Consider the following 115343-nt stretch of genomic DNA (forward strand, 5'->3'; position numbering starts at 1 on the left):
CCACAGATTTTCTTTGCACTAATAATAATAATTAATATTATTATATTTTTTATTTTTTTAAACTAGATTTAAAAGAAAATAATAAATATCTTTTTTTTTTAATATCTTATTTTTAATCTTAACATGTGTTATCTTTAATTAAATGTTAATATTATTACAAATAATTTTGAATTTTTTTAAAAAGGTTTTAATATGTCAAATTTAAAAAATTTTGATGTAATTGTTATTGGAGCTGGACATGCTGGTACGGAAGCAGCTACGGCTTCTTCAAGAATGGGTTGTAAAACATTATTATTAACTCAAAAAATGACAGATTTGGGTGTTTTATCTTGTAATCCAGCTATTGGAGGGATAGGAAAAAGTCATTTAGTCAAAGAAATAGATGCATTAGGTGGAATTATGGCTGAAGCTATTGATCATTCAGGGATTCAGTTTAGAATATTAAATTCGAAAAAAGGTCCTGCGGTAAGATCTACTAGAGCTCAAGCTGACAGAATCTTATATCATAAAACTATAAAAAAAATATTACAAAAACAAAATAATTTGTCTATTTTAGAAGAAGAGGTTAAAGATCTTATTTTTAAAAATTATATTGTTTCAGGCGTTTTGACAAAAAACGAAACGTGTTTTTATTCTAGATCAGTTGTATTAGCAACAGGTACTTTTTTAGGTGGTAAGATTCATATAGGACTAACCAGTTATTCAGCTGGGAGGATGGGAGATAAATCTTCTATAGATTTATCTTTTCGTCTAAGAGATTTATCTTTAAAGGTTAATAGATTGAAAACAGGAACTCCACCTAGAATCGATGTTAATACTATTAATTTTGATAATTTATTTGTACAACACGGAGATATTCCAGTTCCAGTTTTTTCGTTTATGGGAAATGTTTCAAATCATCCTAAACAAATTCCATGTTATCTTACACATACCAATGAAAAAACACACGAAATAATACGTAATAATTTAAATAAAAGTCCTATATATACAGGCTTTTTAAAAGGTTTAGGACCTCGTTATTGTCCATCTATTGAAGATAAAGTTGTTAGGTTTTCTGATAAAAAATCACATCAAGTTTTTTTAGAACCAGAAGGATTATCTAGTATTAAAATATATCCTAATGGTATTTCTACTAGTCTTCCATTGGATATTCAACAAAAAATAGTTGCATCTATTAAAGGTTTAGAATTTGCTAAAATTATAAGTCCAGGATACGCTATTGAATATGATTTTTTTGATCCAAAAGATTTGAACTTGACTTTAGAAAGCAAGTTGATTAAAGGATTGTTTTTTGCTGGTCAAATTAATGGGACAACTGGTTATGAAGAAGCAGCTTCTCAAGGATTGTTGGCGGGTTTAAATGCAGCATTAAATGCTATGAATGCTGGAAGTTGGTTTCCCAGACGAGATCAAGCATATTTAGGCGTTTTAATAGATGATTTAACTACACAAGGCACACAAGAACCATATCGAATGTTTACTTCTCGTGCTGAGTATCGATTAACTTTAAGAGAGGATAATGCAGATTTACGTTTAACAGAAATTGGACGAAAATTTGGTTTAGTAAATGATTTAAGATGGGCGCGTTATAATCAAAAAGTATTAAATATAAAAACAGAAATGAATCGTTTAAAAGCAATAAAAATACATCCTAAGTCCATTGATGCTAATGTTTTAAAAGAGTTATATAATTTCAATTCTATTAAAGAAATAAATTTAATTGATTTATTAAAACGACCAGAGATGACATATAAAAAATTACAATCTTTAAATTTTGTAAAATCAGGAATTTCTGATCTAGAAGCTATAGAACAAATAGAAAATGAAATTAAATATTCTGGTTATATTAAAAGACAATTAGAAGAAATTAATCGACATCTCAAAAACGAAAATACTTTTTTATCACCAACTTGTGATTATAATAAGATCAAGGGTTTATCTTATGAAGCAGCTACAAAATTAAATCAACATAAACCTTTTTCTATTGGTCAAGCATCACGTATTTCTGGGATCACACCTGCTTCTATTTCGATTTTATTGATTTATTTAAAAAAAAAATTTTATAAAGATCTTCTATCTTAGATATATTTTTTTTCATTTTAAAAATTAAGATTTGATTTTAATTTTTTTTTATTTAAAATACATAATAATTTTTATTCAATAATTTTTAAAAGCGACTGTTTGCTGAATTGGTTTTTTTCATTATATAATCTTTTTTAAAATTATAAAAAAATGAGAGTAATTTGTTATGATTTTAGAAAAGATATCTGATCCTCAAAAATATATTAGCCATCATTTACATCATTTACAGATAGATTTGCGTACTTTAAAAATTATTAAACCGGGAATGTTTTCTTCTTATTGGAGTTTAAATATTGATTCAATAATTTTTTCTCTTACATTAGGAAGTTTGTTTTTGGGTTTATTTTATTTTGTAGGAAAAACTATTACTAAAGGAGTACCGAATAAATTACAAGCAGTAATTGAATTAATTTTTGAATTTATTAATGTTAATGTAAAAAATATGTATCAAGGGAATAATCCCCTTATTGCACCTTTATCATTAACTGTTTTTATCTGGGTGTTTTTAATGAATCTAATGGATTTAGTTCCAATTGATTTTGTTCCATTTATTTCTGAAAAAATATTTAAATTACCTGCTATGCGTATAGTGCCTTCTGCTGATATTAACATTACATTGTCAATGTCACTAGGTGTTTTTATTTTGATTTTATTTTATACTATTAAAATAAAAGGATATATAGGTTTTATAAAAGAACTTATTTTACAACCTTTTAACCATCCAGTATTTTCTTTTTTTAATTTTATATTAGAATTTGTTTCATTATTGTCTAAGCCAATTTCTTTAGGGTTAAGACTTTTTGGGAATATGTATGCAGGAGAAATGATTTTTATTTTAATTGCAGCTTTGCTTCCATGGTGGTTACAATGTTTTTTAAATGTACCATGGGCTATTTTTCATATTTTAATAATCTCACTACAAGCTTTTATTTTTATGGTATTAACTATTGTATATTTATCAATGGCTTCTCAATCTCATAAAGATTGAAATTTATTTTGTAATTTTATTACAAATTGGAGTTAATAATGGAAAATTTAAATGTTGATATGCTTTATATAGCAGTAGCTATCATGATTGGATTGGCAGCAATTGGAGCAGCAATTGGTATTGGTGTTTTGGGTAGTAAATTTTTAGAAGGAGCAGCTAGACAACCTGATTTAATCCCTTTATTAAGAACACAGTTTTTTATTGTAATGGGATTAGTTGATGCTATTCCTATGATTGCTGTAGGATTAGGTTTATATATGCTTTTTGCTATTTCATAACTTTTTTACTTTAAAAAACGATATAGATTATTTTAAGATTTTAGAAAAAATCTTTACGTTTTTTAGATAACGTAAAGATTAATTTATTATTTAATACACAAGGTTTATTACTGTGAATCTTAATGCAACAATTCTTGGACAGACTATTTCATTTTTTTTATTTGTTTGGTTTTGTATGAAATATATTTGGCCGCCTATTATTTGTGCTATTGAAAATAGACAAAAAGAAATTAAAGAATCATTAATTAATGCAAAGCAAGCTCAAGATAAATTACATATTATTGAAAAAACTATAGATGAACAACTAAAAAAGGCTAAACAAAAAGCATCAAATATTTTAAATGAAGCACATTCACAAAAGTTATTAATTTTAGAAGAAGCAAAAAAAAATGCTTTACTAGAAAGTAAAAAAATTATTATGCATGCTCAATCAGAAATCAACATTGAAATGATACATGCAAGAAAAAAATTATTTAAAGAGATACTAGATTTATCTCTTGCTATAGCTGAAAAAGTAATCAAGAAAAATATTTCTAAAAATGAAAACAAGGAATTAGTAGAACAATTAATTATTTCTTTATCAAAAGAAAAAAATTATAGGTAAAATTTTTATGTCATTAGAAGATACTATTGCTAGACCTTATGCTAAAGCAATTTTTGAGACTGCTGTTGAAAATAATTCTATTGAAGAATGGAAAGATCTTTTAATTTTTATTAGTAAAATATCCTCTTATAAAAAAATGAAAAATTTTTTATCTGGTTCTCTTTCTTCAAAATATTTATCAAAAGTTTTTATTGAAGTTAGTAAAGACATGGTTACTAAAAATTCAATAAATTTTATAAAATTATTAGCAGAAAATCAACGTTTTAAAATATCAAAAAATATATTAAAAAAATTTTTGCAATTAGAAGCATGTTATAAAAATATTATAGTTGTTGAATTAAAATCAGGATCACCTTTAAAAGATTGGCAATTTAAATATATAAAAGAAAAGTTAGAACAATTTTTTTCTAGAAAAATTAAATTCGTTTGTAAAAGAGATGCTGATATAATTGATGGTATAATTGTAAAAATTAACGATACAGTTTTTGATTTATCTGTTCAAAATTATCTTAAACAATTATCTAGTGTTTTAAAGTTTTAAATTTTTAAGAGAATAATATATGCGATTAAATTCTACAGAAATTAGTAAATTAATTAAAGAAAGAATAGCTCACTTTGAAGTATTTAATCAGTCATATAATGAAGGTCTAATTATTTCTGTTAGTGATGGTATTATAAGAATTAATGGTCTTTCTAACGTTATGTTAGGAGAAATGATTTTACTTCCTAATGATCAATATGCTATTGCTTTAAATATAGAAAGAGATACAGTAGGGGCAGTAGTTATGGGTCCTTATATTAATATTTCTGAAAATACTAAAGTTCAATGTACAGGCAGAATTTTAGAAGTTCCAGTAGGAGATAATTTATTAGGTCGAGTAGTGAATGCATTAGGCTCTCCTATAGATGGCAAAGAAGCCATAAAAAATCATATTTATTATCCAGTAGAAACAGAAGCACCAGGAGTCATCGAACGTCAATCAATTGATGAACCAATACAAACTGGTTACAAAATTATAGACTCTATGATTCCTATTGGTAGAGGACAACGTGAACTAATTATTGGTGATAGACAAACAGGAAAAACCGCTCTTGCAATTGATACTATTATCAACCAAAAAAAAACTGGTATTAAGTGTATTTATGTTGCTATTGGACAAAAACTTTCAACAATTATTAATGTTGTTAAAAAGTTAGAAGAGAATAATGCTTTATCAAATACCGTCATAGTAGTTGCATCTGCTTCTGAAGCAGCAGCTTTACAATACTTAGCACCTTATTCTGGTTGTGCAATGGCAGAATATTTTCGTAATCAAGGACAAAACGCTTTAATTGTTTACGATGATTTATCTAAACATGCAATAGCTTATCGTCAAATTTCCTTATTACTACGCAGACCTCCTGGCAGAGAGGCTTTTCCTGGAGATATATTTTATCTTCATTCTCGTTTACTAGAAAGAGCATCTCGTGTTTCTGTAGAATTTATAAAAAAGATTACTAAGAACAAAATTATTGGGAAAACAGGTTCTATTACTGCTTTGCCTATAATTGAAACACAATCTGGAGATGTTTCTGCATTTGTTCCTACTAATGTGATTTCTATTACTGATGGTCAAATTTTTTTAGAATCAAGTTTATTTAATTCTGGTATTCGTCCTGCTGTAAATCCTGGTATATCTGTATCTCGTGTAGGTAGTGCTGCACAAAGTAATATTATTAAAAAATTATCTTCTGGTATTCGTACAGCATTAGCACAATTTCAAGAATTAGCAGCTTTTTCTCAATTTTCATCTGATTTAGATGATGCAACGAAAAAACAATTAGATTACGGTCAAAAAATCACAGAACTATTAAAGCAAAAACAATACTCTCCCATGTCTATATCTGAACAAGCTCTAATATTGTTTATTGCGGAAAATAATTCTTTGGAAAACATTCCTGTTTATGAGATTATTAGATTTGAAAGTGAAATATTACTGTATGCTAAGAATTATTTTTCTAAAATAATGAAAAATATTGATAAAGAAAAAATTTTTGATATTTCTATAGAAAAAGAATTTACAGAATTAATTGCTAATTTTAAAAAAAATCAATTTTTAATATAATTATTTAATAGAAAAGAGATACTAGTGGCTAGTACAAAAGAGATAAGAAATCAAATCAGTAGTGTAATTAATACAAAAAAAATTACTAAAGCAATGGAAATGGTTGCAGTTTCTAAAATGAGAAAAACTGAATTAAAAATGAGATCTGGAAGACCATATGCTGATACTATCAGAAAAGTAATTAATCATGTTGTGCAAGGAAATCTAGAATATAAACATAGTTATTTAGAAAATAGAAAAATTACACGGATAGGAATTATTATTATATCTACTGATAGAGGATTATGCGGAAGTTTAAATACTAATCTTTTTAAACAAGTACTACTTAAAATGCAAAATTTTGCTAGACTTAATGTTCCATGTGATTTGATATTATTTGGTTTGAAAAGTTTATCTGTATTTAAATTGTGTACAAGTAATATTCTTGCACAAGTAACTAATTTAGGAGAATATCCTAACATATTAGAATTAATTGATCCTGTTAAAATTATTTTAGAAAGATATCAATCTAAAAAAATTGATAAAATTTTTATTGCCTATAATAAATTTTATAATAAAATGTTGCAGAAACCTAAAATTGTTCAATTACTTCCTTTATCAAATACTGATGTTATAAATCCTAAAAGTAAAAATTGGGATTATTTGTATGAACCTGAATCTAAGTTGATTTTAGATACTCTATTTAATAGATATATTGAATCTCAAATATATCAAAGTATATTAGAAAATATAGCAAGTGAACAAGCTGCTCGCATGATGGCAATGAAAATAGCTACAGATAATAGTAGTAATCGTATTAAAGAATTGCAATTAATTTATAACAAAGTTCGACAGAGTAATATTACTCAAGAATTAACTGAAATTGTTTCAGGCGCATCTGCAGTTTCACTTGATTAAAAATTAGTTAGAGGTTTAAAAATCATGACTGATGGCAAAATTATTCAAATTATTGGTCCTGTAGTAGATGTAGAATTTAATCAAGATTCAACACCAAAAATATATAGCGCTTTAGAAGTTCAAAATAATCAATCTAAGTTAATTTTAGAAGTACAACAACAATTAGGTTCAGGTGTTGTAAGAACGATTGCCATGGGTTCTTCTGATGGTTTAAAAAGAGGTTTGTCTGTTATTGATCTCAAACATTATATAAAAGTACCAGTAGGAGAAGCAACCTTAGGTCGTATAATTAATGTATTGGGAGAAACTATAGACAACAAAGGTCCATTAAAAAGCAAAAATAATATTGAATATTGGGAAATTCACCGTTCTCCTCCTAGTTATAAAGAACAAACCAGTTCTCAAGAAATCCTAGAAACCGGTATAAAAGTTATCGATTTGATTTGTCCTTTTTCTAAAGGAGGAAAAGTTGGTTTATTTGGGGGTGCAGGAGTTGGTAAAACAGTAAATATGATGGAATTGATTCGTAATATTGCTATAGAACATTCTGGTTATTCAGTTTTTACTGGAGTTGGGGAAAGAACTCGAGAAGGTAATGATTTTTATCATGAGATGAATGATTCAAAAGTTTTAGATAAAGTTTCTCTTGTGTATGGACAAATGAATGAACCTCCAGGAAATAGATTACGTGTAGCTTTTACAGGTCTTACTATTGCAGAAAAATTTCGTGATGAAGGAAAAAATGTTTTGCTATTTATCGATAATATTTATCGATATACCTTAGCTGGAACAGAAGTTTCTGCTTTACTAGGTCGAATTCCTTCTGCAGTAGGTTATCAACCAACTTTATCTGAAGAAATGGGTTTACTTCAAGAAAGAATAACTTCAACGAAAAAAGGTTCGATTACTTCAATTCAAGCCGTTTATGTTCCTGCTGATGATTTAACTGATCCTTCTCCAGCAACAACTTTTGCACATTTAGATTCTACAGTTACATTAAGTCGTCAAATTGCATCTTTAGGTATTTATCCTGCTATTGATCCTTTAAATTCAACTAGTCGTCAATTAGATCCCTACATTGTAGGAGATGAACATTATCAAACAGCATTAGGAGTTCAATCAATATTACAAAGATATCAAGAATTAAAAGATATTATTGCTATTTTAGGTATGGATGAACTTTCAGAAAAAGATAAATTACTAGTATCAAGGGCTCGAAAAATACAAAGATTTTTATCTCAACCGTTTTTTGTTGCAGAAGTTTTTACCGGTTTTTCAGGAAAATATGTGTCATTAAAAGATAATATTCGTGCTTTTAAAGGTATTCTCGCAGGAGAATTTGATGCTTTTCCAGAACAAGCATTTTATATGGTAGGTTCTATTGAAGAAGCTATAGAGAAGTCAAAAAAATTATAATTTTAAAATATTTGGACATATCTATGAATTTTTATTTAGACGTAGTTAGTTTAAAAAAATCTATATTTTCTGGTCTTGTAAAAAAAATACGTGTATCTGGAAGTGAAGGTGAACTTGGCATTTATCCTGGACACACTCAATTATTAAGTATAATTAAACCTGGTTTAATATATATTTCTCATATAAATAACAAAAAAGAATATATTTATATATCAGGAGGAATCTTAGAAGTGCAGCCTAATATTGTATCTATTTTAGCTGATGTAGCAATTCATGCTATCGATTTAAATCGAGAATATATTTTAAAAGAAAAACAAAATGCTGAAGAAAATATTAAAAATGAAAATACAGAAATAGAGAAAAAAAATATTTTATTAAAAATTTCTCAAGAAATAGCTAAACTGCGTGTTCTTGAAATTATGGATAAATTTAAATGAAAAATCATATTTCGCGGCTGGTTTTTCCTGCCGCAATTGTAAGATGTTTAAAATATTTTTAGATATCAATATTTTCTGCTTTTAAAGCGTTTTTTTCTATAAATTTTCGTCTAGGTTCAACTGAATCTCCCATAAGAGTGCAAAATAAATTATTAGCTGAGATTGCATCTTTGATAGTAACTTGTAACATATTTCTAGTTTCAGGATTCATTGTTGTATTCCATAATTGTTCTGGATTCATTTCTCCTAGTCCTTTATAACGTTGTATAAATAATCCACGTTTAGATTGTTTTATTAACCATGATAATGTATTTTTTATGTTATCTATTTTATAAATAGAACCTTCTTTTTCTATAAAAACATCATGAACAAAATATTTTTTAAATTTTTTTCCTAGATTAGTGATTAATAAATATTCTTTGCTTGTAAAAAATTCTTCTTTAAAATCGTATTTTGTAGAATTTGCATATCTAGATATTTTAATAGTTGGTTCAAATATATTTTTCTTTAAGTTTTTTTGAATTTCTGAAGAATAATAACTATTATTGGTATTTATTTTGTTTAATTTTTGTACTAATGTGTCTATCCAATTTTTTACTATTTCAAATTCTTTTAAATTTGATAAAAAAGGATGGTAGATAAGTTCATTAAATAAAGACATTGGAAAATAATATTTATTTTTTTTTAAAGTAGTTTTAATTGATTTATATGTAAATACCATTTCTTTAAATATTTTAATATTTTCATTCACAATTACATGTTTAGAATTTTTTAAAATTATCTCTTTTAAGGCATTTTTAATTTCATATTTATTCATTTCTTCATCATTTTTAATGTATGTTTCTTTTTTTCCTTTTTTTATTTTATATAAAGGAGGTTGCGCAATATAAATATATCCTTTTTCTATTAACTCAGGTAATTGACGATAAAAAAAAGTTAGTAATAATGTACGAATATGAGCACCATCTACGTCAGCATCTGTCATAATAATAATATAGTTATATCTTAATTTATCTATATTATATTCATTTTTTCCGATTCCACAACCTAAAGCAGTAATAAGAGAAGCGATTTCTTGAGATAAAATCATTTTTTCAAATGTTGATTTTTCTACATTTAATATTTTTCCTTTAAGAGGAAGAATTGCTTGATTTTTTCGATTCCTACCTTGTTTAGCTGATCCGCCAGCTGAATCTCCTTCTACTAAATAAATTTCTGAAAATTTAGGATCATGTTCTTGGCAATCAGACAATTTACCAGGTAACGTGCCTAAATCTAGAACACCTTTTTTTTTATTTATTTCTCTAGCTCGGCGTGCTGCTTCTCTTGTTTTAGCAGTATTAATAATTTTTTGAATAATAGATTTTGCATCAGAAGGATTTTCTAAAAGATATTCAATAAGATTTTCATTTATTAATGATTCTATTACTGATCTTGCTTCAGAAGATACTAATTTATCTTTCGTTTGAGATGAAAATTTTGGATCAGGAATTTTAATTGATATGATAGCTGTTAATCCTTCACGTATGTCTTCGCCTATAATTGTTGTTTTATTTTTTTTATTATAGCCTTCTCTTTCTATATGTAAATTTAAAGTTCGCGTCATACCAGAACGGAAGCCAGCTAAATGTGTTCCTCCATCTTTTTGTTTTATATTATTAGTAAAACAGAGTATATTTTCTTGATGAGATGTACTCCATTGCATTGCAATTTCTAATTCTATTTTTTCTTTTATAGATCTAAAATAAAATATACGTGAATGAATAGGTGTTTTTTTGATGTTTAAAAATTTAATAAATGCTTTTATCCCACCTTTATAATGATAATTTTCTTTTATATTTGTTCTATTATCTTGTAAATAAATTGCAATATTAGAATTAAGAAAAGATAATTCTCGTAACCTTTTAGATAAAATTTCATATTGAAATTTTGTATTGTTTGTAAATATTTTATAGCTTGGCCAAAATCTTATATATGTTCCTGTAATATCAGTTGTACCAATAATAGTAAGAGAATTTTGTGGTTTTCCGTTTTTATAAATTTGTTGATATTGTTTTTTGTTTTTGTAAATTATTAATTCTAATTTTTCAGATAAAGCATTTACTACTGAAATTCCAACTCCATGCAAACCTCCTGATATTTTATATGAAGAATTATCGAATTTACCACCCGAGTGCAATACAGTCATAATTACTTCTGCAGCTGAAATATTTTCTTCAGGATGAATGTCAGTAGGAATTCCTCTGCCATTATCTTTTACTGAAACTGAATTGTCTGAATGAATAGTTACTATAATTTCTTTACAATAACCTGATAATGCTTCATCAATAGAATTATCTACTATTTCAAAAACCATATGATGCAATCCACTACCATCATCTGTATCACCAATATACATGCCTGGTCTCTTACGAACAGCATCTAATCCTCTTAATATTTTAATATTAGAAGAGTTATATATATTCTTCATAATTTTTTTTTGTTGATTCCTTTAAATTAAAAAACACTAATTTTAGTAGATTCTTTTTATAAGAAAAGAATAATATGTTAATAATTTTTAGATTATTAATTTTATATAATAGAATTTTAAAAATTTTAGCGTTTTAGCAACATTACTACATATATTGTTGAAGTATCATTTTCCGCTTCTATTTGTATAGAACTGTTCATGTTATTAACATATAGCAATATATTTTCACTAGTAATAGAATTTAAAACATCTAATACATAATAAACATTAATTGATATTTCTATATTTTCACCAGAATAATTTATATTGAATGTATCTTGGACTATTTCTTCTTCTTGATTATCAGATAATACTTTAAATTGATTATTTTTAATATGTATTTCTACTCCACAAAATTTTTCATTTGATAAAATTGCAGCACGTAATAAAGATTGTTTTAGCAATTTATTTTTAAAAATAATAGGATTATGTTTTGTTTTAAGTAAAACACTTTTATAATCAGGATATTGTCCTTCAATCAATTGTGCTGTAAAAATTAATTTTTCTATATATATTCTAATATTGTTTTTTCCAATCAAAATACGTATTTTTTGTTCTGAAACACTTAATAATCTATGTAATTCAAGAACTCCTTTTCTTGGAATAACTATTGAAAAAGGAAGAATTTTCTCTTTTAAAAGAGTACATGACATGCTTAAACGGTATCCATCTGTAGCAACTACAGAAAGAATTTCTCTCTTATTTTCAAATAGCATACCATTAAGGTAATATCGTACATCTTGTTTCCCCATTGAAAATTGTGTTTTTTCAATCATTTTTTTTAAAATATTTGAAGATATATAAAGTTCTGAAATATGAATAAAATTATTATGATTTGGAAAATTATCAGAAGGTAAAGTAGCTAATATATATTTACTATTATCAGAAATAATGTGAAGTTTGTTTTTTTTTAATTGTATTTCAATTTCTGATGATTCTAATGCATTTCGACAAATATCTAAAAGTTTACGACCAGAAATTGTTATAGCACCAGATGTATATTCATTTAGCATGTTGATATTAGATATTAATTCTATTTCTAAATTTGTTGCTGTTAATGATAAAATTCCATTTTTAATTGTAATTAGTATATTTTCTAAGATAGGGAAAGAAGTATTTTTTATAAGTAAACGATTTATTTTTTGTAAATGTTTAATTAAAATAGTGTTTTTAATATTAAATTTCATATAATCACATTGATAAAGTTTGAATTAAAATTGAAAAATCTTTTTTAACATCGTGACTTTCTTTTCGTAATTGCTTGATTTTACGACATGCATGCAGTACTGTTGTATGATCTCGTCCACTAAATGCATTTCCAATTTCAGGAAGACTATAATTAGTTAATTTTTTTGCTACTGCCATAGCCATTTGTCTTGGACGAGCTATTGATCGTGAACGTCTTTTAGATAACAAGTCGGAAACTTTAATTTTATAATAATCTGCTACTGTTTTTTGAATATTGTCAATTGTAATAATTTTATTTTGTAAAGCAAGTATATCTTGAAGTGCTTCACGAACAAAATCTATAGTAATAGTACAATGAGCAAATCGAGAATTAACAATAACTCGATTAAGAGCTCCTTCTAATTCACGAACGTTAGAACGTAAATGTTTAGCAATAAAAAGAGCTACTTCATTAGATAATACAATTTTATTTTCATCAGCTTTTTTAATGAGAATAGCTACGCGCGTTTCTAGTTCTGGAGGTTCTATGGAAACTGTAAGACCCCAACCAAATCTTGATTTAAGACGTTCTTCAACACCATCTATTTCTTTAGGATAACGATCAGAAGTTAAAATAATTTGTTGATTTCCTTCTAATAAAGAATTAAAAGTATGAAAAAATTCTTCTTGCGAACGTTCTTTATTTGCAAAAAATTGGATATCATCAATTAATAATGCATCAATAGAACGATAATATAATTTAAATTTTTCAATTGCATTATTTTGAAGGGCTTTTACCATATCTTGAACAAAACGTTCAGAATGCATATAAACAATTTTAATATCATATTTATATTCTAAAATTCCGTTACCAATAGCATGTAGTAAATGAGTTTTTCCTAGTCCTGTGCCACCATATAAAAATAATGGATTATAAGAGTTTCCAGGATTGTTAGCTACTTGAAATGCTGCAGCTCGTGCTAATTGGTTAGATTTTCCTTCTATAAAATTTTTGAAATTATATTTTTTATTAATATTAGAACAATAAGATGTATTGTTAAAAATTGTTTTTTTGTTCAAGATTATTTTTTTGTGTTCATTTTTAGAACTATTTAAAATATTTTTTTTAAATTTTTTTTCTTTATCATTTTTATATATTTCAAATTTTATTAATGGAATATTAGAACCACAAAAATCTTTTAGTATTTTTTTAAAATAGATTAAGTACTTATCTTTTACCCAATCTAACACAAATTCATTTGGAGCGTATATTTTTAAAACATTATTGTTTAGTTTGGCTTTCAGAGAGCGTATCCATATACTAAACTCTGTATTTGGTAGCTCATCTTGTAACCGGTCAAGACACTGTTTCCAAAGACAAAGTGACACGGTAGACTCCAAGCGAACAAAATTGATAAAATTTGGAAAATTGTTTTTTTATATGTTCATTTTGATATATGTAATTTACATAAAAGTATTTATATAAAATTATATTTTTTTACGTTAAAAGTTATACAATGTAAGGTTGGAGAGTATAACGAACAGGATTCAATATATTATTGAAATATTTTATTTATTTTAAGAAGTGATTATGAAATATATTATTATCTTTATAAATGAAAATATATTTATCATAATAGAATATAAAATTAAAAATATTTTTTAGATAAGTCAATTATAAATTTATGTTTTTTAATTGATATTATTAATAATAATTTTTATATTAGATTATTTCAGTAAAGTTCATTGACTATATCTTTGAGAATAATTACTCTTAGTAATAATAATAACATTTTACATAACGTGTAATATAAAATAATTAGGGAATATTAAAATGAAACGAACTTTTCAACCATCGATATTAAAACGTAATCGTTCGCATGGATTTAGAATTCGTATGTCAACAAAAAATGGTCGTTATATTTTATCACGTAGACGTGCTAAATTAAGAACACGTTTAACTGTTTCTAGTAAATAGCAGGTTAAATATTGTGTGCAATTATTGTTTTAAAAAAAAAATGCGATTATCAAATTCTATATATTTTCAGTATGTTTTTAAAAATCCCTTTAAAATAGATACTTTAGAAATTAGTGTCTTAGGACGTTCAAATTTATTAGAATATCCAAGATTAGGTCTTAGTATACCCCGTAAGAACATTAAATACGCTCATCATAGAAATTTAATTAAAAGACTAATTCGAGAGACTTTTCGTTTATTACAGCATAAATTGATTTTAATGGATTATATAGTTATAGCAAAAAAGAATATTCTTCATTTTAATAATAAAAAATACACAATAAATATATTGAATGGTTTGTGGTCTAATTATTTTAAATAATTTTTATTTTAAAGAATTTTTTTTATTTTAAATTTAATAAATATTTTATAAAAAATTTATTTTTATATATTTTTCTTATAATATATTGTTTTATTTTAATATAATTTAAATGATTTTTTATTAATTAAATTAATATTATTTTAATTATAGAAAATATAATTATTTTACCTTTAAATATTAGAGATAAAAGTGAATATTAATTATGGAAGTACAACGTAATTTTTTTATTTTTGCTTTTTTATTCGTTTCTTTTTTAGTATGGCAAGCTTGGCAAAATCAATCATTTTTAACTAGTAAAAAAAATGAAAGCATAAATTCAACATTTGGATCTATCAATGAACAACGTAATATAAAAAAAATTTTTATTAAAAATGATGTAATTAGTTTGGTTATTAATATGTATGGCGGGGATATAGAAGAAGCTGATTTATTAGCATATAAAAATACGTTAAATTCATCTGAACCATTTAAATTACTTGAAACTACATCTGATTTTATTTATCAAGCACAAAGCGGGTTAATTGGACGAGATGGTCCAGATAGTGCAATTCATAATACTAGACCTTTATATAATTCTAATAAAAAAATATATAAATTACAAAAGAATCAAAAAGAACTACGTGTCCCTATAACATGGATTAATAAAAATGGTGTAATTTATAAAAAAATATTTATTCTTAAACCTAATAGATATGATGTTCAAATAGAATATCATATTCATAATTTAAGTAAAAATGCATTAAAAATGAATATGTTTGGACAAATAAAGCAAACAATTCATTTGCCTGAAAAACGTAATATTTATAGTAGAAATTTTGCCTTACAAACATTTCGTGGTGCTGCTTATTCCAGTAATGATAATAAATATGAAAAATATAAATTTGATTATATTTCTAATAATCAAAATTTACATGTTACTACTGAAAATGGTTGGATTGCAATGTTACAACAGTATTTTGCTGTAGCTTGGATTCCTAAAAATTTAGGAAAAAATACAATATATACATCTAGCTTGGATAGTGGAATTGCGGCAATTGGTTATACAACTCCTACAATTGATATTCCTCCTCATGCAAGCGGTACTATAGAATCAAAGCTATGGATTGGTCCTGAAATACAAAAAGAAATGCAATTAGTTGCAAAAAATCTAGATTTAACAGTAGATTATGGTTGGCTTTGGTTTTTATCTCAACCATTATTTAAATTATTAGCTATTTTATACAATATAATAGGAAATTGGGGTGTTTCTATTATTTTAATTACTTTTTTCATGAAAGGAATAACTTATCCTTTAACTAAAGCTCAATACAATTCTATTGCTAAAATGCGTTCATTACAACCTAAGATTAAGGAAATAAAAGAAAAATACACTCACGATAAGAAGCGTATTAGCCAAGAAATAATAAATTTATATAAAAAGAAAAAAATTAATCCTTTAGGTAGTTTTTTGCCTATTTTTATTCAAATGCCTATTTTTTTATCGCTTTATTATATGCTTATAGGATCTGTTGAATTACGACACGCTCCTTTTTTATTATGGATTAATGATTTATCTGATCAAGATCCATACTATGTATTGCCAATAATAATGGGTTTAACAATGTTTTTTATTCAGAAAACATCATCTACTAATAATGTTTCTGATCCATTTCAAAAAAAGATTATGAATTTTATACCTGTTGTTTTTACAGTGTTTTTTTTATGGTTTCCTTCAGGATTAGTTTTATACTATATAATTAGTAATTTAGTTACTATTATACAACAAAAGTTTTTTTTATCTTATAAACCTAAAAAATAGTTTGAAAAATATTTTTTTATGTTTAATTATTTAACATTAAATTAACATTTAAATTCTTAATTTATAAAGATAATAATTATATTATGCATGATAAAACTATTATTGCTCAAATTACTTATCCAGGAAAAAGTGCAGTTGGAATATTAAGAATATCTGGTTCTCAAGCAAAAATCATTGCTAAAGAAGTATTAGGGAAAATTCCTCTTCCAAGATTTGCTACTTATTCTAAATTTTTAGATGAATACAGCAATGTATTAGACAAAGGAATATCGTTATGGTTTCCTGCTCCTTGTTCGCTAACAGGTGAAGATGTATTGGAATTACAAGGACATGGCAGTCCATTAGTAATGGATTTATTAATTAAGAGAATTTTGTCTATTAATAATACTAGACTTGCTAAACCTGGAGAATTTTCCGAGCGAGCATTTTTAAATGGTAAAATTGATTTAATTCAATCAGAAGCTATAGATGATTTGATTAACTCAGAAACAGAATCATCTGTTCGTGCTTCATTACATTCATTAGAAGGAGATTTTTCTTTTTTTATTAAAGAGTTAATGAATATTATTATTGAATTTCGTATTAATTTAGAATCAACTATAGATTTTTCAGAAGAAGAAATTACTATTGATCTTGAAAATATAATTAATACAAACTTTAAAAAATTACATCTTAAATTTTTAAAAATTAAAAATACAGCAAAAGAAGGAATATTATTAAAAGAAGGAAAAAAAATAGTTATTGCTGGTCTTCCTAATTCAGGAAAATCAAGTTTATTAAATGTTTTATCATGTAAAAATCGAGCTATAGTTAGTGATATACCTGGGACTACACGAGATCTTCTTTACGCTTATATTAATATCAATAATATTTCTTGTGAGTTGATTGATACAGCTGGTTTACGCAATACAGACAATAAAGTAGAAAATATTGGAATAATGCGTGCTTGGGAAGTAATTAAAACTGCTGATCATATTTTGTTTGTTATTGATAAAACTATTAAAAAATCAGAACAAGAAAAAATATGTCATGAATTTATCAAAAATCTTTCTGATAGTAATATTAAAGTAACTTTTATTTTAAATAAAAATGATTTATTGCAAGAAAAATTTGGTATGAAAAAAATGGCAGGTTTATCTTTTATTAGTATATCAGCACGAACCGGTGAAGGTATTGATACATTACGTCAGCATATTATAAAACTAGAAAAAGATAACACTAAAGAAGGCGTTTTTATTGCTCGAAGACGTCATCTTCATCAAATTGATTTAGCATACAATGAGTTATTGTTAGCTGAAAAAAATTGGCTATCTTTTAAAAACGTCGAATTTTTGGCTGAGTCGTTGAGTATTATAAATAAATTGCTGGGCGAAATAACAGGTCATTTTAGTTCTCAAGAATTATTAAAGCGTATTTTTTCTAATTTTTGTATTGGTAAATAGAGATTAAAAAAAGTAGATATTAAAAATATGCCCGGAGGCGGAATTGAACCACCGACACGGGGATTTTCAGTCCCCTGCTCTACCAACTGAGCTATCCGGGCTTTTTTATATTAAATCATCAATTATTAAACTTTGTCAATGATTTTTTTATCATAAAATTTTATTAACATTTAATATAAATGTCATTTTTATATTTTCAATAATTAAATATTTAAAATATAAAAAATATGGATTTTATAAATAAAAAAATAAAAAAATAATATTTGCCCTTGAAAGTTTTCATAAAGATCCCTATATTGAAAAGTAATAGAAGTTATTAAATTTTAATATTTTTAAAAAATAGTTAGGATTATTTTACAGGAGCATTATCATATGAAAATTCGTCCGTTGCATGATCGTGTGCTTGTTAAGCGTCAAGAAGTTGAATCAAAATCTGCAGGTGGTATTGTGCTGACAGGTTCTGCTGCAGGAAAATCTACTCGAGGAACAGTAACTGCTGTCGGTAACGGTCGTGTTTTAGATAATGGAGAAATTAAACCATTAGATGTTAAAGTGGGAGATATAGTTATATTTAACGAAGGTTATGGTGCTAAAACAGAAAAAATTGATAATGAAGAACTATTGATTTTAACTGAAAGCGACATTTTAGCAATTGTTGAATAATAAACTAATATTCTAATCTATTGAAAAATTTATTTAAGGGAATGTCAAATGGCCGCTAAAGATGTAAAATTTGGAAACGAAGCTCGAATTAAAATGCTTCGAGGAGTCAATGTATTAGCAGATGCTGTTAAAGTAACTTTAGGTCCAAAAGGTAGAAATGTTGTTCTAGATAAATCTTTTGGAGCACCTAGTATTACTAAAGATGGCGTATCAGTAGCTCGTGAAATCGAATTAGAAGATAAATTCGAAAATATGGGAGCTCAAATGGTAAAAGAAGTTGCATCTAAGGCAAATGATGCAGCAGGAGATGGTACGACGACGGCAACACTATTAGCACAGTCTATAGTAAATGAAGGCTTAAAAGCAGTAGCAGCCGGAATGAATCCAATGGATTTAAAACGTGGTATTGACAAAGCTGTTATTAATGCTGTAGAAGAACTAAAAAATTTATCTGTACCATGTTCTGATTCTAAAGCAATTACACAAGTTGGAACTATTTCTGCAAATGCAGATGAAAAAGTTGGAGTTTTAATTGCAGAAGCAATGGAAAAAGTTGGCAATGATGGAGTAATTACAGTAGAAGAAGGAACAGGTCTTCAAAATGAACTTGAAGTAGTTAAAGGAATGCAATTCGATCGAGGATATTTATCTCCTTATTTTATTAATAAACCAGAAACAGGTATTGTCGAGTTAGAAAATCCATATATTTTAATGGCTGATAAAAAAATATCTAATGTTCGCGAAATGTTGCCAATATTAGAATCTGTCGCTAAATCAGGAAAACCATTATTAATTATTTCAGAAGATTTAGAAGGTGAAGCTTTAGCTACATTAGTAGTTAATTCAATGAGAGGAATTGTTAAAGTAGCAGCAGTAAAAGCTCCTGGCTTTGGGGATCGTCGCAAAGCAATGTTGCAAGATATTTCTATTCTTACCGGTGGTTCTGTTATTTCTGAAGAACTAGCTATGGAATTAGAAAAATCTACTTTAGAAGATTTAGGTCAAGCGAAACGGGTTGTTATTAGCAAGGATACTACAACAATAATTGGTGGTGTTGGAGAAAAACATAATATTCAAAGTCGTATTAATCAAATTCGTCAAGAAATACATGAAGCTACTTCTGATTATGATAAAGAAAAATTAAACGAGCGTTTAGCTAAATTATCAGGAGGAGTAGCAGTTTTAAAAGTAGGTGCTGCTACAGAAGTAGAAATGAAAGAGAAGAAAGCTCGTGTTGAAGATGCATTGCATGCAACTCGTGCTGCTGTAGAAGAAGGAGTAGTTGCTGGTGGTGGTGTTGCATTGGTTCGTGTAGCAGGTAAATTATCTGATTTACGTGGTCAAAATGAAGATCAAAATGTAGGTATTCGAGTTGCTTTACGTGCAATGGAAGCTCCATTGCGTCAAATTGTCTCTAATTCAGGTGAAGAGCCTTCTGTAGTTACTAATAATGTTAAAGATGGAAAAGGTAACTATGGTTATAATGCTGCTTCTGATGAATACGGTGATATGATAGATTTTGGTATATTAGATCCTACTAAAGTTACACGTTCTGCTTTACAATATGCAGCTTCTGTAGCTGGTCTAATGATTACTACAGAATGTATGGTAACTGATTTACCAAAAGAAGATAAATCTTCTGATTCTAGTTCTTCTCCTGCAGGAGGAATGGGTGGTATGGGCGGAATGATGTAATAAATTATTCTTCTTTTGATTAAATAAGTTTTAAATTAATTTAAAAATATCTTTCCTCAGGTTAATTATTCTGAGGAAAGTTTTTTCTTGTTTAGGTTTATATAAAAATATTAAATTTATTTAATAATTAAAAAAATTAATGTTTTGTTATTTTTAATATTATTTTTATATTCTAATCTAAAACTAAATAACTAAATTTTTTTTCAAAATTTAAAATACTTCATTATTATATTTATCAGAATTAAACAAATATAATATATTTTTTATCTTTTATAAGGTCTTTAATTTTTTCTAGAGACCTTAAAATTTTTTTATATATTGTCATTTGTAATAAAAATAGATTTTTTTAAATTATCTTTTATCATTACTGATAATAAAAAATGTAGTTTATCTAGTAAAAAGTTTTCATTAACTTGAAATTGAAAAAATTTATAATTTTCTTCCAAATAAAAAATTATTAATAATTTTTTTGTTTTTAATAGAATTAAATAGTTTTAGATAACTAATTATTTTTTTAGTTAATTTTTATATTTTTTATAAGAATAGAGGTGTATATGAGAGTATATTATAGCAATAATTTTCGTTTAGGTTGTAAAATTATATTTGAAAACGAACCATGTTTAATAGAATCCAGTGAATTTGTTAAACCAGGAAAAGGTCAAGCTTTTGTTCGTGTAAAATTAAGAAAACTTTTAACAAAACAACTTATAGAAAAGACATTTAAATCCACAGATTCTTTAGAAGTAGCCGATGTTATAGAATGTACATTATCTTATGTATATAATGATGGTGATTTTTGGTATTTTATTAATAATAATACTTTTGAAGAATTATCAGTAGAAGAAAAAATTATTGGTATGAATAAAAAATGGTTATTAGAACAAGATACATGTGTAGTAACTTTATGGAATAATAAACCGATTTCAATTACTCCTAAAACTTTTGTAAAACTTGAAGTTATAGATGTTCAAGCAACTCTTAAAGGAGATACAATTAATACTAGTGCTACTAAATTAGCCATATTAAGTACAGGTGCTGTAGTTAAAGTACCTCTTTTTATTCAATCTGGTCAATTGATAAAAGTAGACACTCGATCTGGTGAATATGTATCTAGAATTAAATGAAATATTTTTAATACTCATTTCCTTTAACATATTGTCTATAGCTATCCCATTCAAAAGTTAACCATAAACTGTTCCCTAAACGCATTCGATCAATTACTCGTTCACCTAATAAATTTTTCATGCCTTTATGATCTAAATTTGACAACATTCCTGTTGAACGTTTAGATGATGAACGTCGATCAACTATTTGATTAATAATTACTTTTTCATAGCGAGATTCAGTTTGCATGCCAATTTCATCAATCATTAATAAATCAACACTACTGAGATTATGTAGCAAATTTTCTTCTGTAATATTACTATTACCACTAAAAGTGCCTTTCATATTGGACATTAAGTCAGCAACTGTAACGATCAAGATGCTTTTTCCATGTAAAATCAAGTAATTTCCTATAGCAGATGCTAAATGATTTTTTCCGGTTCCAGGTTTTCCTGAAAAAATAAAACTAGCAATATTTTCATTAAATTCTTCTGCATATCTTTTAGATGCTTTTAGAACTTTTTTTTGTCCGTCATGTTCAATTTTATAATTATCAAAAGAACAATTCATATACAATTCCCGGATACCTGATCTTCCTAATACTCTCTGTATTTTCATTGCTTTGTTCTCTCGTATTATAGATTCTGAAGATAATCTTCCTTGTTCTTGATTCCAAGCTAGTAAATCTTCATCATTATCAAATTTGGGTTTAATATTATTAGGCATTAAACGTTGAAGACGTTTAAAGAATTCAGTATGAAATGTCATTATTTACCTCTAAATCCATGTGGTACAGTTTGATCTGGTGTTGGAATATAAGTAATATCTCTTTTTTTATTTGAAATATAATTATTTAGAGATCTGCTTTTTGATAAGCTTCTAGCTAGTTTTTGTTGCCATTGTATATGATAAAAAAAACAACCTTCTGCTTGCCAATAATTAATAAAACATAGAAGTTCAGCTTTTGATACCTCTTCAGTTAAAAAAAACCCCCATAATGCTGCTTGATGAATAAAATCTTTATCAGGTATCCACTGTAGATGCATTGCAAATTTTTGATTTATATTTTGTTTTTTATCATTTTTATCTGATAAGTTGTATTTTATATCAAATATTTTTTCAAATAAACAAGGTCTAATGACATAAAATACAGGAGTTTTATTTTTTAATATTACTAAACTACCATTATTTGACATTTCTAAAAATTTTATTGGGTTTTTACAAAATACATCAAGATTTATATTATCTGAAATAAATTTTTTCATAAATTTTATTACCTTATTTATTTTATTTTTTTATTTTTTATATATGATGAAAAATTTAAATTTTTATATTTTAAAAATATAAAGATAACATTCTATTTTATTTGTAATTTTCTTTTTATATAAAATCCAATTTTTTGACATTTTTATATTTTTTTTTTCTTGTTCTATATAAACAAGGGAGTTATTTTTAATCCATTTATTATTTTCTAATAAAGTAATAGTTTTTTTGATCAATCCTTGATAATAAGGTGGATCAATAAATATTATATCATATGGTTGATTATTTTTTTTAATCCAATGAAGAGCATTAGTATATAAAATTTCTGCATTAGATATATTTAATTCGTTAATATTTTTTTTAAGATTAAGAAATGTGTTTTTTTGTATTTCTAAAAAAGTTAAAAATTTAGCTTGACGAGATAGAGCTTCTATTCCTAATGAACCAGTTCCTGCAAAACAATCTAGGCATCGAGCGTTTTTAATATATTTAGACAACCAGTTAAATAAAGTTTCTCTTATTTGATTAGTAGTAGGACGTAAGTTTGAAATATTTTTAAAAGATATTTTTCTTCCTTTAAATTTTCCGGAAATAATATATACTTTATCTTTTTTTTTTACAGAATTATTATTCATAATATTAGATATTTTATGTTATTAATATAATTTATTTTATTATTAATAGTAATTAAAATAAATATGTTATTTTTTTATTTTTTTAAGAAATATTTAAAAATAATAAGATAATATAACTTTTTATAAAATATAAGGTTAAAATATGAAAGATAGTAAAAACAACAGTCTTTTTTCTTGGTTAAAGTCTAAAATAAAAAAAAGTAAAAAAATAGATACAATAAAAAACACAAAAGAACAAAAAAAAGATATTTGTAACAAAAAAATAAATATTACAGAAAATATATCAATTAAAAAAGATTATATTAAAGATAATAATATAAATAATTTAAATAATCTTGATTATCAATTAGATGTTAAAGAGAAAACAAAAATAAATTTTTTTTCACGTTTAAAAATTAGCTTAAAAAAAACAAAAATTTTTTTTGGAGATAGTATTAATAATATTTTTTTATCAAAAAAAATTGATGATCTTCTTTTCCAACAATTAGAAGAAAAAATGTTGCTTGCTGATATAGGAATTAATACTACTGATCGAATTATTAATAGATTAATTAAAGATGTAAATCGTAAGGATTTAAAAAATTCTGAAAAATTATATTTTTTATTAAAAGAGAACATGCATTCTATTTTAAAAAAAGTAACGTTACCCTTAATAATATCAAATCATAAGCCTTTTATAATTTTAGTAGTTGGAGTAAACGGTGTAGGGAAAACTACAACAGTTGCTAAATTAGCACAAAAATATAAATTAGAAGGTAAATCCGTAATGTTAGCTGCAGCCGATACATTTCGCGCGGCCGGCATAGAGCAATTGCAAATATTAGGACAGTTAACTAAAATACCAGTCATAGCACAACGTTCTGGTTCAGATCCAGCTGCAGTAATATTTGATGCAGTAAATTCAGCAAAATCAAAAAAAGTTGATATTTTAATTATCGATACAGCAGGAAGATTACATAATAAACGTCATTTGATGGAAGAATTAAAAAAAATAGTTAGAGTAATAAAAAAAATAGATATGTCTGCACCACATGAAATAATGCTAATTATTGATGCTTGTAGTGGACAAAATACTATACAACAAACAGAGATATTCCATCAAGCATTAAATATAACTGGTATCGTAATCACAAAGCTAGATGGGACAGCAAAAGGAGGAGTTATTTTTTCATTAGCTGATCAATTTAAAATTCCTATTCGTTATATTGGAATTGGTGAAAAAACGCAAGATTTAGGTGAATTTAATAGTAAAGAATTTCTTAAAGCTATTTTTATAGAAAAATAATTGTACATTGTATTACATATAATTTGTATTTTTTATATAAATCTTTGATTTATATTTTTAATTGAAGTATTATATCAATGTCCCACATATTTATAATTCAGTAATGTAATTCGTTGATGCGGGAATTAAAATGATTAATAAAGTACAGATTTTATCTGTAACACCACCATCCAATTTAGATGCATATATTAGAATAGCTAATTTATGGCCGATGCTATCAATTGAAGAAGAACAATCATTAACTAAACAATTGCGTTATGATGGCGATTTAAATGCCGCAAAAACTTTAATTTTATCTCATCTCCGTTTTGTAATTTATATTGCACGTAATTATTCAGGATACGGTTTACTTCAAGCAGATCTTATACAAGAAGGTAATATAGGATTAATGAAAGCAGTACGTAGATTTAATCCAGAAATAGGAGTTCGTTTAGTTTCTTTTGCTGTTCATTGGATTAAATCTGAAATACATGAATATGTTTTGCGTAATTGGCGTATTGTTAAAATTGCTACTACAAAATCTCAAAGAAAACTTTTTTTTAATTTAAGAAAAACAAAAAAAAGATTAGGATGGTTTAATGAAGAAGAAATTGAAATAGTTGCTAGAGAATTAGGTGTGAGTAGCAGAGATGTAAGAGAGATGGAATCTCGTATGTCAGCTCAAGATATTACTTTTAATCCATTCCCAGAAGAAGATATTGATATTAATAATCATAATTCTATACAATATTTAAAAGATAAAACATCTAATTTTGCTAATGGAGTGGAACAAGATAATTGGAAAAAACATGCTTCTTATAAACTCAGTAATGCACTATTAAGATTAGATGAACGTAGTCGTGATATTATTAATGCACGTTGGTTAGATAAAAATAAAAAAAACACTTTACAAAAATTAGCAAATAATTATGGAATTTCTGCAGAACGTGTTCGACAATTAGAAAAAAATGCTATGAAAAAATTAAAAATAGCTATAGAGAATTAATGAGAAATATATTTTTTTATAAAAAATATTTTTTCAGAGTATGAGATTAATTTTTTAAAGTTTTCAACTCATACTCTTTAAAAATTGATATATATGCATATTTTATTATATTTAATAATCAATTTTTATTAAACTGTTACTGATTTAGCAAGATGTCTAGGTTGATCAATATTTTTTCCTTTACTTAATGCAATATAATAAGCAAATAATTGCAGTGGAATTACATAAAACATAGGTGCTATTAATTCTTCTACATAGGGAAGTTTAATAACAGTTACATTTTCTTCATAATCGAAATCTTCATTAGAAAAAATATAAATAACACCTCCTCTTGAAGATATTTCTGTAATATTCTTTTTAATTTTATCTAATAATGTATTTTTTGGAGCAATAATAATAATCGGTGTATTTTTATCAATAACAGCAAGCGGTCCATGTTTAAGTTCTCCTGCTGGATAAGCTTCAGCATGAATATAAGAAATTTCTTTTAATTTTAATGCTCCTTCTATTGCAATAGGATATTCGTCACCTCTGCCAAGAAATAATATATTTTTTTTATTTACTAGTTTATCAGCTAAATTTTTTATTAATTTATTTTTTTTTAAAATTTCTTCAATTCTAGTAGGTAAAATATTTAACGTTTTTATAATTTTTTTTGTAATATCATTGTTTTTTTGTTTAAAATTTATTATTTTAGCAACTAACATAAGTAAAACAGTTAATTGAGTAGTAAATGATTTTGTTGAAGCTACTCCTATTTCTAATCCTGCTTTAGTTAATATATAACAATCTGATTCTTTAACTAAAGATGAGTTTTCCATATTACATATAGTTAGATTACCTAAATAACCAAATTTTTTAGAATATCTTAATGCCGATAACGTATCTGCTGTTTCACCTGATTGTGATAAGGTAATCAATAAACTATTTTTTCTTATAGCTAATTTTCTTGAAGAAAATTCAGAGGCTATTTCAACATCACATGGTATATTAGCAAGAGATTCAAACCAATATCTAGAGACCATGGCTGCATTGTATGAAGTGCCGCACGCTACTATTTGAATATGTTCTGTGTTATAAAAAAAATTTTCATCCTTTAATTTTAATTCGGAGAAATATATTTTATTTTTTCTAAAACGATTTTCTAAAGTATTTCGAATCGATTGAGGTTGTTCATATATTTCTTTTTCCATAAAATGGCGATATTTCCCTTTTTTTACTGATTTATATTCTATATTAGATAATATTTCTTGTCTTTTTATAATGAAATTATCTTTATTAAATATATTAATTTCTTTTTTCGTGATAACAGCGATATCATTCTCTTCTAAATATATAAAACGTTTTGTTATATTTAGAAGTGCAATTTGATCTGAAGCTACGAAATTTTCTTCTATTCCTAATCCTATAACTAATGGGCTTTTAGAACGTACTGCTAATAATCGTGATGGATTGTTTCTATCTATTACAACCATACTATAATTACCATGTAATCTTTCTATAGTATTTTGTATAACTTTTTTTAGAGTATTTTTTGTTTTGTTTTGTTCCCAATGCAATAAATGGGCAATTACTTCTGTATCAGTATCAGAATAAAATATATATCCTTTTTTCTTTAAAAATAAACGTAATGAAGAAGTATTTTCGATAATTCCATTATGCACAACAATAATATTTGAAGAAATATGTGGATGAGTGTTTTCTTTTGAAATTTTTCCATGAGTAGCCCATCTTGTATGAGCTACGCCAATGTTTCCAAATATTTTTTTTTTGTTTACTTTTTTTATGAGTTCTTGAACTTTTCCGACACAACGGATTCTAATAATATTATTTTTATAATCTATTATAGCTAATCCTGAAGAATCATATCCTCTATATTCTAATTTTTTAATACTTTCGACTAAAAAATTAGTAATATTACGTTGTGTTACTGCAGCAACAATACCGCACATATTGATACCTTTTATTTAAAATAGTCTTTTTCGAAAAAATATATTTTTTTAAATAGATTATAAAAATTATTTTTGATAAAATTTGCTAGGACGCATCCAGTTTTTTTTATATTTTTGTTTTTTTTCATTATAAACTAGACAAGAAGTATTAACATCTTTCGTCAAAGTAGTGCCAGCTGCAATAGTTGTATTATTTGCAATTTTAATAGGTGCAATTAACTCTGTATTAGAACCTACTAAAACATTGTTACCAATAATAGTTTTAAATTTATTAGCTCCATCATAGTTACATGTAATACTACCAGCTCCAATGTTTACTTTAGAACCGATTTCAGAATCACCAATATAGCTTAAGTGTTTTGCTTTAGATTTAGTTTTTATGATGCTGCTTTTTATCTCAACAAAATTACCTATTTGAACATCTTTATCTAATAAAGTGTTAGATCTTAAATGAGAAAAAGGACCTATAATACAATTTTTCCCTATTTTAGCGTTTTCTATAATTGTATAGGCTTTGATATCGGTTTGACTATCAATAATACTATTTCTAATGATGCATCCTGCTCCAATTGTTATATTATCTCCTAAAATTACATTTTTTTCTAGAATTACACCTGTGTCTATTTCAATATTTTTACCGTGTTTTAAAGTTCCTCGTAAAATAAAATGAGATGGATCTTTTAATGTAACTCCAGAAAGAAGCAAAATATTAATTTGTTTTTTTTGAAGAATATCTTCAAGAAAAGATAATTGTAATTTATTATTTATTCCTAATATTTCTTGATTATTTAAAGGTTTTACTGTTTTAATAATACCACCTTCTAGATGAGCTAGAGAGATAATATCAGTAGCATAAAATTCTTTTTGTTTGTTTTTATTATTAATTTTTCCTAACCATCGTTTTAGATCTAAATTATTAGTTATAAAAACTCCAGAATATATTTCTTTAATTTTTTTTTGTATAAAATTTGCATCTTTTTCTTCTATTATTCCTATAATTTTTTCTTTTTTACGTATTATACGTCCATATCCATTAGGATTCTGAACTTTCATAGTTAATAGACTAATTGTAGATGTTTTTTGAGAATATTGTAATTTTTTTATCGATTGAGTTGATATAAAAGGCATATCTCCATATAATACTAATATATTTTCATTATTTAAAATTTTTTTTATAGCTAATAGTATAGCGTGTCCTGTTCCTTTTGGTTTTTTTTGTATTATCCATTCGATGGTAATATTATATTTTTGAGATAAAAAAAATTTTTTTTTGTTATTATAAACTATTATAATTTTTTTAGGTTGTATAGATTGAGCTGTTTGAATAACATGTTCTAAGATTGTTTGTCCTCCTAAAAAATGCAGTACTTTAGGATAATTAGACTTCATTCTAGTTCCTCTTCCAGCAGCAAGAATTATTACGATAGTATTTTTTTTTGACATAAAATAACCTTTTTATAAAAATCTTTATAAATATATTTGTCTTTTTTAAAAATTTTTATTTATTTTAAATTAAAATAATTTACGATTATTAATCATAGTATTTTTTTATATATAATATATGTTTATTTATAATAAAATATATTATAATATATTTTTAAGGTTTCTTTATGTGTAAAATTATTGCAGTAGATTTAGATGGTACTTTACTTTCTTCGAAAAATATCGTAACAGAATATACTAAAAAAATTATAAAATTTTTAATAAAAAAAAACTTTTATTTTGTTTTATCTTCAGGTCGTCATTACATTGATATTTTAAGAATTCAAGAAATATTAGAAATACAATCCTTTATAATTTCTTCTAACGGTTCTCAAATTTACGATCTTGACAATAAATTAATATTTAATGATTATTTAGATACAGATATTGCTTTAGAATTATGTAAAATGAAATATTTAGAACAAGATATCATTACTCAAGTATATCAAAATGATCAATGGTATATTAATGATAATAAAATAGATAATAATTTTTGTTCCAATCTTTCATCATTACAATATAAATATTTTCATCCTGATAAATTCAAATATACTAATATTAATAAAATATTTTTTACAAGTAAAAATTTCTTAAAATTACATGATCTTGAAAAAACTATTATTAATCGTTGGGGAAGTAAAATTAATATTAGTTTTTCAGTTCCTGGATGTCTAGAAGTTATATCTGGTAAAACTTCTAAAGGTTATGGTTTAAAATTGATATCTAATTTATTAGGCATACCTTTACGTAATTTTGTGTCTTTTGGAGACGGAATTAATGATTTAGAAATGCTTCTCATTTCTGGAAAATCATATATTATGAAAAATGCAGATTTACGTTTGAAAAAATTATTGCCACATATAAAAATTATTGACAGTAACAATAATGATGGTGTTGCAAAATGTTTAGATAAAATATTTATACAAAATAAAAAATAATTATAAAGTTAGTAAAATTTTTTTATTCACCATTACTTACATCTGAATACAATCTTCCTCATATTTCGTTTCTTATTTTTTCATTATAATTTAAAATCTTCATCATTTAAAATGACATGCTATCTACCAAGATAGTATTAAATTCTATTTGCTTTGATAACATTTTAAATGTAAATAATTATATTTTTTTAATTCTTAAAAATAGATATGAACTAAATAATTATAAAAATATTTCTATATTTAGTTCATGATTCTAAATAGAAAAAACTATTAATACTTTAGATATAAGATTTTTAAGAGCGTCTTCTCTTATCTTAAAAAGATAGACGCTAATCTATTGATATATCAAGTAAATTCTAATTGTTAAAAATAAATATATAAAATAGTTTTTCTTAGTAATTAAAGATTAATAAAACAATTTAATTTACTTTATTATAAAGATAATTAAGAATTAAAAATCATGTTAAAATAAAAATCTATGTCTAGTTTAACTAATTTTATAAAAACTTCTAATATTAATATTAAATATTTATATCAAATAGAATTTATATATTCTCGTATTTTTTTTAAATAACTTTATTAAAATTTCATTTTTAATCGTAAATTTTATACAAATATTTTTTTATTTTATTATATTAATAGGATAATTAATTATTTTATTAAATTTTAATTATTTTTAAAAAAGTATTTTTTAGAGTCTTTAATATTACAGTAGTTTTACTTTAAAAATAAAATGTTTTTATATTAATAATTGACTATTTATGATTGATAATCATTTAATTTTTAAAATACAGGATAAATACTATGAAAATTTTAAATCATACTCTTGGATTTCCAAGAATAGGTTTAAATAGAGAATTAAAAAAAGCTCAGGAAGCATATTGGTCAAAAAATATTTCTCTCAAAGATCTTTTATTAGTTGGATATGAATTAAGAAAAAAAAATTGGCAAATACAAAAAGATTCAGGTATCGATTATATACCAGTTGGAGATTTTGCTTGGTATGATCATGTATTAAATACTACTATGATGTTAGGAAATATTCCAGATAGACATAATATTGATTCGGTGGATTTAGATTGTTTATTTCGTATTGCAAGAGGTTTTGCTCCTGATATTACCGCTTCAGAAATGACTAAATGGTTTAATACTAATTATCATTATATTGTTCCTGAGTTTTATGAAAATAAAGTTTTAAAATTTTCTTGGAAACAACTTTTAGATGAAGTAGATGAAGCACTACTGTTAGGTTATAAAGTTAAACCTATAATTTTAGGTCCAATCACATATCTTTGGTTAGGAAAAGTAAAAGGAACATCTTTTAGTCGTTTGAATGTTTTAAAAGATATAATTCCTATATACAAATATGTTTTAAAGGAACTATCTAATCGTAATATAGATTTTATTCAAATTGATGAACCTGCATTAGTTTTAGAATTACCACAAAAATGGAAAGATGCTTATTCTTATGCTTATAAAGAACTGCATGGTATAACAAAATTATTATTAACGACATATTTTGATAGTATTGAACATAATATAGATTTTATTCGTCACTTACCTGTTGAAGGAATTCATATTGATTTAGTAAATGGAAGATATAATTTAGTAGATTTTCATTCCAAAATACCATCAAAATGGATCTTATCATTAGGAGTTATTAATGGTAGAAATATTTGGAGAGCCGATCTTTTAAAATGGTTTGAATCTATTTCGAAAATTTCAAGAAATAAAAGACAATTATTAATTGGTTCATCTTGTTCATTATTACATGCACCGATTGATTTAAAAAAAGAAAAATATCTAGATAAAGAAGTAAAACAATGGTTTTCTTTTGCAGTACAAAAATGCATTGAATTGTCATTGTTATCAGATTCTTTAAATAATAATAATATCGATTCTATTACAAAGTGGAGTTCTCCTATTCACGATCGTAGTATTTCTCCTAGAGTACATAAAGTCGCAGTTCAGAATCGTTTATCTAATATTTCAAAAAATCAATATCAACGTTCAAGTTCTTATGAAAAACGTACTATAAAACAAAATAAAAAATTTAATTTACCTATTTTACCGACAACAACAATTGGATCTTTTCCTCAAACTGCTGATATAAGAAAATTAAGACGTGATTTTAAACTAGGATTAATTAGCAAAGAAGTACATTCATTAGAAATGAAAAAACATATTAAAAAAATTATTAAAGCACAAGAAGAATTAGATATAGATGTTTTAGTTCACGGTGAACCTGAAAGAAATGATATGGTAGAATATTTTGGTGAAAATTTAGATGGATTTGTTTTTACAGATAATGGATGGGTACAAAGTTATGGTTCGCGTTGTGTAAAGCCTCCTATTATTATTGGTGATATTAGTCGTGAAAAACCAATTACTATAGAATGGTCTAAATATGCACAATCTATAACAAAAAAACCAGTAAAAGGGATGTTAACTGGACCAATTACCATCTTGTTTTGGTCGTTTCCTAGAGAAGATCTTTCATTAAAAACAATTGCAACACAAATTGCTCTTGCATTATATGACGAAGTCTTAGATTTGGAAAAAGAAAAAATAGAAATTATTCAAATTGACGAACCAGCACTACGTGAAGGTTTGCCTTTACAAAAAAGTTCCTGGTCTAAATATTTATCTTGGGCAGTTAATGCATTTCGTTTAAGTTCGTCAGGTGTTAAGGATACAACTCAAATTCACACACATATGTGTTACTGTGAGTTTAATGATATCATGGATTCTATTGCTTTATTAGATGCCGATGTTATTACAATTGAAACTGCTCGTTCAGACATGGAATTATTAGAATCTTTTAAAAATTTTGATTATCCTAACGAAGTAGGTCCAGGAGTATATGACATTCACTCTTCTAACATACCGAGCATTACGTCAATAAATATTTTATTAAGCAAAGCTATTAAATATTTTCCTATAAAACGTATTTGGGTTAATCCAGATTGTGGTTTAAAAACTAGAAACTGGACCGAAACAATGTTAGCTTTAAAAAATATGGTTTTAGCAACAAAAGAACTGCGAAAAAAAATAATAATTAATGAATAGAATAAATTAATATACCACTCAATATTTGATCATCGTTTAGATTTTTTTACTAATCTAAATGATGATTTAATAAAGATTCTAGTAATTATAATATTATTTAAATACTTTGCATTATATATTAATGTTTAAAATGACGCTGATGAGTAAAAATCATTGCTATGTTATGTTCATTTGCTGCTTTAATAACTTCTTTATCACGTATAGACCCTCCTGGTTGAATAATGCAACTAATACCTACAGATGCAGCACTGTCAATTCCATCTCTAAAAGGGAAAAAAGCATCAGATGCCATAGTGGCATCAATAACATTTAATCCTTGATTTTGTACTTTAAAATTAGCTAATTTAGTTGAATCAATTCTACTCATTTGACCTGCTCCTATACCAATAGTTGTAGTATTACGACCGTATACGATAGCATTAGATTTTACGAATTTAGATACTTTCCAACAAAATATAGAATCTTTCAATTCTTGTTTTGTTGGAATTCGTTTAGTAACAACAATCCATGATTTATAATTTATTTTGCAAGAATCGTATTCTTGTATAAGCAATCCATTAGTAATTCTTTTAAAATCCATACCTAATTTATTTTTTTTTAATTTACCAGTTACTAAAACTCTTATATTTTCTTTTTTTTGTAAAATTTCTAATGAAAACACATCTATTTCAGGAGTAATAATAACTTCAACAAATTGGTTTTTTATAATTTTTTGAGTTGTTTTTTTATCTAAGATAGAATTAAATGCAATGATACCACCGAATGCTGAAACAGGATCTGTATTATATGCGGATATATATGATTCTAAAAGACAGTTGCTGACTGCAACACCGCATGGATTTCCATGTTTTACAATTACACATGCAGGTTTTTCAAATTGTTTTACACACTCTAATGCTATATCTGCATCTGATATATTATTATATGATAAAGTTTTTCCTTGAATTTGATTTATATTGCTTATTGTTCCGGATTTAGAAATATTTTTTTCTATATAAAATGATGATTTTTGATGATGATTTTCTCCATATCTTAAATCTTGTTTTTTTATAAAAGAAAGATTAATTGTTTCAGGGAATAAATTTTTCTGATCAGCAGCATTTTTTGTCATAAAAAAATTTGAAATTGCTTGTTCATACAAGAGTGTATATTGAAATGCTTTACAGGCTAAATTAAATCTTTTTTCTATGTTCATGGTATTATTTTTAATAGAAGCAATAATAGATTTAACATCGCTGAGATCAATAATAACTATAACATTTTTATAATTTTTTGCAGCTGAACGTACAAGTGTGGGTCCACCAATATCAATATAATTTATAATATCATCTATATTTTTTTTTTGAATATTCTTTATTTCATTAAAAGGATAAAAATTTACAATTACAATATCTATTGGACAAATGTTGTATTTTTTCATAATTTCTTGATCTTTTTCTGGTTCTCTTAAAATACCACCTATAATTTTTGGATGAAGGGTTTTAACACGTCCATGCATAATTTCAGGAAAATTTGTATAATCTGATACTTCTATAACAGATATATTATTTTTTTTTAGAATTTTTGCCGTTCCTCCTGTAGAAAATAAATTAATGTTATTGTCTGCTAATATTTTTGCTATTTCTAAAATATTTTTTTTATTTGAAACACTTATTAAAGCATTTTTTATAAGATTAATTTCTTGCATGATATATTTTCTTTCTTAATAAAATATTGAATATTTTATTATATTATATGAATATGTTTTTTATAATTAATATTAGTATGCATATACTATGAAGATTTAAAAAATAGAGATTTTACATTAAATAGGGGCATTATTATGCCCCTGTAAACATTTTTTTTAAATTTATGTATTAAAAATTATTTAATTGCATTTTTTAATGTTTTACCAGATGTAAAACTAGGCACTTTTGTGGCGGGAATTTGTATTTCTTTTCCTGTTTGAGGATTTCGTCCTGTACGTGAAGACCTTAAGTTTACTTTGAAAGTACCAAAACCTACTATTTGTACAGATTCACCTTTTTTTAAGGATTCAATAATAGTTGATAATGCTGCATCTAAAGTAGATTTTGCTTTTATTTTAGATAAATTAGATTTTTTAGAGATAACATTAATCAATTGAGTTTTATTCATTATTTTTCCTTTTTTATTTAAATATAAAAATTAATAATTCATTTATATGTGATTTTCATAAATTTAAATAGAAAAATTTATATTAAAAAATATTTTTTATATATAAATATTTCTGTACATGTTTGATATAAAAAGAAAAAATATATTTTTATTATGTTATATAATATTTTTTAATTAATAGTATATATATAAAAAAATAAAAATTAAAAGTCTAGATAAGATTTAAGTGATTTATGAATATTAAATATATATACTATAGATATTTTAAAATTATCTTTTTTGAAAAAAGATTAATAATAATTTTAATCTTATTAAAATACAATGAAAATTAAATAATTTTATTTTAAACATGCTAAATGATGATACAAGATATTTTAAAAAGTAAAATAATAAGAATCTTTAAAAAATTAAACTATAATATTAGTAATTATTCTATAAAAATATAACAATCATGTAATATTTTTTTTATTAAAGTATATAAACAATATTTGTTCTTTGGCTGCTTTAAGAGCAGCCATAATTTAGACGCTTAAAATATTAAGGAGAATCATTTTTTATTAGAGTAGAATTTAATAATTCTGAAAGATTAGCAGAAGCTTCTTCAGCACTAATTTGAGAACTGCTAACTGTTGGATTATTATGTTTTTTTTGACGACGATTTAAACGCTCTTTATGATATGCATATCCTGTTCCTGCAGGGATTAAACGTCCAACGATTACGTTTTCTTTTAATCCTCTTAATTCATCTTTTTTTCCTGCAACAGCAGATTCTGTTAATATTCTTGTAGTTTCCTGAAAAGAAGCTGCAGATATAAAGGATTCTGTTGCAAGTGATGCTTTAGTTATACCTAATAAATCTCTTGAAAATGTAGCTGATATTTTATTTTTTTCTTTTAAGATACGATTAGAGATTTTAATGCGGGAAAATTCAACTTGTTCACCATCTAAAAAATCAGAATTTCCTGACTTTATTATAGTAGCTTTTCTTAACATCTGTCTGATAATTACTTCAATATGTTTATCATTAATTTTAACACCTTGCAAACGATATACTTCTTGAACTTCATTTACAATATATTTAGTTACAGCTTGAACTCCTCTTAATCTAAGAATATCATGTGGTGATTCTGGTCCATCAGAAACTACATCTCCTCTTTCTACTCTTTCTCCTTCGAATACGTTTAATTGTCTCCACTTTGGAATCATTTCTTCGTATGAATCGCTACCATCGACTGGTGTAATCACTAATCTTCTCTTACCTTTGGTTTCTTTTCCAAAAGATATAATACCGCTAATTTCAGCTAAAATAGCTAATTCTTTTGGACGTCTAGCTTCAAATAAATCTGCGACTCTTGGAAGTCCTCCAGTTATATCTTTAGTTCCACCAGATTCTTGAGGTATTCGTGCTAAAGTATCTCCAGAACTAATTTCGACTCCATCATCAAGTTGAATAATAGCTTTTCCAGGTAAAAAATATTGAGCAGGCATATCTGTTCCTGAAATAAGAACATCATTTCCATTGCAATCAATAATTTTTAATGCTGGTCTTAAATCTTTTCCAATTGACATTCTTTCTGCTGTGTCTAATATTACTATAGAAGATAGTCCTGTTAATTCATCTGCTTGTCTAGTGATACTTTGTCCATCTATCATATCTACAAAACGAACTAAACCATTAACTTCACTTATAACTGGCATAGTATGTGGATCCCATTTAGCAACAGTTTCCCCTGAATTAACTTTTTCACCATCTCCTTTAGCCATAATAGCTCCATAAGGTACTTTATAGCTTTCTTTTGTTCTACCAAAATTATCAACGATATTTAGTTCTACATTTCTTGATGTAATGACAATTTTACCAGAAGAATTAGTTACAGATTTTGCATTATTCAGATTTATAATACCTTGATTTTTAATTTGAATACTTGATTCTGCCGCAGCTCTTGAAGCAGCTCCACCAATATGAAAAGTTCTCATTGTAAGCTGTGTACCTGGTTCTCCTATAGATTGAGCTGCAATAACTCCAATTGCTTCTCCTTTATTTACTAAATGTCCACGTGCTAGATCTCGTCCATAACAATAAGCGCATACTCCAAAATCAGTATCGCAATTTACTACTGATCTTACTTTTACATTGTCTATAGAATTATTATCTAATAGATCACACCATTGTTCGTTTAGTAATGTATTTCTTTTAATTAGTATAGTATTACTATTAGGAATAAAAATATTTTCAGCAGTAACACGACCTAAAACACGTTCACGTAATGGTTCTTTTACATCTCCTCCTTCAATTAAAGAAGTCATTAAAATTCCTTCATGTGTCTGACAATCGTCTTGTGTAACAACTAAATCTTGTGCTACGTCTACTAAACGACGTGTTAAATATCCAGAATTAGCAGTCTTTAATGCTGTATCTGCTAATCCTTTGCGTGCTCCATGAGTAGAAATAAAATATTGTAATACGTTTAAACCTTCTCTAAAATTTGCTGTAATTGGCGTTTCGATAATTGAACCATCAGGTTTTGCCATGAGTCCTCTCATGCCAGCTAATTGACGAATTTGTGCAGCAGAACCTCGAGCCCCTGAATCTGCCATCATAAATATACTATTAAAAGATATTTGTTTTTGTTTTTCTCCTTTTTTATTAATTACAGATTCTGTAGATAAATTTTCCATCATAGCTTTAGCAACTCGTTCGTTAGCTGCCGCCCAAATATCAATTACTTTATTATATCTTTCACCTGCTGTTACTAATCCAGATTGAAATTGTTCTTGTATTTCAGCAACTTCAATTTCTGCTTCATGAATAATATTAGCTTTTTTTTCTGGGATAACCATGTCATCTATGCCAACTGAAGCACCGGATCTGGCTGCGTAAGCAAATCCTGTATACATTATTTGATCAGCAAAAAAAACAGTAGGTTTAAGTCCTAAAATGCGATAGCAAGTATTAAGCATTTTAGAAATATCTTTTTTCCCTAATGTTTGATTGATAATACTGAAGGGAAGCCCTTTAGGAATAATCATCCATAAAATAGCTCGACCTATAGTAGTAGAAATAATTTTTTTTATTGCAGTGAAACTTTTATCTTTGTTTTTTTTAAATTCTGTTATACGAACTTTTACTAAAGAATGCAATTCAGCAATACCTAAATGATATACTTTTTCTGCTTCATTAGAACCATTCAATAACATACCTTCACCTTTCCCATTAATTTTCTCGCGAGTCATATAATACAAACCTAAAACTACGTCTTGAGAAGGCACGATAATTGGTTCTCCGTTAGCTGGAGATAATATATTATTAATAGACATCATTAAAGCTCTGGCTTCTAATTGAGATTCGAGAGTTAATGGAACATGAACAGCCATTTGGTCTCCGTCAAAATCAGCATTATAAGCAGCACATACTAAAGGATGAAGCTGAATAGCTTTTCCTTCTATAAGTACAGGTTCAAATGCTTGTATACCTAATCTATGCAAAGTAGGTGCGCGATTTAAAAGAACTGGATGTTCACGAATAACTTCATCTAATATATCCCATACGACTGCTTCTTCTCTTTCTACCATTTTTTTTGCAGCTTTAATTGTTGTTGCTAAACCGCGAACTTCTAGTTTTCCATATATAAATGGTTTAAATAGTTCTAATGCCATTTTTTTAGGTAAGCCACATTGGTGCAAACGAAGATAAGGACCTACAGTAATTACTGAACGACCTGAATAATCTACACGTTTTCCAAGAAGGTTTTGTCGAAATCTTCCTTGTTTTCCTTTAATCATATCAGCTAAAGATTTTAGAGGTCTTTTATTTGATCCTGTAATTGCTCTTCCTCTTCTTCCATTATCTAATAAAGCATCGACTGCTTCTTGTAACATTCTTTTTTCATTACGTACAATTATGTCTGGAGCAGCTAAATCTAACAAACGTTTAAGACGATTATTTCTATTAATTACACGACGATATAAATCATTTAAATCTGATGTTGCAAATCTTCCTCCATCTAGTGGTACTAATGGTCTAAGATCAGGTGGCAATACTGGTAATACAGTGAGAATCATCCATTCAGGTTTATTATGAGATTGAATAAAAGCTTCTAATAATTTAATTCTTTTTGTTAATTTTTTTCTTTTTGTTTCAGAATTTGTGTCATTTAATTCAGTTCTTAATATATTGCATTCTTCTATTAAATTAATATCTTTTAATAGAAATTGAATTGCTTCTGCTCCCATTGTAGCATGAAATTCATCACCAAATTCTTCTAGAGAATCCAAGTATTGTTCTTCACTTAAAATTTGACGTTTTTCAAGGCTCGTTATTCCTGGTTCGATAACTACATAAGATTCAAAATATAGCACTCTTTCAATATCTCTTAAAGGCATATCTAATAATAAACCTATTCGTGACGGTAGAGATTTTAAAAACCAAATATGTGCAGTTGGTGAAGAAAGTTCTATATGACCCATCCGTTCACGTCTTACTTTGCTTTGAGTTACTTCGACACCGCATTTTTCACAGATGACACCGCGATGTTTTAATCTTTTATATTTGCCACATAAGCATTCATAATCTTTTACTGGACCAAAAATACGAGCGCAAAATAATCCGTCACGTTCAGGTTTAAATGTACGATAATTAATTGTTTCAGGTTTTTTGACTTCACCAAATGACCAAGATCTGATCATATCAGGAGAAGCTAATGAAATTTTAATAGCATCAAAATCTTCATTTTTAGTTTGGGATTTTAAAAATTTTAGTAAATCTTTCACGCATTAGCTCCCGTCGGAGTTGAACTTTTTAAGGTAATAAATCTACAAATATTTATTTTTATTCGCTTTCTAGCTCAATATTAATACCTAACGACCTAATTTCTTTTAAAAGCACATTAAAAGATTCAGGCATTCCAGGTTCCATCTGATGATTTCCATCTACAATATTTTTATACATTTTAGTTCTTCCATTAACATCATCAGATTTTACAGTTAACATTTCTTGCAACGTATAAGAAGCTCCATACGCTTCCAGTGCCCAAACTTCCATTTCACCAAAACGTTGTCCACCAAATTGTGCTTTTCCACCTAATGGTTGTTGTGTTACTAAACTATAAGAACCAGTAGATCGAGCATGCATTTTATCATCTACTAAATGATTTAATTTTAACATGTACATATAACCTACTGTAACAGGTCTTTCAAATTGTTCTCCTGTTCTTCCATCAAAAAGTTTAATTTGTCCAGAAGTAGGTAGATCTGCAAATTCTAATAGTTTTTTAATTTCATGTTCTTCTGCACCATCAAATACTGGAGTTGCAATAGGAATACCATTTTTAAAATTTTTTGCTAAACATAATATTTCTTCATCTGAAAATATATCGAAATCTACTTTTTGACGTAAATTTTTACCTAAATTAAATGCTTTTTGAATAAATTTTCTTAAATTAGATATTTGATTTTCTGTTTTAAGCATATAATTTATTTTATCACCAATACCTTTAGCGGCCATTCCTAAGTGTGTTTCTAATATTTGTCCTATATTCATACGAGAAGGAACACCTAATGGATTTAAAACAATATCAACTGGTACACCATTTTCATCATAAGGCATATCTTCAATAGGATTAATTTTAGAAATAACTCCTTTATTTCCATGACGTCCTGCCATTTTATCACCGGGTTGAATTTGACGTTTCACTGCTAAATATACTTTAACGATTTTTAAAACACCTGGAGCTAGATCATCTCCTTGTGTTATTTTTCGTCTTTTACTTTCGATTTTTTTATTAAATTCTTCTTTTAATTTATTATGTTGTTTTTCAAGTTTATCTATTTCTTTTCTTTTGTCTTTTTGTTCTATTTCTATAGAAAACCATTTTTCAAAAGATAAATTATTAAGTTTTTCTAATTTAACATTTAAGGATAAAAGAGTTTTTTTAATATGAGTAAATAAACTTAATTCAAATATTTTAAATTCTTCAGTCAAATCTTTTTTTGCTTTTTTAAGCTGCATGTCTTCAATTTCTAAAGCTCTTTTATCTTTTTTTACACCATCTCTTGTAAATATTTGTACATCAATTACAGTTCCTGATACTCCATTAGGAACTCTTAATGAAGAATCTTTTACATCAGAAGCTTTTTCACCAAAAATAGCACGTAATAATTTTTCTTCTGGTGTTAGTTGCGTTTCACCTTTTGGTGTTACTTTCCCAACTAAAATATCACCTCCAGTTACTTCAGCTCCAATATAAACAATACCGGATTCGTCAAGTTTGGATAATGCAGCTTCTCCTACATTAGGTATATCTGAACTAATTTCTTCAGGTCCTAACTTAGTATCTCTAGATATACAAGATAACTCTTGAATATGAATAGTAGTAAAACGATCTTCCTGTACAACTCTTTCTGAAACCAGAATAGAATCTTCAAAATTATATCCGTTCCAAGGCATAAATGCTACACGCATGTTTTGTCCTAACGCTAGTTCTCCTAAATCAGTGGATGGTCCATCTGCTAAGACATCACCTTTTTTAATGTTTTCACCTAAATTGACACAAGGTTGTTGATTAATACAAGTATTTTGATTTGATCTAGTGTATTTAGTTAAATTGTAGATATCTATACCAGCTTCTCCAGAATGCATTTCTGTTTCATCGACTTTAATTACTATACGAGAAGCGTCTACGTATTGAATGAAGCCATTTCTTTTAGCTACTGCAGTCACGCCTGAATCTACTGCTACTGCACGTTCCATTCCTGTTCCAACTAAAGGTTTTTCTGCTTTCAGAGTAGGAACTGCTTGACGCTGCATATTAGCTCCCATTAAAGCTCTATTTGCATCATCATGTTCAAGAAAAGGAATTAAAGATGCACCAACAGATACAATTTGTTGAGTAGAAACATCCATATAATTTACTTGACTGCGATTAAACAAACTAGATTCTCCTTTATTTCGACAAGTTACTAGTTCATCAATAAAAAAACCGTTTTTATCTATATTTGTATTAGCTTGTGCAATAATATAATTACCTTCTTCTATTGCTGATAGATAATGTATTTCTTTAGTTACTAAGCCATTTCTAACTTTTCGATAAGGTGTTTCTAAAAATCCATATACATTTGTTTGAGCATATACAGATAAAGAATTGATCAATCCAATATTTGGACCTTCTGGTGTCTCTATAGGACATACACGTCCATAGTGTGTAGGATGAACATCTCGAACTTCAAATCCTGCTCTTTCTCTGGTTAGTCCACCTAATCCTAATGCAGAAATACGTCTTTTATGTGTTATTTCTGATAACGGATTATTTTGATCCATAAATTGTGATAATTGACTTGAACCAAAAAATTCTTTAATAGCTGCTGATATTGGTTTGGCATTAATCATATCCTGAGGCATTAGAGTATCTAAATCACCAATAGATAATCTTTCTTTGACTGCTCTTTCTACTCTTACTAAACCAATTCTAAATTGATTTTCCGCCATTTCTCCAACTGATCTAACTCGTCGATTACCTAAATGATCAATATCATCTACTTCTCCTTTTCCATTTCGGATATCAATAATTTTTTTTATAACATCAATTATGTCTTCTTTACTCAAAATACCTAAACCGTCAATTTCTTTTCGAAGAAGTGATCTATTAAATTTCATTCTACCAACAGACGATAAATCATATCTATCTTCAGAAAAAAATAAATTTTCAAATAAATTTTCTGTTGCTTCTTTGGTAGGTGGTTCTCCTGGTCTCATTACTCGATAAATTTCTATTAAGGCACTCATACGATCACTAGATGAATCTATACGAAGTGTTTCTGATATATATGGACCATGATCTAAATCATTAGTAAAGAGTGTTTCAATAGAATAAAATCCTGCTTTTTTTAATTTTTCTAATATTTCTAAAGATAGTTCTGTATTAGCATAAATAATTATTTCGCCTGTTTTTTCATTTATGTAATTTTTAGATACAATTCTTCCTAAAATGTACTCTATTGGTACTGTAATAAACTTTATTTTCTGTGTTTTTAATTCTTGAATATGTCTAGCAGTAATACGATGACCTTTTTCTACATATATTTTTCCATTTTTTTTAATATTAAAAGATGCTGTTTCACCTCGAAGTCTTTCAGGAATAAGTTCTAGTTGAACTTTATTATTTGTTATTGTAAAAATATTTTTTTCAAAAAATATATCTAATATTTCTTCAGTGTTATAATTAAGAGCGCGCAAAATAATGCTAACTGGTAATTTTCTTCGTCTATCGATTCTAACAAATAAATTATCTTTTGGATCAAATTCAAAATCTAACCAAGATCCTCGATAAGGAATAATTCGTGCATTATAAAGAACTTTTCCTGAAGAATGTGTTTTTCCTTTATCACTATCAAAGAAAACTCCAGGACTACGGTGTAGTTGAGAAACAACTACTCTTTCTGTTCCATTGATTATAAACGTTCCATTTTCTGTCATTAAGGGAATTTCACCCATATAAACTTCTTGTTCTTTAATATCTTTAACAGTGGTTTCTAATATATCACGTTCGTAAATAACAAGTCGTAATCTAACTCTTAATGGTGCTGAATAAGTAGCACCTCTTATTTGACATTCTTTTACATCAAATATTGTTTCTCCTAAACGATAACTAACATATTGCAGTTCAGAATTTCCATTATAACCTCGAATAGGAAAAACAGAACGAAATGCTGCTTCTAATCCGCATTGACCATTTGGATCTAGTTCTATAAATTTTTTAAAAGAATCTAATTGAATCGAAAGAAGATACGGTATATCTAAAACTTGCGGACGTTTTCCAAAATCTTTACGAATACGTTTTTTTTCGGTATAAGAGTAAACCATGGGGTTCCTAAGCTCGCTGACAGATAAGTTAAAAATAAATTATCTTTTTGTCTGAAGGGGAGACAGTTTTATTTTTTAGAGAATTTAATTTTTTTATAGAAAATAATTTGAATTTTATGCTAATCAAAAAGGCTGGTGAATTGCAATCACCAGCCGTGCTTGAAAATTGATTAAATTATAATACTTATAATATATTTATTTAATTTCTATTTCAGCACCAACATCTTCTAATGTTTTTTTCAGTGATTCTGCATCTTCTTTGCTAATATTTTCTTTTAAAACTATTGGAGCTGATTCGACTAAGTCTTTTGCTTCTTTTAATCCTAAACCAGTAGCACTACGTACGGTTTTAATTACTGGTACTTTATTTGGACCGATAACTTTTAAAAAAACATCAAATTCTGTTTTTTCTTCACGCGTATCTTTTTCATTATTATTATTGGAATTTATAGGAATACTAGCAGAAACTCCAAATTTTTTTTCCATTGCAGAAATAAGTTCTACAACATTCATAACAGACATTTCTGATACAGCTTCTAATATTTGCTCTTTAGTAATAGACATGACAATAATTCCTAATAACAATTAGAATTATTTTAGATGTTATTAATACATCAAAAATAATAAACCTTAAAAAGTTTCTTTTTTAAGAAGTTTCTTTTTTCTTTTTTATAGAAGATAATATATAAATTAGTTTTCCAGCAATTGACATCTTTAATGTTAAAAGAAGTTTTATTATTGCTTCTTTATAAGTAGGTATATCTGCAAGTTGATGAATTTCTGAAATAGAGAGTAATTTTCCTTCAAAAGCTGCTCCTGTAATTTTAAATTTTGCATTTTGTTTTGAAAAATCTCTAAATAATCTAGCTCCACTACCTGGATGTTTCATAGAATAAGCGATAAAGGTAGAACCTTTTATTTTTTTTTTTAAACACTCAAAATTAGTATTTTTAATTGCTAAAGATAATAGAGTATTTTGAACAACGTTCATTATTACTCCTATTTTACGTCCAGATTTTCTTAATTCATTTATTTGATTTACACCAATACCTTGAGAATCTGCAGTAATAACAGATAATGCTGTATTAGATATTTGATTGATTTTAGAAACGATTATTTTTTTTTTATCCAGACTTAATGCCATATATCGAATTATCCTTTTTTATCAAGAGAGAAATGATCTATTAATTACTTTTTATAATAAATAATTTTAATATAAAAATATTTTTTAAAATACATTTCATGTGTCATGTTGTTGTGACTATAAAAAATTGATTAATTAGTAAATTTTTAATACTAAAATCAGATTAATTTTAAGTCTATTTTAACTAAAAATAATTTTAGATACTGATAAAAAATGGGGTTATTATAGATAATTTTTTTTATAGCGTAAAGTAAAAATAGTTTTATTAAAAAGACAAAGTCGATTGATCAACAGTTAATCCTATACCCATAGTTGTTGATAATACTATTTTTTTTATGTACATTCCTTTAGAATGTGGTGGTTTTGATTTTTTTATAGATTCTAGAAATACATTTAAGTTTTCTTTAATTTGATTTTCATTAAAGTTAATTCGACCAATTGTAGCATGAATGATGCCATTTTTATCATTACGATAACGAACTTGTCCTGTTTTAGCATTTTTTATAGCTTCAGCAATATTTGTTGTTACTGTTCCTAATTTAGGATTAGGCATTAATCCGCGAGGCCCAAGTATTTGTCCTAATTTTGTTACGGATTTCATTGCATCAGGTGAAGCAATGGCAATATTAAAATTAACTCCTTCTTTTTTGATTTTTTCAACTAAATCGTCCATTCCTATTAGTTCAGCACCTGCATTTTTAGCTATTTCTATATTTTCACCTTGAGTGAATACAGCAACTCGAATAGAACGTCCAATGCCATTAGGTAAAACTGTTGAACCTCGAATGTTTTGATCAGATTTTTTAGAATTAATTCCTAGATTAATAGCAATATCAATACTTTCATTAAATTTTACTTTTGATGATTTTTTTAATACAGTTATAAGTTCATTAATATTATATATTTTTTTTAAATCAATAGAATTTTTTAGATCTTTTATTCTTTTAGAAGTTTTTTTCATTATTATTCCTCAATTGTTAAACCAATAGATTTAGCTGTTCCTTCAATAGATCGCATCATGCTTTCAATATTAGAACCAGTCATATCGTTATTTTTAATCATTGCTATTTCTTGTATTTGAGCACGTTTTATTACGCCTATTTTTTCCGATTTCGGTTTACTGGCTCCTAATTTAACTCCTGCTAATTTTTTTAATAAAACAGAAGCAGGAGGTGTTTTAGTTATAAAAGTAAATGAACGATCAGAATAAACTGTAATAATAACTGGTATAGGTAAGCCTTTTTCTAAATTTTCTGTTTTTTTATTAAATAATTTACAAAATTCCATAATATTGATACCTTTTTGGCCTAATGCTGGGCCAATAGGCGGACTAGGATTGGCTGTGCCAGCTGAAACTTGAAGTTTTATATAAGATTGTATTTTTTTAGCCATTTTTTTCTCATTTTTTATAAAAATTGTTAATTAGAATATTTAGTTTTTTTCAACTTGTCTAAAATCTAGTTCTACAGGAGTAGATCTACCGAAAATAGATACCGATACTTTTAATCTGCTTTTTTCATAATCAACTTCTTCTACAATGCCATTAAAATCTGAAAAAGGACCATCGTTTACACGAATCATTTCTCCTGGTTCAAATAAAGTTTTAGGTCTTGGTTTATCACCAATTTGACGTAATCTATTTACAATAATTTCTACTTCTTTGTCACTAATTGGTGAAGGTTTATCGGATTTTCCTCCTATAAATCCTAAAACTCTTGGAATGTTCCTTATTAAATGCCAAGTTGAATCTGTCATAACCATTTGAATTAAAACATATCCAGGAAAAAATTTATATTCACTTTTTCTGCGTTGTCCAGATCTAATTTCGATAACTTCTTGTGAAGGAACCATAACTTCTCCAAACAAATCTTCTATTTTATTTAATCTTATATATTCTCTTATTGACTGTGCTACACGACCTTCAAAGCCAGAAAAAGCTTGTAATACATACCATCTTTTTTTTTGACTCTCATACATTTTTAGAACCTTAAACTAATAATAAATGCTATTAAACGGAATATAATACTATCTAAACTCCACAGGAGAAAAGACATAACAATTGTTACAGTAATAACGATTAATGTAGTATATAAAGTTTCTTTATATTTAGGCCATATTATTTTTTGCATTTCATTTTTTGACATATTAATACAAGACAATATATATTTTCCTTTTTTTGTAGATATAAATGTTCCAAGAATACAGGATATTAAAAAAGATATAGCTAATATACGAAAAAATAATTGTATTTTATAAAAATAATAGTTATTAAAAAATAATAGAAAAAAAAATATAAAAATAAACAACCATTTTATTTTCTCTAGAATTTTATTTTTTTTATTACAACTTTTTTTATTCATAGTTTCTCCTGCATATTCTAAAATGATCTAGGGAAAATATGCTCATACATTAAATATTAACTCTTGTTATACGTTGTAATTTTTGAATTGAAAATTATCAAAGTGAAATAACAGAACTGTTTTTAAATAGGCCGATTAGTCATGAAATATCATGAATATTTCAAAATATATTGTTTTAGGTGAGATTTATGGTAAATGGTTTGATGTTAATTTTATAAAAAAGATAATAAGATGACTTATAATATGCTGATACCCAGAATTGAACTGGGGACCTCACCCTTACCAAGGGTGTGCTCTACCTACTGAGCCATATCAGCATGTTTTTTAGCGGACAGCGGGAGTCGAACCCGCATCATCAGCTTGGAAGGCTGAGATAATAACCATTATACGATGTCCGCGTTTTTTATTTGGTGGAGGAAGGATTCGAACCTTCGAAGTCTATGACGGCAGATTTACAGTCTGCTCCCTTTGGCCGCTCGGGAACTCCACCTAAAAATTTTTATGCCGGCTACCGGAATTGAACTGGTGACCTACTGATTACAAGTCAGTTGCTCTACCTGCTGAGCTAAGCCGGCTAAATTTTTATTTTTAAAATTATAAAATGTTGATTGCAAATAAATATATATTATATAATTTTTCATTTTTATTGCAAGTTTTTTTATAAAAAATTGATTTTTTAAATAAATTACATTTTAATTATTGTTTTTTTAAAATATCTAATGGTTTAATTTTTCCTATCGATCCAATAAAATCTATTTCTGGTTCTAAAGATATATGAAATTTTTCTAAAATACATTTATGTATTATTTTTGCTAATATTAAAATTTCTTGAGCAGAAGCATTTTTTTTATTAATTAATATAAGTTTTTGTTTTTGATAAATAGCAGCATCTCCAATTGTAATATTTTTAAAGTCATAATATTCAATTAACCAGCCTCCAGAGATTTTTATTAAATTATTTTTTTCAGGATACCAGGGTAAGTTATATAAAGATATTAGTTTTCGTGCTTTTTTTTGTGTAATTATAGGATTTTTGAAAAAACTTCCAGCATTTCCAATTTGTTTAGGATCAGGTAATTTTTCTTTTCTTATTTTGCATATTAAATTAAAGATATTATGCGCAGTTAAATTTATTTTTAACATCTGTTCTTTTAATAAAGGCCAAATAATTGGTTGCCATTTTTTTTTAATTTTTAACCCGACTCCAATAATAACATTTTTATGATGATATTGTTTTTTGAAAATACTACTGCGATAAGTAAATTTACAAGTACTTTTATTCATTCTTATAATTATATTTTTTTTTGAACATAATATATCAACATATTCACAAAAATCTTTAAATTCTGATCCGTATGCACCAATATTTTGAATTGCTGCAGAACCTATGCAACCTGGAATTAATGCTAAATTTTCTAATCCAAATATTCCTAAATTTAAAGTAAATTTTACTAAATCATGCCATTTTTCTCCTGATAAAACATACACTAGCCAAAATTTTTTTTTTCTTTTATTTTTATACCTTTAATACGATTAACAATAATTACTCCTATATAATTTTTTAAAAAAAGTATATTACTTCCTTCTCCTAAAATTAAATAAGGAACTTTAGATATATTACAAATTTTTAAAGTATTAATAAGTGATTTAATAGTTTTTACAAAAATAATTTTTTTTGCTTTTACGTCTATTTTAAAGGTATTTAAATTTTTTAATGATTGATTAAAGAAACAATTTGTTTTATTCATATTATGTTAAATAATATTATTTAGTTTTTTTATGTTAATAAATTAGTAGTAAACATATATTTTATTATATATTAATATGTAATAAATTTTATATGAAATTATTTAAATGGAGTGCATAATATGAATGCATTTATTGAATATCATCAAGATATTATAAATCAAAAAATAGAAAATCTTAGAAATAATATAAAGTGTTCTTTTGAATTTTTTCCTCCTAAAAATTCAAATTCAGAAAAAAAATTATGGTCTTCAGTAAAAATACTTAGCAAGTTAAAACCAAATTTTTTTTCTGTAACTTATGGCGCAAATAGTGGTGAACGTGAAAATACATTTAATATTGTTAAAGCAATACAAAAACAAACAAGCATTATTACAGCTGCTCATTTAACTTGTGTTAATTCTACACCTAGTCAATTGAAAAAAATAGCAAAAAATTATTGGGAGAATAATATTCGAAGTATTATTGCTCTTAGAGGAGATACGTTAGAAAAAAATTATAAATATAATATGTATGCTATAGATTTAATTATTTTATTAAAAAAGATTGCTGATTTTGATATTTCTGTAGCTGCTTATCCTGAACTTCATCCGGAATCAAAAAACATTCAAGTTGATATTATTAATTTAAAAAAGAAAATTGATGCTGGTGCTAATAGAGCTATTACTCAGTTTTTTTTTAATGTTGAAAGTTACTTAAATTTTCGAGAAAATTGTATTAAAAACAGAATTAATGTTGAAATTATACCTGGTATTTTACCAATTTATAATTTTCAACAGATAAAACGATTTTCAAAAATGACTAATGTGAATATTCCTAATTGGATGTTTGAAATGTTTGATGGATTAGATCAAGATTTGATTACTCAAAAAATTATAGGATCTAGTATAATCATAGATATAGTTAAAAGATTATCTTCGGAAGGAGTAAAAAATTTTCATTTTTACACTTTAAATCAGTCAGACATTGCTTATTCTGTTTGTCAAATTTTTGGACTATAAAAAATTTTTTATTATAAAATATTTTCTTAAGATTAATATATTTTCTATAAAATTAGTCTATTAAGATTGATATATTTTTAAAAAACATTAATAACTAATTATAATTTTTATTTTCAGTAATATTTTAATGTTAAAGAATTCGTAGAAAAGAACAGAAAAACAAAGTTTGTATTAAAAAACATTTTTATGTTTTTATAAGTTTTTTTAAAAAACTTAATTTTTATATAAAAAAATATAATTATTATATTATTTTTATTAAATTTGTAATTAAAATAGAAAATATTTTTTTAATAGTTTTCTGTTTAATAAAATACTAATACATACATAGATATGTATTTTTTATTTATCACTTAAACTTATATGAAACTATTTTTATTTATTTTCTATTAAGTAAAATACATTTGATCTGATTATAGATTAAAAAACCTTTCATATTAATTTTTCTCTAAAATTTCCAGATAGAAAAAATCTTTTTTTTAAAATGAATACAAGCTATCATATTAAATTGATTATTATATAATTAAATCAGTTTGTATTTAAAATATAATAAAAAATATTTAGATGATAAGTTATGAATAATTTTATTACATTTTATTTAAAAATATACCGTTACTATTTAGTAATATATATTAATTATAAAGATAATCAATATTATTAATTTGACGAGTATTATCAATGACATCGTATTATTAGATATATGAGTATTTGTTTAATGGTAATAATTTTAAACGTTATACTATAAAATAACGTTCATAATTAATTCTTAAAAAATTATTACTAGAATATTCTGTGATTAATATTTTTTTAAAACTTTGGAAGTTTTTTATCTTTTTAATAGATATAAACAATAATTTAAAAAATTAAATTATTATTTAATAGTAATATAATTTACATATAAAAGTTTTTTATGTTTTTTATAAATATAGTGAGTTTAAAATATGAACAATAAGAAACTTAATAAAGTTGTTTTAGCATACTCAGGTGGTTTAGATACTTCAGCAATTATTCCATGGTTAAAAGAAAATTATAATGTTGAAGTAGTTGCTTTTGTAGCCGATATAGGACAATCTCAAAAAGATTTAAACGGAATTGAAGAAAAAGCACTAAAATCTGGAGCATCTAGTTGTCATGTTGTGGATTTAAAAGAAGAATTTATAGAAAAATATGTATATCCTATTTTAAAAACAGGTGCTTTATATGAAGGCAACTATTTATTAGGAACTGCATTAGCAAGACCTATTATTGCTCAAAAACAGGTAGAATTGGCATTAAATATTAGAGCAGATACATTATGTCATGGTGCTACTGGTAAAGGTAATGATCAAGTTCGATTCGAAATGGCTTATGCAGCATTAGCTCCACAATTAAACGTGATAGCTCCCTGGAGAGAGTGGAATTTAAACTCTAGAGAATCTTTATTAAAATATTTATCTAAAAGAAACATTTCAATAACAGCAACATTAGAAAAAATTTACAGTAAAGATGAAAATATTTGGCATATTTCAACAGAGGGAGGTATTCTTGAAGACCCTTGGAATCAATCTAATGCAGATTGTTGGGATTGGACAGTTGATCCTGAAAATGCTCCAGAAAAACCAGAATATATTTCATTAACAATAAAAGAAGGTTCTATAGTATCTGTTAATAATCAAAAATTAAATCCATTAAAATGTGTAGAAAAATTAAATAATTTCGGTTCTCAACATGGTATTGGTAGAATTGATATTATTGAAAATAGATTAATTGGAATTAAATCTAGAGGATGTTATGAAACACCTGGAGGCACTATTATTAATACAGCTATTAGAGCAATCGAACAATTAGTTTTAGATCGTGAAAGTTTTCAATGGAGAGAAAAAATAGGATTAGAAATGTCTTCAGTTGTTTATGATGGACGTTGGTTTTCTCAAGTAAGAAAATCTTTGCAAGCCGCTGCAGATTCATTATCATCTGAAATAAATGGAGAAGTAATTTTAAAATTATACAAAGGAAGTGTAATTGCTGTTCAAAAAAAATCTCCTAATTCATTATATTCTCAAGAATATGCAACCTTTGGAGAAGATGAAGTTTATAAACAATCAGATGCAGATGGTTTTATTCGTCTGTTTTCTCTTTCTTCAAGAATACGTGCGCGAAATCAATTAAAATAATTTTTTAAAAAATTAAGAATTTTAACATAGCGAATATAATATTATTTTATATTTTATTTTACAGAGAAAATATATGGCTCTTTGGGGTGGACGTTTTGTTCATGAATCTCATGAATTATTTAAAGAATTTAACGCATCTCTTCCTTTTGATTGTATTTTATTAGAAGAAGATATAATCGCTTCAATTGCATGGTCTAAAACTTTAATGAAAAGCGATATTCTTACGAAAGATGAACAAATCAAAATAGAGTCCGCGCTTCTTGTTTTATTAGAAGAAAGTAAAGATAATATTAAAAATATTCTTTTAAGTAATTGTGAAGATATTCATAGTTGGGTAGAGAAAAAACTAATTGATAAAATTGGCATATTAGGGAAAAAGTTACATACTGGTCGTAGCCGTAATGATCAAATTACTACTGATTTAAAATTATGGTGTAGAAAAAAAATTTATATTTTATTAGAAAATATTAATAATTTACAAAAACATTTTATTTTAAGTGCTGAATCTTATCATAATATTATTATGCCAGGATATACACATTTGCAAAGGGCTCAACCTATTACTTTTTCTTATTGGTGTTTAGCTTATGTAGAAATGTTGAAACGAGATGCTAGTCGTTTAAAAGACCTTTTAAAAAGATTGAATATTAGTCCTTTAGGTTCTGGTGCTTTATCTGGAACGGCTTGGAAAATTGATAGAGAAGATCTTGCTTTATCTATGGGATTTGATTCTGCTACTAATAATGCTTTAGATAGTGTTTCTGATAGAGATTATATTGTAGAATTATTATCATCTGCATCAATTAGTATGATGCACTTATCTCGATTTTCTGAAGATTTAATTTTTTTTAATTCTGGAGAAGCTAATTTTATTGAACTTTCTGATTCAATTACATCAGGATCTTCTTTAATGCCTCAAAAAAAAAATCCAGATGCATTAGAACTTATTCGTGCTAAATGTGGTCGTGTTCATGGTTCTTTAATCTCTATTTTAATTGTATTAAAGTCTCTTCCCTTATCGTATAACAAGGATATGCAAGAAGATAAAGAAGGTTTATTTGATTCAATAAAAACATGGAATGATTGTCTGTGTATAGCAATTTTAGTTTTAAAAAGCATAAAAATCAAACATGAATCATGTCGTAAAGCTGCGGAAGAAGGGTATTCTAATGCAACAGAAATTGCAGATTATTTAGTAAAAAAAGGCATGACTTTTCGTGAAGCACATAATATATCTGGACAATTAGTACTTCGAGCAATTAGTGAAAAAAAATCTCTTAATAATTTAGAGTTATCTACATTTAAAATTTATAGTAATTTAATTGATGATGATATATATAAAAATATTACTTTAGAATCTTGTCTTGAAAAGAGATTATCTAAAGGCGGTGTAGCACCGTTTCAAGTATATGAAGAAATTATAAAAGCTAAAAAAAGATTAAAAATGTTTTCTTAAAAAATGTTTTTTTATTAACTAGCATTTAAAAAAACTTAAATGCTACGTTAATAATATCCTAAATTATAAAATTGTTTAGTGAGATGGTAGGAAATATAATTAATGCAAAATATAATGTTTTTCATAAATGCAAATACTATGCTTGTCAGCATATGGTTTTTTTTCCTTATTTTAGTAGTATTTTTTACATTAAAAAGTTTTTTTTTAAAAGCTGAAATTATTAATACTATTAAAGCAATAAAGTTAATTAATCAAGATAATGCTATTATTATTGATACTCGTTCTTTAGATTTATTTCAAAAAGGTCATATTATTAATTCTATTAATATACCATTAGATAGTATTTTTCTAGGAAGTATTAAAGAGCTTGAAGAATATAAATTACTTCCTATTATTCTTATAATAGATCAAACACAAAAATATAATAAGTGTGCACAAGAATTTTTAAAACATGGATTTAATCGTATTTATATTTTAAAGAATGGTATATATTATTGGAATATAGAAAATTTACCTCTTTCTGTAACAGATAAAAAATCTTGAAAATTTTTTATAGGTAAGATTTAATTATATTTTATAATTAATTTAATTTTTATTAAAAAATAAAACAATTAATAGTATTAAATACTTTTAATATATATAAGATTATTAATCTTTTATGGACATGTTATGTCAAAAGAACAAACTAAACAAAAATCTTTTATTATTCAACGTATTTATATAAAAGACGCTTCTTTTGAAGCACCTAATACCCCTAATATTTTTCATGCAGATTGGCATCCTAATGTAAAATTTAATTTAAACACTATTTCAAAAAAAGTAGAAGAAAATATTTTTGAAATTGTTTTACAAGTAAGAGTTATTGTAAAAATTAAAGAAGATATAGTATTTTTGTGTGATGTAGATCAAGCAGGAATTTTTTTTATTTCAAATTTAAACGAAAAAAATTTAAAACATTGTTTATATTCATATTGTCCAAATATTTTATTTCCTTATGCTCGAACATGTATATCTAGTTTAATATCTTATGGCAGTTTCCCTCAAATGAATCTTGCACCTATTAATTTCGATGCTATTTATCATAATTATATGGAATTAAAAAAAAATAGTTAAAATTGTGATCATAAATTATTATAACACTATAAATTTTTTATTAAGGAGAAAATTATGTGTTTGTTAGAAATATCAACAATATGGCATAAAATAATTTATGAAGTTTCTATTTTATTAAAAAAAGAACCAATTTTATCAGATTTTTATAAAAACAGTATATTACAACATAAAAATTTCAGCAGTTCATTAAGCTATATACTTGCAAACAAATTATCTACATCTGTTGTTTCTGAAAGAAACATAAAAAACATATTTAATAAAATATATTCAAATAATTCTTTTATCTTAAAGTGTGTAATAGAAGATATTAAAGCTATACTAGATCGAGATCCAGCAGTACAAGATTTTTTAACACCTTTATTATATTTAAAAGGTTTTCATGCACTAGAAGCTTATAGATTAAGTCACTATCTTTGGGGAACTCAACAAACTTCATTATCTAGATACTTACAAAGTAGGATATCTTCTGAATTTTCAGTTGATATTCATCCTGCAGCTCGCATTGGTTCTGGTATAATGTTAGATCATGCAACTGGAATTGTTGTCGGAGAAGGTGTGGTTATAGAAGATAATGTCTCTATTTTTCATTCTGTTACTTTAGGAGGGACAGGTAAAAACTTTAGCAAAAATAGACATCCTACTATTCGAAAAGGAGTGATTATAGGTGCTGGAGCTAAGATTTTAGGTGATATTGAAGTAGGTATTGGAGCAAAAATAGGTGCAGGTGCAATAGTATTGAAAAACGTTCCAGAATATGTTACAGTAGTTGGAATACCAGCAAAAATTGTTAATCAATTAGATAAAAATAAACATTCTTCTAAAAAATTTCAAGAAATTCATCATATATAAATAAATTATAAATAAATTATAAATAATATTTATAAACAATTTATTTATCATTCATAAAAAATAAAAACTTCTGTTTTTAAAAAAAAAGTATATTAAGAATAAATATATTACTACAAGCACAGAAGTTTTATTTTATATTTAGTGTTATAATTTTAATCATCTAAAAAACTACGCAAGACTTCTGATCTACTTGGATGACGTAATTTTCTGAGTGCTTTTGCTTCTATTTGACGAATTCTTTCACGAGTTACATCAAATTGTTTTCCAACTTCTTCTAAAGTATGATCAGTATTCATATCTATTCCAAAACGCATACGTAACACTTTGGCTTCACGAGCTGTTAGACCAGATAAGACATCATGAGTTGCTGATCTAAGACTTTCTGATGTAGCAGAATCTAGTGGTAGCTCTAAACTCGTATCTTCTATAAAATCTCCTAAATGTGAATCATCATCATCTCCAATGGGTGTCTCCATTGATATTGGTTCTTTAGCTATTTTTAATACTTTTCTGATTTTATCTTCAGGAATTAACATTTTCTCAGATAGTTCTTCTGGAGTAGGTTCTCGACCTATCTCTTGTAACATTTGTCTGGAAATACGGTTTAATTTATTAATTGTTTCAATCATATGTACTGGAATTCGAATAGTACGTGCTTGATCAGCAATAGAACGCGTAATTGCTTGTCGAATCCACCAAGTAGCATAAGTAGAAAATTTATAACCCCGACGATATTCAAATTTATCAACAGCCTTCATTAGACCAATATTCCCTTCTTGAATTAAATCTAAAAATTGTAATCCTCTATTTGTATATTTTTTTGCTATAGAAATAACTAATCTTAAATTTGCTTCTACCATTTCTTTTTTAGCTCTTTTAGCTTTTGCTTCACCAATAGACATTCTTTTATTAATATCTTTAACTTCTTTAATTGTTAAACCTGTTTCTTTTTCTATTTCAATTAATTTTTCAATACTTATTAGAATATCTTTTTGAATTTTTTTTAAATTTTTAGACCATGGTTGATTTTTATTTTGTTCTTTTATTAACCAATTATTGTTAATTTTCTCTTTTAAAAAAATTTTGATGAAATCTTCTTTTGGCATTTTGCATTTTTCTACACATAATTTCATAATAATTCTTTCTTGAATTCTTATTCGTTCCATCATATAACGCATATTTTTTACTAAATAATTAAATTGTTTAGGAACTAATCGAAATTGTTTAAAAACTTCTGAAAGATTATAAATTTCTAATAGCGAGTCTTTGTGTGTTCTATTTTTATTTTTAATTGTATTATGAGTATTGTAATATTGTGTTCTTAATTCAGAAAATTTTTCATTTGCTAATTCTGGATCAATACTGTGATAGTCTTCATCAGAATTTTGATCATGTTCTTCATCAGAATTTTGATCGTCATCCAAGAGTTCAGAACCTATATGCATTGCTGTAGGAGAAAAAATTTCTTCTGCATTTGGATCTACAAAACCTGTTATTATATCAGATAATCGTATTTGACCAGTTTTAATACGATCATATTGTTCAAGAAGATAAGTAATAGCTTCAGGATATTCTGAGACTGAGCATTGAACTTGATTAATTCCTTCTTCAATACGTTTAGCTATATCAATTTCTCCTTCTCGTGTTAACAATTCAACACTACCCATTTCTCTCATATACATACGAACAGGATCAGTAGTTCGTCCTAATTCTGATTCTACACTAGATAATACTTGTGTAGCTGCTTCAACTGTATCTTCATCTGTATCTGTGTTTATTTCATTTAATATTAAGTCATCAGCGTCAGGTGCTTCTTCCAGAACTGGAATTCCCATATCATTAATCATCTGAATGATATCATCAATTTGCTCAGAATCAATAATGTCTTCTGGTAAATGATCATTAACTTCAGAATAGGTTAAATATCCTTGTTCCTTTCCATGTGTAACAAGTAGCTTGAGTTGCGATTGTGGGTTTTGATCCATAAGACGTATCCAGGTTTTGTTAATATTATGAATATTAATTGACTATTTTTTTTAATAATAAATAAAAAAATTATTTTAAATTTTTTTAAACATAATGTTTTAAAACATTTAAATATAGTTAATAATTATTTATTTTTTTGATAAAGTTTTATTAATAAACCAAATCTCTTTTTTTTCATATATTGTTAATCCTTTAATTCTTTCTTCTGAAAGTAAAAAATCACGTCTTTCTTCGAGAATTGTATTGTGAATATTCATTAATAAATCTAAAAACATATTTTGAATTTCTTTTGGAATTATCATATGATCCCATTTAGCTAAAATTCTTAAAATATTAATTATTTTAGTTTCTCTATAAAATTCTAATAATTGTCCTGTATTGATATTGGGATTATCAAGACATGTTTTTAATATTTTTAAAAAAATAGAAAATCCTTTTACTTTTAAATTTTTTAATTGCAGTGTTGTCGGTACTATTTGTGCTAAATTAGGATTTTGTACAAGCAATCCTATCAAGATTCGCATAGGTGTTCGTTTTATTTTAAACCATGATTTATCAGTTTTTTTAATTTCTTTTTCATATAAAAATTTATCAAATTGATTATCATCTAAAATACCTATTTTTCTAGCTAATATTTGACGCAAATAAATTCGTATCGTATCGCTAGATATCGTGTTAATTAAAGGTAAAGCATGTACACTTAAATAAAATTTATCGTCTGTTGACGATAAATTAATATTTTTTAATATATGTTGAAAAAAAAATTTTGACATAGAAATAGCATTATTAATACGTATTTGAAATTTTTCTCTACCTTCTTTTCTAATTATAGTATCAGGATCTTCATTTTTAGGTAATAAGATAAATTTTAATGTTTTTTTATCAGATATATATGGCAATGCTTTTTTTAAAGTTCTCCAAGCTGCATTTCTTCCTGCATTGTCACCATCATAGCAGTATATAACTGTATCAGTATTTTTAAATAAAATTTGTATATGTTCACTAGTTGTTGAAGTACCTAATGAAGAGACAACATAATCAATATTATATTGTGTTAGTGTTATAACATCAATATATCCTTCAACAACTAATAAATATATTGGTTTAGAATGTTTTTTTCTAACTTGATAGAGTCCATAAATTTCTTTTCCTTTGTGAAAAATTTTTGTTTCAGGTGAATTAAGATATTTTGGTGAAATATTATTTAATGCACGTCCTCCAAAACCTATAATTCTTCCATGATGATCCTGTATAGGAAATATTATTCGACCTTGAAATCGATCATATTTACGTCCTTTTTTGCTAATAGAAATTATATTATTTTTTAATAATTCATTTTCAAATTCTTTACTTACATTCAGTTTTTTTTGAAAAACATTCCATTCTAAACTAGCAAATCCGATTAAAAAAAACTCGATCATTTTTTTATTAACACCTCTTTTAGCTAAATATTGATAAGCTAAATTAGTGTTATTAATATTTTTTTGATATAATTTACATATTTTTTCCATTAACAAATATAATTTTTTTTCTTTAATATAAATATTATTTTGTAATATATTTTGAAATGGTATTGTAATACCATGAATAATAGCAAGTTCTTTAATACTTTCTAAAAAATTTAAATTTTCATATTGTATTAAAAAGTCAATTACATTTCCATGTGTATTGCAGCCGAAGCAATAATAAAATTGTTTTTCGTAACTGACAGTGAACGATGGAGTTTTATCGTCATGAAATGGACAGTTTGTTTGATAGTTTTGACCTTTTTTTTTTAATGTTAATCGCGTGCTAATTAGCTCTACAATGTTAGTTCGAGATAGTAATTCTTTAATAAAATATGAAGGTATTCTTTTAGACATATATTTTTATAATGAGTAATAAATTTATGTCCGTTCTTAAATAAGAACGGTTTTTTAATTTTTTTATATTTTGAAATATATTTAATACATACGAATACGTCTAGAATTTTCTCTTGTAAGTTTTTTTGCAAGACGTTTAATAGCTGAAGCTTTTGCTCTTTTACGTTCAGTAGTTGGTTTTTCATAAAATTCTCTTCTACGAATTTCAGCTAAAATTCCAGCTTTTTCGCAAGATCGTTTGAAACGTCTAAGTGCTACATCAAACGGTTCATTTTCACGTACTTTTATTATTGGCATTTAAAATTCACCTTAGTGTTGTACTTTTATTAAAATAAGTAAAATAAAAATTGAAAAATATTATAGGATAATAGATCCTATATCAATCGATGTAATATTGTAAAGTATCATTTTTATATTTACTATTTTCTTTAAAAAATAGATTCTTTAATTTTTATCATATTGATTTTTAGAATAGCATTGATTTTAAATTATTGTGAAACGTATTTTATTTAATGTTTCTATATTTACTTGAAAGGTTTGAAGTTATGAGAGTTTTAGGTATCGAAACTTCTTGTGATGATACAGGAGTTGCTATTTATGATAGTGAGAAAGGTGTATTAACTAATAAAATATATAATCAAAAAAAAATACATAACATTCATGGAGGTATTATTCCTGAATTAGCATCTCGAGAGCATATGAATGCTATGATTTCATTATTACAAGATATGTTCAAAAAAAAATGTTTTTTTAAAAAAATTGATCTTATTGCTTATACTGCTGGACCTGGTTTAGTTGGATCTTTGTTAGTGGGTGCTACGTTTGCGTGTTCTTTAGGATTTTCGTTAAACATTCCTGTTGTTCCAGTAAACCATATGGAAGGTCATTTATTATCACCAATGTTAGATTACAAATCAATTAAATTTCCTTTTATTGCATTATTAGTATCAGGAAAACATACACAAATTATTGGAGCTCATAAATTAGGAAAATATGAATTACTAGGAAATTGTTTAGATGATGCAGCAGGTGAAGCTTTCGATAAAACAGCAAAATTATTAGGATTAAAATATCCAGGAGGTCCAGAATTATCTAATTTGGCACGTATAGGAATGAAGAATTATTTTTATTTTCCTAGACCTATGATTCATCATTCTAGTTTAAATTTTAGTTTCTCAGGATTAAAAACTTATGCAGCTAAAATAATTGCTGATAAATCCAATCAAAGCATGCAAGCAAAAGCTAATATTGCAAGAGCTTTTGAAGATGCGGTAATTGATATTTTATTAATAAAAACTAAAAAAGCATTAAAAACAAAAAACTGGAAACGTTTAGTCATAGCTGGAGGTGTTAGTTCAAATTATCTTTTACGGAAAAGAGCTGAAGAAATGATTAAAAAATATTTTTATGGTCAAGTTTTTTTTTCTAATTTAGATTATTGCACCGATAATGCTGCAATGATTGCATATCTTGGTTTATTGCGTCATAAAGAAGTTAAGTATCCACAATTAGAAATTTTAGTTAAGCCTAAATGGTCCATAGATGATTTATAATATGTAAATATTTTTTATTTATATAAAAATATTTTTATATATTCTGAATATAAAAAATAAGGTCTTGTATAGTCAATATTTGTATTTTTTTATTTTTAGAAAACTCTATTATTTCAGGTGTTCGAGCCATAGTTCCATCTTTATTCATTAATTCACAAATTACTCCAGATGGTTTAAAACCAGCAAGAGAAATAATTTCAATAGCTGCTTCAGTGTGTCCAGCTCTTGATAAAATTCCACCTGTATCTGCTCTCAAAGGAAAAACATGTCCTGGTCTGTTTAAATCACTTGGTTTAGCATTATCAGCAATTGCCGTTTTTATCGTAGTCAGTCTATCTTTAGCAGATACACCAGTAGAAACACCTTTAGAAGCTTCTATTGTTACTGTAAATCCTGTTCGGTACATGCTGGTATTATTTTTAACCATCATAGGTAAATTAAGTTGTTTCCTTTTAGATTCAGTAATACAGAGACATACAATACCGCTACCATATCGAATAGTTAAAGCCATTTGTTCTATTGTCATAGTTTCTGATGAAAAAACAAGATCTCCCTCATTTTCACGTTTTTCATCATCTAATATGATAATGCCTTGACCAGACTGTAAAGCATGTATTGCTTTTTGAATTCTTTCTTGAGGCGTTCCAAATTCAGAAAGTAGTATTCGGTTCATTAAAAAACCTTAATAAAATGAAAAAATTAAAAATAAATTAGATGAAAAAGTTTTAAATTAATAAAAATATTTTTTTATTGATAATTTAATGCAGAATTTAATTCATGAATAGTTAATGTTTCAGTACCTATTTTTTTTATAACTACACTAGCTCCAACATTTGCATAAAAACATGATTCTTCTAAAGAATATCCTTGCGCTAAAGAAGCAGCAATAATTGCAATTACTGTATCTCCTGCTCCAGTAACATCAGATGCTATTTTTGATCTTGCAGGAAAATGCATTGGTTTTTTGCAAGGTTGAAATAATGTCATTCCATTTTTAGAGCGAGTTACTAATAATGCTGATAATTTAAGTTCAAATAATAATTTGATTCCTTTTTGTAAAATATCATTTTCTGAATAACATTTTCCAACTATTTGTTCAAATTCAGATAAATTTGGTGTTAATAAACTAACACCAGAATATTTTTTAAAATCTATTCCTTTTGGATCTACTAGTATAGGTATAGACATTTTTTTTGCTAAATCAATTATTTTTTTTATACAAATTAAGGTGCCTTTAGCATAATCTGATAATACTAAAATTTTAAAATATGATAAAGCAACAAAAATTTTCTGATATAATAAATCAATTTTTTTAGAGATATATTTTTCTTGAAAATCTACTCGAATTAATTGTTTTTTTTCTGATAAAATTCTAATTTTAGTAATGGTTTTATTTTTTTTAATAGTGATTAAATCACAATAGATTCTAACATGATTCATGAGTTTTTTTAATATTAAACCTTCATGATCCATTCCAATAAATCCAATTATTTTAGAATTACCTCCAATTTCTGCAATATTTTTAGCTACATTTGCAGCTCCTCCGGGTTGTTCTTTAACTTCATTAATCGGTATAATTGGTATTAATTCTTCAGATAATACGTGATGATTTTTACTATACCAATAACAATCTAATATCAAGTCTCCAACTACTAAAACTAGTGCGTTTTTAAAATTGATTGTTTTTTTTTTCATAATGTTATCTCTTATAAATATAAATTTTTTCATTGATATTAAATATTTAATAGATTTTTATAAAAATAAATATAAATTATTATTAACGTTTTAATAAATGATATAATTTTTTTATATATTATCTATACGATTATTACAAGATTTAATTATTAAAAACAATAAATAATCTATTTGAAGATTTTTTATTATAGAATAAAATTGCATTTTTAGTACGAGAAATTATTATGAAAATATATTTAGTAGGAGGAGCAGTTCGTGATTCTTTATTAAACCTACCTGTTAAAGATAAAGATTGGGTTGTAGTCGGTGGTTCAAAAGAAATATTATTAGCAAAAAATTTTCAACAAGTAGGAAAAGATTTTCCAGTTTTTTTACATCCAGAAACACATGAAGAGTATGCATTAGCAAGAAAAGAAAGAAAATCTGGAGTAGGATATACTGGTTTTGAAACTGATTATAGCTCTAATGTTACTTTAGAAGAAGATTTAATAAGACGCGATTTAACAATTAATGCAATTGCTCAAGATGAGCATGGTAATTATATTGATCCTTTTCAAGGTAAAAAAGATATTAAATATGGTTTAATACGTCATATTTCAGAATCTTTTACAGAAGATCCATTACGTGTTTTACGTACAGCAAGATTTGCCGCTGCTTTAGTGCATTTAGGCTTTACAATAGCAAAAGAAACGATGGATCTAATGTGTGTTTTAGTAAAAAAAAAAGAATTATTGCATTTAACATCGCATAGAATATGGAATGAAACTCAAAAAGCTTTTAAAACTTCAAATCCTCACGTATATTTTCAGGTTTTATATAGCTGTAAAGCATTAAAATTATTTTTTCCAAAAATTCATATATTATATGAACAACAAATATTTTTTAATTTTTATTATTTTAAAAAATTATTTAATAAATATTTTATAATCATGGGATTAGCTGAAATTTCAGTTTTTAGTAAAGATATTGATATACGTTTTTCTTACCTCTGTCAATTTTTATGTATTAATCGAATAAATTCGTATTCTTCAAAAACATTTTTTGATAAATATTCTGCTTCTATTGTTAATAATTTATGTCAACGTTTTAATATTCCATCATATATTAGAGATATAGCTTCTTTAAATGTAGGATTTTGTTTTTTTTTAAGTACAATTCATAATCAATCATCTGAAAACATTATAAAATTTTTTTTAAAAATCGATGCTTGGAGAAGACCAGAGCGTGTTAAAAAAATTGCATTTTTAAATAATTTTAATTTTTTAAATTTAGATAAATCTCTTTGTTGTTTAAAAAAATATTTTTCTGTTGTACAAAATATTTCAATTAAATTAATTTTAAATAAAAGTTTAAAAGGTCATGAAATAAGAAATGAATTAATGAAATTAAGAGTTAAAACACTTCAGTTATGGCGTTTGAAAAATATTACACTCTCTTTTGATATGTAAAATTGTTTTAACTTAATTAGTCAAATAAATTAATGCAGATAGTATAAAACGATATATTCCAAAAAATATTAGTGACGTTTTATTAATAAGTTTTAATAATTTTTTAATGAATAATGAGGCAATTACAAAAGAAATAATAAATCCAAACAAAAATACTGGCATATCCAATATTTTAATTTTATTAATATTATTTATTAAATCAAAAAGAGACGCTCCTATTAATAGAGGAATAGATATTATAAAAGAAAATTCTATCGCAGTTGATCTTTTAATTCCTAATAATATTGCAGTTCCTATTGTAGCGCCTGATCTTGAAAAACCAGGATATAAAGAAAAAATTTGAAAAAATCCAATGATAATACATTGTAAAAAAGAAATATTTACAATATTATTTACTTTGTGTTTTTTTGGTTTAAAAATTTCACATATTAATAAAAAAAAACCGCCTAATATTAATGAATACATAACATTGTATATTTTAAATAATGTTTTTATTTCTTTATAATATAAAAAACCTATAAGTATTGTAGGTACAATAGAAATAAGAATGTGAATATTTTTTGTATTTATATTTAAAAAATTATTTTTATATATTATAATTTCAGAAATTTTTTTACGAAAAAAATATAATATTGCTAAACTAGAACCTAATTGAACAAATATTTCTAATGTATTTTCGTGATTACTTTCGACTTTTAACCAATGAGAAACAAGAATCATATGTCCTGTAGAAGATATAGGAAGAAATTCTGTTACTCCTTCTATTATTCCAAGAATAATAGATAAAGTTAATTTGTGTAAATAAATCATTATTTTTCCTGTTTGAAATTTATATTAAAAAAATTAAAACGGTACTAAATAGCACCGTTTTTATATTGAAAATCAATTATATAAAGAAATAATAACTGTTTTTCCAGCAACAATAGTACCAGATGATTTTTTTATTTTTTTAAATTTTTCCATATTAGATATAACAACAGGAGTTAAAATAGATTTAGCCTTTTTTATGAGTAAATCTAAGTCTAATGTAATAATTTTATCTCCTATTTTTACTTTTTCATTATTGTCTACATTTTTTTTAAAACCTTTGCCTTTTAGTTGCACAGTATCAATTCCAAAATGAACAAATAATTCAACGTTATCTTCTGAAATAATTGAAAAGGCATGCATGCTTTCAAATATTTTTCCAATAGTGCCATTTACTGGCGCAAGTATTTGATTTCCTGATGGTTTAATTGCTATTCCATCACCTACAATCTTATTAGAAAAAACTACATCTGGTACGTCTTCAATGTTTATTATTTCTCCTGACAATGGTGCGATAATTTCTATTTTTTTAGAAAAAATGGGTTTTTTATGATTAAAAAGATCTGACAAGAAACTCATTTTTTTCTTCTCCTAAGTGCTGCTATTTTTATTATACGTTGACTATTTTAAAGTCTTATTAAAAGCTTCTACTAAATTAATTACTTCTTTGGTGGTTTTTAATGTTAGTGCTTTTTGTGCTAGTTTTTCTGCATCAGAAAAACACACATTGCGAATGATTTGTTTAATTTTAGGAATACTAATTGAACTCATACTAAATTCATCAAGTCCCATTCCTAATAACAGAATAGTTGCACGTTCGTCTCCTGCTAATTCTCCACACATTCCTGTCCATTTCCCATCTTGATGAGAAACGTCAATGACTTGTTTAATTAGTTTTAAAACAGATGGGTTCATAGGATTGTAAAGATGTGAAATTAAATCATTTCCTCGATCAACAGCTAGAGTGTATTGTGTTAAATCATTGGTTCCAATGCTAAAAAAGTCTACTTCTTTTATTAAAAAATCGGCTATTATCGCTGATGCAGGAGTTTCTATCATGATTCCGATTTTAATATTTTTATCAAATAATATATTATTACTATGTAATTTTTTTTGAAGTTGCTGTATTTCTAATTTTAATATTCTAATTTCTTCTACAGATATAATCATAGGAAATAAAATATATATTTTTCCAAAAGCAGAAGCTCGAAGAATAGCATTTAATTGAGCATGTAATATTTCTTTTCGATCTATTGAAATACGTATAGCTCGCCATCCAAGAAAAGGATTATCTTCTTTTGGCAAATTCATATAAGGTAGATCTTTATCTCCACCAATATCCATTGTTCTAATAATAACAGCTTTATTTTTCATTAACTCAGCTATTTTTTTATATGCTTGAAATTGTTCATTTTCATTTGGTAAACAATTTCTTCCCATAAATAAAAATTCTGTTCGATAAAGACCAATACACTCTGCACCATTTTTTTTAGCAGATTGAATATCTTCTATATTACCAATATTAGAACCAATTTTGATCTGATGTCCATCAATAGTTTTAGCTTGTAAATTTTTTAAATTTATTAATTTATTTTTTTTTAAAATATAGTTGTTTTTTGCTTTTTCTTTTTGATTAATTATTTCTTGAGAGGGATTTATAAAAATTTGATTATGAATAGAATCGAGAATAATATAATCATTATTTTTTACAATATCAGTTATATTTCCTGTTCCCACAATTGCAGGAATTTCTAATGATCTTGCCATGATTGAGGTATGTGATGTTTGTCCTCCTAAATCTGTAATAAATCCTAAAACATAATTTAAATTAATTTGTGCTGTTTCTGAAGGAGTTAAATCTTTTGCAATTAAAATTACTTCTTTTTTTATATTACTTAAATCGATAATATCAAGATTAAGTATATTCTTTAATAAACGATTTCCAATATCTCTTACGTCGATAGCTCTGTTTTTTAAATATTCATCTTTTATTTCTTCTAGAGCTTTAGCTTGTCCTTCAATTACTAATTCAGTAGCTGCAGCAGCAGATATTTTTTTCTCTTTTATTAAAGATATAATTTCACGTTCAAATTCTTCATCTTCAAGAAGCATAATATGACCTTCAAAAATGCTTTCTTTTTTTTCTCCAAATTTTTCTCTTGTTTTGATTTTTATGTCCGTAAGTTGTTGTACTGATTTGTTTCTACCTTCAAAAAATCTTTTTACTTCTTTTGTAATATTTTCAAGAGTAATTATTTTCCGGTGAATAACAATTTCTTCTTCTTTTAATAAAAGAGCAGTTCCGAAAGCTATACCCGGTGATGCTAAAATGCCTGAAATCATAACATTACCTTTAATAAAATTTGTCTATTAAGAAATTGAAAATACGAGATGTCAGGCGAATACATATTTTTTTATGAAATATTCCGGAAGTTTTATTATATAACCTCCGGTATTTTAGAAATTTTGTAAATTATTTCGATAGAATAATTATTCTAATTCTGTCATTATTGTAGATAAATGTTCAATTGCTTTTTGTTCGTCTTCTCCTTCTGCTAATAGTGTAATCAGACTGCCTTTAACTAATCCAAGTGTTTGAATTTTAAATAAACTTTTTGCATTAACTGATTTTCCGTTATAAATTATAGAAATTTCAGAAATAAATTTTTTTGCTTCTTTTACAAATTGAGCAGCAGGACGAGTATGAAAACCATTTGGAGCAGTGATTGTAATCTGGTTTTGAAACATTTTTTTTCCTTATTTATAATACATAAAATAATACATGAATAAATGTTTGTAAAAAAATTATAGTAAACATATTTATATTTATTAATTAAAATATTACTTCTACAATAAAAAAATTTTAAGAAACAATTTTTTATCCTAGAAATTGTATTTTAATAATATTATCTATTTACTAATGATTTAGAAAATAATTCCGTACTTAAATAACGTTCACCTGAAGAAGGCAATATAACAACTATATTTTTATTTAAAAAATTTTTTTGTTTTTGTATTTTTAAAGCTGCACATAAAGCTGCTCCAGAAGAAATTCCTGCTAATATTCCTTCTTTATACATTAGTTGTTGAGCCATAAATATTGATTCTTCACTAGAAACAGTAATTATTTGATCAATTAATGTTAAATTTAGATTTTTAGGGATAAACCCAGCTCCAATGCCTTGTATTTTATGCGGTCCTGGTTTTATTTCTTTTCCTGATAAAAATTGCGTAATAACAGGTGATTCAGAAGGTTCAACGGCTATGCTAATTAAATTTTTTTTACCTTGTCTTTTTTTTATATATTTTGTGATGCCTGTAATAGTTCCTCCGGTTCCTACAGCAGAAATTAAAATATCTATACTACCATTAGTATCATTCCAAATTTCCGGACCAGTGGTTTTATAATGAATTTCAGGATTAGCTGGATTTTCAAATTGTTTTAATAAAAGATATTTTTTTGGATTGCATAATGCAATATCTTTAGTTTTAGAGATTGCTCCTTGCATACCATATTTTCCATCTGTTAATATTAATTTTGCACCTAAAGCTATTAGTAATTTTTGTCTTTCGATAGACATTGTATCAGGCATAACAAGAGTTAATTTATAGTTTCTAGAAGCAGCAACATATGCTAAAGCTATTCCGGTATTGCCGCTGGTTGCTTCTATTAACTCTATATTTTTATTTAAATCTCCCTTTTTTTCTGCACTCCATATCATATTAGCACCAATTCTACATTTAACACTAAAACTTGGATTTCTAGATTCTATTTTTACTAAAATATTTCCATTCCCTATTTTTTTTAAACGTACTAAAGGTGTTTTTCCAATAGTTAAAGAATTATCTTCATATATTTGATTCATGGTTTTCCTTGAATTAATAATTTTTATAAGATTTGATATAGTTTGATTTTATTTTTATTAGTTAATATTTTCATAATATTGAATATTATTTTTTACTGTCATTTTTGATAAAAATAATACATAGATCTGATACCTATATATTAGAATAAATATTTTTATATTATAAATAAAAATTATATAATAAAAATATTTTAATATACTAATATTATTCATTTATAAAATTTGAGATAATTTCAAATTTATTTTTATATACTTTTATACGTAATAAATTTATGACATCTATTAAAAAAAAAATCGATAAATTGCGAAAACATATTTTACAATATGAATATTTTTATCATGTTTTAAATCAATCTATTGTTTCTGATGCAGAATACGATTATTTGCTTAATCAGTTATATAATTTAGAATTACAGCATCAAGAACTTATCACTTCAGATTCTCCTACACAAAAAATTGGAATAAACTTACTAAATAAATTTAAGAAAATAAAACATTTTTTTCCTATGTTATCTTTAGAAAATACATTTGATTTTAACGGATATTTAAATTTTGAAAAAAGAATTAAAAAATTTTCAATCATTCAAGAGCAATCTTTCTGCTGTGAACTTAAATTTGATGGAATAGCTATTAGTATTATTTATGAAGAAGGAATTTTAATGCGTGCAGGAACTCGAGGTGATGGTTATATTGGAGAAAATATTACTCCTAATGTTAAAATGATAAAATCAATTCCATTAAAATTAAAAGGGTCTTGTATACCTAAAAGATTAGAAGTGCGCGGTGAAGTTTTTATGATGAAATCTGATTTTTTAAGATTAAATGAAAAATCTACTATTAATACTAATAAAATCTTTTCTAATCCTCGAAATGCAGCTGCAGGTTCATTACGTCATATTGATCCAAAAATAACAGCTCAAAGAAAATTAATCTTTTCATGTTATAGCTGTTATATATTAGATGAAACACAAAAAGAATTGAATACTCATTATTTACAATTAATGCAATGTATTAAATGGGGTTTACCAGTTAATGAAGAGCTTATTGTTTGTTCAAGTTCTCAAGAAGTATTAAATTTTTATAAAAAATTTGAAAAAATAAGATCTAAGCTTGATTTCGACATAGATGGAATTGTTATAAAAGTCAATTCAATTTCATTGCAAAATCAATTAGGTAGTAATACTAAATCACCAAGATGGGCAATAGCATTTAAATTTTTTTCTGCAGAAAGAATTACAAAATTAAATAATGTAAAGTTTGAAGTTGGTCGAACAGGAGTGATTACGCCTGTAGCTTATTTTGATCCAGTTAATATATCTGGAGTTATAATTAAAAAAGCATCTTTACATAATAAAAACGAAATAGAAAAACTAAATTTACACGTTAATGACTCTGTGATAATTTGTCGTTCTGGTGATGTTATACCAAAATTATTAAGTGTAATTAAAGCGACACAATCGATTCATGCAAAAAAAATTGTTTTTCCTAAATATTGCCCAATATGTAAAACAAAACTATTAGAAAATCCAGAAGAAAAAATTGTTCGTTGCCATGCCGGACTAACATGTGATGCTCAGAAAAAAAAATTTTTGCATCATTTTTTTTCAAAAAAATCTTTAAATGTTAATGGTTTAGGACCTAAAATTATCAATCAATTAATAACAAAAAATTATGTTAAAAATCCAATAGACTTTTTTTATCTTAAATCATCTGACTTAATGAAACTAAAAAATATAAATTATAAAAAAAGTATAAGAATTATTAATTCTATTAATAAATGCAAAAAAACTACTTTTAAATCTTTTATTTATGCTTTAGGGATACCTAATGTAGGAGAGACTGTTTCTAATAAAATTGCATGTCATTTTGTTAAATTAGATGAATTAATTCATGCGGATTTTTTTCAATTGAATAATATAGAAGGAATAGGAAGGGTAATTTCAAAAAATATTGTTAACTATTTTTCTATAAGTTCAAATTATAATATGATAATTAAATTAGTACAGCAAGTAGGAATTTTTTGGAATGAATCTGAAGTTATTGTCCAACATAAAAGCACTTATTTTTTAGGTAAAAAAGTTGTTTTGACAGGTGTTTTTAATTCTTTTTCAAGACAAAAATTAATTTTTATCTTAACTAATTTAGGCGCTAAAATTTTAAATAATATTTCTCGAAATACAGATTTTTTAATTTATGGAAAAAAAATAGGATCTAAATTTTATAAAGCTCAGGAATTAAATATTAAAATTATCAATGAAGAAAAATTAAAACTTTTAATTTAAATTTTTTTTGGGTCGTGCAGGATTTGAACCTGCGACCAATTGATTAAAAGTCAACTGCTCTACCAACTGAGCTAACGACCCGTTTAATTATATAAATTTTGGTAGGTGATGACGGACTCGAACCGCCGACTTCCTCCGTGTAAAGGAGGAGCTCTACCAACTGAGCTAATCACCTTTTTTAAAATTTATTTCTTTATTTTAAAGCCGGAAGAAATAGAGTCAATCTTTTTTTAATAAATAATATTTGTTTGTTGTAAATTTAATCATTATGATTAAATTACAATCAATAATAATCTTATTAAAATTAATAACGTCAATATAACATTTTTTTTACCTAAATTTTAATGATTTTAAAATTAATATTTTTAAGGAACACATGAAAGTCAAAACTCGTTTCGCACCTAGTCCTACTGGAAATTTACATATTGGAAGTATTCGTACTGCATTATATTCTTGGTTGTTTTCTCGACATTATAATGGAAAATTTGTACTTCGTATAGAAGATACTGATATTCAACGTTCTGAAACAATATCGATTAATTCTATTTTAAATGGGTTAAAATGGTTAGGATTAAATTGGGATGAAGGGCCTTATTTTCAAAGCAAAAGATTAGGTAGATATAAAGAAGTTATTAATAATATGTTAAAAAAAGGAGATGCATATATATGTGTTTGTTCATCTAAAATTTTAGAAGAAACAAGAATAAAACAAATGATGAAAGGTGATAAACCACGCTATCCTGGAACATGTAGAAATTTAAGTTTTAAAAATTTTCATAATAATGATTATGTAATACGATTTAAAAATCCACTATTTGGAAAAATAAGTTTTAAAGATGAAATTAGAGGAGAAATTACATTTAATAATGAAGAGTTAGATGATCTTATTATTCAACGTTCTAATGGAATGCCGACTTATAATTTTTGTGTAGTAATAGATGATTTAGATATGAATATTACACATGTTATTCGTGGTGAAGATCATATTAATAATACTCCACGTCAAATTAATATTCTAAAATCTTTAGGAGCCAAAATACCTATTTATGCACATTTATCAATGATTTTAGACGAAAATGGAAAAAAAATTTCAAAAAGAAAAAATGCTGTTAATATATTAGATTATTACGAAAACGGTTTTTTACCAGAAGCGTTGTTGAACTATATAATACGATTAGGATGGTCTTACAAAAATCAAGAAATCTTTTCTATATTAGAAATGAAAAAATTATTTAATTTAAAATCTATAAGTAAATCTTCTAGTATTATTAATACAAAAAAGTTATTATGGCTTAATAAATATTATATAAATCATTTACCATTACAATATATTTCTACTCTTATAAAAAAACATATGAATAATCAGAATATGAATTCTGATACTAATTTAATGTCTGTAGTTAACCTATTTCGAAATAGATGTTATACGTTAAAAGAAATTATAAGATCTTTTTATTATTTTTATGAAGAATTTAATTTTTTTGATCAAATAGCAGTTGAAAATTATTTAACTTTAGAGAATTGTCGTATTCTAGAAGAATTTTATAAAAAAATAGAGAAATTATCAATTTGGGAACATATCGAAATATCTAGAATTATTAATAGTTTATCTGAAGCAATGCAAATAAAAGTAAATATCATTAATATGATTTTACGTATTTCTATTACAGGTAATGTTCATTCTCCTAGTATTAGTACTATTATTTATTTAATGAATAAAGAAAAAATTTTATTCAGAATTCAAAAAGCAATCAATTATATTCAAAATATATCAACTAAAAATTAGTTTTTTATAATAAAATATAATTTTTATAATTTTATGATATTTAAAATTTTTTATAAAAAATAATATTGACAGAATTCATGTGTTTTTATATTGTAACGTTTTAGGGGCTATAGCTCAAAATGGCAGAGCGCTTGCATGGCATGCAAGATGTTGGCGGTTCGATTCCGCTTGGCTCCATAAACTTTTTTGATAAAAAATTTATATGAATGGAAAAAAAAATTCTGTTTTTTTTATTTAATTTAAGAATATTTTAGTATAAAAAATAATGCTGTACTAATTTTGTTTTAGTACAGCGTAATCTAAATTAGATTTGTTGATTTATTACGTCTTGATAAGCAGCTATAACTTTATTTCTTATCTGAATTGCCATTTCTAAAACAATAGAAGATTTTTGTAAATCTATTATCATGTCATGTAAATTAATTTCAGGATTATTTGACATAAACTTTTCAGTATTTTTTTTGGCACGATTTTGATTTTCACTTATTTTTTTTAATGTTTTTTTTACACAATCTAAAAAGTAACCATCTTTTGTTTTAGTTTTCTTATTAACATTAATATCTATAATTAAATTTTTATTCGTATCAACATTTTTGTGATTAATATAAGGATTTTGATGATTGATATGATTAATAAACATAATTATTATCCTTAAAATACAGTGTGAATAATTTTTATTTTTTTAAATTATAAAATATTATTACATAAAAATAAATATTTTATCAAAAATATTTTTTTTAATATATATTAATAATCATTATATATTAATAATAATTTAAAAAAATAATTTAACAGGAAATTTTTTTATTCACATTATTTAGTAAAAAGCTACTTTTAACTATAACCAAATTAGTTATAACTAACTATCAAATAGGAAAATTTCATGAATTTTAGCGCTATAGAAGATTCAGTTTTAGAAGAGACAAAAAAATTCAATAATTTATTGCCTCGTTTTTTAAAGAATTCTCGTATTTTAATTATTTTATTAATAGTAGCAGTTATTACCGCTGTATCTGTTTCTATATGGATTAAAAATCCTGAGTATGAAGTATTATATAATCATTTGTCGAATGAAGATAGTAGCGCTGTTATTAATCAATTGAATCAAATGCAAATTCCTTATAAATTTACTGATATTTCAGGTCAAATATCAGTTCCAAAAAATAAAGTTTATGATATTCGATTAAAATTAGCAGAAAAAAATATTCCTCGAGGAGATGGAATTGGTTTTGAATTATTAGATAAAGCAAAATTTGGAGCTAGTCAATTTAATGAAGAAATTAATTATCACCGTGCTTTAGAAGGAGAATTAGCTAGAACTATACAAAGAATTAATGTTGTGAAAAGTGCTAGAATACATATAGCATTTCCTAAATCATCATTATTTTTAGAAGATAAAAAAAAATCTTCCGCTTCAGTTGTATTAGAACTTCAACCTGGAAGGTTCTTAAATTCAGATCAAATCAATGCAATATTACATTTAATTGCAAGTAGTATACCTAATCTTTCAGTAAAAAATATTACAATCGTAGATCAATTAGGAACGTTATTAAATCAACCCTCTTTAGGATACAATCAAATTAATAATTCAAAATTTAAGTATGTTGAAGAAATTGAATCTCGTTATAGTAATAGAATAAAGAATATTTTAGAACCATTATTAGGCAAAGGAAATATTTACGCTCAAGTAACAGCACAAATAGATTTTAATGCTCAAGAAAAAACACAGGAAAAATATTCACCTAATACTAATCATAATAATCAGTCAATACGTTCACATCAAACAAGCGTTCATGATCAAATAGAACAAGAAAGCAAAAAAGTAATAATGCCTAATTCTTTATCTAATAGTGATTCTAATAATATTTATTTTAATAAAAAATCCTTAAACAATAATCAATATAAAAATAATTTAAATTCTGTAAAAGATAAAGAAATATCTGTAAAAGATAAAGAAACAAAGAATAATAATAACAATAATTCTTCAAGTTCTAATATTAATTATGATAATACTATTAATTATGAATTAAATCATAGCGTATCACATACTAAAATGAATATAGGAGAAATTAAAAGATTATCAGCTGCAGTTATAGTGAATTTTATTAAAGATAAAAACGGAAAATATGTTCCTTTAAGTGCAGATAAAATAGAAAACATTAAAAATTTAATACGTGAAGCTATGGGTTATTCTAAATCTCGAAGAGATAGCATTCATCTTGTTAATGAATCCTTTGCTCAATATAAAAATAATATGCCAGTTAAATTAAATAATTTGAATACATTTAATTTATCAGAATGTTTGTTTACTTATTCTCCATGGTTTTTTTCTTTTTTACTTCTTTTAATTTTGTTAAAAAAATATATTTGTCCTTTTTCGAAAAATGATAATTGTAGAACTCAATCTATTAAAAATCAAAAAGAACGTATAGAAAAAAATATAGAAAAATATAATTTAGAAAAAAACAACGATGTAGAACACAATATTACTCAAGTAAATGTTCAGAATAATGTAAATAAAGATAAATTAATTGATCAAATTTCTAATATATCTAATGAGAATCCACGTACTATAGCGTTGATTATTCGTCAATGGATGAGTGATAAAATATGATTTTAAATGGTACTGAAAAAAGTGCATTATTATTAATGTCAATAGGAGCTGATCAAGCAGGAGAAATATTAAAAAATTTAACTCCTTTTGAAGTTCAAGAATTAATTGCTTCTATGGCAAATATTAAAATTGTTTCTACCAAAACGTTAAATAGCATACTTTCTGAATGTTATACTCTTGCTATAAAGAACGATTTTTTTAATTGCAATGATAGTGATAATTATCTTATGAATGTATTAATTAAAGCATTAGGAGAAAAAAAAGGAAATTCTCTTTTTCAAGAAACGTTACAAATTCGTAATGCTAAAAATTCTATCGAAGCGCTTAATTACATAAAAGCTGAAAAACTAGCTTTTTTATTAAATAACGAACATCTTCAAATTATTGTTATAATACTCATATATTTAGATAAAAACCAATCATCTAAAGTCCTTTCATTTTTTGATGATAAAAAACGTGCGCAAATTATCTTAAAAATTATAGAATTCAATGGAATTGAAGAATCTATTTTATTAGAATTAAATAGAGTCATTGAGAACTTGTTGCAACATAAAAAATTTATTTTATCTGAGAAAGGAGGAATCAAAACTGCAGCTAGATTATTGAATTTAATGAAAATTCAACATGAAAAACAAACAATTATTAACATTAGAAAAATTGATCAAAAAATTGCAGATAAAATTATTAAAGAAACATTTTTGTTTGAAAATTTAATAGATTTAGATGATAAGTATATTAAAATTTTAATTCAACATATAGAACAAGAAAAATTATATATTGCATTGCAAAATACTAGCTTAGTTCTTAGAGAAAAATTTTTTAAAAATATGTCAGAAAACAAATTTAATCAATTATCTATAAGTTTAAACAAAAAATCTTATATTTCTAATCGTTCTATAAAAAATGAACAAAAGCTAATTTTACTTATGATTAAAAGTATTATAGACCATGGAGATGTTTCATTAAAAAGCTTAAGAGAATATTATGATTAATTCGATTTTAGAAAAAAATTGGATACATTGGTATCCAAAAAAAATTTTTTTAAATAAAGATAAAAACAATATAAAAACTATATATTATTCACATAAATTAAAACAAGAAGATTTTTTCACAAATACAGATATACTTAATAGAAAAAATGAAGAAAATATAAATAAAACGACTAAAAATCTAGAAAAAGATTTAAAAAAAACAGAATCCTATAAATTAGGATTTGAAAAAGGATGTTTATCTAATAAAGAAAAAAATCTTTTTTTAGAAAAAAAAATAAATAGTTTTCTTTTAGATTTTGAAAATTCTTTTTCTGCATTTGAAAATGCATTATCTTCTCGACTATTTAATATTATTTTAAAAGTTTCTTCTTATGTAATAGGAAAAAAAATTGATATTGATAAATCAATGTTATTAAATTATATAAAAAAAGTTATTGATCAAGATGGTGTTTTTTTAACAAAACCGCAACTTATAGTTCATCCTGATAATAAAAATTTAATAGAAAAAATGTTAAAAAAATTTTTAAATTCTTATAAATGGACATTGTTATATGATAATAATGTAGATTTAAATAGTTTTAAGGTAAAATCAGAAAATGTTGATATAGATTCTACAGTTAATGCTAGATGGCAAGAATTATATCGTCTTATTTGTTTAAAAGAGGAATATTAATGCATTTAAGATTTTTAAAATTATTAAATAAATTTTCTTCTTTTGAAAAAAGCGTTGATAAGCTTCCAAATATTATTAATCATGGTCGTCTTGTGGGCATTAATGGTTTAATTTTAGAAGTTATAGGGTTACAAATTCCTATTGGTACCCAATGTTATATTGAACGAATAATAGATAAGAAATATATTCATGCTGAAGTTGTAGGATTTTTAGAAAAAAAGACTTTATTATTATCTTCAGAAGAAATTTATGGTGTGATTCCAGGTGCTCGTGTTTTTTTAAAAATAAGTGATAATACTACGAATTCTATTATAAAAAAAATGCCATTAGGAATGAAATTATTAGGAAGAGTATTAGATGGTAGAGGAGAACCATTAGATGGATTGCCTCAATTAGATTCTAAATATTACACTATTATTAAAAATAATAAGATTAATCCTTGGAATAGAAAACCAATCACTGAAGTATTAGATACTGGTATACGTTCTATCAATGGATTGCTAACGATTGGAAGAGGTCAAAAAATAGGAATTTTTTCTACTTCTGGACTCGGAAAAAGTGTTTTGCTTGGCATGATGGCAAAATATACGAAAGCCGATATTATTATAATTGCGCTAATTGGAGAAAGAGGTCGCGAAGTAAAAAATTTTATAGAAAAAATACTTGGTAAACAAGGATTATCTCGATCAGTAGTCATTGCAGCTCCTGTTGACGTATCTCCTTTATTAAGAATACAAGCAGCATCTTATGCAACTAGTATAGCGGAGTATTTTTCTAAAAAAAATAAACATGTATTATTAATTATGGACTCTTTGACTCGTTATGCTATGGCAGAAAGAGAAATATCATTATCTTTAGGAGAATTACCAATCACCAAAGGTTACGCAGCTTCTATATTTTCAAAAATTTCAAATTTGATAGAACGAGTAGGGATTAGTGATGAATATAAAGGATCTATTACTGCATTTTATACTGTTTTAACAGAAGATGAAGATGAACAAGATCCAGTTTCGTATCTTGCTCGTTCTGTATTGGATGGACATATTATATTGTCTCGTTATTATGCTGATTTAGGTCATTATCCTGCAATTGATATTGAATCTTCTATTAGTCGTGTTATGCCTGATATTATTAGTTTAAAACACAACCATCAAGCTTCTTATTTTAAAAAGATAGTCTCTTCTTATCATAGAAATAAAGATTTAATAAATGTAGGAGCTTATATTAGTGGTTCAGATGTAGTTTTAGATCATGCTATTAAAATTTGGCCAAAAATAGAGAAATTTTTACAGCAAGAGATATCAGAACAAAGCGATTTTCATATTTCTTATGAACGATTAAAAGAAATATTTCTTTAGTATTTTCATGCTATTGGATAAATTATAATAATGAAATATAAAAAGAACGTATTTTCTATTTTAAAAAAAATACAAACACAAAAAATAGAAAAAAAAATCATCGATATTAAAAATCTTTATATGAAAAGAGAACAATATAACGAACAACAAAATTTATTAAATAAATATAAAGAAGAATATATGTTTAATATGAATAATAATTTAATTTCCGGCATGTATGTATATAAGTGGAATAATTATAATAACTTTATTTTAAAATTAAATTTAAATATTAAAAGAAACATAAATTTAATACAAAAAAATGAAAAAAAAATTCAAGAAAACTTAAATAGTTGGTTTCTTAATAAAAAAAAATTAAAAACTTGGGAGTATTTGTATAATATATGCAATAAAAAAATGTTAAAAATAAAAAAAATCAAAGAGCATACATTGTATGATAATTATTTTCAATTAAAATTTTTTAAAAAAGGAAGTTGATTACAATGTTAGATATAATTTATAGTATATCACTAGATAAACAAGACTTATCTAATAAGAATGATAATCTTATTTATTCAACAGATTTATCTCAATCAATTTTTAATCAATTAAATAAATTTTTAATCAGACAAGAAAGAGAATTTGACAATGTTTTAACAGATAAAAAAAAAGATGATCAAAGTAGTATTATTGCCAATAATTTTGTAATTAGTAACTTATTAAATATTGTGAATCAAAAAGAAAGTATATCTTTAAAATCTCAAGATAATTGCATTAGTTCTGATGCTAAAAAAGATAATACGTCAGAAAAAAAAATAGATAAACACTACAATGGTAATTATGTAAAAGACTTTAATATTCCTAAAAAAACAGAAAAAAATTTAGAAGAATACAGGATTTCAGAAAACGAGTCATTATGTAATAAATTGCATGAAAATAAATATACATTACTTCAGATTAATCCACTAAAGAATTTCAACCAAACACATAATCTTTATTTAAAAAAACTAAATAATGAATTTTTTCAAAAAAATAAGAATTTTTTTTATGAAGATAGAAAAAACATAAAATTTTTAAAAAATGAAAAAAATTTTTACTATCTTGAAAATATTAAAAATCAAAAAAATACTTTTCTTTCTTCTAAAAATAAAAACCCAATAGAAATTTTTATTAATCAGAAATTTTTATCAAAAGAATTTGATAAAAAAGAAAAAGAAGATATTAAATCATTTAAATTACCGTTATTTTTAAGTAACGAAAAAAAAATAATTAAGTTGAATAAATTAATTAGTCAAAAAATACTTTTTTCTATTGCAAATAAAAATAATAAAGCAGAAATTCATTTAAAACCAGAATTTTTAGGTACTATTCATATTAATATTAATATAAAAAATAACAATCAAGCAATGTTAAATTTTATTTCTTATAGTAATGAAGTAAGAACTTTTCTAGATAATCATATGTCTTTTTTACGTGATGCATTAAAGAAAAAGGGTATTAAATTAAAAAAATTTAATATTTATAGTTCTTTTAAAAATAAAAATTTAATCAATCATAAAAAATTTTTATATAACAATATTTTTGATACATATAAATTAAGAAGTAATTCAAATAAATATAAAAACAATTTAGAAGAAATAAAATACAAATCAATTGATATATACGTTTAAAAAAACACATAAAATATATTTTTGATACATAAATTAAATTAATTATATTGCTTAATAATAAGAGTATTTGATAAATTATCTTCTAATAACTTTTGCCTGAGAGGTATATAAATGGCGGAAAGTAGTAATTTTCATAATAAAATTAAAAAAATATATCAAAGGGAAAAAGAAATATATAATTTTTTAAAAGAAGATCAAATTCAAATGTTAGAAGATATCAATTTTAATTTTATTGAAAAATTCATAATAGATTTTTCTAATTTTATTAAAAATAGTGTAGAATTAGTGTCTTTTAACATTCAAGTAAGATCCTATAATTTTAATAAAGATAGTATACAAAACTTTAAATATTATAATACAATAGATATTTCTCCTTATAAAAATCAATCTTTTATAGTTTTTTCTTGTAATTTTTTATCTGTTATAATAGATATTTTGTTTGGAGGTCAAGGTTGTTCAAAAAATAATTTTCATAAAAAAATTGATATAACTTCTACTGAAGTTATTATCAATAATAAAATTAATGAAATTATAATAAATATTTTGTCTCATGTTTATAAAAAACATTTTTCTTCTGAAGTAAAATTTACTAATACCAAAATAATTAACCATTTGAAAGATTCAAATTTTGATTCTAATAAAATATTTTTAATTAACTATTTTAAGTTTAATATTAATCATGTACGAGTTTCTTTTAGAATTTTAATGCCATTCCTAATATTTAAAAAAATTAATAATAAAAAAATTTCTTTAAATATAAATAAAACACGACAAATAACTTTAAATGATATACGTAATGTTACATTAAATATAATTTTTAAAATTAATAAAATTTCTATATCTTGTGAGAAATTTTATAGTTTATCAGTTGGAGATATTTTGTCTATACAAAATCCTAACAACATTACAGGATATATAAATAATGTTCCTATATTGACTGGTAAATATAGAAGATTTCACGAGCAATCTATTTTTTTTATAGAAGAATTTATTGATTCTCATTTAGAATGTAATATCAATAAGGATGAATCTCATGAATAATATAGAATCAAATTTTGAAAAAATAATACCGAATAATCAAGATACTGATGAAAATTTATTTTCCAAAAAAAGCGAAAATAAAAATAATTTTAAAAATACTCAAAAAATTGTCGATAATAAAAAAATTATATTAGATACCATTGTTGATTTAAGTGTAGAATTAGGAAGATCAAAAATAAAAATTAAAGATTTTCTTAGTCTTTCAAAAGGAAGTATGTTAATTTTAGATAAATTAATAAAAGAACCTTTAGATATTTTTATTAATGGTCATTTAATTGCATCTGGTGAAATTGTAGTTTTAGAAGAAAAATATGGACTTCGCATTACGCGTATTAAAAATTCTTTAGAAACTATTAACATTTCATCTTGAATTGAAAATTATGAAAAATAATGAATTTTTTCTATCAATATCAAATAATTTTCAGACTATATTCAATAATGAAAAATTTTTTCAAATAGTCATTTCATTATCTCAAATAATATTATTAATATTTATTTTTATATGGATTTTAAAAAAAATTTCTGCTTTTAAAATTAATAATACGACATCTTGTATGAAAATTATAGATAAATTATCTGTTGGATCAAATGAATCAGTTATTCTTATAGAAGTAGAAAAAGTAAAATTAGTATTAGGCGTTACTACAAAAAATATTACTTGCTTACATATATTACCATCTATTTTAAAAAATAAACCAATAAGTAAAATAGACAATAATTTATTCAAAAAAAATTTTTTTAAAAATTTTTTTAAAATATTCTGGAAAAAAAAAATGTTTTATCGAATTATTCCATTTTTATTTCTATTATTCTTTTGTCCAACAGTTCGTGCCGAATTGCCTGGTATAACAAGTCATATTTTAGATGATGGAGGACAAACTTGGTCCGTACCGGTACAAACACTAGTTTTTTTAACATCATTAACTTTTCTTCCTGCATTTCTTTTAATGATGACTAGTTTTACAAGAATTGTTATTGTTTTTGGTTTACTAAGGAATGCATTAGGAACACCATATGCACCTTCAAATCAAATATTGCTAGGATTAGCTTTATTTTTAACTTTTTTTATTATGTCTCCAACATTTGATAAAATTTATAAAGATGCTTATATACCATTTAGTGAAGAAAAAATAAACATGGAAGACGCTATTATAAAAGGTTCATTACCTTTAAAAAAATTCATGATTAATCAAACACGTATAACTGATTTAGAATTATTTTCAAAATTAGCACATGTTTCGTTTTATCAAAATAAAAATGAAATACCTATGAGAATTTTATTACCATCTTTTATCACTAGTGAATTAAAAACTGCTTTTCAAATTGGATTTACAATTTTTATACCTTTTTTAATTATTGATTTGGTTGTAGCTAGTGTATTAATGGCTCTCGGGATGATGATGGTGCCACCTTCAACCATTTCTTTGCCTTTTAAATTAATGTTATTTGTATTAGTAGATGGATGGCAACTATTGATTGCTTCATTAGCACAAAGTTTTAATACATAATTTCTTTATTAATATTTTTGTATTATAAAAAATTTTAAATTAATTTTAAAAATGGAAATGTTTATTTATGACATCTGAATATATAATGCAATTGTTTCATGATGCTATGAAAATTACATTAATGCTTGCATCACCATTGTTATTGGCAATTTTATTTAGTGGTTTAATTATTAGTATTTTACAAGCTGCTACACAAATTAATGAACAAACTTTATCTTTTATTCCTAAAATTATTTCTATTTTAGGCGTTATTGCAATATTTGGACCTTGGATGTTGAATATTATGCTAGATTATATGCGTAATTTATTTAACAACATACCATTGATTATTAAATAATGTTAACGTTTAATACTGTTCAGTTGATAACGTTAATTAGCAGTTTTTTTTGGCCTATGGTACGAATTTTATCTTTTTTTTCTATTGCTCCAATTTTTAATTATAAATTAATAAATAAAAAAAATAAAATAATTTTATCTTGCGTGATAAGTTTTTTAATATTTCCTTTTTTACCGGAAACCCATACTCCTCTATTTTCTTTTTTTGGACTATTGTTATTATTTCAACAAATATTAATTGGTATTGTTTTAGGTTTTATTGCACAATTTTTATTTATTACAGTAAATTTTGCTGGAGAAGTTATAGGTTTGCAAATGGGTTTATCATTTGCAGCCTTTTTTAATAATAATAACTATATTGGCACTTCTATAATATCGCGTTTACTAAACATTTTAACTTTATTGTTTTTTCTTGTTTTTAACGCTCATCTTTATTTAATATCTATGCTAATAGATAGTTTTTATACAATGCCCATTGATACTTATTTTTTGAACATCAATGTTTTCTTTATTTTATTACAGTTTTCTAGCACCATTTTTTTAAATGGTCTTTTATTAATTTTACCAATAATGATAATTTTATTAGTGATCAGTTTTACGATGAGTTTATTAAATCGTTTATCTCCTCAAATATCTATTTTTTCAATTGGGTTTCCATTAAATTTATTGACAGGTATTTTAGTATTATATTTTTTAATATCTTCTATGTTTCCTTTTTTTGAAAAAATGTTACATGAATCAATATTTTTTATATCTGATCTTTTTATACAGATATAGTTTTTTGTTAAATAAAATTTATGTTATAATTTTATTATATAATCGTTCTGTTTACATTTTTAATATAATTGTTAAATTATCTTAAATAAAGTATAATTTTAAAAAAATTATACTTTAATTTTTTAAGAAATAGAATAAAAAAATTTCACATTATAATTTTTTTTATTTTATCTTTCCTTCATGATATAAAACATGTTTTCGAACGATAGGATCATATTTTTTAAACTTTAGTTTATCTGGGGTATTTCTTTTATTTTTAGTCGTAGTATAATAGTGACCAGTACCAGCAGACGAAATCATTTTTATTTTTTCTCGAGTTTTTTTAGCCATTCAATAACCTTTATTTTTTAATATTTATGTTTTTTATAATAATTTCAATTCCTTTTTTATCAATACAACGCATTCCATTGGCTGAAACACGTAACTTAATAAATCTTTTTTCGTCAGCAAGCCAAAATCTATGATATTTAATATTCGTTAAAAAATTTCTTTTAGTTGCATTCATAGCATGAGAACGATTATTACCAATCATTCTTTTTTTTCCAGTAACTTGACATATACGAGACATAATTTTACTCTTTTAAATTATATTAAATATAAAAAATATTTTAACATATTATAAATAACTATAATAGTTGTTTAATTTTTCTAGATTTAACTATATATTTTAAGATAGTAAAAATTTTGTTATTTATAATTTTTAGAAACATATGTAATTTAGATAAACAAATATTAATCAGGGTAATTTTATGAGTACATATCAGAGATATTTATCTAAATCTTTGATTTTTTTTTCTATTTTATTTGTTATTTTTTTATTATTTATCGAAAGTAATATAGGATTTAAATGGATTTTTAATTGTACTAGTCGTTTTTTTATAGGATTAAATGCAGAAGAAATATCAGGAAATTGGCGAAATTTTACTTTAAAAAATATTAAATATAATATTGATGGAATTTCTATTAAAGCAAATAGTATCAATTTTGTTATTGATATAAAATCTTTATTCAAAAAATCTACAATTTTTAAAGAAGTTAAAGTTCAAAACTTAATCATTTCTTTAAAAAAAAATAAATATAATTTTACTAATGTAAAAAGTTTATCTATTAATAATAAAAAAAATGATTTATTTATTAAATATCCTATAATTTTTAAGAAAATATATATAGATAATATGCTATTAGAAAGTTCTATAATAAATATGTCATTTTTAAATATTTTAAGTGGTATAGAATTAGTTGGTAATAATATTATTATATTCCCTACTTATATTGACGATATTGATGTATCTTCTTCAAAAACTAATACTCAAAAAAAATATGAATTTAAAAAATTTAATTTTATTAAAAATCTTAATAATTCCAAAAAAATATATAACATATTATATCATATTGCTAATAAACCCAAAATATTTATTTCATTAAATATTAATTTAAAATTTTTAAAATGCAACAAAATAAATTTCATAAATTATAAAGAAAAAAGTTTATTTGAAGTTCAATTAAAAGCAAATATAAAAAATAATATTTTAAAAATACAAAAAGCACAAATTAATTCTTCTTTTTTTAAAATGCAATATTATGGAAAAATTGTTTTTCATAAAGATTATTCTATTTCATGTATTATTAAAAATAAAATATTTATACCGACATTACATAATAAAATTATGAAATTTTTATTTCAAGTCAATTTAGATAAGAAATTTAAATTTAAATTAAAAACTTTTAATTTATATAAAGTAAATATTAATGGAATTATATTATTAGATAATTTAAATTATCCATTTTATATGCGATTAAAAATTTATGATTTAGTTTTTCCTATAAGAAAAGATTTTAATTTAAGTTTAAATAAAATTCAGGGCATTTTAAGAGGGAAAATAAACAATTATTCTTTATCTTTAAAAAACATTTTAAATATTCAAAGCATGCCTTCAATGTTTATTGGTATCTATGGAAAAGGTAATTTAAAAAATATTTTTTTAAAAAAAATTAAAATTTTTCCTATTAAAAAAATAGGAAATAGCACTAATATTAGTAATTCAAAAAAAAATAGTACATATAATCAATATATACTAAAATTAATAGGTAAAATTAATTTATTAGGTAAATTAGATAATAATATATATAACATATATGCTCCTAAAATACGTTTAAATAGTAATTTTATGAAAAAGAAGCTATCTATATTAGGTTCATTACATTATAAAAATTTTCATTTTTTAAAAATTCCTGGTTTACATTTGTTTGCAGGCAATAATGAATTATATATTCAAGGTTTATTAGCAGATAAATATGATATTTATTCATCTATAAATGCTAATAACTTAGATTATTTTGTACCAGATTTAAAAGGCAAAATAAAAGGAAAAGTAAAATCTTATAGTCAATATACACTTCCTGCTGTTACTGGTGAATTTTTTGGAAATGATATAAGTTGGAACGGCATATATTTGAATAGTATTAAAATATTTACCAAAATAAATTGCAAGAATACTTATTCTGGCAATGTTTCTATAAATACAAAAAATATCGATTTTTCTAATTTTCATATAAATTCTTTAAATATTCAAACTAAATGGAATTATTATCAGCAAAAATTTCATTTTTTATTAAAAAGTGATCATTTATATATAAATGTGATATTAAATGAAGTTATCAATAGTAAGACAGGGCATTGGTATAGTGAATTTAAAAAATTAAAAATTAAAACTATTTTTAGTAAAATATCTATTAAAAAAAGTTCTTTAATTTCTTATATTAATACTTATAATATTAATGATTTATATAAAAAAAATATAAATAACATAGATATGTTTTTGTTTACTTCATATGAAACAAAGAAACATTTATGTAATATGTTTAATAATTTTTCTACTAATTTTAAAAGTGAAGTATCTATTAATGCAAAATTAAAATGGATTTTAGGAAAAAAAATTTCTGATGGTAAAATATTTTTAACAGGAAAAAATATAAAATTAGAAAAAAATACAGAAGAAAAATTTTTTTTTGAAAATATTGATTATTTAAAACTTTCTATTAACATTATTAATAATACTTTAAGAAGTAAAATAGTTGGCAAAAAAAACAATACTTTATTAAAGTATAATAATATTATTGGATATTTAAATATTATAGATCTTTATAATAGAAAAAATATAGAAGGTAATTTTATTATTTCTAATTTTCCTATTTCTTTTTTAAATTTTTTTACTACAAATTTTAAACAAGTTAAAGGTAAATTGAATAGTAAAATAAAAATTTTTGGAACTGTATATCAGCCTGAAATATCGGCTGATGTTAGTTTTAAAGATATTTTTATTAAAAGTAATAATATACTAAAATATATGACTTTATTTTTTCCTTATTTTTTAGATAAAATAGATAGTATAAAAATTAACCAAGAAGTTATTATGAAAGAAGGAGAAATATTATTTAAATTACAATCAATCTTAAAAAATTCATCGGATCTAGAATGGAATCTATTGTTTAATAGCAAAAAAATAGAAATTGTGATTTTTCCTAAAATTAAATTAAAATTATCTTCTCAATTAAATTTGCACTATTTATTATCAAAATATAATTTAATTGGATATGTAAAATTTCCTTTTTTTTGCTTTAAAATTCACGAAAAAGACTTTATTTTTTAATTTTTTAAAATTTATATTCATCTAGAAAAATATTTTATATTTATTTTTTAGCACGATTATATGCAATCTCAATTTCTAATTTTGCATCTTCATAGTTACCCCATCCAATAATTTCTACCCATTTTTCTTTTTCTAATTTTTTATAATTTTGAAAAAAATAAGAAATTTGCTTTTTTAATAATTCTGATAAATCTGATATATCATTAATATTTTGATATTCTTGAGTAATTTTGCTATTAGGTACTGCTATTATTTTGGCATCATCTCCAGATTCATCACGCATTTTTAATATTCCGATAGGTTTGCAATGAATTACAGAATTTGATTGTATTGGATAATGAGAAGGTACTAAAACGTCTAATGGGTCACCGTCTAAAGATAAAGTTTGATTGATATATCCATAATTACAGGGATAAAACATAGGAGTAGGTATGAATCGATCAACAAAAAGCATTCCTGATTCTTTATCCATTTCATATTTTATAGGAGACGAGTTTGATGAGATTTCTATAATAACATATATATCATTAGGTATATTTTTGCCTGCAATAATTTTATTTATGTTCATTTTTATTCCTAAATATTATTTTTAATTAATTTTCTATTTTCACATCTTCAGTGAATAAGACTATATTTTTCAATAAATAGTAACATTGACTAGTAATTATATCTATACTTTAATAAATTAACTTATTTTAATTTTCAATATTTTTTAATATAATATTTATATAAAAAAAATATTTTTTGAGGATTTATAAATGCAATTGATTAAAGAGATAGAAAAAGAAGAATCATTGCTTTTAAATACAGTAAAAAAAACACTTCAACTTGCTTTAAATCAAACTACTTCTGTTGAAGTATATATTAAAAAAACAATAGGTATTAGTGTAAATGTAAGAAATAGCATTTTGGAAAATGCTGAATTTAATAGTGATGGTGCATTATACATTACTGTGTATAATAAATTTTCTAAAGGTACTGTTTCATCTAAAGATTTTAGTATTAATAGTATTAAAAAAATGCTAGAAATAGCTATGCATATTTCTAAATATTCTTCTTCTGATTTTTTTTCAGGATTACCAAATATAAAATTATTATGTTTTAATGCTAAAAATCTCGATTTGTTTTATCCATGCGAATTTGATATTAAAAAGGCAATTGAATTCTGTATTCTATCAGAGAAAGAAGCATTTAAATTTGATCAAAGAATTATTCATAGCGAAGGTAGTTGTTTTAATAGTCATCTTACTATTAATATTTTTGGAAATAGTTTAGGGATGTTAGAAAAATATAAATCTACTCGTTATTCAATGTATAATTGCATGATTGCTCAAGATCAATATTCAATGCAGAGAGATTTTGATTATTCTATTTCAAGAAAAATAGATGATTTAGAAGATGTAAAAATATTGGGTCAAAAAACTGCGAAACGTGTTATATCTAGACTAAATTCAAAAAAAATATCAACTATAAAATCTCCAATAATTTTTTCTTCAGAAATATCTCATAGTTTTTTTTCTCATCTTGTTAGTTCTATTAGTGGTGACAATGTTTATCAAAAATCTACATTTTTAATTGACAGTTTAGAAAAAAAAATTTTTCCTGATTGGTTGAATATTGAAGAACAGCCTCATTTACAAAAAGGTTTAGGCAGTAAACCATTTGACAATGAAGGTGTTTCTACAAATAATAAATTCATTATTCAAAATGGAATTTTAAAGACTTGGTTATTAAACACTTACAATGCTCGTAAATTAAATTTAGAAAGTACAGGTAATTGTGGTGGTATTCATAATTGGTTGGTGTCACATAATAATATATCCTTTAAAAAACTTTTAGAAAAAATGTATCAAGGTGTATTGATAATTGAATTAATGGGGCAAGGTGTAGATATTGTAAGTGGTAATTATTCACGTGGAGCAGTAGGTTTTTGGGTTGAAAAAGGAATGATTTCATATCCAGTTAATGAAATTACTATATCTGGAAATTTAAAAAATATGTGGCGGAATATTTTAAATATAAGTTCTGATATCGATAGAAGGAATGATATTCAATGCGGTTCAATTTTAGTATCTGAAATGCAAATTTCAGGAATTAGTTCTTAATTACTTAATATTATAATAGATTGATTAAAGGTAATATCTTTATTACCTTTATACAATAAAGTTTGAAATTTAACTTTATAGAAAGTTGACCTATAAGCCGGGTTCTGTGTGTTTTTAACAGTCATTCATCTAGATTAGTAATCACTTACTAATTCAAGCAGCCTACCCAGGTTTCTATAGTACGAGCAATACAAATTCCCTATATTTGGCTTTGCTCCGGGTGGAGTTTACCATGCCATAAATTGTTGCCAATTATGCGGTGTGCTCTTACCACACCTTTTCACCCTGGCCATATTTTTATTAAAATATTTTAACAAGAATAGGTGGTTTTTTTTCTGTGGCACTAGTCATAAGCTTACGCTTTCCAGATGTTATCTGGCACCCTGCTCTCTGGAGCCCGGACTTTCCTCTTTTTAATTTTTTAGAATTAAACAGCGACTGTTTGGTCAACTTCTAAAATAAATTATATATTGTTTAATTTTATTTGTCATGTTTATTTTTGATTGCGTATTGATATAAATTATTTTTATTAATATTATGTATTTTTGAAGTAACTAAGACTGATGTTTTTAATGAAATAAAATTTCTTAATGTTGTAAAAGTCTCTAATATTTTTTGAGATAAATGATCTTTTTTAAGATTTTTAAATCCATCTATAATAATAACCATTTCTCCTTTATAACGACATCTGTCTTCCTTTAACCATTCAAGCATTAATTTTGCCTTTTCTCCATGAATACATTCCCATTTTTTTGTAATTTCTCGAGCAATTACTATATATCTATTTTTATCTATTTGTTCTATTATGTCTTGTATACTTTCAATAATACGATATTTAGATTCATAAAAAATAATTGTTCGAGTTTCTTCTTTTAAAGACTTTAGCAAATTACATCTTAATTTTTTTTTAGAAGGCAAAAATCCTTCATAACAGAATCGATTATTCATTATTCCAGAAGCACTTAATGCTGTAATTGCAGCACAAGCTCCTGGTAATGGAATTACTTTTATATTAAAAAAATGACATTTCTTTATTAAAAAATTTCCAGGATCATTTATAATTGGAGTTCCTGCATTAGAAACTAAAGCAATATTTTTCCCTTTTTTTAATTCTTTAATTAAATTATCACTTTGTTTTGTTTCATTATCCTTATTCATTAAAAATAGACGATTTTTAATATTAAAATGTTTTAGCAAAATACTTGTATGTTTAATATTCTCAACAGCAATAATTTGTACATCTTTTAGAGTTTTTAATGCTCTATGTGTAATATCTGATAAGTTACCGATAGGAGTAGGTACAATATAAAGAATACCAAGATAAAATTTATTCATTTTTTTTCCATAAAATTTTTTATACTGTAATTATATATTATATTTTTTTGAGAAAAATATTTTATTTTTTATATTGTTTTGTATTAAAGTAATATATTTTATATAAATAATTGAATTATGTTAAATTCATTAATAATTCTAAGGAATATAAGTGAGACGAGTAGTTATAACAGGTTTTGGCATTATTTCTAGTATTGGTAATAGTAAGAAAGAAGTTTGTAATTCTTTATATAATGGTATTTCTGGCATCACATTTTCAGAAGAAATGCAACAGTTAGGCATGCGAAGTAGAATTTGGGGTAATATTAAATTAAAAAATACAAATCTTATGACAAAAAAAATGTCTCGATTTATGAACAATGCTTCAAAATATTCCTTTTTAGCAATGATAGAAGCTATTAAAGATTCTAAAATATGTAGTAGAGAGTATCAAAATAACTCTCGTGTAGGAATAATTGTTGGTTCAGGTTGTTCTTCAATTTTTTCTTTAAAAAATAATATTAATAATATTAAAAAAAATTTAATTAGTCCTTATACTGCAATTAAAACTATGCCATCTGGAATATCTGCTTGTTTATCTACTTTATTTAAAATTCATGGTATAAATTATTCTATAAGTTCAGCTTGCGCTACTTCAGCACATTGTATTGGTAGTGCATTTGAACTAATTCAATTTGGAAAACAAGATCTTATCTTTGCAGGTGGGGCTGAAGCAATAAGTGTAGAACTAGCTTCTCAATTTGATGCAATGCGAGTTCTTTCTACTAGATTTAATAATAATCCTATAAAAGCATCACGGGTATATGATGTTGATCGTGATGGCTTTGTTATTTCTGGTGGTGCAGGAATATTAGTTATTGAAGAATTAAATTATGCTTTATCTCGATCTGCTCATATTTATGCAGAAATCATTGGATATGCTGCAACTTCTGATGGATTAAACATGGTTTCTCCTTCAGGTTGTGGGGCAGTACGGTGCATGAATATAGCTAGAAGAAATAAAAGTTTATCTATTGATTATTTAAATGTGCATGGAACTTCTACTAAAACTGGAGATCTAACGGAATTAAAAGCAATTAAAAAAGTATTTTTAAAAGAAAAAAAACCAATGATTTCTGCAACAAAATCAATGACAGGTCATTCTTTAGGAGCTTCAGGAGTACATGAAATCATTTATACGTTATTAATGTTACAACATAATTTTATAGCTCCTTCGATTAATATTGAAAATTTAGAACCTTATGCAAAAAATATGAATATTATTCAAAAGACTATAAATATCAAATTTAATACAGCTATGTCTAATAGTTTTGGTTTTGGTGGTACAAATGCATGCTTAATAATTAAAAAATACTAATTTTTAACATAAAGATATTATTTTAAATATGTACATAAAAATTTAGTTTTTTAAACTTTTTTAATATAAATAATCATGTATTTTTTTATATATTTAAATGATTTTCAACAAAAAAATTATTTTAATATTTAAAATATTAATATGATCTTCTTTATTAAGAATAGTGAACTAATTTTATATTAAACATATATTTTGTATATAATTTACATTGTGTTTTTTAAAAAATAGAGCCTTTAAATATGAATCAATTAAATTTATTAAAACAATTTTCAATTGTTGTTGCAGATACTAGTGATATAGAATCGATTTGTAAATATAAACCACAAGATGCAACTACTAATCCATCTTTAATACTTCAAGCAGTAAGTTTGAATAAAAATAAAAGATTTATTGATCAAGCTGTGCAATATGCTAACAAAAAAGGAGGTTTATATAAAGATAAAATAGTTAATGCAAGTGATAAAATATTAGTAGACATAGGAGTAGAAATTTTAAAATATATACCTGGTTATATTTCTAGTGAAGTTGATGCACGATTATCTTTTAGTACAGAAAAATGCATTTTAAAAGCACAAAAAATAATCAAACTATATGAAGAACAAGGAATTCCTAGAAATAGAGTTTTAATTAAATTAGCATCTACATGGGAATGTATAAAAGCTTCAGAAGAACTTCAAAAAGATGATATTTTTTGTAATTTAACACTTTTATTTTCTTTTGCACAAGCACGTGCTTGCGCAGAATCAAATGTATTTTTAATATCTCCTTTTGTTGGTCGCATTTATGATTGGTATGTTTCTCAAAATTTATTATCTACATCTTCTTTTGAAAAAGATCCTGGTGTTTTATCTGTTTGTAAAATATATGATTATTATAAGAAATATAATTATAAAACTATAATAATGGGGGCGAGTTTTCGTAATATTAATCAAATATTACATTTGTCTGGATGTGATCGATTAACTATTTCTCCTAATTTATTGAAAGAATTAGAATCTAATACTAAAAAAATAAAAAGAAAACTTATCCCTCCTAATGTTCATTATATTCCTCCAATTGCGCTTTCTGAAGAAGAATTTCGATGGGAACACAACCAGGATGCTATGGCAGTTGAAAAGCTTTCAGAAGGTATAAGAAATTTTGGTAGAGATCAGTTATATTTAGAGCAAATTCTTGCTAAAAAAATATAAATTTTTAAAAATTTAAATAATATTGAATATTTTAAATACAAGGAAAACATATGTGTTCGCAAAAAGAATTAGCTGACGCAATTCGTATATTAAGCATTGATAGTGTAGAACGCGCGCAATCAGGACATCCTGGAATGCCTATGGGTATGGCTGATATTGCTGAAGTATTATGGAGAAATTTTTTAAAACATAATCCAAATAATCCTAACTGGCACGATCGTGATCGTTTTATATTATCTAATGGTCATGGTTCTATGCTATTGTATAGCTTATTGCATTTAACAGGATATGATTTATCAATAACAGATCTAAAAAATTTTAGAAAATTGAATTCAAAAACTCCAGGACATCCTGAAATAGGTGAAACTCCTGGTGTTGAAATAACAACCGGTCCATTAGGACAAGGATTGGCTAATGCTGTTGGAATGGCTATTGCAGAAAGAACTTTGAGTTCTTATTTTAATCGACCAGATCATGATATAGTTAATCATTACACTTGGGTATTTGTAGGTGATGGTTGTTTAATGGAAGGTATTTCTCATGAAGCATGCTCTTTAGCAGGAACTTTAAAACTAGGTAAATTGATTGTTTTATATGATAAAAACAATATTTCAATAGATGGAAATATATCGAATTGGTTTACAGATGATACAGAACAACGTTTTAAATCTTATAATTGGCATGTAGTAAATAATATAGATGGTCATAATCCAGATTCAATTAAAAAAGGAATTATAGAAGCACAATCAATAAAAGAACAACCTTCTCTCATTATTTGTAATACTATTATAGGATTTGGTTCTCCAAATAAATCAGGAACAGCAGAATCACATGGTTCTCCTTTAGGACAAAAAGAAATTGCTTTAATAAGAAAAACATTAAACTGGAAATATCCTCCTTTTGAAATACCTGATAAAATTTATAAAAAATGGAATTTTATAGAACAAGGTTGTTTGCTTGAAAGAAAATGGAATAAAATATTTTCTTCGTATCAGTTAAAATATCCTGATTTATTTAATGAATATTTAAGACGAGTAAATAAAAATTTACCTTTAAATTGGAATAATGAAACGCAGAATTATATTCATTTTTTACAAAATAATCAACAAAATATTGCCAGTCGTAAGGCTTCACAAAATACATTAGAAGAATTTTCTAAAATTTTACCTGAATTAATTGGAGGATCAGCTGATTTATCGCCTAGCAATCTAACCATGTGGTCTTCATGCAAGTCAATTTCAGAGAATTTATCTGGCAATTATATTCATTATGGAGTTCGAGAGTTTGGCATGACTGCTATTGCAAACGGCATATCTCATCATGGAGGTTTTATTCCTTATACTGCTACATTTTTAATGTTTGTAGAATATGCACGTAATGCAGTTCGTATGGCTGCATTGATGAATACTAAACATATTTTTATATATACTCATGATTCAATTGGTTTAGGAGAAGATGGTCCTACACATCAACCAATAGAACAGTTAGCTAATTTAAGAATGACTCCAAATATAGATGTTTGGAGGCCAAGTGATCAAGTAGAAACAGCAATAGCTTGGAAAAATGCCATTGAAAAAAAATCAGGACCTACAGCTTTGATTTTATCTCGTCAAAATCTTCCACAATTTCATAGAGATTCTAAACAATTATCTAATATTTCTTATGGAGCTTATATATTGTTTGATTCTAAAAAACCACTGGATATTATTTTTATATCAACTGGTTCAGAGTTAAATATAACTTTACTTGCTTCTAAAAAAATTGCTTCTTTAGGATATTCTGTACGTGTTGTTTCTATGCCTTCTACAAATGTTTTTGATAGACAAAATGATTCTTATAAAGAATTTGTCTTACCATCTTGTGTTGTTAAAAGAGTTGCAATTGAAGCAAGTATAAAAGATTTTTGGTATAAATATGTAGGTATTAATGGTTTAATTATTGGAATGAAAACATTTGGGAAATCTGCTCCAGCAAAAGATTTATTTAAAGAATTTAACTTTACTATAGAAAATATTGTGAATAAGTCAATAACTTTATTAAAATCTTAATTTTTTTATTTAAAAAATTTAAATTTATGGGGCACTTAAAGCCCCATTTTCTAAAAAACAGCATATTTATAATATATAAAAATATTGAATTAGGAAAAAATATGATTAATTCAATTACTAAATTAGCACAACAATTAATCTCAATTCCATCTATTAGTCCAAAAGATTTAGGTTGTCAAGATATTATAATACAACGTTTGCGCACTATAGGTTTCGAAATTATAAAAATTAATATTAAAAATACAAAAAATTTTTGGGCTGTTAAAGGTTCTGGGGAAACATTAACATTTTTAGGTCATACAGATGTAGTTTCACCAGGAAAAAAAGAAGATTGGAACACCAATCCTTTTGATCCAATTATTAAAGACGGATATTTATTTGGTAGAGGCGCTTCTGATATGAAAGGCGCTTTAGCTGCCATGGTTGTTGCAACTGAAAGGTTTATAAATAAATTTCCTAATCATAAAGGACGTTTATCTTTTTTAATTACTTCAGATGAAGAGTCCAATGCTCTTCATGGTACTATAAAAGTAGTAGAATATTTAATATCTAAAAATGATAAAATTGATTATTGTATAGTTGGAGAACCGTCTAGCACTAGTGTAGTTGGTGATGTTGTAAAAAATGGTAGAAGGGGTTCAATTACAGCTAATTTAATTATTCATGGAATACAAGGTCATATTGCATATCCTGATTTAGCAGACAATCCAATTCATAAAGGATTGCCTATAATTTTAGAAATATTATCTATTAAATTAGATAATGGAAATATTTTTTTTTCTCCTAGTAGTATTAACGTTGCAAATATTCATGCGGGAGATGGAACAAGTAATATTATTCCAGGTACTTTATTTGTTCAATTTAATATTCGATTTAGTACAGAAATTTCTGAAAAAGAAATTAAATCTAAAATTATCAAGATATTAGATGCAAAAAATATTAATTATAGTATAGAATGGATTTTTTCGGGAAAACCATTTCTTACAAAAAAAGGTTTGTTAATAGAAACAATAGTAGAATCTATTTTAAATTTTAATAAAAAAAAACCTATTTTATCTACTTCTGGAGGAACTTCTGATGGTCGATTTATTTCTTTAATGGGATCAGAAGTAGTTGAATTAGGATTAACGAACAATACTATTCATAAAGTAAATGAATGTGTAAAAATATCTGATTTAAAGTTATTAAGTAGTATTTATGAAGATATTTTAAAAAAAATATTAACATAATTTTTTTAAAATTTTTATATATAACACTATGATTTTTTATTTATTACAATCGATGATGCAGAATATCATAAAGATAATCTGCACCAAATGCTCTTTATAATTATTTAATTTTAAAAATTTTATTGAACAATTATTTATTTACATAGGAGGAAATATATTGTAATTTTTTTGTTTTAAATCTTTTTTTGTATAAGGAATACTGTATTCTTTGTTTTTATCAGGAAAACTAGTACCATTCGGAATGATTAATGTTTGCAATGAATTTTTTGAACAGTTAAAATCACAATCATTACTTTTAAAATCTTTTAATGTACATGATGTTATTAAAAATATATTTAAAATTTGAAGCGTTATAATTTTAAAGAATTTTTTATAGTTTTTACAAATTAGCATATTGAATAGCTTTTTCAAGTTGTAAACGTGTAGAATGTAAAATCGGAGTCATTGGTAAACGAAGCGTATCGCTTTTTATCAATCCTATTTTTTTAGCCAGCCATTTTACTGGAATAGGATTGGGTTCTATAAATAACGCTTCATGCAATAATGTTAAGCGTTTGTTTATAGATCTTGCCTTAGCAAAATCTCCTTTTAATGCGTATTCACAAATTTTTCTAATTTCTTTTGCTGCAACATTTGCAGTTACTGATATTACACCATGACCACCTAATTGTATAAAATCTAATGCGGTAATGTCATCTCCACTAATCAATAAAAAATCATTTTTTACTAATTGTTTAATTTTATTAATCCGTGATAAATCTCCTGTGGCTTCTTTAATGCCTATTATATTATTAAATTTAGATAACTTAGAAACTGTTTCTGGTAGTAAATCACATCCAGTACGACTAGGAACATTGTATAAAATTTGTGGTAGTTCTGTATTTTCTGAAATAGCTTTGAAATGTTGATATAATCCTTCTTGAGTAGGTTTATTGTAATATGGTGTAACGCTTAAGCATCCTGCAATTCCAGATTTTTCAAATCTTTTAGTTAAAGATATAGCTTCTGTTGTAGCATTAGCTCCTGTTCCTGCTATAATAGGAATTCGTTGATCTGCTAATTCTAAAGTAAGCATAACGACATTTATATGTTCTTCTTGACTAAGTGTTGCTGATTCTCCAGTAGTTCCAATAGAAACAATAGCTTTAGTTTTATTGATTACATGATAATCAATTAATTTTTTTAAACTAGTACGACAAATATGACCTTTTTCATCCATGGGTGTAATTAGCGCAACAATACTTCCTGTAAACATTATCTGTTCTCCTGCATAAAAAATATTTTATGGTATGTTTGATATAAATTAAAATCAAGTATATAGAAATCATAAGAATAATATTTTAAAAATATAATTTAATTTTAAATATGAATGTCATATAGATATCTTTCATTATAGTTTGTTAATTATGTCATGATAAAAAATATACTGTTATCAATATTAATTTCTTGCTTTTTTATTAAAATATTTTATATAAGTTTTTAAAACTCATGTTTAATAAACATTAAAAATGTTTTTTATGTAAAGAAAATATTTTTTTTGTACATATTATGATTAAAAATATTATTGAATAACAATATTTTTATTTAACTATATCAAGATTTATAACATATAGAACTAAGTTAGATTTTACGAAAATTAAATTTAAATATATTTGATATTAATTCAATAAAAAAAATTTTTATGAAATTAATTATTATATTTATTAAGCTGCTAAATGAATTTTATTTAGCAGCTTAAATTTTTTTAAATTATTAACTGCATTGTGCTCGAAATCTCAATATATGATCCATTAATACAATAGCTACCATTGCTTCAGTTATTGGTACAGCACGCAATCCTACACATGGATCATGTCGACCTTTGATGATAATTGGAACCGTTTTATTATCTTTATTAATTGTATTACCTGTTTTACGAATACTTGATGTAGGTTTAAATGCAACTTTTAGTATAATTTTTTCACCATTACTAATACCACCTAAAATTCCTCCAGAATGATTAGAAGAAAAACCTTTTTCTGTCATTTCATCACGATGTTCACTTCCTTTTTGATTGACTACTGAAAATCCATCTCCAATTTCTACTCCTTTAACAGCATTAATACTCATTAAAGCGTGTGCTAAATCAGCATCGAGACGATCAAACACAGGTTCTCCTAATCCTACGGGAACATTTTCAGCAAGAACAGTGATTTTAGCTCCAATAGAATCACCTGATTTTTTTAAATTTTTTATTAATGTTTCAAGTTTTAAAACTTTTTCGATATCAGAACAAAAAAAAGGATTTTTTTCTACTTCTTCCCAATTTTTAAACGAACATTTAATATTTCCCATGGCTGATAAATATGCACGTATAGTAATTCCATATTTGTTTTTTAAATATTTTTTTGCGATTGCTCCTGCAGCAACTCTCATAGTGGTTTCCCGAGCTGAAGATCTTCCTCCACCTCGATAATCTCTTATTCCATATTTTTTTTCATAAGTGTAATCAGCATGTCCTGGTCTAAATAAATTTTTTATATCATTGTAATCTTCTGAACGTTGATCAGCGTTATATATTATTAAACCAATACTTGTACCAGTGGTTATCCCTTCAAACACGCCAGATAAAATATGAATTTGATCTAGTTCAGAACGAGGTGTTGTATAACGTGAAGTTCCTGGTCTTCTACGATTTAAATCGTGTTGTAAATCTTCACAAGATAACTGAAGACCTGGTGGTGTTCCATCAATTATACATCCTAATGCTTTTCCATGAGATTCGCCAAAAGTAGTAACACAAAATATTTTTCCAATTGTATTTCCAGACATTTTATTCTTCTTTTAATATTATTAAATAATACAACTATACAGAATAAATAAAAAATGTTTTTTTTATTTATTACATATTCAATTAAGAATAAATTTTTTATTTGTTGTTTTTATAAAAACTAAATTATATAATCAATAAAAATGTAAATAATTATAAAAATCTAATGATTTTATATTTAAAATATTAAAATTAATTGAAATTATTGGTAATAAAACCTTATGAATAAAAATATCCGATATACTTTTCATAAAAATTATTTATTTCGTCAATATTTAAATGATACACGTGAAATAGTGCAGGACACTATCTTTCATTCGCCTATTAATAAAAAAAAAAATACTAATATAGTACGTAATCGAATTATTTTCGAGCAAGATGCTAATAGTCATTATTTTACTTTTAGAAATAAAAAAAATTTATTTAAAGATAATCCCATTTCTTATATACGTCATAAAAACTTAAACAATGTTCTAAAAAATTTAAAAAAAGGAAAATATAATCCTGATATTTTTCTTGATTTACATGGATTAACACAATATCAGGCTCAAAAAGCATTGGGTGAGTTAATTGCAACATGTCAAAAAGAAAAAATTTTTTGTGCACATGTTATGCATGGATATGGTAAACATGTTTTAAAAAAACAAACACCATTTTGGTTATCTCAACATCCAGATATTATTGCTTTTCATGAGGCTCCTAAATTTTTTGGAAGCGACGCTGCAATTATAGTTATAATTGAAATTAACACTTAAATTTAAAAAATATAAATGTTTTAATAAAAAATAATTCTATATTTATAAAAATTATCTAAAAATATATTTTTTTATTAAAAATAAAATTATATTTTTTTTATTTTAAATTAATTAAAACCATTTTATATTTCATCAATTATATATCTATAATATAAATTAAAATTTTTAATTTTTTTAAAAATATCTTGTATTATTTCTTGCTAAGATCAAAAAATTTTATCTCAATATTACTGTTCAGATATAAATTAGCACTCATAATTATATTGAAATTTTACGATGACATTATTTTTTGAAAATATTATTTAATAATAATATTTATTCAAATTTAAAAAATAATTTTTAAAAACCCTTATATTTTGGGTTTTTTTATTTTTAATAAGTAAATATTTGAATATATTTTTAATATAAGAAATATTAAGGAATTAGAAACATGTTGGATAATAATCGCGTGCGTCTAGCGATGCAAAAAACCGGTCGTTTAAACAATGATTCTATAAAATTATTAACGTTTTGTGGTATTAAAATAAACTTAACACAACAAAAATTAATAGCTTTTGCTGAAAATATGCCTATTGATGTAATGTTAGTTCGTGATGATGATATTCCTGGATTAATAATGGATGGCATAGTAGATTTAGGCATAGTTGGAGAGAATGTTCTTGAAGAAGAATTGTTAAAACGAATATCACAAAAATCTGAATGTTCTTATTTAACTTTAAGACGTCTTGATTTTGGAATTTGTAGACTATCTTTAGCTCTTCCAGTTAATATTACTTATTCTAGTTTAGCATGTTTAAAAAATATGAGGATTGCTACTTCATATCCTCATTTATTGAAAAAATATTTAGATCAAAATAATATTTCGTTTAAATCCTGCATGTTAAATGGATCAGTGGAAGTAGCTCCTAGAGCTGGTTTAGCAGATGCTATTTGTGATTTAGTTTCTACAGGAGCAACATTAGAAGCTAATGGTTTAAGAGAAGTTCAAGTAGTATATCGTTCACATGCATGTCTAATTTGTAAAACTAGCAATATTACTTCTGAAAAAAAAGAAACTATTACTAAATTAATAACTCGTATTAAAGGTGTCATTAAAGCACGTGAATCTAAATATATTATGTTACATGCTCCTATTAATAAATTAGACGAAGTTATATCATTATTACATGGGGCAGAAAGACCAACTATTTTAAAATTAGCAGGAGATGATAATCGAGTAGCCATGCATATGGTAAGTAGTGAAACGCTTTTTTGGGAAACTATGGAAAAATTAAAAGCTTTAGGAGCAAGCTCAATTTTAGTTTTGCCAATTGAAAAAATGATGGAGTAAAATTATTGATGAAATATTTTAATAACATTGTTTATTGGAATAAATTAAATTCTGACGAACAAAAAAAAATATTATTACGACCTTTTTCAAAAAAAAATAGTTCTGTTAAAAAAACTGTTGAAGAAATCATAGAAAATGTTAAAAATCTAGGTGATAAAGCATTGCAAGATTATTCCTTATTATTTGATAAAAGTAATATAAAAAAATTTAAAGTTTCTCAAAAAGAAATATATTTATCTTCAAATTATTTAAGTAATAAACTAAAAAATGCAATTTTAATTGCAAAAAAAAATATTCAATGTTTTCATGAAGCTCAAATTTTAAAACCCATAGATATTGAAACACAGATTGGAATTCGTTGTCAGCAAATCAATTTACCATTACATGCTATAGGCATTTACATACCAGGGGGAACAGCTCCTCTATTTTCTACTGTGTTAATGCTAGCAATACCCGCTCAAATTGCTGGTTGTAAAAAAATTATTCTTTGTTCTCCTCCTCCAATTAGCTATGAAGTTCTCTATACAGCATATATTTGTGGTATCAAACAAATTTTTCAAATAGGAGGTGCTCAGGCTATTGCTGCTCTTGCTTTTGGTACAGAGACTATTCCTAAAGTAGATAAAATTTTTGGACCTGGTAATGCTTATGTTACAGAAGCAAAATTACAAGTTAACTCGATTTTTAATGGAACTGCTATAGATATGTTAGCAGGACCTTCAGAATTATTGATTATTGCAGATCATACTGCTAATCCAGATTTTATTGCTGCTGACTTATTATCTCAAGCTGAACATGGCATATCTTCTCAAGTTTTTTTACTAACACCATGTGCAGAAATAGCTCAAAAAGTAGTTTTATCTCTTAATAAACAGTTAATAAAATTAACTAGATTATTAACAATTTTAGAAACGTTAAAAAATAGTATTATTATTATTGCGAAAGATTTATTTGAGTGCATTGAAATATCCAATATATATGCACCTGAACATTTAATGCTTCAAATAAAATCACCTAGAAAAATGCTTGATTCCATTTCTAATGCTAGTTCTATTTTTTTGGGTTCATGGTCTCCAGAATCTGCAGGTGATTATGCGTCTGGAACTAATCATGTTTTACCTACTTATGGTAAATCTCTTACTAATTCTGCTTTAGGATTATCAGATTTTCAAAAACGTGTATTAGTTCAAGAATTAACTCCTAAAGGATTGATAAATTTATCTAGTACTCTAGAGGTATTATCTTCTGCAGAAAAATTACAAGCTCATAAAAATGCTGTTAAAATCCGAATTGATTTTTTAAAGGAAAAAATATGATAAATAATGTTCTTAAATTAGTTAGATATAATATAAAAAAGTTAAGACCTTATCAATCTGCAAGACGTATTGGAGGAGGAAATGGTTTGATATGGTTAAATGCAAATGAATCTCCTCTATCCATTCCTTTTAAATTAAAAAAAAAATCATTTAATCGTTATCCAGAATGTCAACCTATAGATTTAATATCCTCTTATGCTAAATATGTAAACTTATCTTTTGAACAAGTATTAGCTACAAGAGGAGCTGATGAAGGAATTGAACTATTAATTAAAGCATTTTGTGAACCTGAAAAAGATGCAATTATTTATTGTCCTCCTACTTATGATATGTACCAAGTCAATGCTAACATGGCTAATGTTAAAATAAAGGAAATACCTACTATTAAAAATACTTGGGAATTAGATTTATTAAGTATTCAATCAAATTTAAAAACAGTAAAATTAGTTTATATTTGCAATCCTAACAATCCAACTGGTAATATTATTTTAAAAAAAGATCTCTTATTTCTATTAAAAATAACTTTAGGTCGTGCTTTAGTAGTTATAGATGAAGCTTATATTGAATTTTCTCCTGAAGATAGTATGGTAAGTTTTTTAAAAGATTATTCACATTTAGTTATTCTTCGAACATTATCTAAAGCTTTTGGTTTAGCAGGTATAAGATGTGGTTTTACATTAGCGAATAAAGTAATTATTGAAATTTTAAATAAAGTAATAACTCCTTATCCAATATCAATTCCTGTTATGGATATTGCTGTTCAATCTTTGCAAAAAAATTATATTACATTAATGAAAGATAGAGTATCTGAATTAAATTTAAATCGCATTTGGTTGATTAATCAATTAAATGAACTTGATTGTATAGATAAAGTTTTTGAAAGTCATGCGAATTATATATTAGTAAAATTTTTTATGTTTGAAAAAATTTTTCAGATGTTATGGAATAAAGGTATAATTTTAAGAAATCAAAATAATAAAATGAATTTAAAAGAATGCATTAGAATTTCAATAGGAACACGTTCAGAATGTTTTAGTTTAATTCAAGAACTAAAAAATTTTTCTAAAAATAATATTTTTTAAGGTAATGCAAGTGAAAGATAAAATACTATTTATCGATCGAGATGGCACATTAATCCATGAACCCATAAAAACTTTTCAGATAGATTCAATAGATCAATTGGTTTTTAAAAAAAATGTTATTTCTTCTTTGCGTAATTTAATAAAACTTAATTATAAATTAATAATAGTTACCAATCAAGATGGTCTAGGTAATAAAGATTTTTTATGGGAAGACTTTAATAAAGTAAATAAATTCATGTTAAATATTTTTGCTTCAGAAGAAGTAGTTTTTAATGATATATTAATTTGTCCTCATTTTTTACATGATAACTGCAAATGTCGCAAACCTCAAATTACAATGTTAAAACCATGGTTAGATAACATAGATCGAATGCATAGTTATGTTATTGGTGATCGTGAGACAGATATTCAATTAGCAAAAAATATTCAAGTTAAAGGGATGCAATATAAAGAAGATATATTGAATTGGAGTGATATTGAAAAAAAAATTATAAAAAGAAATAGATATGCAGAAGTTATTCGAAAAACAAAAGAAACAAAAATACAAATAGAAGTTTTTTTAGATTTAGAAGAAACTAGCAATATTAATACTGGATTAAAATTTTTTGATCATATGTTAGAGCAATTATCTGTGCATAGTGGTATTTGCATGAATATTTTAGCTCAAGGTGATTTATTTATTGATGATCATCATACAGTAGAAGATGTAGGAATTGTATTAGGTGAAGCTTTATTAAAAGCTTTAAATACAAAACACGGTTTATATAGATTTGGTTTTTATTTGCCTATGGATGAAAGTAAATCTAATTGTATTATGGATATCTCTAATCGTCCATATTTAAATTTTAAAGCAAAATTTAATCATAAAATGGTAGGTGATCTTAGTACAGATATGATTGAGCATTTTTTTTATTCTCTATGTTATTCTATGAAAATTACAGTTCATTTATATGCTGAAGGGAAAAATGATCATCATTGTGTTGAAAGTTTATTTAAAGTTTTTGGTCGTACATTACGTCAGGCTATTAAAATAGAAGGAAATTTACTACCAACTTCAAAAGGAATTTTATAATGGAGGTAGTAATATTAGATACTGGCTGTGCTAATTTAGCATCAATAAAGATAGCAATTAGTAAATTAGGTTACAATCCTACTATAACTACTGAACCTTCGATAATATTAAAATCTCAAAAGATGTTTTTACCTGGAGTAGGAACTGCTTCTGCGGTAATGCAGATTTTATCTGAAAAAAAATTAATTAATATTATTAAAAATTTTAAAAAACCAGTATTAGGCATATGTCTTGGAATGCAATTATTATGTGCTTCAAGTGAAGAATGCAATGGTGTAAAAACCCTTGGCATAATAAAATCTTCTATACTACGTTTGCAAACAAATAATTTATCATTGCCACATATTGGATGGAATCAAATTGAATTTCAAAAATCACATGCTTTATTTAAAAACATTCCCAATAAATCAAGATTTTATTTTGTTCATAGTTATATATTACCAATCAATCAATATGCATTATCTACAACTAACTATGGTGTAAATTTTAGTTCAGTAATACAAAAAAATAATTTTTTTGGTGTACAATTTCATCCTGAAAAATCAGGAAAAATTGGAGCGCAACTATTAAAAAATTTTTTGGAGATGTAATTTAATGATCATTCCTGCATTTGATTTAATTAATAGTTTAGTAGTTCGCTTGTATCAAGGTAATTATTCTAATAAAAAAGAGTATAATATTAATTTATTCTCACTTTTAGAAGAATATAAATCAAAAGGAATTCAAACAATCCATTTAGTAGATTTAGATGGAGCTCAAGATAGCAATAATAGACAAATAGAATTTTTTCAAAAATTTTTATTTTATGAAAGATTTTCTGTACAAGTAGGTGGCGGAATAAGAACTACAAAAGACATAAGTGCATTGCTTAATTTAGGTGTTAAAAGAGTTGTTGTTAGTTCCTCTATTATAGAAAATAAAAAGAGAGTAAAAAAATGGTTAAATATTTATGGTCCGGATTCTATTGTTTTAGCATTAGATGTAAATATTACTAATAACAAAAAAGAAATATATGTAAATGGTTGGCAAAAAAAAACTAATATTACTCTAGAAGAGATCATTGAATATTTTTTACCAAGTGGACTAAAGCATGTATTATGTACAGATATATCTAAAGATGGAACACTTTTAGGTCCAAATATTGCATTATATAAAGAAATTTCTCGTTCTTTTAAAAATATAAACTTTCAGGCATCTGGAGGAATAGGATCACTAAAAGATATTATTTCTTTAAAACAAACCGGTGTAAAAAGTGTAATTATTGGTCGTAGTTTGTTGGAAAAAAAATTTACGGTAGAAGAGGCATTAAAATGCTGGCAAAAAGAATAATAGCATGTTTGGATGTTAGTGATGGTGTTGTAGTAAAAGGAATACAATTTCAAAATCATGAAACTATAGGAAATATTATACCATTAGCTGAAAGATACACAAATGAAGGTATAGATGAATTGGTATTTTATGATATAACTGCTTCTACAAATAACAAATTAGTTAATAGAAATTGGATAGAAAGAGTAGCAGAAGTAATAAACATTCCATTTTGTGTAGCTGGAGGAATCAAAAGTGTAGAAGATGCAAAAAATATTTTGTCTAGTGGAGCAGATAAAATATCAATTAATTCTTCAGCATTAACAGATCCTGATTTAATTAGCAAAATTTCAGAACGTTTTGGCGTACAATGTGTAGTAGTTGGAATTGATTCTTGGTTTGATAATATTAAAGAATGTTATATGGTTCAACAATACACAGGAGATATTAATAAAACTTATCAAACTAGTTGGAAAACTATTGATTGGGTTAAAACAGTTCAAAAAAAAGGTGCTGGAGAAATAGTTTTAAATATGATGAATAAAGATGGATTACAACAAGGATACGATTTAAAGCAACTTAATCAAATACGAGAAGTTTGCCAAGTTCCTTTAATTGCATCTGGAGGTGCAGGTAATATAAAACATTTCTATGAAGCTTTATATTATTCTAATGTAGATGGAGTATTAGCTGCATCTGTATTTCATAAAAATATAGTAAATATTAAAACATTAAAAAACTTTTTAATTAAATGCGGAATGGAGATTAGAGCATGCTAAAAATCGAAGAAAGATTATTAAATCTTAATTGGATTAAAACTAATGGCATGATGCCTGTTATTATACAAGAGCATGCTTCTCAAGAGATTTTAATGCATGGATATATGAATAAAGAAGCTTTATTTAAAACTCAAAAAGACGGTTTAGTTACTTTTTATTCTCGCAGTAAAAAACGTTTATGGACTAAAGGAGAAAAATCAGGGAATTACTTAAAAGTAATTGAAATCACTACAGATTGTGATTATGATACACTATTGATTTTAGTTAAATCTTTAGGAAAAACATGTCATCTTGGAAATTCAAGTTGTTTTTTTAAAAAATACTATACTAATTTTTTATTTGAATTAGAAAATATAATAGAAAATAGAAAAAATCAATCAATAAAAAATTCTTATACATCTGAATTATATAAATCAGGAACAAGTCGAATAGCTCAAAAAGTAGGTGAAGAAGCTATCGAAACTATATTAGCTTCTATGAAAAAAAATAAAAATGAATTAATTAATGAAGCTTCAGATTTAATTTATCATTTAATTGTATTATTACATGATCAAAGTTTAAATTTAAATTTAGTTTTTAATAATTTAAAACAAAGAAGAATAAAAAAATTAAATACTAATTCTAATAATAAGTAATAATTAACTTACAAAAATTATTCTTTATAATTTCATAAATTAAAAATTTATTACAATATAAATATAAAATATTTTATATCTTGATAAGATATCAATGATATAAAAATTTATATATTATATATGATCTCCATTTTTTTAAAAAAATTATTAAATTAAATATAAGTAATTTTTTAAAAATCAAATATAAAAATAATCTTTTTAAAATATTTATATGTATTTTACATTAATAAAATCCTTTCTTCATAGCCGATTTTCACCAGTAATATATTTAAATAGTTTTAATATTATTTATCAAGCAATAGAGTTAATAAGACATAATAGTTATTAAAATAATTATTTAATGTTTTTTAGCATTTTTTAGTTGGAGTGAAAGATGTCAAAACAACAAGTTGGTGTTGTAGGAATGGCAGTCATGGGACGTAATTTAGCATTAAATATTGAAAGTAAAAATTATACTGTATCTATATTTAATAGAACAAATAAAACAACAAAAGAAGTTATTGAACATAATAAGAATAAAAATCTTTTTTCATATTTTTCTATTAAAGATTTTGTTTATTCATTATTAAAACCTAGGTGTATTTTGCTTATGGTTCAAGCTGGAAAAGCTACTGATGAAACTATTCAATTAATTTTACCTTATTTAGAAAAAGAAGATATATTAATTGATGCAGGTAATACTTTTTATAAAGATACCATAAGAAGAAGTAAAGAATTATATAAATATGGAATTCATTTTATTGGGATGGGAGTATCCGGAGGTGAATTAGGAGCGTTACATGGTCCATCGATCATGCCTGGAGGTGAAAAAAAAGCATATACACTTGTATTCCCTATGTTAAAAAAAATATCTGCTAAATTTAAAGGTGAACCGTGTTTAAGTTATATTGGACCAAATGGTTCAGGTCATTATGTTAAAATGGTTCATAATGGCATTGAATATGGTGATATGCAATTAATTTCAGAATCGTATTTTTTATTAAAAAATTTATTAAATATGAATAATGAAGAATTAGGAGGCATTTTTTCAGAGTGGAATAAAGGCGAATTAAATAGTTATTTAATTGATATAACAAAAAATATTTTTATTAAAAAAGATAATAATAAATATTTAATAGATGTAATTTTAGATGAAGCAAAAGACAAGGGAACAGGAAAATGGATTAGTCAAAATGCTTTAGATCTTCGAGAACCTTTATCATTGATTACCGAATCTGTTTTTTCACGTTATTTATCTTCTCTTAAAGAACAACGTGTAATTGCGTCAACAATATTAAAAGGACCTAGTATAAATAATTGTATTAAAGATAAGAATAGTTTTATTGAAGAAATTAGACGGGCTTTATATTTAGGAAAAATAATTTCTTATGCACAAGGTTTTTCTCAATTAAAAAAAGCATCAGAAAAATATAATTGGAATTTACAATATAATGAAATCGCTAAAATTTTTAGATCTGGATGTATCATACGAGCAAATTTTTTACAAAAAATAAGCGAAGAGTATTCTAATAATAAACATGTAATTAATTTATTATTAACATCTTATTTCTCAGAAATAGCTAATAAATATGAAAAATCATTACGAAAAGTTGTTTTCTATGCAATAAAATATGGCATTCCTGTTCCTGCTTTTTCTGCAGCAATATCTTATTATGATAGTTATAGATCATTAAATTTGCCAGCAAATCTTATTCAAGCTCAAAGAGATTATTTTGGTTCACATACTTATCAAAGAACTGATAAGTTAGGTTCTTTTCATACAAATTGGGAAGTTTAAAAACTAATTTTTATTATGTAAGAAAATTTAAATAATTTGTACTTTCATATAAATATTTTATCAATTTTATGATAATTAAAAATTAAAATAGCAGATGATGTTAAAAAATATCTCTGCTATTAGATTATAAATAGTAGTATATATACTATAATAAATCTTCATATTTGAAAATATATACATTCTACTATAGGGATAAAAATGCGTTTATGTGATCAAGATATTGAAAAATGGTTAAAAAGAAAAGGTTTAATTATCAAACCTTATCCTAAAAAAGAATTTATTCATGGTGTTACTGTTGATATACATCTTGGTAATAAATTTCGTTTTTTTAACAATTATAAGAGATCTTATATTGATTTAAGCACTTCAAATGTAAATATAGAGTTATCTTTAAAAGATGCAATGAGCAATGAAATTGCTTTTTCTAAAGAAAAACCATTATTTTTACAACCAGGTTCTTTAGTTTTATCTTCTACTTTTGAAAGTATTACTATTCCTGATAATTTAGTTGGTTGGTTAGATGGACGTTCTTCTTTAGCTCGTCTAGGATTGATGATTCATGCTACTGCACATCGTATTGATCCTGGGTGGAAAGGCAATATTGTCTTAGAGATTTTTAATGCTGGAAAATTAACTTTAGCATTGTATCCAAAAATAAAAATTGCTGCTCTTAGTTTTGAAGCGCTTAATCAAGCGGTTTTACGTCCTTATAACATTCGTAATAAAGCTAAATATAAAAGTCAAAATGGAGTAATACCTAGTCGTATAGATTTAGAATAATACATTTTATATATTTGAATTTATGTATAATTAATAAAATTATTGATTTAAATTGAAATAGTTTTATATTAATTATCTTTTATCTATCATATTTTTTATAAAAACATTATAACATTATGTCAAGTGTACTTAGAAAGATTTTAGTTACCTGTGCTTTACCTTATTCAAATGGACCTATTCACATAGGTCATATGTTAGAACATATTCAGGCAGATATTTGGGTTCGTTATCATAGGATGCGTGGTCATGAAGTCTGGTTTATTTCTGCTGATGATTCTCATGGAACTGCTATTATGTTAAAATCTGAAGATTTAGGTATATCTTCAAATCAATTAATTAAAAATGTTCATAAAGAACATAAAAAAGATTTTTTGAACTTTAAAATTTCTCATGATAATTATTACTCTACTCATAGTTTAGAGAATTTATATTTATTAAGAAAAATATTTAAGTCTTTAGATGAAAAAGGTTTTATTCAAGAAAAAAAAAGTTCTCAATTTTATGATGATATAAAAAAACTTTTTCTTCCAGATAGATTTATAAAAGGAACTTGTCCCATTTGCAATTCTGAAAATCAATATGGTGATAGTTGTGAAAATTGCAGTTCAACTTATGAACCTATTGATTTAATCAATCCTGTATCTGTTATTTCAGGAAGAAGACCAAGTTTAAAAAATACAAAACATTTATATTTTAATTTACCTTATTTTTCTAATATGTTAAAACAATGGATACATTCTGGCGTATTACAAAAGTCCGTGGTTAAAAAAACTGAAGAATGGTTCAAAAAAGGTTTAAAATCATGGGGGATTTCTCGTGATGCACCATATTTTGGATTTAAAATTCCTAAATATTCTAATAAATATTTTTATGTTTGGTTAGATGCTCCTATTGGTTATATGAGTGCATTTAAAAATTTATGTATAAAAAATAAAAAAATAAATTTTAATGAATTTTGGGATATAAAATCTAATTGTGAATTATACCATTTTATCGGTAAAGATATTATTTATTTTCATACTTTATTTTGGCCGGCAATATTAGAGGCATCGTCTTTTAGAAAACCTAATGCTATTTTTGTTCATGGTCATCTTACAATGAATGGATTAAAGTTATCTAAATCACGAGGCGCTTTAATTACAGCAAGTAATTGGATTAAGTGTTTTGATTCAGATAGTTTGCGTTATTATTATGCAAGTAAATTATCTAATAAAATTAATGATATTGAAATCAATTTACAAGAATTTGTTCATAAGATAAATAGTGACATTGTAAATAAATTAGTTAACTTAGCTTCAAGAAATGCGAGTTTTATTGATAAACTTTTTAATGGATATTTATCAAATAAATTAGAAGATAATGAATTATATCAATATTTTATTAATAAAAGTATTAATATCGCAAGTTTTTTAGAAAATCGTGAATTTAGTTTAATGGTTAGAGAATCCATGAAATTAGCAGATATAGCTAATCAATATATTAATGAGAAAAAACCATGGATGATTCAAAAAAGAAATATAAATAATAACAATTTGCAACAAATTTGTACCATGGGTATTAATTTATTTAGAATTATAATGATTTTTTTAAAACCAATATTACCTGATTTAGCAAAAAAAACAGAATTTTTTTTAATTTCAAAACTAAATTGGAATAATATTAAAAAGCCATTGTTATCTCATAAGATAAATAAATATACACCATTGTATAAACGAATTAGTTATAAACAAATTGAAAAATTAATTATTTTAACGGAAAAATAATTTTTTTAATTCTTCTAAAATGTATGATAAAAAATATTTTAAGAGAATGAAAATGAATTATTATAAGTTGATTTTAAATTATTATACCAAGATATTATCCAAGTATTTTGACTTTTATTTTTAATATTAATAACAAATACTCCTAAAGCACTAATCAAATCATTATTATAAAATAATAGAGGGATTTGATTTCTCAACCAAGGAGGAATATTCTTTTCTTGCCAAATTTTTTTTATCTTTCTTTTTTTGCTTCTTCCTAAAATAAGAATATTTCCTTCATATTGAAAACGAATATTAATTAATTGATGATTTTCAGGTGCTGGAAGTGCAATGCCTGTCTGATTTTGTGATAAAAATCCTAGATTATTAGGAAGTGTTAAATTTTTTTCTTTTTTGTGCCAAAATAAAATAGTATTTTTTAGATTAGACTGTTTTTTTATAAAATATAGTGATTTTTTATATCTTCTTATTTCATGTGTTCCTAAAATACATTTAGGATTAGCATCTAATCGACTATAAATCATTTGATGATAGATATATTGAATGTTGTTATATGATGGTTTTTTTATTTTTTGCAACGAAACCCAACGTCTAATCAATGCTAAAGATAATTCTTTTTTAATATTTTTAAAATTTTTAATATCTAAAGAATTATCAAATTTTATAAAATTATTGATTTTTTTATCAAGTAATTTATTAAGCAGAGTAGTTTCTTTTTGACAAATATACGTAGTACGAAAACAATTTTTAATAAAGAAAGGCCATCTTTTTTCTAATATAGGAATAATTTTATGTCTTATAAAATTACGATCATAATTGATATTTAAATTACTAAAATCTTCTATCCAATTTAAATTGTTTTTATATGCATATAATTCTAATTCTTTTTTTGTTTTTTTTAGAAAAGGACGAACTATTTTTTTATTACCGAATGTGGTCTCAAAAGACATGCTTGAAAGTCCGGTAGGACCGCTACCTCTTTTTAACGATAAAATAAGTGTTTCGCATTGATCATTCATATGATGACCAGTAAGTAATATTTCATTAAGAGATAGATGATTATAAATAATATTATATCTTTTTATTCTTAGTTTCTCTTCTATATTATTATTTTTATCAAGACAAATATTTTCTATAATTAATGGTATTTTATAAAAATTACAAATTTTTTTACAATGTTCTGTCCATTTTTTTGAGAATTCACTTATATTATGATTAATATGAATAGCACGTATATTAAAATCAGGTTTTGTTTTTTTTATTTTTAGCAGTTGATCCAGAAGTACTGTAGAATCTAGTCCTCCGCTATAAGCGATTAAAAAAGATTTATTTTTATATTGATTAATAATTTTATCTATCAAATATCAATTGCCTATTTATATAATAAAAGTTATATTTTTAATACGTTCGAGTGGACTTGAACCACTAACCCCTACCATGTCATGGTAGTGCTCTAACCAATTGAGCTACGAACGTAAATATTAAAGAATATTATTTTTTTTTATTTTATATAATTTAAATTATATATATTTTCTGAGATAGTATATGAATATTTTTATTATAAAAGAGAATAAGTTTCTATACAACTTTATTTTAAAGTTTATTTAAAAAAAATAAATACAATTATATTTTTAAGGAAAAATAATGTTTACAGGCATTGTAAATAGAACTGGTGTTATTGTCTCTATCCAAAAGAAAAAAAAAATTCATAGACATAAAGTTAAACTTCCACCTATTTTATCTAAAATGTTAACATTAGGTGCTTCAATAGCATATAATGGATGTTGTTTGACTATAAATAATATTGATCATTTTTATATAGAATGTGATATTGTGGAAGAAACTTTAAATAAAACTAATTTAGGTTTTCTAAATATTGGAGACCGCGTTAATATTGAGAGATCAGTAAAATATGGAGATGAAATTGGAGGTCATATAATATCTGGTCATATTATGAATACAGTAGAGGTTTCTAAAATATTAGAATCAGATGATAATTATGAGATGTGGTTTAAGATCAAAAATCTATCGTTAATGAAATATATTTTTTATAAAGGATTTATTTGTATTGATGGAATCAGTCTTACTGTTGGGAAAATTATTAATAATGAATTCTGTGTGCATTTAATACCTGAAACTTTATTATCTACTACAATAAAAAATAAACAAAATGGTAGTCTAATGAATATAGAAATTGATTCTTATACTCAAATTATTGTAGATACAACAGAACGTTTGTTTAAACAAACTTTTTAATAATATATTCGATAAATTTTTTGAAAAATATATATAAAAATTATTTATGATTAAATATTATAATATTTAATCACAGGAATTATAAATGCAAAATATTATTTTATTTTTTATTTCTAATATATTAATTGAAAATTTCATTTTAGTAAAATTTCTTGGATTATGTCCTTTTTTGGGTTCATCTAGTAAAGTTGAAACCGCTATTGGAATAAGTTTTGCAACTACTTTTGTTGTTTTTATATCATCTTTATTATTATGGTTAATTAATTTTTTTATTTTATTGCCTCTTGATTTGGTTTATTTGAGAATTATAGCCTATATGTTAATTATTTCAGTTAGTGTTCAGTTTTTAGAAATAGTATTGCGTAGTACTAGTCCTATTTTATACCGTTTACTTGGTATTTATCTTCCTTTAATCACAACTAATTGTACAGTTTTAGCTATTCCGTTGTTTAGTTTGTATTTTCATCATACATTTTTAGAATCGATATTGTTTGCAGTAAGTGCATCATTGGGCTTTACTTTAGTTATGATTCTTTTTTCTTGTATTCGTGAACGTATATTATTATCTGATATTCCTCTTCCATTTCAA

The 115343-nt window shown here is 24.9% G+C and carries 98 protein-coding genes, 9 tRNA genes, 1 other RNA gene and 2 pseudogenes (1 of these 110 running past the window's edge); 63 read left to right on the plus strand and 47 right to left on the minus strand.

Features of this window, described 5'->3' with window-relative positions; all coding sequences use genetic code 11:
- Positions 1 to 192 precede the first annotated feature (192 nt).
- The 9 genes from mnmG (at position 193) to D9V59_RS00045 (ending at position 8807) form a co-directional block, all read left to right on the plus strand.
- A complete protein-coding gene (gene mnmG / locus D9V59_RS00005) occupies positions 193 to 2082 on the plus strand; it encodes a tRNA uridine-5-carboxymethylaminomethyl(34) synthesis enzyme MnmG (protein ID WP_158363872.1) in 1890 nt (629 codons plus the stop codon).
- Positions 2083 to 2248: 166 nt separating this feature from the next.
- On the plus strand, positions 2249 to 3070 hold the full coding sequence (gene atpB / locus D9V59_RS00010) for a F0F1 ATP synthase subunit A (protein ID WP_158363874.1): 822 nt from the start codon (positions 2249 to 2251) through the stop codon (positions 3068 to 3070).
- A 38-nt stretch (positions 3071 to 3108) separates the two neighbouring features.
- Positions 3109 to 3348: a F0F1 ATP synthase subunit C gene (gene atpE, locus D9V59_RS00015; RefSeq protein ID WP_158363876.1), complete on the plus strand. Its 240-nt coding sequence runs from the start codon at positions 3109 to 3111 to the stop codon at positions 3346 to 3348.
- Between the two features lie 112 nt (positions 3349 to 3460).
- The gene (locus D9V59_RS00020) at positions 3461 to 3952 is read left to right on the plus strand and encodes a F0F1 ATP synthase subunit B (protein ID WP_158363878.1); all 492 of its coding nucleotides are present in this window, start codon (positions 3461 to 3463) and stop codon (positions 3950 to 3952) included.
- Positions 3953 to 3959: 7 nt separating this feature from the next.
- Positions 3960 to 4493, plus strand: a complete 534-nt coding sequence (locus tag D9V59_RS00025) for a F0F1 ATP synthase subunit delta (RefSeq protein WP_158363880.1) — start codon at positions 3960 to 3962, stop codon at positions 4491 to 4493.
- Between the two features lie 19 nt (positions 4494 to 4512).
- Complete coding sequence (gene atpA, locus D9V59_RS00030; protein WP_158363883.1) at positions 4513 to 6057, plus strand: F0F1 ATP synthase subunit alpha; 1545 nt, start codon at positions 4513 to 4515, stop codon at positions 6055 to 6057.
- Between the two features lie 24 nt (positions 6058 to 6081).
- Positions 6082 to 6954 (plus strand): F0F1 ATP synthase subunit gamma, encoded by an 873-nt coding sequence (gene atpG / locus D9V59_RS00035; protein WP_158363885.1) that lies wholly within the window; start codon positions 6082 to 6084, stop codon positions 6952 to 6954.
- A gap of 24 nt (positions 6955 to 6978) precedes the next feature.
- Positions 6979 to 8370 (plus strand): F0F1 ATP synthase subunit beta, encoded by a 1392-nt coding sequence (gene atpD, locus D9V59_RS00040; RefSeq protein ID WP_158363887.1) that lies wholly within the window; start codon positions 6979 to 6981, stop codon positions 8368 to 8370.
- A gap of 17 nt (positions 8371 to 8387) precedes the next feature.
- Entirely contained in the window at positions 8388 to 8807 is a 420-nt protein-coding gene (locus D9V59_RS00045) for a F0F1 ATP synthase subunit epsilon (protein WP_261979415.1), read from the plus strand.
- A 58-nt stretch (positions 8808 to 8865) separates the two neighbouring features.
- On the opposite strand, the gene gyrB is transcribed toward D9V59_RS00045, so the two are convergent.
- From gyrB to dnaA, 3 genes are all read right to left on the minus strand, one after another.
- The gene (gene gyrB / locus D9V59_RS00050) at positions 8866 to 11277 is read right to left on the minus strand and encodes a DNA topoisomerase (ATP-hydrolyzing) subunit B (protein ID WP_158363891.1); all 2412 of its coding nucleotides are present in this window, start codon (positions 11275 to 11277) and stop codon (positions 8866 to 8868) included.
- 125 nt (positions 11278 to 11402) lie between these two features.
- Positions 11403 to 12503: a DNA polymerase III subunit beta gene (gene dnaN / locus D9V59_RS00055; RefSeq protein WP_158363893.1), complete on the minus strand. Its 1101-nt coding sequence runs from the start codon at positions 12501 to 12503 to the stop codon at positions 11403 to 11405.
- A 4-nt stretch (positions 12504 to 12507) separates the two neighbouring features.
- The gene (gene dnaA / locus D9V59_RS00060) at positions 12508 to 13872 is read right to left on the minus strand and encodes a chromosomal replication initiator protein DnaA (RefSeq protein ID WP_158363895.1); all 1365 of its coding nucleotides are present in this window, start codon (positions 13870 to 13872) and stop codon (positions 12508 to 12510) included.
- Positions 13873 to 14317: 445 nt separating this feature from the next.
- On the opposite strand from dnaA, the gene rpmH reads away from it, so the two are divergent.
- The 4 genes from rpmH to mnmE all read left to right on the plus strand — a co-directional run bounded on the left by rpmH (position 14318) and on the right by mnmE (position 18062).
- Positions 14318 to 14461: a 50S ribosomal protein L34 gene (gene rpmH / locus D9V59_RS00065; protein WP_158337881.1), complete on the plus strand. Its 144-nt coding sequence runs from the start codon at positions 14318 to 14320 to the stop codon at positions 14459 to 14461.
- A gap of 40 nt (positions 14462 to 14501) precedes the next feature.
- Positions 14502 to 14822 (plus strand): ribonuclease P protein component, encoded by a 321-nt coding sequence (gene rnpA, locus D9V59_RS00070; RefSeq protein ID WP_261979386.1) that lies wholly within the window; start codon positions 14502 to 14504, stop codon positions 14820 to 14822.
- A 202-nt stretch (positions 14823 to 15024) separates the two neighbouring features.
- Positions 15025 to 16620, plus strand: coding sequence for a membrane protein insertase YidC (gene yidC, locus D9V59_RS00075; RefSeq protein ID WP_158363900.1), 1596 nt, complete (start codon positions 15025 to 15027; stop codon positions 16618 to 16620).
- An 80-nt stretch (positions 16621 to 16700) separates the two neighbouring features.
- Positions 16701 to 18062, plus strand: coding sequence for a tRNA uridine-5-carboxymethylaminomethyl(34) synthesis GTPase MnmE (mnmE, locus tag D9V59_RS00080; RefSeq protein ID WP_158363902.1), 1362 nt, complete (start codon positions 16701 to 16703; stop codon positions 18060 to 18062).
- A 28-nt stretch (positions 18063 to 18090) separates the two neighbouring features.
- Here mnmE and D9V59_RS00085 read toward each other — a convergent pair.
- Positions 18091 to 18163, minus strand: a tRNA-Phe gene (locus D9V59_RS00085).
- 271 nt (positions 18164 to 18434) lie between these two features.
- On the opposite strand from D9V59_RS00085, the gene D9V59_RS00090 reads away from it, so the two are divergent.
- The 3 genes from D9V59_RS00090 to efp all read left to right on the plus strand — a co-directional run bounded on the left by D9V59_RS00090 (position 18435) and on the right by efp (position 21544).
- Entirely contained in the window at positions 18435 to 18725 is a 291-nt protein-coding gene (locus tag D9V59_RS00090; RefSeq protein ID WP_158363904.1) for a co-chaperone GroES, read from the plus strand.
- Between the two features lie 48 nt (positions 18726 to 18773).
- Complete coding sequence (gene groL, locus D9V59_RS00095) at positions 18774 to 20420, plus strand: chaperonin GroEL (protein ID WP_158363906.1); 1647 nt, start codon at positions 18774 to 18776, stop codon at positions 20418 to 20420.
- A 554-nt stretch (positions 20421 to 20974) separates the two neighbouring features.
- Positions 20975 to 21544, plus strand: a complete 570-nt coding sequence (gene efp / locus D9V59_RS00100) for an elongation factor P (protein WP_158363908.1) — start codon at positions 20975 to 20977, stop codon at positions 21542 to 21544.
- A gap of 7 nt (positions 21545 to 21551) precedes the next feature.
- On the opposite strand, the gene dnaC is transcribed toward efp, so the two are convergent.
- The 3 genes from dnaC to rsmD all read right to left on the minus strand — a co-directional run bounded on the left by dnaC (position 21552) and on the right by rsmD (position 23422).
- A complete protein-coding gene (gene dnaC / locus D9V59_RS00105) occupies positions 21552 to 22292 on the minus strand; it encodes a DNA replication protein DnaC (protein WP_158363910.1) in 741 nt (246 codons plus the stop codon).
- Positions 22292 to 22789 (minus strand): DnaT-like ssDNA-binding domain-containing protein, encoded by a 498-nt coding sequence (locus D9V59_RS00110; protein WP_158363912.1) that lies wholly within the window; start codon positions 22787 to 22789, stop codon positions 22292 to 22294. Before D9V59_RS00110 ends, dnaC begins: the two co-directional genes overlap by 1 nt.
- A 63-nt stretch (positions 22790 to 22852) precedes the next feature.
- Positions 22853 to 23422, minus strand: a complete 570-nt coding sequence (gene rsmD, locus D9V59_RS00115) for a 16S rRNA (guanine(966)-N(2))-methyltransferase RsmD (protein WP_158363914.1) — start codon at positions 23420 to 23422, stop codon at positions 22853 to 22855.
- 142 nt (positions 23423 to 23564) lie between these two features.
- Between rsmD and ftsY the strand changes: the two genes are divergently transcribed.
- Together ftsY and rpoH are read left to right on the plus strand one after the other, a co-directional pair.
- Positions 23565 to 24707: a signal recognition particle-docking protein FtsY gene (gene ftsY / locus D9V59_RS00120; protein ID WP_158363916.1), complete on the plus strand. Its 1143-nt coding sequence runs from the start codon at positions 23565 to 23567 to the stop codon at positions 24705 to 24707.
- A 130-nt stretch (positions 24708 to 24837) separates the two neighbouring features.
- A complete protein-coding gene (gene rpoH, locus D9V59_RS00125; protein ID WP_158363918.1) occupies positions 24838 to 25692 on the plus strand; it encodes an RNA polymerase sigma factor RpoH in 855 nt (284 codons plus the stop codon).
- A gap of 128 nt (positions 25693 to 25820) precedes the next feature.
- Here the strand turns inward: rpoH and glmS are convergent, their stop codons facing one another.
- A complete protein-coding gene (gene glmS, locus D9V59_RS00130; RefSeq protein ID WP_158363920.1) occupies positions 25821 to 27644 on the minus strand; it encodes a glutamine--fructose-6-phosphate transaminase (isomerizing) in 1824 nt (607 codons plus the stop codon).
- A 66-nt stretch (positions 27645 to 27710) separates the two neighbouring features.
- The gene (glmU, locus tag D9V59_RS00135) at positions 27711 to 29087 is read right to left on the minus strand and encodes a bifunctional UDP-N-acetylglucosamine diphosphorylase/glucosamine-1-phosphate N-acetyltransferase GlmU (RefSeq protein ID WP_158363922.1); all 1377 of its coding nucleotides are present in this window, start codon (positions 29085 to 29087) and stop codon (positions 27711 to 27713) included.
- Positions 29088 to 29254: 167 nt separating this feature from the next.
- On the opposite strand from glmU, the gene D9V59_RS00140 reads away from it, so the two are divergent.
- On the plus strand, positions 29255 to 30064 hold the full coding sequence (locus D9V59_RS00140; protein WP_158363924.1) for a Cof-type HAD-IIB family hydrolase: 810 nt from the start codon (positions 29255 to 29257) through the stop codon (positions 30062 to 30064).
- A gap of 804 nt (positions 30065 to 30868) precedes the next feature.
- Positions 30869 to 33133: a 5-methyltetrahydropteroyltriglutamate--homocysteine S-methyltransferase gene (gene metE / locus D9V59_RS00145; RefSeq protein ID WP_158363926.1), complete on the plus strand. Its 2265-nt coding sequence runs from the start codon at positions 30869 to 30871 to the stop codon at positions 33131 to 33133.
- Positions 33134 to 33251: 118 nt separating this feature from the next.
- Here the strand turns inward: metE and purH are convergent, their stop codons facing one another.
- The 15 genes and pseudogenes from purH to murB all read right to left on the minus strand — a co-directional run bounded on the left by purH (position 33252) and on the right by murB (position 49378).
- The gene (gene purH / locus D9V59_RS00150; protein ID WP_158363928.1) at positions 33252 to 34820 is read right to left on the minus strand and encodes a bifunctional phosphoribosylaminoimidazolecarboxamide formyltransferase/IMP cyclohydrolase; all 1569 of its coding nucleotides are present in this window, start codon (positions 34818 to 34820) and stop codon (positions 33252 to 33254) included.
- Positions 34821 to 34996: 176 nt separating this feature from the next.
- Positions 34997 to 35269 (minus strand): HU family DNA-binding protein, encoded by a 273-nt coding sequence (locus tag D9V59_RS00155; protein WP_158363930.1) that lies wholly within the window; start codon positions 35267 to 35269, stop codon positions 34997 to 34999.
- A gap of 537 nt (positions 35270 to 35806) precedes the next feature.
- Positions 35807 to 40039 carry a DNA-directed RNA polymerase subunit beta' gene (rpoC, locus tag D9V59_RS00160; protein WP_158363932.1) on the minus strand — a complete coding sequence of 1411 codons (4233 nt, stop codon included), beginning with the start codon at positions 40037 to 40039 and terminating at the stop codon, positions 35807 to 35809.
- Positions 40040 to 40097: 58 nt separating this feature from the next.
- Positions 40098 to 44126: a DNA-directed RNA polymerase subunit beta gene (gene rpoB / locus D9V59_RS00165; protein WP_158363934.1), complete on the minus strand. Its 4029-nt coding sequence runs from the start codon at positions 44124 to 44126 to the stop codon at positions 40098 to 40100.
- Positions 44127 to 44321: 195 nt separating this feature from the next.
- Complete coding sequence (rplL, locus tag D9V59_RS00170) at positions 44322 to 44690, minus strand: 50S ribosomal protein L7/L12 (RefSeq protein WP_158363936.1); 369 nt, start codon at positions 44688 to 44690, stop codon at positions 44322 to 44324.
- 82 nt (positions 44691 to 44772) lie between these two features.
- Positions 44773 to 45270, minus strand: coding sequence for a 50S ribosomal protein L10 (gene rplJ / locus D9V59_RS00175; RefSeq protein WP_158363938.1), 498 nt, complete (start codon positions 45268 to 45270; stop codon positions 44773 to 44775).
- A 265-nt stretch (positions 45271 to 45535) separates the two neighbouring features.
- Complete coding sequence (gene rplA / locus D9V59_RS00180; protein ID WP_158363940.1) at positions 45536 to 46231, minus strand: 50S ribosomal protein L1; 696 nt, start codon at positions 46229 to 46231, stop codon at positions 45536 to 45538.
- A gap of 2 nt (positions 46232 to 46233) precedes the next feature.
- On the minus strand, positions 46234 to 46662 hold the full coding sequence (gene rplK, locus D9V59_RS00185) for a 50S ribosomal protein L11 (protein ID WP_158363942.1): 429 nt from the start codon (positions 46660 to 46662) through the stop codon (positions 46234 to 46236).
- 39 nt (positions 46663 to 46701) lie between these two features.
- Positions 46702 to 47247, minus strand: a complete 546-nt coding sequence (nusG, locus tag D9V59_RS00190) for a transcription termination/antitermination protein NusG (protein WP_158363944.1) — start codon at positions 47245 to 47247, stop codon at positions 46702 to 46704.
- A 2-nt stretch (positions 47248 to 47249) separates the two neighbouring features.
- The gene (secE, locus tag D9V59_RS00195) at positions 47250 to 47630 is read right to left on the minus strand and encodes a preprotein translocase subunit SecE (RefSeq protein WP_158363946.1); all 381 of its coding nucleotides are present in this window, start codon (positions 47628 to 47630) and stop codon (positions 47250 to 47252) included.
- 244 nt (positions 47631 to 47874) lie between these two features.
- Positions 47875 to 47947, minus strand: a tRNA-Thr gene (locus D9V59_RS00200).
- A 9-nt stretch (positions 47948 to 47956) separates the two neighbouring features.
- Positions 47957 to 48028, minus strand: a tRNA-Gly gene (locus D9V59_RS00205).
- A 10-nt stretch (positions 48029 to 48038) separates the two neighbouring features.
- Positions 48039 to 48120, minus strand: a tRNA-Tyr gene (locus D9V59_RS00210).
- Positions 48121 to 48132: 12 nt separating this feature from the next.
- A tRNA-Thr gene (locus D9V59_RS00215) sits at positions 48133 to 48205 on the minus strand.
- 121 nt (positions 48206 to 48326) lie between these two features.
- Positions 48327 to 49378: pseudogene (gene murB, locus D9V59_RS00220) on the minus strand (UDP-N-acetylmuramate dehydrogenase).
- A gap of 120 nt (positions 49379 to 49498) precedes the next feature.
- Here murB and metF point away from each other — a divergent pair.
- From metF to cysE, 6 genes are all read left to right on the plus strand, one after another.
- Positions 49499 to 50377, plus strand: a complete 879-nt coding sequence (metF, locus tag D9V59_RS00225) for a methylenetetrahydrofolate reductase (protein ID WP_158363948.1) — start codon at positions 49499 to 49501, stop codon at positions 50375 to 50377.
- 938 nt (positions 50378 to 51315) lie between these two features.
- Complete coding sequence (locus D9V59_RS00230; protein WP_158363950.1) at positions 51316 to 52527, plus strand: argininosuccinate synthase; 1212 nt, start codon at positions 51316 to 51318, stop codon at positions 52525 to 52527.
- Positions 52528 to 52600: 73 nt separating this feature from the next.
- The gene (argH, locus tag D9V59_RS00235) at positions 52601 to 53983 is read left to right on the plus strand and encodes an argininosuccinate lyase (protein ID WP_158363952.1); all 1383 of its coding nucleotides are present in this window, start codon (positions 52601 to 52603) and stop codon (positions 53981 to 53983) included.
- 102 nt (positions 53984 to 54085) lie between these two features.
- Entirely contained in the window at positions 54086 to 54526 is a 441-nt protein-coding gene (locus tag D9V59_RS00240; protein ID WP_158363954.1) for a rhodanese-like domain-containing protein, read from the plus strand.
- Positions 54527 to 54652: 126 nt separating this feature from the next.
- Entirely contained in the window at positions 54653 to 55096 is a 444-nt protein-coding gene (gene secB, locus D9V59_RS00245) for a protein-export chaperone SecB (RefSeq protein WP_158363955.1), read from the plus strand.
- Positions 55097 to 55150: 54 nt separating this feature from the next.
- Positions 55151 to 55945, plus strand: a complete 795-nt coding sequence (cysE, locus tag D9V59_RS00250; protein WP_158363957.1) for a serine O-acetyltransferase — start codon at positions 55151 to 55153, stop codon at positions 55943 to 55945.
- Positions 55946 to 56097: 152 nt separating this feature from the next.
- Here the strand turns inward: cysE and rpoD are convergent, their stop codons facing one another.
- The 3 genes from rpoD to rpsU all read right to left on the minus strand — a co-directional run bounded on the left by rpoD (position 56098) and on the right by rpsU (position 60090).
- Complete coding sequence (rpoD, locus tag D9V59_RS00255; RefSeq protein ID WP_158363959.1) at positions 56098 to 57930, minus strand: RNA polymerase sigma factor RpoD; 1833 nt, start codon at positions 57928 to 57930, stop codon at positions 56098 to 56100.
- A 129-nt stretch (positions 57931 to 58059) separates the two neighbouring features.
- A complete protein-coding gene (gene dnaG / locus D9V59_RS00260) occupies positions 58060 to 59793 on the minus strand; it encodes a DNA primase (RefSeq protein WP_158363961.1) in 1734 nt (577 codons plus the stop codon).
- Between the two features lie 81 nt (positions 59794 to 59874).
- The gene (gene rpsU, locus D9V59_RS00265) at positions 59875 to 60090 is read right to left on the minus strand and encodes a 30S ribosomal protein S21 (protein ID WP_158363963.1); all 216 of its coding nucleotides are present in this window, start codon (positions 60088 to 60090) and stop codon (positions 59875 to 59877) included.
- Positions 60091 to 60338: 248 nt separating this feature from the next.
- Here rpsU and tsaD point away from each other — a divergent pair, with 248 nt between their 5' ends.
- Positions 60339 to 61346, plus strand: a complete 1008-nt coding sequence (gene tsaD, locus D9V59_RS00270; protein WP_158363965.1) for a tRNA (adenosine(37)-N6)-threonylcarbamoyltransferase complex transferase subunit TsaD — start codon at positions 60339 to 60341, stop codon at positions 61344 to 61346.
- A gap of 34 nt (positions 61347 to 61380) precedes the next feature.
- Here tsaD and ribB read toward each other — a convergent pair whose 3' ends face one another.
- Both ribB and rfaE1 read right to left on the minus strand, forming a co-directional pair.
- A complete protein-coding gene (gene ribB / locus D9V59_RS00275) occupies positions 61381 to 62019 on the minus strand; it encodes a 3,4-dihydroxy-2-butanone-4-phosphate synthase (protein WP_158363967.1) in 639 nt (212 codons plus the stop codon).
- Between the two features lie 74 nt (positions 62020 to 62093).
- A complete protein-coding gene (gene rfaE1 / locus D9V59_RS00280; protein WP_158363969.1) occupies positions 62094 to 63041 on the minus strand; it encodes a D-glycero-beta-D-manno-heptose-7-phosphate kinase in 948 nt (315 codons plus the stop codon).
- 224 nt (positions 63042 to 63265) lie between these two features.
- Here rfaE1 and D9V59_RS00285 point away from each other — a divergent pair, with 224 nt between their 5' ends.
- Entirely contained in the window at positions 63266 to 64489 is a 1224-nt protein-coding gene (locus D9V59_RS00285; protein WP_158363971.1) for a tRNA CCA-pyrophosphorylase, read from the plus strand.
- 12 nt (positions 64490 to 64501) lie between these two features.
- Here the strand turns inward: D9V59_RS00285 and D9V59_RS00290 are convergent, their stop codons facing one another.
- The 5 genes from D9V59_RS00290 to cysK form a co-directional block, all read right to left on the minus strand.
- Positions 64502 to 65299, minus strand: coding sequence for an undecaprenyl-diphosphate phosphatase (locus D9V59_RS00290; RefSeq protein ID WP_158363973.1), 798 nt, complete (start codon positions 65297 to 65299; stop codon positions 64502 to 64504).
- Positions 65300 to 65371: 72 nt separating this feature from the next.
- Positions 65372 to 65875 carry a PTS glucose transporter subunit IIA gene (gene crr / locus D9V59_RS00295; RefSeq protein ID WP_158363975.1) on the minus strand — a complete coding sequence of 168 codons (504 nt, stop codon included), beginning with the start codon at positions 65873 to 65875 and terminating at the stop codon, positions 65372 to 65374.
- A gap of 42 nt (positions 65876 to 65917) precedes the next feature.
- Positions 65918 to 67639 carry a phosphoenolpyruvate-protein phosphotransferase PtsI gene (ptsI, locus tag D9V59_RS00300; RefSeq protein ID WP_158363977.1) on the minus strand — a complete coding sequence of 574 codons (1722 nt, stop codon included), beginning with the start codon at positions 67637 to 67639 and terminating at the stop codon, positions 65918 to 65920.
- A 147-nt stretch (positions 67640 to 67786) separates the two neighbouring features.
- Positions 67787 to 68044 (minus strand): HPr family phosphocarrier protein, encoded by a 258-nt coding sequence (locus tag D9V59_RS00305; protein ID WP_158363979.1) that lies wholly within the window; start codon positions 68042 to 68044, stop codon positions 67787 to 67789.
- Positions 68045 to 68202: 158 nt separating this feature from the next.
- Positions 68203 to 69162: a cysteine synthase A gene (gene cysK, locus D9V59_RS00310; protein ID WP_158363981.1), complete on the minus strand. Its 960-nt coding sequence runs from the start codon at positions 69160 to 69162 to the stop codon at positions 68203 to 68205.
- 272 nt (positions 69163 to 69434) lie between these two features.
- Here cysK and ligA point away from each other — a divergent pair, with 272 nt between their 5' ends.
- On the plus strand, positions 69435 to 71444 hold the full coding sequence (gene ligA / locus D9V59_RS00315; RefSeq protein WP_158363983.1) for an NAD-dependent DNA ligase LigA: 2010 nt from the start codon (positions 69435 to 69437) through the stop codon (positions 71442 to 71444).
- A gap of 8 nt (positions 71445 to 71452) precedes the next feature.
- On the opposite strand, the gene D9V59_RS00320 is transcribed toward ligA, so the two are convergent.
- A tRNA-Lys gene (locus D9V59_RS00320) sits at positions 71453 to 71525 on the minus strand.
- 18 nt (positions 71526 to 71543) lie between these two features.
- Positions 71544 to 71619: transfer RNA gene (locus D9V59_RS00325), tRNA-Val, on the minus strand.
- A 201-nt stretch (positions 71620 to 71820) separates the two neighbouring features.
- Between D9V59_RS00325 and gltX the strand changes: the two genes are divergently transcribed.
- Both gltX and D9V59_RS00335 read left to right on the plus strand, forming a co-directional pair.
- Positions 71821 to 73230 (plus strand): glutamate--tRNA ligase, encoded by a 1410-nt coding sequence (gltX, locus tag D9V59_RS00330; RefSeq protein ID WP_158363985.1) that lies wholly within the window; start codon positions 71821 to 71823, stop codon positions 73228 to 73230.
- A 103-nt stretch (positions 73231 to 73333) separates the two neighbouring features.
- Positions 73334 to 73407 (plus strand) — tRNA-Ala (locus D9V59_RS00335).
- A 127-nt stretch (positions 73408 to 73534) separates the two neighbouring features.
- On the opposite strand, the gene fliE is transcribed toward D9V59_RS00335, so the two are convergent.
- Positions 73535 to 73870: a flagellar hook-basal body complex protein FliE gene (gene fliE, locus D9V59_RS00340; RefSeq protein ID WP_158363988.1), complete on the minus strand. Its 336-nt coding sequence runs from the start codon at positions 73868 to 73870 to the stop codon at positions 73535 to 73537.
- Positions 73871 to 74113: 243 nt separating this feature from the next.
- Between fliE and fliF the strand changes: the two genes are divergently transcribed.
- The 12 genes and pseudogenes from fliF to fliR all read left to right on the plus strand — a co-directional run bounded on the left by fliF (position 74114) and on the right by fliR (position 84178).
- Positions 74114 to 75844 (plus strand): flagellar basal-body MS-ring/collar protein FliF, encoded by a 1731-nt coding sequence (fliF, locus tag D9V59_RS00345; protein ID WP_158363990.1) that lies wholly within the window; start codon positions 74114 to 74116, stop codon positions 75842 to 75844.
- Complete coding sequence (gene fliG / locus D9V59_RS00350; RefSeq protein ID WP_158363992.1) at positions 75841 to 76836, plus strand: flagellar motor switch protein FliG; 996 nt, start codon at positions 75841 to 75843, stop codon at positions 76834 to 76836. The genes fliF and fliG overlap by 4 nt, the downstream gene beginning before the upstream one ends.
- Positions 76829 to 77509: a flagellar assembly protein FliH gene (locus D9V59_RS00355; protein WP_158363994.1), complete on the plus strand. Its 681-nt coding sequence runs from the start codon at positions 76829 to 76831 to the stop codon at positions 77507 to 77509. The genes fliG and D9V59_RS00355 overlap by 8 nt, the downstream gene beginning before the upstream one ends.
- A complete protein-coding gene (locus D9V59_RS00360) occupies positions 77464 to 78867 on the plus strand; it encodes a FliI/YscN family ATPase (RefSeq protein ID WP_187308365.1) in 1404 nt (467 codons plus the stop codon). Before D9V59_RS00355 ends, D9V59_RS00360 begins: the two co-directional genes overlap by 46 nt.
- Positions 78868 to 78897: 30 nt before the next feature.
- Positions 78898 to 79344: a flagellar export protein FliJ gene (locus tag D9V59_RS00365; protein ID WP_158363996.1), complete on the plus strand. Its 447-nt coding sequence runs from the start codon at positions 78898 to 78900 to the stop codon at positions 79342 to 79344.
- A 5-nt stretch (positions 79345 to 79349) separates the two neighbouring features.
- A complete protein-coding gene (locus tag D9V59_RS00370) occupies positions 79350 to 80516 on the plus strand; it encodes a flagellar hook-length control protein FliK (protein ID WP_158363998.1) in 1167 nt (388 codons plus the stop codon).
- A 111-nt stretch (positions 80517 to 80627) separates the two neighbouring features.
- Positions 80628 to 81557, plus strand: coding sequence for a FliM/FliN family flagellar motor switch protein (locus D9V59_RS00375; protein WP_158364000.1), 930 nt, complete (start codon positions 80628 to 80630; stop codon positions 81555 to 81557).
- Positions 81550 to 81927 (plus strand): flagellar motor switch protein FliN, encoded by a 378-nt coding sequence (gene fliN / locus D9V59_RS00380; protein WP_222836973.1) that lies wholly within the window; start codon positions 81550 to 81552, stop codon positions 81925 to 81927. Before D9V59_RS00375 ends, fliN begins: the two co-directional genes overlap by 8 nt.
- Before the next feature lie 10 nt (positions 81928 to 81937).
- Positions 81938 to 82297, plus strand: a pseudogene (fliO, locus tag D9V59_RS03135) (flagellar biosynthetic protein FliO); the annotation flags it as partial.
- A 33-nt stretch (positions 82298 to 82330) separates the two neighbouring features.
- Positions 82331 to 83065, plus strand: a complete 735-nt coding sequence (gene fliP, locus D9V59_RS00385) for a flagellar type III secretion system pore protein FliP (protein ID WP_261979416.1) — start codon at positions 82331 to 82333, stop codon at positions 83063 to 83065.
- Positions 83066 to 83132: 67 nt separating this feature from the next.
- Entirely contained in the window at positions 83133 to 83402 is a 270-nt protein-coding gene (gene fliQ / locus D9V59_RS00390) for a flagellar biosynthesis protein FliQ (protein WP_158364006.1), read from the plus strand.
- Positions 83402 to 84178: a flagellar biosynthetic protein FliR gene (gene fliR, locus D9V59_RS00395; protein ID WP_158364008.1), complete on the plus strand. Its 777-nt coding sequence runs from the start codon at positions 83402 to 83404 to the stop codon at positions 84176 to 84178. Before fliQ ends, fliR begins: the two co-directional genes overlap by 1 nt.
- Positions 84179 to 84340: 162 nt before the next feature.
- Here fliR and rpmG read toward each other — a convergent pair whose 3' ends face one another.
- Together rpmG and rpmB are read right to left on the minus strand one after the other, a co-directional pair.
- Positions 84341 to 84508: a 50S ribosomal protein L33 gene (gene rpmG, locus D9V59_RS00400; protein ID WP_158364010.1), complete on the minus strand. Its 168-nt coding sequence runs from the start codon at positions 84506 to 84508 to the stop codon at positions 84341 to 84343.
- 10 nt (positions 84509 to 84518) lie between these two features.
- Positions 84519 to 84746 carry a 50S ribosomal protein L28 gene (rpmB, locus tag D9V59_RS00405; RefSeq protein WP_158364012.1) on the minus strand — a complete coding sequence of 76 codons (228 nt, stop codon included), beginning with the start codon at positions 84744 to 84746 and terminating at the stop codon, positions 84519 to 84521.
- A 181-nt stretch (positions 84747 to 84927) separates the two neighbouring features.
- On the opposite strand from rpmB, the gene D9V59_RS00410 reads away from it, so the two are divergent.
- Positions 84928 to 87828: a translocation/assembly module TamB gene (locus D9V59_RS00410; RefSeq protein ID WP_158364014.1), complete on the plus strand. Its 2901-nt coding sequence runs from the start codon at positions 84928 to 84930 to the stop codon at positions 87826 to 87828.
- 40 nt (positions 87829 to 87868) lie between these two features.
- Here the strand turns inward: D9V59_RS00410 and ppa are convergent, their stop codons facing one another.
- On the minus strand, positions 87869 to 88396 hold the full coding sequence (ppa, locus tag D9V59_RS00415) for an inorganic diphosphatase (protein WP_158364016.1): 528 nt from the start codon (positions 88394 to 88396) through the stop codon (positions 87869 to 87871).
- A 190-nt stretch (positions 88397 to 88586) separates the two neighbouring features.
- Between ppa and pmbA the strand changes: the two genes are divergently transcribed.
- Positions 88587 to 89933 carry a metalloprotease PmbA gene (gene pmbA / locus D9V59_RS00420; RefSeq protein ID WP_158364018.1) on the plus strand — a complete coding sequence of 449 codons (1347 nt, stop codon included), beginning with the start codon at positions 88587 to 88589 and terminating at the stop codon, positions 89931 to 89933.
- 77 nt (positions 89934 to 90010) lie between these two features.
- Here pmbA and rnpB read toward each other — a convergent pair.
- Together rnpB and rsmI are read right to left on the minus strand one after the other, a co-directional pair.
- Positions 90011 to 90387: RNase P RNA component class A (rnpB, locus tag D9V59_RS00425), an RNA gene on the minus strand.
- 26 nt (positions 90388 to 90413) lie between these two features.
- Positions 90414 to 91268 (minus strand): 16S rRNA (cytidine(1402)-2'-O)-methyltransferase, encoded by an 855-nt coding sequence (rsmI, locus tag D9V59_RS00430; protein WP_158364020.1) that lies wholly within the window; start codon positions 91266 to 91268, stop codon positions 90414 to 90416.
- 151 nt (positions 91269 to 91419) lie between these two features.
- Here rsmI and D9V59_RS00435 point away from each other — a divergent pair, with 151 nt between their 5' ends.
- The 4 genes from D9V59_RS00435 to dapE all read left to right on the plus strand — a co-directional run bounded on the left by D9V59_RS00435 (position 91420) and on the right by dapE (position 97092).
- Complete coding sequence (locus tag D9V59_RS00435; protein ID WP_158364022.1) at positions 91420 to 92625, plus strand: beta-ketoacyl synthase N-terminal-like domain-containing protein; 1206 nt, start codon at positions 91420 to 91422, stop codon at positions 92623 to 92625.
- Positions 92626 to 92864: 239 nt separating this feature from the next.
- A complete protein-coding gene (tal, locus tag D9V59_RS00440) occupies positions 92865 to 93815 on the plus strand; it encodes a transaldolase (protein WP_158364024.1) in 951 nt (316 codons plus the stop codon).
- Positions 93816 to 93865: 50 nt separating this feature from the next.
- Positions 93866 to 95863, plus strand: a complete 1998-nt coding sequence (tkt, locus tag D9V59_RS00445; protein WP_158364026.1) for a transketolase — start codon at positions 93866 to 93868, stop codon at positions 95861 to 95863.
- Positions 95864 to 95964: 101 nt separating this feature from the next.
- Positions 95965 to 97092 carry a succinyl-diaminopimelate desuccinylase gene (dapE, locus tag D9V59_RS00450; protein ID WP_158364028.1) on the plus strand — a complete coding sequence of 376 codons (1128 nt, stop codon included), beginning with the start codon at positions 95965 to 95967 and terminating at the stop codon, positions 97090 to 97092.
- A gap of 138 nt (positions 97093 to 97230) precedes the next feature.
- Here the strand turns inward: dapE and D9V59_RS00455 are convergent, their stop codons facing one another.
- From D9V59_RS00455 to aroC, 3 genes are all read right to left on the minus strand, one after another.
- On the minus strand, positions 97231 to 97485 hold the full coding sequence (locus D9V59_RS00455) for a hypothetical protein (protein WP_158364030.1): 255 nt from the start codon (positions 97483 to 97485) through the stop codon (positions 97231 to 97233).
- Complete coding sequence (gene dapA / locus D9V59_RS00460) at positions 97472 to 98347, minus strand: 4-hydroxy-tetrahydrodipicolinate synthase (protein WP_158364032.1); 876 nt, start codon at positions 98345 to 98347, stop codon at positions 97472 to 97474. Before dapA ends, D9V59_RS00455 begins: the two co-directional genes overlap by 14 nt.
- Before the next feature lie 497 nt (positions 98348 to 98844).
- A complete protein-coding gene (aroC, locus tag D9V59_RS00465) occupies positions 98845 to 99903 on the minus strand; it encodes a chorismate synthase (protein WP_158364034.1) in 1059 nt (352 codons plus the stop codon).
- Between the two features lie 219 nt (positions 99904 to 100122).
- Here aroC and smrB point away from each other — a divergent pair, with 219 nt between their 5' ends.
- From smrB to metG, 12 genes are all read left to right on the plus strand, one after another.
- Positions 100123 to 100656, plus strand: a complete 534-nt coding sequence (gene smrB / locus D9V59_RS00470) for an endonuclease SmrB (protein ID WP_158364036.1) — start codon at positions 100123 to 100125, stop codon at positions 100654 to 100656.
- A 430-nt stretch (positions 100657 to 101086) separates the two neighbouring features.
- Positions 101087 to 101986, plus strand: a complete 900-nt coding sequence (gene hisG / locus D9V59_RS00475) for an ATP phosphoribosyltransferase (RefSeq protein ID WP_158364038.1) — start codon at positions 101087 to 101089, stop codon at positions 101984 to 101986.
- An 8-nt stretch (positions 101987 to 101994) separates the two neighbouring features.
- Entirely contained in the window at positions 101995 to 103302 is a 1308-nt protein-coding gene (gene hisD / locus D9V59_RS00480) for a histidinol dehydrogenase (protein WP_158364040.1), read from the plus strand.
- The gene (gene hisC / locus D9V59_RS00485; protein ID WP_158364042.1) at positions 103299 to 104384 is read left to right on the plus strand and encodes a histidinol-phosphate transaminase; all 1086 of its coding nucleotides are present in this window, start codon (positions 103299 to 103301) and stop codon (positions 104382 to 104384) included. The genes hisD and hisC overlap by 4 nt, the downstream gene beginning before the upstream one ends.
- 10 nt (positions 104385 to 104394) lie before the next feature.
- A complete protein-coding gene (gene hisB / locus D9V59_RS00490) occupies positions 104395 to 105456 on the plus strand; it encodes a bifunctional histidinol-phosphatase/imidazoleglycerol-phosphate dehydratase HisB (RefSeq protein ID WP_158364044.1) in 1062 nt (353 codons plus the stop codon).
- Positions 105456 to 106046, plus strand: coding sequence for an imidazole glycerol phosphate synthase subunit HisH (gene hisH, locus D9V59_RS00495; protein WP_158364046.1), 591 nt, complete (start codon positions 105456 to 105458; stop codon positions 106044 to 106046). Before hisB ends, hisH begins: the two co-directional genes overlap by 1 nt.
- A 4-nt stretch (positions 106047 to 106050) precedes the next feature.
- On the plus strand, positions 106051 to 106785 hold the full coding sequence (gene hisA / locus D9V59_RS00500; protein ID WP_158364048.1) for a 1-(5-phosphoribosyl)-5-[(5-phosphoribosylamino)methylideneamino]imidazole-4-carboxamide isomerase: 735 nt from the start codon (positions 106051 to 106053) through the stop codon (positions 106783 to 106785).
- Complete coding sequence (hisF, locus tag D9V59_RS00505) at positions 106767 to 107543, plus strand: imidazole glycerol phosphate synthase subunit HisF (protein WP_158364050.1); 777 nt, start codon at positions 106767 to 106769, stop codon at positions 107541 to 107543. The genes hisA and hisF overlap by 19 nt, the downstream gene beginning before the upstream one ends.
- Positions 107537 to 108178, plus strand: a complete 642-nt coding sequence (gene hisIE / locus D9V59_RS00510; RefSeq protein WP_158364052.1) for a bifunctional phosphoribosyl-AMP cyclohydrolase/phosphoribosyl-ATP diphosphatase HisIE — start codon at positions 107537 to 107539, stop codon at positions 108176 to 108178. The genes hisF and hisIE overlap by 7 nt, the downstream gene beginning before the upstream one ends.
- Positions 108179 to 108551: 373 nt before the next feature.
- Positions 108552 to 109955: an NADP-dependent phosphogluconate dehydrogenase gene (gene gndA, locus D9V59_RS00515; protein WP_158364054.1), complete on the plus strand. Its 1404-nt coding sequence runs from the start codon at positions 108552 to 108554 to the stop codon at positions 109953 to 109955.
- Between the two features lie 198 nt (positions 109956 to 110153).
- Complete coding sequence (gene dcd / locus D9V59_RS00520; RefSeq protein ID WP_158364056.1) at positions 110154 to 110735, plus strand: dCTP deaminase; 582 nt, start codon at positions 110154 to 110156, stop codon at positions 110733 to 110735.
- Between the two features lie 116 nt (positions 110736 to 110851).
- A complete protein-coding gene (metG, locus tag D9V59_RS00525; protein WP_158364058.1) occupies positions 110852 to 112498 on the plus strand; it encodes a methionine--tRNA ligase in 1647 nt (548 codons plus the stop codon).
- A gap of 38 nt (positions 112499 to 112536) precedes the next feature.
- Here the strand turns inward: metG and tilS are convergent, their stop codons facing one another.
- On the minus strand, positions 112537 to 113859 hold the full coding sequence (tilS, locus tag D9V59_RS00530) for a tRNA lysidine(34) synthetase TilS (protein WP_158364061.1): 1323 nt from the start codon (positions 113857 to 113859) through the stop codon (positions 112537 to 112539).
- A gap of 41 nt (positions 113860 to 113900) precedes the next feature.
- Positions 113901 to 113974 (minus strand) — tRNA-Val (locus tag D9V59_RS00535).
- Between the two features lie 168 nt (positions 113975 to 114142).
- On the opposite strand from D9V59_RS00535, the gene D9V59_RS00540 reads away from it, so the two are divergent.
- A complete protein-coding gene (locus D9V59_RS00540) occupies positions 114143 to 114754 on the plus strand; it encodes a riboflavin synthase subunit alpha (RefSeq protein WP_158364063.1) in 612 nt (203 codons plus the stop codon).
- Between the two features lie 85 nt (positions 114755 to 114839).
- Positions 114840 to 115343, plus strand: the 5' portion of a protein-coding gene (gene rsxA / locus D9V59_RS00545) for an electron transport complex subunit RsxA (RefSeq protein WP_158364065.1). 78 nt of this gene lie beyond the right edge of the window; the window shows 504 of its 582 coding nt (coding positions 1-504); it begins with the start codon at positions 114840 to 114842; the stop codon falls past the right edge of the window.

The organism is Buchnera aphidicola (Artemisaphis artemisicola) (assembly GCF_005082365.1).
GTDB classification, from domain to species: Bacteria; Pseudomonadota; Gammaproteobacteria; order Enterobacterales; family Enterobacteriaceae; genus Buchnera; species Buchnera aphidicola_AR.

Bases quoted from the DNA above. Each gene is read 5' to 3' on its own strand.
- D9V59_RS00305 (WP_158363979.1), bottom strand. From the start codon at position 68,044: ATGTTTCAAAACCAGATTACAATCACTGCTCCAAATGGTTTTCATACT.
- mnmG (WP_158363872.1), top strand. From the start codon at position 193: ATGTCAAATTTAAAAAATTTTGATGTAATTGTTATTGGAGCTGGACAT.
- atpB (WP_158363874.1), top strand. From the start codon at position 2,249: ATGATTTTAGAAAAGATATCTGATCCTCAAAAATATATTAGCCATCAT.
- rpoH (WP_158363918.1), top strand. From the start codon at position 24,838: ATGATTAATAAAGTACAGATTTTATCTGTAACACCACCATCCAATTTA.
- hisC (WP_158364042.1), top strand. From the start codon at position 103,299: ATGATAAATAATGTTCTTAAATTAGTTAGATATAATATAAAAAAGTTA.
- hisF (WP_158364050.1), top strand. From the start codon at position 106,767: ATGCTGGCAAAAAGAATAATAGCATGTTTGGATGTTAGTGATGGTGTT.
- gyrB (WP_158363891.1), bottom strand. From the start codon at position 11,277: ATGAAGAATATATATAACTCTTCTAATATTAAAATATTAAGAGGATTA.
- rpoD (WP_158363959.1), bottom strand. From the start codon at position 57,930: ATGGATCAAAACCCACAATCGCAACTCAAGCTACTTGTTACACATGGA.
- aroC (WP_158364034.1), bottom strand. From the start codon at position 99,903: ATGTCTGGAAATACAATTGGAAAAATATTTTGTGTTACTACTTTTGGC.
- rpmB (WP_158364012.1), bottom strand. From the start codon at position 84,746: ATGTCTCGTATATGTCAAGTTACTGGAAAAAAAAGAATGATTGGTAAT.
- glmS (WP_158363920.1), bottom strand. From the start codon at position 27,644: ATGTGCGGTATTGTTGCTGCAGTAACACAACGTAATATTACTAATTTT.
- metG (WP_158364058.1), top strand. From the start codon at position 110,852: ATGTCAAGTGTACTTAGAAAGATTTTAGTTACCTGTGCTTTACCTTAT.
- D9V59_RS00140 (WP_158363924.1), top strand. From the start codon at position 29,255: ATGTGTAAAATTATTGCAGTAGATTTAGATGGTACTTTACTTTCTTCG.
- dnaG (WP_158363961.1), bottom strand. From the start codon at position 59,793: ATGTCTAAAAGAATACCTTCATATTTTATTAAAGAATTACTATCTCGA.
- crr (WP_158363975.1), bottom strand. From the start codon at position 65,875: ATGAGTTTCTTGTCAGATCTTTTTAATCATAAAAAACCCATTTTTTCT.
- hisIE (WP_158364052.1), top strand. From the start codon at position 107,537: ATGCTAAAAATCGAAGAAAGATTATTAAATCTTAATTGGATTAAAACT.
- cysK (WP_158363981.1), bottom strand. From the start codon at position 69,162: ATGAATCAAATATATGAAGATAATTCTTTAACTATTGGAAAAACACCT.
- fliR (WP_158364008.1), top strand. From the start codon at position 83,402: ATGTTAACGTTTAATACTGTTCAGTTGATAACGTTAATTAGCAGTTTT.
- metF (WP_158363948.1), top strand. From the start codon at position 49,499: ATGAATGCATTTATTGAATATCATCAAGATATTATAAATCAAAAAATA.
- rfaE1 (WP_158363969.1), bottom strand. From the start codon at position 63,041: ATGAAAAAAAAAACAATCAATTTTAAAAACGCACTAGTTTTAGTAGTT.
- groL (WP_158363906.1), top strand. From the start codon at position 18,774: ATGGCCGCTAAAGATGTAAAATTTGGAAACGAAGCTCGAATTAAAATG.
- hisG (WP_158364038.1), top strand. From the start codon at position 101,087: ATGTTGGATAATAATCGCGTGCGTCTAGCGATGCAAAAAACCGGTCGT.
- hisH (WP_158364046.1), top strand. From the start codon at position 105,456: ATGGAGGTAGTAATATTAGATACTGGCTGTGCTAATTTAGCATCAATA.
- fliG (WP_158363992.1), top strand. From the start codon at position 75,841: ATGATTTTAAATGGTACTGAAAAAAGTGCATTATTATTAATGTCAATA.
- rplK (WP_158363942.1), bottom strand. From the start codon at position 46,662: ATGGCTAAAAAAATACAATCTTATATAAAACTTCAAGTTTCAGCTGGC.
- tsaD (WP_158363965.1), top strand. From the start codon at position 60,339: ATGAGAGTTTTAGGTATCGAAACTTCTTGTGATGATACAGGAGTTGCT.
- rplA (WP_158363940.1), bottom strand. From the start codon at position 46,231: ATGAAAAAAACTTCTAAAAGAATAAAAGATCTAAAAAATTCTATTGAT.
- dcd (WP_158364056.1), top strand. From the start codon at position 110,154: ATGCGTTTATGTGATCAAGATATTGAAAAATGGTTAAAAAGAAAAGGT.
- dnaN (WP_158363893.1), bottom strand. From the start codon at position 12,503: ATGAAATTTAATATTAAAAACACTATTTTAATTAAACATTTACAAAAA.
- fliF (WP_158363990.1), top strand. From the start codon at position 74,114: ATGAATTTTAGCGCTATAGAAGATTCAGTTTTAGAAGAGACAAAAAAA.
- fliQ (WP_158364006.1), top strand. From the start codon at position 83,133: ATGACATCTGAATATATAATGCAATTGTTTCATGATGCTATGAAAATT.
- secE (WP_158363946.1), bottom strand. From the start codon at position 47,630: ATGAATAAAAAAAGTTGTAATAAAAAAAATAAAATTCTAGAGAAAATA.
- ppa (WP_158364016.1), bottom strand. From the start codon at position 88,396: ATGAACATAAATAAAATTATTGCAGGCAAAAATATACCTAATGATATA.
- atpA (WP_158363883.1), top strand. From the start codon at position 4,513: ATGCGATTAAATTCTACAGAAATTAGTAAATTAATTAAAGAAAGAATA.
- D9V59_RS00290 (WP_158363973.1), bottom strand. From the start codon at position 65,299: ATGATTTATTTACACAAATTAACTTTATCTATTATTCTTGGAATAATA.
- tkt (WP_158364026.1), top strand. From the start codon at position 93,866: ATGTGTTCGCAAAAAGAATTAGCTGACGCAATTCGTATATTAAGCATT.
- rsmD (WP_158363914.1), bottom strand. From the start codon at position 23,422: ATGAATAATAATTCTGTAAAAAAAAAAGATAAAGTATATATTATTTCC.
- cysE (WP_158363957.1), top strand. From the start codon at position 55,151: ATGTGTTTGTTAGAAATATCAACAATATGGCATAAAATAATTTATGAA.
- D9V59_RS00410 (WP_158364014.1), top strand. From the start codon at position 84,928: ATGAGTACATATCAGAGATATTTATCTAAATCTTTGATTTTTTTTTCT.
- D9V59_RS00240 (WP_158363954.1), top strand. From the start codon at position 54,086: ATGCAAAATATAATGTTTTTCATAAATGCAAATACTATGCTTGTCAGC.
- D9V59_RS00090 (WP_158363904.1), top strand. From the start codon at position 18,435: ATGAAAATTCGTCCGTTGCATGATCGTGTGCTTGTTAAGCGTCAAGAA.
- hisD (WP_158364040.1), top strand. From the start codon at position 101,995: ATGAAATATTTTAATAACATTGTTTATTGGAATAAATTAAATTCTGAC.
- D9V59_RS00025 (WP_158363880.1), top strand. From the start codon at position 3,960: ATGTCATTAGAAGATACTATTGCTAGACCTTATGCTAAAGCAATTTTT.
- D9V59_RS00365 (WP_158363996.1), top strand. From the start codon at position 78,898: ATGAAATATAAAAAGAACGTATTTTCTATTTTAAAAAAAATACAAACA.
- ligA (WP_158363983.1), top strand. From the start codon at position 69,435: ATGACATCTATTAAAAAAAAAATCGATAAATTGCGAAAACATATTTTA.
- nusG (WP_158363944.1), bottom strand. From the start codon at position 47,247: ATGTATGAGAGTCAAAAAAAAAGATGGTATGTATTACAAGCTTTTTCT.
- purH (WP_158363928.1), bottom strand. From the start codon at position 34,820: ATGCAAGAAATTAATCTTATAAAAAATGCTTTAATAAGTGTTTCAAAT.
- rpsU (WP_158363963.1), bottom strand. From the start codon at position 60,090: ATGCCAATAATAAAAGTACGTGAAAATGAACCGTTTGATGTAGCACTT.
- argH (WP_158363952.1), top strand. From the start codon at position 52,601: ATGGCTCTTTGGGGTGGACGTTTTGTTCATGAATCTCATGAATTATTT.
- fliP (WP_261979416.1), top strand. From the start codon at position 82,331: ATGTTTTATCGAATTATTCCATTTTTATTTCTATTATTCTTTTGTCCA.
- rplJ (WP_158363938.1), bottom strand. From the start codon at position 45,270: ATGGCATTAAGTCTGGATAAAAAAAAAATAATCGTTTCTAAAATCAAT.
- rplL (WP_158363936.1), bottom strand. From the start codon at position 44,690: ATGTCTATTACTAAAGAGCAAATATTAGAAGCTGTATCAGAAATGTCT.
- gndA (WP_158364054.1), top strand. From the start codon at position 108,552: ATGTCAAAACAACAAGTTGGTGTTGTAGGAATGGCAGTCATGGGACGT.
- rpoB (WP_158363934.1), bottom strand. From the start codon at position 44,126: ATGGTTTACTCTTATACCGAAAAAAAACGTATTCGTAAAGATTTTGGA.
- dapA (WP_158364032.1), bottom strand. From the start codon at position 98,347: ATGTTTACAGGAAGTATTGTTGCGCTAATTACACCCATGGATGAAAAA.
- pmbA (WP_158364018.1), top strand. From the start codon at position 88,587: ATGCAATTGATTAAAGAGATAGAAAAAGAAGAATCATTGCTTTTAAAT.
- fliN (WP_222836973.1), top strand. From the start codon at position 81,550: ATGAATAATATAGAATCAAATTTTGAAAAAATAATACCGAATAATCAA.
- atpE (WP_158363876.1), top strand. From the start codon at position 3,109: ATGGAAAATTTAAATGTTGATATGCTTTATATAGCAGTAGCTATCATG.
- D9V59_RS00355 (WP_158363994.1), top strand. From the start codon at position 76,829: ATGATTAATTCGATTTTAGAAAAAAATTGGATACATTGGTATCCAAAA.
- rpmG (WP_158364010.1), bottom strand. From the start codon at position 84,508: ATGGCTAAAAAAACTCGAGAAAAAATAAAAATGATTTCGTCTGCTGGT.
- dapE (WP_158364028.1), top strand. From the start codon at position 95,965: ATGATTAATTCAATTACTAAATTAGCACAACAATTAATCTCAATTCCA.
- ptsI (WP_158363977.1), bottom strand. From the start codon at position 67,639: ATGATTTCAGGCATTTTAGCATCACCGGGTATAGCTTTCGGAACTGCT.
- dnaC (WP_158363910.1), bottom strand. From the start codon at position 22,292: ATGACATTTCATACTGAATTCTTTAAACGTCTTCAACGTTTAATGCCT.
- gltX (WP_158363985.1), top strand. From the start codon at position 71,821: ATGAAAGTCAAAACTCGTTTCGCACCTAGTCCTACTGGAAATTTACAT.
- fliE (WP_158363988.1), bottom strand. From the start codon at position 73,870: ATGTTTATTAATCATATCAATCATCAAAATCCTTATATTAATCACAAA.
- glmU (WP_158363922.1), bottom strand. From the start codon at position 29,087: ATGTCAAAAAAAAATACTATCGTAATAATTCTTGCTGCTGGAAGAGGA.
- D9V59_RS00455 (WP_158364030.1), bottom strand. From the start codon at position 97,485: ATGCTAATTTGTAAAAACTATAAAAAATTCTTTAAAATTATAACGCTT.
- tal (WP_158364024.1), top strand. From the start codon at position 92,865: ATGAATCAATTAAATTTATTAAAACAATTTTCAATTGTTGTTGCAGAT.
- hisA (WP_158364048.1), top strand. From the start codon at position 106,051: ATGATCATTCCTGCATTTGATTTAATTAATAGTTTAGTAGTTCGCTTG.
- metE (WP_158363926.1), top strand. From the start codon at position 30,869: ATGAAAATTTTAAATCATACTCTTGGATTTCCAAGAATAGGTTTAAAT.
- D9V59_RS00285 (WP_158363971.1), top strand. From the start codon at position 63,266: ATGAAAATATATTTAGTAGGAGGAGCAGTTCGTGATTCTTTATTAAAC.
- rpmH (WP_158337881.1), top strand. From the start codon at position 14,318: ATGAAACGAACTTTTCAACCATCGATATTAAAACGTAATCGTTCGCAT.
- ftsY (WP_158363916.1), top strand. From the start codon at position 23,565: ATGAAAGATAGTAAAAACAACAGTCTTTTTTCTTGGTTAAAGTCTAAA.
- D9V59_RS00230 (WP_158363950.1), top strand. From the start codon at position 51,316: ATGAACAATAAGAAACTTAATAAAGTTGTTTTAGCATACTCAGGTGGT.
- secB (WP_158363955.1), top strand. From the start codon at position 54,653: ATGTCAAAAGAACAAACTAAACAAAAATCTTTTATTATTCAACGTATT.
- D9V59_RS00110 (WP_158363912.1), bottom strand. From the start codon at position 22,789: ATGAAAAAATTTATTTCAGATAATATAAATCTTGATGTATTTTGTAAA.
- D9V59_RS00360 (WP_187308365.1), top strand. From the start codon at position 77,464: ATGGCAAGAATTATATCGTCTTATTTGTTTAAAAGAGGAATATTAATG.
- efp (WP_158363908.1), top strand. From the start codon at position 20,975: ATGAGAGTATATTATAGCAATAATTTTCGTTTAGGTTGTAAAATTATA.
- rsmI (WP_158364020.1), bottom strand. From the start codon at position 91,268: ATGAATAAATTTTATCTTGGTATTCTTTATATTGTACCTACTCCTATC.
- yidC (WP_158363900.1), top strand. From the start codon at position 15,025: ATGGAAGTACAACGTAATTTTTTTATTTTTGCTTTTTTATTCGTTTCT.
- D9V59_RS00370 (WP_158363998.1), top strand. From the start codon at position 79,350: ATGTTAGATATAATTTATAGTATATCACTAGATAAACAAGACTTATCT.
- ribB (WP_158363967.1), bottom strand. From the start codon at position 62,019: ATGAACCGAATACTACTTTCTGAATTTGGAACGCCTCAAGAAAGAATT.
- D9V59_RS00375 (WP_158364000.1), top strand. From the start codon at position 80,628: ATGGCGGAAAGTAGTAATTTTCATAATAAAATTAAAAAAATATATCAA.
- smrB (WP_158364036.1), top strand. From the start codon at position 100,123: ATGAATAAAAATATCCGATATACTTTTCATAAAAATTATTTATTTCGT.
- D9V59_RS00155 (WP_158363930.1), bottom strand. From the start codon at position 35,269: ATGAATAAAACTCAATTGATTAATGTTATCTCTAAAAAATCTAATTTA.
- rnpA (WP_261979386.1), top strand. From the start codon at position 14,502: ATGCGATTATCAAATTCTATATATTTTCAGTATGTTTTTAAAAATCCC.
- D9V59_RS00540 (WP_158364063.1), top strand. From the start codon at position 114,143: ATGTTTACAGGCATTGTAAATAGAACTGGTGTTATTGTCTCTATCCAA.
- atpD (WP_158363887.1), top strand. From the start codon at position 6,979: ATGACTGATGGCAAAATTATTCAAATTATTGGTCCTGTAGTAGATGTA.